The following is a 115,343-nucleotide window of genomic DNA, read 5'->3' on the forward strand; positions in this document are numbered from 1 at the left end:
AAAATGATGTGACGAATTTTCATGACTTATTAGTTATAGTTAGATTGAAAAAATTGCCTGTTCTTATTACTTTTGGTTAAAGATGGAAACAGATCAAATTGACTTTTAATAATTACATTTATACAATAATTTATCCAATTTATTGATGTAGTACAAGTGCAATGTGTTATTAGATTTTTGCCTATTTTTCGTCTTATTTTTTAATATTATTTAACTGAATTAATGGATTCACTCACACAAATTGTACTTGGAGCCGCTGTCGGAGAAGCTGTATTAGGTAAAAAAATTGGTAATAAAGCACCTATTTATGGAGCAATTGCAGGAACAATTCCTGATTTAGATGTACTTGCTAATCCTTTTTTAGATGCAGTACAACAGCTTCACTTTCATAGAAGTATCTCTCATTCATTAATCATACAACTACTTATATCTCCACTTTTTGGTTATCTTTTTTACAAGATGAATGGTAAAAATAAAGATACATTTAAGGATTGGACATTACTTGTTTTCTTGGGTTTCACTACCCATTCATTATTGGACACCTGTACTACATGGGGAACTCAATTATTCTGGCCTTTTAGTCATTATGGCTTTGCTACTTATTCCGTGTTTGTAGTCGACCCACACTATACACTTCCGTTCATGGTTTGTCTAATTTGGGCAATGTTTTTACCAAAAGATAATTATAAACGTACGCTCTTAAACTATATAGGAATTATTGTAAGTACTTCTTATTTGTTATTAGGTTTTGTATTCCAACAACATGCCCGTACAGTTTTTACCGAAGCCCTAACGGAGCAAGGTATTCCTTTTAGTGAGGACCGAATGATCGTAAAAACCACTCCTTTGAATATTTTCCTTTGGTCAGCAAGTATTGACTCCCAAGATAAATACTACACTGGTTTCTATTCTATTTTTGATAGTGATAAAAACGTCAATTTTCAATCCTTGGAGAAACATCACGAACTCCTGCAAGAAGTGGAACAAACCGAAAAATTAAAAGATCTATTGTATATCACTAAAGGATATTACACTATTGAAAAAGTGGATGACCACACGTATAACATCAACGATCTACGATTTGGTAGCTTTGATGGATGGAAAGGCAAAGGAGAAGGAAAAATAGTTTTCGTTTATGAAATGAAGCTAGAAAATGATCCCAATAATCCATCAAAAAAACTTCAGGTTTTCACTCAAAAGAGTTATAAAAAAGTACAAGGATTGGATTATTTCAAACAGTATTTCAAGAGGGTGTATGGTAATAAAACACATATTACTACGCCATCAAATGCTAAGGAATCTTAAACAATTTCTACTTTCACGACAATCTGTCAGCAAAAACCTTTTCGCACAATAGTTGTTTCAACAACGACACGTGTCAATTAAAAAAATATACGATGAACAGTAGATTGCTGATTTTTATGGGAGTTTTCATCTCCCTTGTGATTGCCATCGACCTTTATGCATTTAAAGGAATTCGATTAATCACCGAAAATATTAGACCATTATACAGACAAATTTCCATTGGTAGTTTTTGGGTATTTAATGTAGCAGTATATGCCGCATTGGTTTGGCTCATTTTCAATATCGATAAATTTAGATTACCGGAGTACACAAATATCATTTTCTCCATTAATGCTTTAATATTAATGTCGTTCGTTACTAAGTTGGTATTTAATATCTTCCATGGTGCTGATGATATTACTTATTTGATTTCAAAAGTATTTGGATCAAAAACTACTTTTCCTGGTGAAGGAATCAGTAGAGCGAAGTTCCTGACTTTGGTTGGAGCAGGTTTAGCCACTATTCCTTTAGGAGCATTTGCTTACGGATTTACTAGAGGACGTTTCAACTTTAGAGTCATCAGAAAAGAATTGGCTTTTGATAACCTTCCATCGGCATTCGATGGTTTAAAGGTGATTCATATTTCTGATATCCATATCGGAAGTTTTCCAAAAGGTCATGGATCGGTTGAAAAAGCTGTTGAGCTCATCAACAGCAAGAAACCTGACGTGATTTTCTTTACAGGTGATTTAGTCAATAACTATGCAGCAGAAACAGATGGATGGATTGAGGTCTTTAAAAATTTGAAAGCGAAACATGGTATGTATTCTATTTTAGGTAATCATGATTATGGTGATTACGTACAATGGAACAGTCAGACCGAAAAAGTAGCCAATCTAGACAATGTAAAAAATGCCAATAGAGCGATCGGTTTTGATCTTTTATTGAATGAAAATAGAGTTATTGAAAAAGACGGTCAGAAGTTAGGTATTGTAGGTGTTGAAAACTGGGGCTTACCTCCATTCCCTCAGCACGGGAATATCAATGCTGCCAAAGCCAACTTAAGTGATGTACCTTTCAAGATTCTTCTTTCCCACGATCCATCGCATTGGGATGCTGAGGTGAGAAATCATAAAGATATTGACCTTACACTTGCGGGCCACACTCATGGTATGCAATTCGGTATTGAGATACCAGGTATTAAATGGAGTCCTGTACAGTATAAATATCCAAGATGGGCAGGTTTATACGAAGAAGGTAAACAAAAGCTATATGTCAACAGAGGTTTTGGTTACCATGCTTATGCCGGTCGTATTGGTATGGATCCAGAGATTACAGAAATCGTTCTGAGATCTAAGGAGCAAAATGCTTAAAATTAGAAATAGGCCCAATAGTTATTATTATAATTATTGGGCCTATTTTTTATCTTTATAAAATGAACTTAAAACAAACTAACACACCTATGTCTCGTCGTCGACTGACTTATTTCTTCTATATCCTTTTGGTGATATGTCTCGGTTTAGCATCAAGGACTCGATTTATCCCTGAGTTCATCTACCCTTATTTAGGTGATTTTTTCTATGCCGTTATGTTCTATTTTATCATCGCTTTTCTATTGAACGATCAATCACCAAAACTCATTATAATAATTAGCGTCTCCATTTGCTATTTGATAGAATTTCAGCAATTGCTCTCCTATGATTGGTTAGTTGCTTTTAGAAATACTACGATCGGTAGTTTAACTCTTGGACATGGATTTTTATGGAGTGATATGGTGAGTTATACAGTTGGGGGTGTTACAGCATATGTAATAGAAAAAAGAATCTTATTACTTAAAAATGTTTTGTAACGTTTCCCCACACTTTAAAATCACTGTATCCATACTCTCCAAATATTCAGATTTATCTAAACAAGTACTTTCAAATAATAAAGCACAGCAAATCTTAAAATAATTCTAAAACACTGACTTTCGACAGTTTAATACAACAACCTGAATATTAATTTTGCCAAAATTCAATATTCATTATCTTCATGGAAACAATTACTGGTAAAACAAAATACCTACTAGGAATGCAACACGTCTTGGCCATGTTTGGTGCGACTGTGCTAGTTCCATTTCTTACCGGGCTTCACCCTCTTATTGCATTATTCGCTGCAGGAGCCGGCACATTAATTTTTCATTCTGTTACAAAGAAAATCGTCCCTGTATTTTTAGGATCCTCATTTGCCTTTATAGGAGCCATCTCGTTTGTATTAAAAAACGAGGGTTTATCTGAGGTGAAAGCAGGGATTATTGGAGCTGGTTTGGTGTATGTTATCATGGCCGGCGTGATAAAAAAGTTTGGGGTAAAGAGTGTACAATCTTTCTTTCCTCCTATAGTTATTGGCCCAACGATTATGGTCATTGGTCTTCGACTAAGCCCTATTGCTTTAGAAATGGCAGGATATTCTGACGGGGCATTCGATTCTAAAAGCTTAATTATAGCATTAATCGTTATTTCTACCATGGTGATCTCCTCTATCGTTCAGCATTCATTCTTTAAAATGATGCCTATTTTGATTGCGGTGACTGTGGGATATATTTCTGCTTATTTTATGGGAATGGTCAATTTCGATCCGGTAGTCAATGCTCATTGGTTTGGTTTTTCAGGAGAGGTCATCGGTCAGGTACTAACTGTTCCTAAGTTTACAGCTTCAGGATTTTTTGCCATTGCCCCTGTGGCCTTGGTTGTATTTATTGAGCATATTGGTGATATCACTACTAATGGAGCCGTTGTTGGTAAGAACTTTTTAAAAAATCCGGGAATCCACAGAACGATGTTAGGCGATGGATTAGCTACAATGTTTGCAGGTCTATTTGGTGGCCCTGCCAATACAACTTACGGTGAAAACACAGGTGTACTTGCCGTAACTAAAGTATATGACCCATCCGTTATTAGAATCGCTGCCGTATTTGCCATTCTACTAAGCATGATAGGAAAAGTAGGTGCTATTTTACAAACTATCCCAGTGCCTGTGATGGGAGGTATATCAATTATTCTTTTTGGTATGATTGCCGCAGTTGGTGTGAGAACTTTGATTTCAGCAAAATTAGATTTCGCTCATTCTAGAAATCTAATCATTACTGCGTTAATTTTTGTATTGGGTATTGGAATAAAAGAAGTAGCAGTTTGGAATACAATAAGTATCTCAGGTTTAAGTATTGCCGCTTTTGTTGGTGTTTTGTTGAACAAGGTACTTCCTAAAGATATCTAAAACGGCTATCAAGTAGCTTAACATTAAACACAACTTTTAAAAATAATTCCAGAAAACATCCTAATGATTTCATTATCAATAGGATGTTTTCTTTTTTTTTCACATTTCTCTATTAAATATCTCAATTATTTACGATATTGTTAAAAGTCATTAACAATTTACAATTAACTATCTCATGCGATTACTATCATCTCTATTGTTACTGATGGCTACTGTTACTACTATCTACGCTCAAGAAAAATATGATTTAGTAGAAATAGACGTAAAAGAATTTGGGAGTTATGAAGCTTTTTCGAAAAGTGCATCTCCTCATATTACTGGCAGAGGTCCATTAAGCGACTCTTTATCACACAGTAATATGGTATTCGATTACTATGAAGCCAAAGGTAAGTATTACCCCATCGAGAGTTGGGCGGATTATTTTTACTGGATGTCAAAGAAATATGCATTTCTTTTCAATCAGCCAGATGTGTTTGAACATTTCTATGAACAAAAAGACAACGTTCAGATGATCAAATATCTATCTATCAATTTTTCTGTGTGGCATTTTCCTTCTACTATTAGGATTAAACCTCATAGTGAATTACCCAGTCACATGAACCGTTTTTCAAACCTCTTTCACTTAGTGGCCAACGAAAAAGACAAAGATTACATGATCAATCAAATTGATTACAAAAAGAAGTTGATGGCCAATAAAGATTAGTTTATCCAATAACGATGTATTAAAAAAACTCTCTATGATCAATTAAAATATTGATGATAGAGAGTTTTTCTATTGGATACCATTATAGCCTTAACCCAATACATCCATCATAATCAATCCGCAAAAGAAGAGGATTCCAAAGAATCTAATTCCTGAAGAGAATAAAAATGAATAGATATATTCCTTAGGGTAAGCAAATTCTTGAAGCTTTTTATGTCCATTTATCACCTTAAAAATCATAAATGAAAATAAAGCTAACATATAAATAATATAGGTAATCAAAGGATCTAAAACTTGAAAACGGAGTGACAGAAAAAATCCTGCAATGATGACCACCGTGGTTATCATTGTCAATTTATTACCCGATGAAAAGATATCGAATAACTCTGCCCTTTTTTCTGGATCCAGTTTTTTATTGGCTTTATCAATGATGATTCTAGCAAAATAGTAGGCCATGATCATCACTATAAAAGCGATCATGAAATAGTCCATCTTAATTAAAAAATTGTAGGTGAAAAAATTGTGAGGAGATCTAAATCTCCTTCACATCTATATCTTTATTATCTAATCTTACTCGAATCCATTTCTCAAAATCGTTCAAGTAAGTTGATCTCTTTTTCGGTAATCGTCTTGGTAATTTCACAAAACAGATAGGCTTTTCCTTCATCATCAGAGAATCTGCTTTCCACTCTTGTACCTGAACTTTGGAGATACCATATGATGAAATCTCAGGATATAAAGTCTTTACCTCTTTGGAAATTTGATGTATTGGTAAGGTGTCGCCTTTTGATTGAGTCAGATGAAAAATCTCTTTTTCTAAAATTTTGATTTTGGCATCCTTGTCCTCAATCACCTTTTCATTTTTAGTGTAGATGTCCTTCAATAATTTAATATGAAGATCTTTGGTGTAGGCCTCCATCATTTTAGTAGCGTCCCCTTCATCAAAATCAGATCCTATATTTTGTTGATGAATTTTTACTACTGTCTTTTTGGTCATAGGGAAGTAATCATCAATTTTAGCAGTTAAACCATAACTTTTGATTTTATCATTAAGGAAAATCTCCATATCCTCTGAGATAGGATTACCCATATAGTAAAGATCAATTGTTGAAAGGGAATCAGTATAAACTATCTTTTGAGTAATCAATTCACTCCCTTTAAATTCAGTGTTCTCACGTATAAATCTCTCAGATGATATCTTAAAGCGGGTCTCTTGAATCATTTGATAAAAAATAACTGCAGATGGCATGATGACTACTGCAATAAATACAGCAAAGAAAAACTGATATCGTCTGTACTTTCTTCTATCGATGAAACTCTTGACAGGAAAACGTAAGAACTTTACTACGATATAGGTCGATAAAGTGATAAATACCGAGTTGATAAAGAACAAGTAAAATGCGCCAAAGAAATAGTGATACATTCCGTTAGCCAAACCAAAGCCCGCAGTACACAAAGGAGGCATTAAAGCAGTGGCAATTGCTACCCCTGGAATTACATTCGTTTTCTCTCTTCGTGAACCCGCTATAATACCCGAGAAACCACCTAAAATAGCGACAAAGACATCCAAAATTGTGGGCTTAGTTCTAGCCAATAATTCGGATTGTTCTACATTAAGGGGGGTAAGGTAAAAGTAGATTGTTGAAGTAATTAAACTAATAACAACGGCTATCATTAAGTTTTTGAGGGCACGACGCATCATCTCCAAATCGTTAATTCCAATGGCAGTTCCTATAGCTAGAATAGGTCCCATCAATGGAGAAATTAACATGGCTCCAATAATTACTGCAGTAGAGTTGGCGTTTAATCCGATAGAAGCGATTAGAATGGAAAAAATTAAAATCCATGCTCCAGGACCTTTAAACGTCATATCTTTCTTGATACCTTCAATAGTGGCAGCAGGGTCGGATCCTTCTCTGATACTTAGAGTGTCAACAGCTAGTTTTCTAAAAGCATTGACGAACCCATTGAGATTGTTTTCGCTCATTAATTTTTAGTCAAAATTTTGTGTTTGATACGTTTGTCTAGAGGAATAGTTTCAAAAAACTCTAGTCATTAAATAGCTTGAATAAGAAATTATTATCAGTTAAATTATGTAGATGAATCATTTCGACATCAAATAAACATAAATTATTTTAAAACAACACAAAAACTACTATGAGCGAATCATCAAAAAGTAAAATTTATAGTACCGACGAAGTAAAAGTACGTTGGAAACCTGATGCATGTATTCATGCAAAAAAATGTCAGGCGCTACCCGAAGTTTTCAATCCCAACAACCGACCTTGGATAGATTTGTCTTTAGCAGCAACGAATGAAATCATCAAAACTGTCAAAACTTGTCCTTCGGGAGCTTTAACTTTAGTTGGAGAGGAAAAAGAATCTACAGGTGGTGATGTAAAAATTACAGTACTAAAAGATGGACCTGTATTGGTAAAAGGAAACTTAGAGGTATCAATTGCAGGAAAAACAGAAAACATGTCGAATAAGCAAATTGCACTTTGCAGATGTGGAGCATCAGAAAACAAACCTTATTGCGACGGAAGCCACACAAAGATTGGATTTACAGCAGATTAAAAGAGAGAACACTGCAGGTATAATTTATTGAATTAATTAAAGATTTACATTTGTTTAACATATGTTATTCAGTTATCTTTGAAGTCAGAAGAAACCTAATGCAATAGAATATAGCTGCAGATCTTTTTTCACGTTGTATGCCTTACAAACCCAAATAGGCATATCTTTTAAACTGATTTAATAAACCAACCTATGGCCAATATAAAAAGTCTTACTTTAGAGAACTTCAGGGTTTTTAAGGAAAGTACTACGTTTAATTTTTCCCCTATCAATGTACTTACTGGTACAAATAGTAGCGGTAAAAGTTCTTTGTTTAAAGCATTGCTATTGCTTCAGGACAATGGGAAAAAGAACCGTTTAGAGGAACTAGACTTTAGAGGACCTTATCATAACTTAGGTAATATCGATAAAGCTAGAAATCACGATACTGATCCATCTAAACCAATAAGTTTTACTTTGGAGTTTGCTCCTCAACCTGGAGTAGCCCCATTTAAAAAGTTTGAACTCGGCCAAAGGGAAATTTCTATAGCATATACTGATCTAGAAGGTGTAGAATCCTTTTCGGATTTAATGCAAAAACCCAATTGGAAAAATTGGATGTACTTCCTAAGAGGAGTACTTATTAACCGTTCCCAAGATATGATTCGCCACATTCAGCATTTAACAAGAAATGGTGAAATTGAGTATTCGGGAACTATAAAAGCGATTCTTCATAAGCTTTTAAATATTGCCTTCGAGCATAGAATTACTGTCGATAATATCGAAAAGCTATTTGGAGAGGCAGCCAAGGTGGTGAATCACTTACAGAACTTGGATATTCCAATTGATGTAGCACAACATATTCCTCCCACCATAGACAGAGCTTTTTTCTCGGATATCATCAAAAAAGCATGGTACAAAAAGCATAGAGCACACGAACTTATCGGTATTAGAAAGTTGGTGCACTTAACAGATGCTAAACCAACGCCTAAAAGAAACGAAGAAGAAACAAGGATCAATAACGAACGTTGGAGAAACCTTATCGATAAGAATAATGTCACTGATGTAGAAGAGTTAAAATCTGCTTTAGTTTCTTGGTTGGAAATGGATATTCCAATGTCTTCTCTTGTTCGTGATATTTTGAATATCAAAGACAAAGACATTGTTTATTCTGTAAAACCTGTTGGAGTAAACACTACTGAACGCCTATTCTTAGAAATTAAATACGATAGTGTAGAAGGAAAGCTTTGTAACATTAGTTTATCCTATTCAGAACGATTTACCGGAAAAAGAAAATTACTATATACTCCTTTAAGTAACGGTGCTTTACATTATGTAGGTAGCGAAAACGGCAACTCCTATCTATTAGCTGCCGGTCAAAGAGGAGAATACTATAAAACTGATGGAGAGATTCCTGTATTCACAAGTTTCTTCGACATTCAGAATTTATATGAATATGGGGCGATGCTTCATTTAGACAGTCCTATCAAAAAGTTCTTTAGTATTGATAGAAAAAAACTAAAGGAGAAAACAGGTTGGGAAGATGAAGCTAAAGTTTCGGCTATAGAAGAAGTGATTCATAAGAGAGTATTATTGCTTTTGGGTACTCGCTTGAATGCCTATATGACGGAACATCAATCCAAAATCAAAAAAATAAATCTCTTCTCAGCAGACCAATTGATAAAGTTTTTTGGTGAAAGAAAAGAAGATGGTTCAGGCTTTAAATTAGCCTCACTTGGCTTTTTATTAAGAGATGTTCCATTACTCAATACAGAAGATCGAAAACTTTTGGCGATCTCACCTTCAGAAAATAACATGGAGGCATTGGATCAATTGCCAGAACTTCCTTTGAGTTCACAAGAGTTTCATCAACTGTTTGAAATTAATATTGATGAGGTCCTCGAAGAAGGTTTCCTCCACTTTATTGAAGAGGGAATGAAGGGTGTGAAACATATCTTTAAAAGTTGCGGAAAGCTATTCAACTTTGGATTGTTAGAAGCCCAAAGAGGTAGCACAAAACGAATAATGTTACATACAGAATCGAGTGTTCTCAGTCAGTTACTATTTGATTTTGCCAAAGATGCGGATCAAAAAGCCAAAGACTTTGTGAATTTCTGGATTCGTGAGTTCGAGATTGGTAATGAAATTGAAATCAACTCTGTAAAAGGTATTGCTTCTGATGTGGTCATCAAAAATAAAAAAGGGCATGCCTTGGATTTGGCCGATTTAGGGTACGGTATTTCTCAGTTATTACCTATTCTTTTAAAGATTGCTTTAAACAATCACCGATCACTTCTGATAGAAGAACCGGAAACCAATCTTCATCCGAAGATGCAATCGAAATTGGCCGATTTAATCATCGACGCTTCTTACAGATATCAAACGAGCTTCCTATTGGAAACTCATTCAGAATATTTAATTAGAAAATTACAATACTGGACGGCTAAACGTAAGATTACCCCTTACGAGTCGAAGGTGTACTACTTATATAACCCGGAGAAAGTACCGGAAGGGAAATCTCAAGTGCAATTGCTCAACATACAGCAAGACGGAGAGTTGGATAACGAGTTCGGAGAAGGATTCTTCGATGAGGCGGACAACATTGCTATCGAGCTTTTCCACTTAAAACAAATGTAGAAAGGAGAAGAGTTTTCTAAACTTTTTATCCAAAACAAGATTAACATGGAAAGAATAACAACCTACGCAAATATAAATTCACTGACTGCTTTTTTTGCAAAGAGACCATCTATTGAAGATGAATTGGACGATATGGAGTGGAGCCGATCGTGGATGGATTTCTATTCGTTTATCAACAAACAAGCTGATTTAAGATTAGATGTAGATCCTACTCAACTTTCAATGATGAGTAAGACCAACCCCTATATTAAAAAGATGTTGAAAAATGCTTCTTCCGGAGGATCGTCTTTACGATGTGAAAAAGAGGCATTCGATCACTTAGATAAAGTGAGTGAACAAAGCATGCCTCAAACTTTATTCTTCTTAGATAAGAGTAATAAGGAATGTGAGGAGATTGAAAATCAATATGGATTAATCACTTTAAACCCAACAAGAGTACGTTACAAAGCGGGATTCATGTTCAATTGGTCATTGTACAATGTCACAAAAGACCGTGGCGCCGTAAAACGATTCGAAAAATGGTCACAATTGGAACGTTTCCGACACCCTCACAATTCAATGATCGTGATCGATAACTATCTTTTAAAAGATTTGGGAGAGATGGAAGAGAACTTAATTCCAATGTTAGATGCATTACTTCCAGAAAAACTAGACGCAAGAACGTATCAGTTAACACTGGTTGGAGTGGATTTAAGAGATAAACCTGCATCAATGAAAAAGTACATTGAGTGGGAATTGAAAAATAAGCTGAAACGATCGTATGAGATTGAAGTTTGTGTGGTAAAAACGGAGAGTAATAAAAACCATGATAGAAATATTATCACTAACTATCTATGGCTACATTCTGGACACTCCTTCACTTACGTGAGAAGAAATCAGATTAGTAAAAATACCAATTTGATGTTGTTCCCTATCTTTTATCAACAAAAAGATTTCCAATCGTATTATGAGGAAGATCCTCCAACAGAAACAAAAAGTTCTGTTTGGGAAGCTGTAAACCAAAGACTTAGAGAAGCTAGATATATTTTCAAAACTGCAAGTCAATACCCAGATGCAGTAGGTGGTGAGTTAAAAAATAGCATTCTGATAGGTAAAAAATCAGGGCAAATAGTATATTCGTCTTAATTTACACTTAAGATGAATTATACTTTTCGCGATGAGAATACTGAATGATTATTCACTGTAACAAACTTATGGTTAGAGAGTTACTGATTTTGAATAATTATTTAAGTAAATCGTGAATCAAACTCAGCACTATGAAAAAAATACATTACCACAACAAACGATTTCGAGCAGTAGTCAACTCTGACAATGGAGAAGTAGACGATCAAACTTTTTTTCACTACCGACAAGGTGGAGACGTGATTTGGGCCACTTATCACGGACCTAATATCCGAATGGGAACACTAACAGGTGTGATAAAAGAAGACGGAACGTTGGAGTTTAATTATCAACACGTCAACTTAAACAAAGAAATCATGACTGGTTTCTGTAAATCTACACCTAGTATCGACCCCGATGGTGCAATACGATTAAAAGAAGAATGGCAATGGACCAATGGCGATTTATCGTCTGGTACTTCTGAGATTGTAGAATTAGTAGAGAAAGAAAATTACAAACCGATCATTTAAATTGACATTTAGCATATGTATGTACATTCTTTAGCAATGTGCGTACAGATGTAAAGTCTTTACATATTTATTTATGTATAACTAAAAATTATACATCAATAGATTTTTTCATGGGGTAAAAGATTCGCTTTTTGATTTGAATTGTGTTAATTGCGATATCAAAAAAGTGATCTAGCTCATCATTTAGCTTTTATCGCTTTATACGGCTTTTAAACATAATCTTTAAACAATAAAAATACTTTTTAAAATGGCATTCGAATTACCATCATTACCGTATGCGTACGACGCATTAGAGCCACATTTCGACGCTCGCACAATGGAAATCCACCACTCTAAGCACCACGCTGCTTATACTTCAAAATTAAACGCAGCAATCGAAGGAACTGCAGATGCTGATAAGTCTATCGAAGACTTATTATCTGCTGACAACCTTGCAGGTGGCGTAAGAAATAACGGTGGAGGATTCTACAACCACAACTTATTCTGGACTATTTTATCTCCAAATGGAGGTGGAGCTCCAACAGGTGATCTTGCTGCAGCTATCGACTCTGCATTTGGTTCTTTCGATAAATTTAAAGAAGAATTTGCTAACGCTGCAGCGACTCGTTTCGGTTCAGGTTGGGCATGGCTTTGCGTAAAAGACGGTGCTGTTTCAGTATGTTCTACAGCAAACCAAGATAACCCACTTATGAAAGGTGAGTGTGGCGGAACTCCAATCCTAGGTCTTGACGTTTGGGAGCACGCATACTACTTAAACTACCAAAACCGTCGTCCGGATTACATCTCAGCATTCTGGAACGTAGTAAACTGGGAAGAAGTATCTAAGCGTTTTGCAGCTGCGAAATAATTAGAAAGGAAACTTTCAATATAATAAAGAGAGGCTATCTCATTCTAAATGAGATAGCCTCCTTTTCGTTTTATAACCCCATGACTAACTCTCTCAAGTTATCGTCTGCTGTTAAATCCATTTTCTTTTTAATTCTGTAAAGTGTTTTCTTCACTGCTTCTGGCGTCATATTAGAAACTGTGGCTATTTCCTTTCTTTCCATACCTACTCTTAAATAAGCACATATCTTATGATCTCTTTGTGTAAGTAATGGGTATTTTGTTTTCAATTTCTCAAAGAATCTCGGATGCACTTTTTCGAATTGATAGGTAAAATCCGACCAACTATCATCACTTAAATTGAGTTTGATGGTCTTTTTTATGTCTTTAATATCTGGAATCACTTCATCGTCTACTTTTCCAGAAAGCTTACTAATTTGATTGTTTAGTTGATCCAATAAAGTGTTACGTTCGTGCGATAACATTGTGATAGTTGCTAATTCTCTTTCTTTTAAAGCTAGTGTTTCTTCCGCTAACTCTTTTTCAGATAAACGTAGTTCACTTATTTCATTATTCTTTTTCAACAACTCAACGTTTGTTCTTTTTCTTTGCTGATAAGAACGATAAAGAGCAAGCAATATCACTAAAACTAATGCCGTGATCAAAATAGCCACATACTTTATCAATCGCTCGTTTTCTAACTGATTCTGAAATAATGCTCTTTCTTGCTCTTGTTTCAGTAGAAAACGTTCTTGTTCGTACATCAATTTAGAATTGTATTCTATTCGTGCGACCTCATTTGCTCTTTCTTGTATAAAACTTTCTGATTTCTTTTTATCAAGTTGTTCTAAATAATACAAGGCCTTTTTGTAGTTACCAAATTGTGCATTTAGTTCATACATCAATTTAAAATAGGACATTTCCGTACCCTCATTCAGACTACCATTAGATATTTTATAAGCCTCCTCCGTTAACTGATAAGCTTTTTGATAATCCTTTTGATGATAATTTATTCTCGCTAAAGCTAACTTTGAATTGGAGGTCATTCCTTTATATTTCCCCTTAGAAAGTGATAATGATCGTTGATATAAATCGATAGCTTTATCATATTCTCCTTTCTCCGCGAAATACTCTCCAGACAAATGAAACGCTTTGACTAAACCTTTTACATAACGTGAAGTTTCAAAACAAATAATACCTTCTTTAATAAAAGAATACCCACTATCTAATTGATCAAGTTCGAAATACATTTCACCAATAGTTAAATTGGTTTGACCTAATCGCTTTAAATCTTTTGTCTGTTCGTAATAATCTTTTGAGGTAGCTAATAGTTCTTTTGCTTTGGTATAATCTTTTATCGATTTATATCCACCGGCCATTATTCTATTGGTATAATGAATCATATGATCATTATTCAAATTTTGAAAAAGATATTTTGATTTACTCAACTCCTTCAAACCCTTTATCGGTTCGTGGTTATCGATCAATAAAATTCCATGACTTAAAGAATGATAAGCTATTCCCAAAGTATCTTTTGCTAGAATCGCCATTTTTGTCGCCTCGCTGAGGTAATACATGGCAGAATCTATTTGTTTTTGTTCCTTATAAATAATAGAAAGGTTACCGTAATTAAATGAACCTCCTTGAGGATCATCATAGGCTTGATAAATTTCCAGACTTTTGAAATGTGCTTTTTTAGCTTTTTCTAATTCACCATTGTGCATATATTCTATTCCTAAATCATTTATGCCTTTCGCTTGGATAAGTGCAACTTTTCGATCTAGACTATTAGATGGAATATCCAATAATTTCTCAAAAGAGCGAATGGCCCCCTTCATATTCGATTGATTCGAAAAGCGTTCACCTTCTAGAGCATAAAATAATACCTGCTCAGTGTTAGGAGTCTGATCATTTATAGTTGACCGAAGTTCATTCAATCCTTTATCTACCCTTTCGTTTTCATTATTTTTTTGTAATGAATCTAGCAACCATAGTTTTTCTATGTTAGTAGTATCTGATGTATTAGAAGCAGAAACACTTTTAGGAACACTTGAAATAAATAAAAAAGCAAAAGTAAAAAACAGCTTAGAAATAAAGTTCATAAAATAGATGTGGTAATGTCATAGTAAAAAGTGTTATGAATCTAAATATTTTAAATGATCTTTAAAAAAAAAGCCACTTTTTTCTGCTTGTCCCCCCATTGTCCCCCCTGTTTTTGAGGTTTTCAGTCAACAATCCCTCACATTTGTATTAGTCGATAACAAAGGTCGACCCCAAAAAAACAGAGATTATTACGCTACTTTATTATGACAAAAAATTCATCCAAAATGATTTATACAGTACCATTGCACAACATTGTTATAGAATAACATAATGGTATAGTTAGCCAGTTCAATTATTTAAATTTCCATTTATAAAATATATTTTCTAAGCAGAAATAAACTTTCAACTTCGTATTTATGATGGGGTACTTGAACTACTATATACAAACTTTTATAAGTTCTTGTAGGCTTTAATAATTACATGATAACTAACTACTATTTTTTTATGAGTACTATTTTTTTTCAGTACTAGTTAAGGTAAACAAATGCTGGGGGTAGGGTTCCCTCAGCATTTACTAAGACAATTAAAAAAAGAAATTAAACTCCCAACTCGTTTATAAGAAAAGTACAAATAGGTTAAAAATATGTTTACTAAAAAAACTGCGAAGAATTCATGATTAAAAATTACACAGACAGGATTTCATAGCTATTTCTCATTGCTATTTATCTATTACAAATTCCTACTAAAAAAGGGAAGCAATATGTTTTTCACATTGCTTCCCTCATTTTTTATATCGGATTAAGAGTTCTTTTTTTAATGATCTCTATTCAAAAGATACACTCCAAATTCTCTCAATAATTGTTTCTTTTCTTCAGGAACATCTAAGCGATCTAAAGCTGCAAATCCTTTATCAAAATATTCGTTGGATTTTGCTGTAGCTAATTCTTTAATGCCTAATCTATTGTAGATATCAGTCACTGCTTTCACCTTTTCAGATTTATCGAAATCAGTTGCTTCAATCCAAGCATTTAGTTCTTTTGCATCATCGCCTTGTGCTTGCTGTAAAGCATTAATCAACATCAAAGTCTTTTTGTTGGAAATGATATCTCCTCCTACTTGTTTACCGAACTTTTCTGGATCAGCATAAACATCTAGGATATCATCTTTCAGTTGGAAACCTAAACCAACATTTACACCGAACTCTTCCACCACTAAAGATTGTTCATCAGAAGCACCTCCGATTAAAGCACCAAGACGTAAAGCAAAGCCAATGAGTACTGCCGTTTTTAGGCGAATCATTTCTACATATTCTTCCTCTCCAACTGTATCTCTTTCCTCAAAGTCCATATCAAATTGCTGGCCTTCGCAGACTTCTGCAGCACATTTATTGAAAAGGTTGATAGCTTGACGTAGGATCTTATCATCTACTTGCATGATATACTCGTAGGCTTTCACCAACATCACATCACCAGAAAGAATTGCAACATTTGGGTTCCACTTTTCGTGAACAGTTACCTGTCCTCTTCGAAGTGGTGCCTCATCCATGATATCGTCGTGCATAAGGGTAAAATTATGGAAAATCTCCACGCCCATTGCAGGTGATAAAGCTTTCTTGAAATCATCATCGAAAAGATATGATCCCAATAGGGTTAAAGCAGGACGCAAACGTTTACCTCCTATTTTTAGAATATAGCGAAGGGGTTCATAAAGTGTTTCGGGTGCTTCACCAAAACGTTGTTCTTCTAGTTTGTTTGCAAGTAAAAGACCTGCCTCTTTTAAGTCGAATGATGCCATTGTATATGTTTTATAAGAAGGTCATGACCAACTTTTCTACAACTATCAAAAAATTATTTTGTTTTCAGAAGGGGCAAATTACCATTTTCTGCTACTAATTGATAACCTTGCCATGCTTAATGCTACAATTATCAGACTGCAAAAATACAGAATATCTCTAGAGTCTATTAATCCTCTACTTAATGATCTGTAATGAAAGTCTACTCCCCACAATCCTATACTGTAAGCATAATCGGATAAAGCTGGAATAGAAGCCACAGAAGATATACCATCGTAGCAGGCAAAGCAGATCATTACTGCTACAATAAAGGAGATAATTTGACTCGAAGTGATCGAGGAAGCAAATGTACCTATAGCTGCAAAACCGCCAGCTAGAAAGGCTAATCCAACGTAAGATCCTAATACCCCTGCCGTATCTATATTTCCTTTTGGTGCTCCTAATTCATACACCGAATAGTAATAAACCACTGTTGGGATCAAAGCAATTAATGCTGTAGCCCAAGCTGCTAAAAATTTACCAACTACAATCTGAGTATCCGTTAAGGGTCTGGTAAATAACAATTCTAATGTACCTGTTTTCTTTTCCTCTGCCAATCCCCTCATCGTGATGGCTGGCAATAGGAACATAAATACATAAGGTGCGATATTAAAAAGTGTATCTAAAGAAGCATAACTTCCTTCTAAAACACTTGTTTGAGGGAAAACCCACACAAACAATCCCATCATCACTAGGAAGACAGAAACTACTAAATACCCTAAAACGGCACTGAAAAAACTATTTAATTCTTTTGAAAAAATTTGCCACATATTCGACGTTACTGACTAGTATGGAGTTGCCCCTTGGAAAACACTAGACAAGTTTGTTGGAACTATATTTCCTCTAAACTTAATCTCAATATTTTCTGTTTGAGAACGTACCGAAGCATCTGCCCAGTTATCTCCACCATTTAAATTAATTCTTACTCTTGCTTGCATTATTGATCCTTGAACATTAAAAACCATGCTCAAACCACCATATTCATTTTCTTTAATTTCCAACTCAGAAATTTTACCATCTAAAGTAATACCGCCTACTCCGTTGTAGCCAACAATCCCTTCAAAACCCAACTGTACAACACAGTTTTCTTTCTCCATTTTAATAAAGTTGATGTTGTTGGTTACTTGAGCAACATTACCATAACGGTCGTATACCTGATTGGCCTGCAAAACAAATTGCTGATCTTGCATTGCTTGTTTTGCCATTGCTAAACGTGCTTGCTCTTCGGCTTTTGCTTGTTGTTTAGCTAATTCTTTCGCTTTTTTTCTTTCTTCCTTGGCTTTCTTTCTTGCCAATTTACGTTGTTCTTTTTCTGTTAATGGCTTTTCCTGTGCTTCTTGAGCAAATGCAGAAAAAGAACCCATAAATGTAAATAAAAGTAGAAAAGTAAGCGTTCTTAATAAAAAGTTTTTCATGGTTAAATCAATTAGATTATCATAATCGTACAAATATAACTCTTTCCTTTTCAATCTTTACTTCTATTCACATTTAAAGCCTTTTTTGACAAAAAATAATAGTCTATTTCTAAGTTACCATTATAAAAAGTGATGGATAAAAAAGCGAATCAAAAATTTCCTAAATCATAAAATCTACTTTTAATTTTTATCAAATATGATGGGTATTAAAAGAAAATATTTGATTTAGAACAACGGATTTCGACGATCTTGTGTATATTTAAATTGCATTATTCATTCGATCAAATAATAATCCATGAAAAATAACAGAGAACACGTTTTAAAAGTCGCTACCAAATTAATATCACAAAGAGGTTTTGATGGTGCATCTACTAGAGAAATTGCACAGACAGCCAAGGTAAGTCAAGGAATGATTAATTATTACTTTGGTTCTAAAGAGGCTTTATTGAAGGAAATTATCAACGATTATCAAGAACAAATCAATAATACAATTAAGAGCATTGTGCATTCCAATTTAGAGGGATTAGAATTTTTATCTCTTGCTAGTCGTAAATTTTTTGATCTTGGAATGAGAAATAGAGATTTAGCACGTGTTTTAATGGTAGAAGAAATGATGGAGATGAGACAAGAGGTCATCACTCAATCTGATGAGGTCGGATCATCAATTACCAATATTTTTGTCGATAAAATAGAGGAAGGAAAGAAAAATGGCACATTTAATAAAAATGCTGATTCAGAATTAATTGTTTCCTTTTTGATCAATACTTTAAACGATTACATCATCAGAGAGGAAAGGGTATATTTTAACACCCTAAAAGATCCTTATAGCGAAGCTGCACAACAACGCTTGTTGGACTTTTCTGATCATTATTTAAAAACGATGTTATCGAATTAAGTAGAATAAAATGAATAGTAAAAAGAACAATGTGATTATATCAAAAAGTTGGTTAGGGAGAATATGCCGATTAGCCGATATTATATTTGCCACTTCGATGACGATGCTTTTATTAGCTATCGACTTACCTAGAGTGGAAGATATTCATTCAAATAAAGAGTTAATCAAAGGCTTTTCTGATCAATTGCCAATACTTGGTATTTTTCTATCCACATTCGTTCTTTTAGCTGTTTATTGGTTAAAGCATACTGCCACAACGCGATTAATGAAAGGTGCGGATGCTACTTATATGTGGACCGACCTTTTTATGCTTGCTTTTGTGGCTTTATTACCTTTTTCCAATAGTTTAGCAACCGCTTTTCCTGAGTATTATATTGCTCAAGCGGCCTATTGTATCAATGTATTTCTTATTGGTTCTACAGCATTCTTTGCTTGGCGACATGCAAGTAAAAACGACCACTTATTAAAAGAACATATTGATAAAGACATTGCAGATAAAATTAGTAGCGATAGTTGGATGGAACCCTGTATCGCTTTATTCTCATTGTGCTTAGGTTATTTCTTTGTCGAATACACACAACTTCCCTTTATTTTAGTACCAATCTTATATGGTTTAAGCATAAAGTGGATGGAAAAAAGGAAGAAAGCACGCTAATTGCTAAATAAAATACAGATAAAAACGTTCTTACTAAAAGCATTAATTTTTTTAATTATACTAACAATGGCACAAGTCATATCTATCAGTAATCATAAAGGAGGAGTAGGCAAAACCACATCTGTGGTCAATTTAGGTGCGGCACTACATCAAATGGGCAAACGTGTTTTGATGGTCGATATGGACCCTCAAGCAAATTTGAGTCAGTCTTTAGGTGTTTTCGAACCCGAAAAATCTGTATACTCTCTTTTAAGAGGTTTCTGTACTATAGATGAGGCAATGAATGAACTCGAAATGGATTTATGCTTAATCCCTTCAGAATTAGATTTATCTGGAGCTGAACTGGAATTAAGTATGGAAGCCGGAAGAGAGTTTATTTTAAAAGATCATTTAGAAAAAGTTGGCGATCAGTTTGATTATATTCTAATTGATTGTCCTCCAAGTCTTGGTCTGTTAACGATTAATGCTTTTACTGCCTCCACTCAAGTTTTCTTCCCTCTTCAAGCACAGTTCTTAGCCACTCAAGGGCTTAAAAAGCTATTGGAAGTAATTGAGAAAGTGCAACAACGATTAAATAGAGATCTGCAAATTGGTGGTGTTTTTATCACACAATTCGATAAAAGAAAAGTATTGAATAGAAACGTTAGAGAGGCGATTCAAAAACATTTTGGTGATGCGCTCTTCAATACAGTAATACGTGATAATGTGGCACTTGCAGAAGCTCCATCTAAGCAAACAAACATCTTTAGATACAATTCTAAGAGTAATGGAGCGTTAGATTATTGGGAGCTTGCCCAAGAAGTATCTCAAAGACTACCTTAAATTTACACCGAAATCTCTTTATCATGGCTAAAAAAAGTTTTTCTGGAGGACTTGACTCTCTTTTAGGGGGAGCACCTTCATCAAATAATCAAAACGAAGAAAAAAAGGAAGTTCCAAAAAAAGAAGCAATACCTGCAGTAAAGGTCATACCTCAAAATTCTTCTCAGCTAAATGCACTTACAGATAAGCAAAAAAGTAAAATTAAGGCGTTGGCAGAGAAAGAAGGACGTACTGAAAATGAGATTATTCGCGAGGCTATTGCTTTTTACTTGGATTTTCAAGTAGATTTATAGTAGAATAAACCTTATGTGAATGAAAGACTATATACTAACACTGCTTATTTTATTTAATACCTTATCAATCTCAGCCCAAAACATTGGAATTGTTCCTTCTACTGAAGGAATAAAGGTATCAAAAGATGGAAAGGAGTTCATCAATCCCTTCTTTGGTGGATTGAATGCTCCTCAATTTTCTAATCTAGACCTCGATTTAGATGGCAACAACGATTTAGTAATATTCGATCGTACCTCAAGAAAAGTCTACACTTTTTTATGGAAATCGGACGATTGGATACATGCTCCAGAATATGAATTGATCTTTCCTCAAAACGTTCGCTTTTGGATGCAATTGATTGATTTTAATCAAGATGGAACAAAAGATTTAATTATTGGAGAAGAGGATGGCATCTATTTATACAAAAACACTTCTACTGGGAGTAAAGTAGCTTTTGATAAAACTCCTCAGCAATTATTCTCCACGACTTTCTCGGGGAATCCTACTCCTCTATCCTCATCCTTATCAGATACTCCGGCTATCGTAGATGTCAATAACGACGGCCTTGTAGACTTTGTCACCTTTGTACAAGGATTGGGTGGAACAGTGGAATCACACATCAATCAAGGAATTGAAAATGGCACCCCTACCTTTAAGAAGACCACCGACTTTTGGGGAAACTTCCAAGAATGTGGTGACTGTGCTACCTATATTTTTGGCAACGAACAGTGTCCTTCTAATCAGAAAATAATGCACTTGGGTGCTTCTATAACATTGCATGATGTAAATGGCAATGGTTTATATGACTTAATAATTGGAGAAAAAGAGTGTAACAACTTGGTTTTTCTTCCCAACAAAGGTACTGCCTCAGAAGCAGTATTTGATGAAGTAACAGTTAATTTCCCTGATAATCATCCTATACTATTTCCAGATTTCCCTGCCGCTTATTTCATAGATACAAACAACGATCAAGTTCAGGACATGATCATCGCTCCGAATGTGGATGAAAACGATTTAAACCTGACTGATTTCTCAAAATACATTTGGCGATACACCAATACAGGTACACCTTCTAGCCCCGTATGGACGCTTCAAGAAGAGGATTTTTTACAAAATACTGGTATTGATGTTGGGCAACGTTCCCGTCCTGCTCTATATGATGTAGATCAAAATGGGACACTCGATTTACTCATAGGTTACAGAAATGCTTATGATGCTGATGAAAACCCAATTGGTGGAGGAATTACTTACTACAAAAACATTGGAAGTAATGAAAACCCATCTTTCGAATGGGTGACCGATAATTATTTAAATATTATCGAGTGGGGAATGATTGATATTTATCCTCAAATAGTCGATTGGAATGGAGATGGAAAGTTGAACCTCATTATCAGTGGTGCAGTACCTAACAGCAATCAAGCCGGAGCCTATCTATTTGATTTTGCTACTGATTATTCTTCCGATAAGACACCACAACTTATTTATGCTCATCGTCCAGACGATGTAGTCTATTTTTATGACATCAACCAAGACGGTAAAGCAGATCTATTGCATGGTAAATTTTCGGGTAGTCTAGAGTATCATCAACAACAAGAAAATGAGTCATTTCAGTTAGAAGATGAGGCCTATTTAGGGTTATCGGGTGATATTCTTAGAAAGTATCCATCGGCATTCATTTATGACCTTAACAATGATGGAAATTTAGACCTCTTGGTTTGGGATGATTCCGGTACTCCTAGAATTTGGAGAGACTTTAAAAGTGACTCTCCCGAGTACCAAGGTCGTGCTTTTTTCTCTCCGATTGATAACGAATTTAATGCCTACACATATGGAAATAGATTAAATAGTGTAATACTAAATAACTATTTGATAACAGGTTCAGAAAGTGGTGGTATCACAATAGCAACCCTTGATGAATACGATCAGCCCTTATCCATTCCAGACAACAGTTTTAATGAAAGTGTGCTATCTGTTTATCCCAATCCTGCTTCACAAGAGGTGAAACTAAGAAACACAACCAATAATGATTTACAGATTACTATATATAATCATCTAGGGCAATACGTGGATAGGTTTATTTTAAAAGGTGAAAGTATAAAAGTAGAAAATACCCAACAATGGAGCAGAGGGGTATATTTTATTAGGGCCGTAGATAGCAACAATAGTATTCAAACATCACGTCTGATACTACAGTAATTAGTGTAATGGATTAAACTTTAATTTAATTTACGAACAGCATCTGTTCGAACGTAATAAGTAAGCAACGTCAAATTTAAGTATGCCTCTAAAGGTCTTTATAAAAACATCTGATGTATTGATTGGACCATCATAATTAGAAGCAATTTCAGTAATTACATTACTTAAGTACTCCTCAGAAAGTTGATCGACATCTTCTTCAGAAGTCACTCCCTGATGATTAATTAAATGATCAGCAATCGTTAGACTCAGATGTTTTTCTCTCTTAGAAAATTCTAGCATAAGCATTTATTTATGTTGATGTTGGTCTTGAACAAGATGTTTTCTCAACAAATAAAGTACTGTTGGTAGTAAATCGTATACTGTTTCTTGTACTTCAATTGTATCAATTACTTCTTGATCAATATATTTATCGGTGTAGAATGACTTTGGAGGATTGTAGAGCGAATCTACAATTGTATTAAACTCCTCTTCATCTACTTCTCCTCTACCACTTAAATAGGTTGCATTCACTATCAATTCGGATAATGTTTGCGCTTGTTGGGTGTTATAACCATAATAGCTGGAATATAGAAGAAACTCCAATATTTCAGGTAATGGCTCTTTATCTACAGGTAGTTTATTGTAGAACTTCCTTAAAGTAGATATAAGATCTAATGTGTCAATAAGTACACAACCATCTTCAATCTGAACAGGAAACATCATCGACATGGCGTACCTTGTTTCTTGAATAAGGATGCTTTTCTCTTCTTCGACAAAAAACAACGTTATAAAGATCTGATCAGGATCTCCTTTTACTTGAAACTCTTCTGGGCCTTCAATAGCCTCCCACATACATCCAAGCACTCTCGCCCCTTCCTTAAAAAATCTTGGTAAGCGCATAAATTTGCACTCGTGATTTTCTAGGTACTCTTCAAGTGTCACCTTAGAATTCGTCATCTTTATATTATATACGTTGGTTTAATTGTCTATTAGTTTGCGTTATTGTATCAAAAAGTTTTTGACTTTAGATACTAACATCAAACTCTAAGTTCCAAAAATACAATTGAAAGTTCGTCCATACGGTATTTTCGGCTTAAAATCATGAAATAATATAAACATAACTTCATTAAAAACACAAAAAAAGAGTAATTGTTCCTCATTTATGTTAAAAAAAAGAACAATTACTCCTAAAAGCTGACGCAAACATAAGTTTACCACTTATTCTTTGGTCTTCATTTTTAATTTAGTTCGTACGTTATCCCATTCAAATACTAAGAACATACTCTTACTTTCTTCTCCTTTGGAAACATCAATTAAGAAGCTTTCAACAGCTTTAGAGAGATGTTCTACAGGTACCTTCACTTTTAATACATCCTGCTCTATAACTCTGCTTGCTTTTCCACCAAAACTCACTCCCCAATCGTTTAACTCTTTATTAAAAATGATGGTCCAATTGTCCGATTCAGGAATTGTCCACAATGTGTATTTCCCTTTAGGTAAAGTCTTTCCATCAATTTCTAAATCTGTACTTGTATTAAACACAGTCGGTTCATTCGCACCTGTTCTCCAAACATGACCGTAGGGAACAAGATTACCAAAAATCACCCTTCCTTTTTTATAAGGAGAAGAATAATTGATTGTTATATAATTACCATCCTCTTTATACACTTCCTCGACTTGAGGACTATGTTTTTTAGTTTGTGTAATCATTACCTCTTTAAAAATAAATCCACCTATAGCTAGGCAAACCAAAATTAAACAGATATATAAAAATGCTTTTCTCATGTGTTCGTTAATTAATAGAATGAATGCATACTAATGCTTATCGCTTAGTGTTCAAAAATTATACTATTCTTTAATTTTAAACATTATTTATCATTAAAATAAAGTCTAGCTAATTCTTCTGCTGTTTCCATTGCCCCGTGTACTGTAGAAGCATGTCCATTATCATTTAATGCTTCACCAATAAAAAACACCTTATCTTGTATAGGCTGCTTTAATTGTTTTCTATACTTTAAGCTATCTTTTTTAGAATAGGAATAAGTACCACAAAAATAGGGATCAGAGGTCCAATCTTTACCGTAATGATCTTTATAATGCATCATTACATTAACATCAGGAAACATTTCATCCAATTCATGTAAAAGAATTTCTGCCACTTCTTCATCTAACATTTGATTAAAATCTTTAGCGGCATCTGCCATTACATAAGCACAAATAGTTTTAGGTTGTGCAGGACGAATTAAGTACAATGGACATTTCTTTCCACCAATAATTTCACTTGTTTCAGGCTCCCAGAAGATTTTATCAAATCGAATAAATAATTTTCTACCTTTCCCAAAACCTAATTTTTGAATGGCCTCTAAATGTGTATCAGGTAATGAGGGTGTAAAATTGATTTTTTCTTTTTTCAATACACCTAATGATGTCGTTAGAATTACCTTATCAAATTGATTTGTTTTTCCATCACGAGAAAGTAAAATCACCCCATCATCACTGTAATTAACATCCATAATCGGAGCATTTAAAGTGATGCTATCTTTAAGTTTTTCTTCAAAAAAATCGATAGCATCCGCATATTTTCCATAAGAGAAAAAATTACGATGACCCGAAGTCCACCTCCACTCTTCCTCTCCTAAAGATGATGCATGTATTTTATCTGGAGAGGCTGAATATTCACTTGTAATACCATCTAAAATAGGGCGAATTGAAAGGTCGTACATCCCCAGATTCTTTAGAGATCTAGTAATATTACCATCAAATTCTTCCCTTTGTATATTGGCAAAATAAGTAAATAAAGAATGTATATTCTCTGGTAGTTCTTCTTTTTTATCTAAGTCTTTAAGCTTTTGATCCAACCACAAATATTCATTCCCATTAATTGGTTCTAAAAGATGACCTAAATGGGATAACATTTCATAGTTGAGCGCGTTACGCCCATGTATTTCTGCTGCTCCAAGTTCAACAAACTTTTTCTTTCCTTTTATTGTATGGGTATGTATCCTCCCTCCTAAACGATCTGATGCTTCGAAGATCATCACCTCGTGTCCTAGTTCTTTTAAAATACTACCTGCATACAAACCGGAGATTCCTCCTCCAACAATTCCAATTCTCATTTTCTGATTTACGTTTATTGACTGCTGAAATTACAAAAACAAGAAGCAAAAAACACCTTTTTTCAAATCCTTAATACTTAAAATCTCGTATATTGTTAAATAACAATTACAAAAAATAAAATCATTCACTGAGTAAACCGAAAATAAAAATCTACCTAAACTGATAGTTCTTTATTCTTTGAACTCAGAAGTATAGCTAATTAAAAACAACTTATGATTAACATTAATAACACACTAGGAAGTCAAATTATAGGATTTACATTATCCCAAAAAATCGATCTTGCAGAAATCGATCAATTAACAGCAGCTATTGAAGCAAAAGCTCAAAATGGCCCTGTACGTTTACTTGGAGAAATTGAAAACATTCAAGGCTTTGAGCACTACAAAAAATTCTATCAATTGATGAAAGAAAAGTATATCATCTCTAAAAAAATTGAGCGATATGCTATTGTGGACGATTACTCTTGGCTGAAACATTTAAGTGGGTTTGCCGATTTTATGGTTTCTTCTATTCCTATTAAAAGTTTTACGCTTCAGGATAGAGACAAAGCACTTGAATGGCTATTAAAACAAAATGAAATTTTAGACCCTGGTGTCTTTAAAATTGAGACCGATCACAATGATAAATTCCTGGCATACAGACTAAAAGGAAAAATTGCATCACAGGAATTTTCTATGATAAACAATGATTTCTTCCGTTTATCAGCTGACAAAATGCAGATCAATTTATACCTTGAGTTTGAGGACTTTAAGGGTTACAGTAACATCGCTGCTGTGAAAGATGATTTAAAGACAGGATTAAAGTATTACGGAAAAATTAAGAAGGTGGCTATTGTTGGCAAAGACAATGTTTGGGCAGATGTACTTACTCGTATAAGCGACATTTTTACACCTGGCGTCAACATGGAATACTTTAACTATAATGATAGTAGTAGAGCCAAAACTTGGTTGAATGTTTAATTAAACCCCTTTTATGAGATAAAAAAATGACATCCTCTTCAGAAAAGGGGATGTCATTGTTATTTGGTAATACTTATGTTGGAACAATGTTCAATGTGTCTCAAATATTGAATTGGTTGTAGGAATCGAGATTCCCAGTATGTAAAATAATTAGGTTAGAATAATTATTTATTGATGAAGTAGTTTAAATAAATGTCTATTATGACTTGACTTTAGTAAGTATGAAATGAAAATTGTTTATTTTTTATTATCTACATTACAAATGTAGTACGTTTTAAATAGTTGTTTTATGGTATATACCACACAAACCTATTTTTTTACACCATAAAACAACCTGCTATTTCGCAGGTTTTCCCAACCTTAATTTATTGACCTATTTTTTGATTTTATTGACTAATTTTTAGCTGCTAAAAAAGTATGGACAAAAAAAGAACGGCCTCCAAACGGAAGCCGCACTTACCACATACTAACCATAAATGGTTTTAAACCATATATAAACACATATAAACATAAATTCAATGTAACAATTGTGAACGAGTTATGCAACTTTCACAAACTGAAGTAGTTCTTTTAGGTGCGGATCTTCTACAGTTTGTAGTTTATCTGCCATTTTTAAGAACTCTTGGTAGGCTACTTCTAAAGCATCATGATCTAGAGTAACGCCTAATTTTTGCAATCTGTAGAACAATGCTGCTCTACCACTTCTTGCAGTTAAGACAATCGAAGATTCTGAAACTCCTACTTCAGCAGGATCAATAATTTCGTAATTGTCTCTGTTTTTAATCACACCATCTTGGTGAATTCCTGATGAATGAGAGAATGCATTGTCACCTACAATAGCTTTGTTAGGTTGAACAGGCATGTTCATTGTTTCAGAAACCAAACGGCTGATTTCATAAATTTTTTGAGTATGTATAGCTGTTTCGAAGTCAAGCATTCCATGCTTTTTCATTGCCATAACTACTTCTTCCATGGAAGTGTTTCCGGCTCTTTCGCCAATGCCATTTACTGTACACTCAATTTGTCTTGCTCCATTTGCTACACCAGAAAGTGAGTTGGCTGTAGCCATACCCAAATCGTTATGACAGTGTGTAGAAATGATTGCTTTATCAATATTTTTAACGTTTTCTTTTAAATATTGAATCTTCGCACCGTACTCTTGAGGAATACAATAGCCTGTGGTGTCGGGAATATTTACTACTGTGGCTCCAGCAGCAATCACCGACTCAACGACTCGTGCCAAGTATTCGTTATCTGTTCTACCTGCATCTTCAGCGTAGAATTCAACGTCTTCAACAAATTTCTTTGCAAACTTCACAGCTTCAGTACCTCTTTCAAGTACTTGGTCTCTATCCAATCGAAGCTTTGTGAAAATATGTTGATCAGAAGTACCAATACCCGTGTGGATTCTTGGTTTAGCAGCTGGCTTCAAAGCATCTGCAGCAACTTCAATATCTTTTTTTACGGCTCTAGTCAGTCCACAAACTGTAGTATTTCTAATTTCCTTAGCGATACGGTTTACTGCTTCGAAATCACCTGGACTCGAAATAGGGAAACCTGCTTCAATAATATCTACGCCTAGACTTTCGAGAGCACGAGCTATTGTTAGCTTTTGTTCTGTATTCAAGCGGCAACCTGGCACTTGTTCTCCATCTCGTAAAGTCGTGTCGAAAATATATACTTTATCACTCATAAGCTTAAACACTCTAGGTGTTTGAATAACTAATAATTAGAATAATACCTCATTACATTTGTAATGTATCTTCAAATGTAAATGGTGACTTAGAGCATCAAAAACTAAAAAATATACATTTTACGATGTTTAATTTAGATTTATTCGGATTAGAACGTAAATTTATAGGATAATTACACATTCAAACGCAAGGATAATTACGATGCCTAAAGAAAGATCGAATCACTTATATCAGTTAATCAAATCAATGTCAAGGAGTGAGAAGAGGTATTTTAAGTTGGTATCTACCGAATCAACGAATGCTTCTTCCAAAAAATTTATGTTGCTTTTTGACTTAATCGATAAGCAGGAAGAATTTGATGAAGATATCTTATTAAGCTCGACTCCTGAGTTAAAGCCTTCTCAGTTTTCAAACATGAAGGCTCACTTGTATAAGCGTATTTTACAGTCGCTTAGACAGTTTCATTTAACAAAAATGGAAGATGCTGAAATTCGAGAAATGATTGATCATTCTGAGCTACTCTACAATAGAGGGTTGTATGATCAGTGTGCAGATATTCTTAGAAAGTGTAAAAAGAAAGCGCAAAAAAATGATCACCTAGAACTTCTATTGGAAATCTTAAGATGGGAGAAAAGCTTACTTTCTCACACCTTGGATAAACACAATCAGAAAAGAGTAAATAAACTCATTCAAGAAGTTCAAGATGTTAATGATAGAATCAACTTAATCAACAGACTAACCAACATTAGTGTTAAGCTGAATGCTTTCTATTTAAAAACAGGATATGTAAAAAGTCCAAAAGACCTCTCTAAAGCAGAAGCTTTAGTGAAGGATGATGTTTTTGATATAGACGAAACTAAATTATCTGTTCAAGAGAAATTAAGTTTATACAATTTATATGTTGGCTATTTCTACTTTACTCACGAAGTAGAAAAGGGATTAAGTTATGCACTCAAATGCTTAAGCGTATTTGAGGAACAACCTGATATTATTCCTCCGAAACTGGATTTATATATTAGTGTAATCAATAATGTTCTTCACGGACAATACAAACTTCATTTATATAAAGACTTTGTGAAAACTAAATCATTGTTTAGGAAAATAAGAACAATGAAGAAAGTAGAACTAAGTGAGAATATCAAAATGAAATTGTTGAAATACTCCTACATACATGAGTTTAATCGTCTGTTTATGTTAGGTAATTTCACCGGAGGCATTCAACGACTCAACGCTCTTTTGAGTAATATCGAATTCTTCATCACTAAACTAAATAAGCACTCTAGACTTATTTTATATTACAAAATTGCTTGTCTCTATTTTGGTGCAGGTGATTTTAGACTTTCATCCCGTTGGCTCAATAGAATTATCAATTCTGATGCTTTGGAGATGGATGTAAGAGAAGATGTTCACGTCTATGCTAGAATCGTCAATCTGATTTGTCATTATGAAATGGGAAATACCGATTTGGTCGATTACTATGTAAAATCAACCTATCGTTTCATGTTGAGAAAAGATAACCTATTCAAGTTCCAGAAATACATTATGGCATTCTTGAAGAAGCTTTCTAGAAATATGAATGATAGTGAGCTTATGGAAGCCTTTATTCAATTGAAAGAAGTATTGAAGCCTCTGGAAAAAGATAAGTTTGAATCTCATCCTTTCATGTACTTTGATATTATCTCTTGGTTAGAAGGTAAAATTGAGAAACGAACGGTTCAAGAAGTGATTCAGGAGAAATCGATGTTGACAATTGGAGATGATTATCCGGTGTAGGTTGTTGTTTCATCATACTTGATGAACACTATTGAAACATCAATGAAAGGCTTCACTATAGAATGCCACTTGAACGTCATTCGAACTTCCCACGATTAAAATCGTGGGATTTCCCCAACCTAGAAATTTCAATTAAACCAGATTTATTTTTAATTCACTAATTAGAAAGTCAATTTCAGTAGATAACTCTTCAAACTCAAGTGGTAGTTTTTCAACTTGGTTTTCTTCTTTCGCCATTTTTTCCATCGAAAGAACTTTATCTTTAATTTTTTGTATCGCAATAAAATTGACAGATGATTTAAAACTATGCAAACTTTTATAGGCCGCTTTCCATTCTGCTCTATCAATTCCTTCTTTTATCTCTTTAAGTTGAATAGGAGCATCAATTAAAAAACGTTCCATCATTTCGGCAATAAAGGTTTTATCACCGCCTGAGAAAGTTTCTAGATAGGTTAAGTCAATTCTAGTTTTTTCCATTTGAACAAGATCTATTTCTACAGAATGTTAGTTTACTTTATTGGACAATTCTATTTCTTTCAGATATCGGTAAATTGTCACTTTTCCAATGTCTAACTTTTTTGCCACTTTTGCCACATTATCATCATATCGTTTTAAAAATCGCTGAATAATTTCAAAATTATATTCTTTAAGTGTCATTTCTTTTGACATCACCGATTCTAAATCTGACGAAGTAGAAAACTGAAGATCATCTGCTTGGATTTTATTTCCTTCGCACATTACTGCAGCTAATTCTATAATGGCCTTTAACTCACGGATATTTCCTGGATATTGATAGTCAAGCAATTTTTGCTTTGCTTCTGATGTTATCGTTACTTTTTCTAACTGATTTTGTGCTATAAATTGTTCTAATAGGTGTTTAGCTAAGAGAATTACATCATTCCCCCTTTCTCTTAGAGGAGGAAGGTAAATTGGCACTCCCATTAATCTGTAGAATAAATCTTCTCTGAATTTATTCGCCATCATTTCTTTTGATAAATCCCTATGCGTAGCTGTAATTATTCTTACATCTAATTTTACAATCTGATTCCCTCCAATTCGTACTACTTCCCTTTCTTGGATTACTCTTAGAAGCTTGGCTTGTAAGCTCATTTCCATTTCTCCAATTTCATCAAGAAAAATCGTCCCTCCATTGGCTTCCTCAAACTTTCCAATTCTTTTAGAGATTGCTCCGGTAAATGCTCCTTTTTCGTGACCAAATAACTCACTTTCTAGAAGCGATGTAGGAATAGCAGCAATATTGACGGCAACAAAAGGTTTCTTTGCTCTATTAGAATTATAATGAATTGCTTTTGCTACTACTTCTTTACCTGTTCCTGTCTCTCCTGTGATCGAAACATTAATGGCATTATCAGATGTTTTATGAAGAAGTTGAAACACTTTTTTCATTGGCAAACTGTTCCCTATAATAGAATTATCAAATTCATATTTATGAGAAAGCTCTTCCCTTAAATGTTCTACTTCTTCAATTAAAGATTCGTTTACTTTTATCTTATTGATAGCATTTAATAAACGCTCTCGAATGTCCTCATCTTTCGTGATGTAATCGTAAACTCCATATTTAAATAGTTTTACGGCTATTTTCACATCCGTCTGTCCTGAGATAACAATCACAGGAACATTAGGCATTCGCATAGAAATTTTTTGGATCACCTCTTCTCCTGTCATATCAGGCAAAGAGTAATCGACGGTAATTAAAGTAGGTTTTTGGTCCAAAGAGTTTAATAAATCCCTTCCTTTCTCAAACATTACCACTTCATGTTCATCATCCATGCTTAATATATAATTCAGCATTTTTGAGAACACTGCATTGTCCTCCAAAGCAAATATTTTAAACCTTTTGGATGTACTCATAGACCCTTTTTATTCACAATGTTTTTGTATTTCAGTAGCAGCATATGGATAACCAAAAACTTCCGCAGAAGCTAATAAGTCACACACTTCATCGTTGGCTTTACCAATCTTACCACTTAAAGCCAATGCTTTAAAATAATAAGCTTCGCCATATTTTTTGTCTAAGTTAATAGCATTTTCAATGGTTTTCAAGGCTGCATCGAACTGTTTCACTGCAATAAGTACCTTAGCCTTATGTAAGAATGCCCTTTTGTCTTTTCCATTGGATAATTCTATGGCTTTATCAAAATCTGCAAGTGCCTGATCTACTCCATTGATTTCAGCATTTTCAAGGGCTCTGTTCAAATAGATATCAGCTATTGTATCATCCAATTGAATCGCTTTTGTATAATCTAGAATAGCCTCTTCATGATCTCTTTGAAAACGGTTGGCATTCCCTCTGTTATAAAAATATTGATATGCTTTAGGAAAATCCTTTTCAGAATTCTCATATACATTAATGGCTAAAGTAAATGATTTTTTGGCCTGGCTATATTCTTCTAACGACATAAAAGCGACACCTCTCGCATTGTAGGCATCTGCATTTTGGTTGTCTTCTTTTAAAGCGGCATCAAATAATGAAATCGCTTCTTTAAATTTACTATCAGAAAGTTTCTGTTTTCCCTGATTGGTTAATTCTTGCGATGATGGTGAGCAAGAAAAGAAAGATAATCCTGAGATAATAAGGGCGAATAAAGTAATGTTTTGTTTGTGTTTCATGCTGCAAAAATAGAAATACTTTTTTGAAATTTCCCCTTCTCGAAAATAAGATAAAGATATTTTTTCCTTAACTGATTTTTCGTTGCTGTAACCACCAAATATAAAACCTCGACCAGTCTATATTGAACCGAATGGAACATAATAATAGTTTATCAAAAAAAGCTAGTTTGTTTAGTTTTTTATATAACTGATAATAGGCTTTGGCTAAAAAATTATTTCCCGTTAAAGCCGCTATCCTTCCATGATAAAGCACCGAATTACTCAAAGAAATATCTTCCGATTTTTTGGTATTCATTTGATGGGCCTTCAGACATATCTTTAATGTTGATTTGAGTAATTGATTCCCTCTCTGATAATAAAATTGTTTTCCCAAAGATCTGGGTAAATCTCGTTTTAGAGTATTGATTTTATCGTAAAACGCGAACTTATTGTTTCTTGATAGACGTATCCATACATCAAAATCTTCGTAAGCTAGCGTTTCGTCATACCCTCCTATTCGACGTAATGCCGATGTTCTAAAAGTAATTGTTGGTGCTGAAAATAAAGGTGGATTACTCAGTACTCTTTCATATACATCTCCGGTGGTTACTGTTTCTAATAATTTACCATCAAGATCTCTTTTGAAATAGGATTTTTTAATACTCTCTCCTTGTTCATCTATCATTTCAACATCAGAAAAAACACAGGCGTATTCCTTCCCATACTTTATAAAACACGCTACATCGTCTTCAACTCTATGAGGTAGCAATACATCATCAGCAGCAAAATCAATCACAAATTCGCCCTTTGCAATTGCTAATGCTTTATTGAATGCCTTACAGTTTCCTATGTTGTTTTTTAATGCTAAAAAAGTAGCCTCAATTCTATATTTTTGTAATGATTCTTTAATACGATCAACAGATCGGTCATTACTAGCATCATCTACAATAATTATTTCTATATTAGTATAAGTTTGTTGTTTTATCGATTTCAATGCTTCTTCTACGAACCCTTCATGATTAAAACACAAACATATTACTGTCAACAAAGGAGTATTAGACATTCTTTATGAACTTTAAAAGTCGTTTTTCACATACAAATATAACTTCGATACTTTTAGGTATTGTAATTTTCCTTACTTATTCACAAGTAAGTGCACAATATTCGAATATAAAGTTTAGCACAAAAACACCTTATAAGACAATGGTTTCTCATATAGGTTTTTTGAGCCCTGCTTCTGGTTCTTATAATCCTGAACTTGCAGCGAGAACTTTAGGAGGTGATGACTATTCGATAGAACAAAAAATTGCTTTGGCTATCAAACTAAAACAAATATTTGATAAACATGGAGGATTGGATGTTGACGATATTTCGAATAGAAGAAATTATAGAAATGAGGATGGCGATTATATTTTTACTGTCTTTGAAGATATTCCAGAAATATACATGATTCGTGAAAACTCAAATTGGATCTATTCACCCAAATCTGTTCGCGAAATTAATGTAGTTTTTAGACGTTATTACCCAGCTGCTTTACCTCCAAAACGACCTAAAAAAGAAGAAGAAGTTAATGTGAATCCTGATTCCATAGATGTTGTTGAGAAGGATTCATCGGGTAAAGAAGTGGTTGTCAAAAAGCCTGCTCCTAAAAAACCGACTCCCTCAGAAAAACCTATCGTTGTTAAAGAACAAGCAAAAGTAGATTTAAGTAACCCTAAGGCAGCGGTGACTACTTTTTTTGTTTTTCAACAAGATGATAATTACCATCCTGAGTTAGCAGCAAAAACATTAGAATCTTTAAATCAATTGAGCCTTGAAGATCGAATTACTTTGGCCATGAAGCTAAAGCAAATTTACGATGGACTTGGACTTTGGATTGAATTAGAAGATATTCCAGAAGAGGAAAACTTTATTGATACCACTCGACACAATAAAGAAATTTATGTCCTCGACCGTCAGCTACCTGATTTTTACTTAGAGAAATTCGGAAAAAAATGGATGTTCTCTGAGGCTAGTATTCAACTAATTGAAAACAAACACCGACAAGTTTTCCCTATTGGTACGGAAGGCTTAGAAACTGTAGGTAGTATCTTGAGAAAACCTTTGGGTAAATATGCTCGAAAAGAATTTTTAGGCCTTGAACTGTGGCAGGTAACCAGTTTAACAGTGATGTTCTTAGGGGCATGGTTCTCCATTATACTTCTTTCCAGAACGATCATGTTCATTATGGGGTTTGTTTCTCGATCAAAAGAAGAAAGACGCTATATAAGAGGAATGTTTAGTTCTGCATTAACCATTGCCATATGCTATTGGTACAGAATGATTTCTCCGAGTTTGGAACTCTCCATTCAGGAACTACAATTTGTGATCATTGTACTAAAAGTGTACAGTATCTTCCAAGTGGTCCGCTTCTTCTATAGTTTGACTGACCTTTGGGTAGCGATTTGGTTGAGAAAGGCCAATGAAAGAGAAGATCAAATACAAAGAGGTTTTGCACCTTTCTTTGGTATGACTGCCAAGCTGATTGTTATTTTAGTAGGCATTGTTTTTACGGTAAGTGCTTTAGGTTATGAAATTAGTGGCTTATTAACCGGTCTATCTATTGGTGGTGTAGCCGTAGCCTTAGCTGCCCAAGATACTATCAAAAACTTATTTGGATCGATCATGATTTTCATGGACCGACCTTTTGTTATTGGCGATTGGGTGAAGGCAGATGGAGTTAGTGGTTCAGTCGAACAAATCGGACTTCGATCAACGAGAATCAGAACATTCGAAAACTCATTGGTTTCTATTCCAAATTCCAGAATGGCTGATTTCACTATCGACAATATGGGAATGCGTGTATTCAGAAGGTATAAAACCTATATCAGAATAAAGTACGAAACCAATCCAGAAAAAATCGATGAGTTTGTGGATCGATTAAAAGAATTAGTTAGAAAGCATCCTCATACCAGAAAGGATTTCTATGTGGTTAATCTAAATAACATAGGACTCTATTCATTCGATATTCTATTCTATATTTTCTTCGAGGCGCCTACATGGGGTGATGAACTTCATTTTAGACATGAGATTATCCGTAGTGTAATCAAAACAGCCAATGAATTGGAAATTGAATTTGCTATTCCTCCAAATGGATTGGATATGATGATGATGGATGGAAAAGGAAGTTCATTGTCAAAAGCTTCTCAGAAAACATCGGGTGATAAACCGTTTGGGTTTATGTAATCTCAATAAATGATATTTGATATAATGTATCAAAAAAAGAAATATAGCTTACTCTTGATTCTAATGATGTTCATTTTCGTGCACACCTCTTTTGCACAGAATGAAACAAGTGGGGATATAAAGTCGGACTTCTTACTTATCAATAAAAAAGGGGAGAAAATAAGAAAGGTTGATTTTAGAGGAAAGGTACTCGTTTTAGTCATCAGCAGTTCGTGGAGTTTAAAGTTTCTAGAAGATTTTGATCAACTGAAATCTTTACAAAAAGAAACATGGGGAAAAGAAGTCACTTTTATCTATGCTGTTGCAGATGTACAGAATAATTGGGAGAACTTTCTAAGAGAATATGGAGCTCCAAAACTAGATAACAGCTTGAATAACACCTACATCCTACCGATCTCCTCCCCTTATTGCAAAGACTGTTTTATGACCTCTCATTTTCATCAAGAAAAGATACCTTCTTACTATGTGTTTTCTAAAAAAGGAGAATTATTGGGAGGAGATATTCCTAGTACAAGTATTCTAACAGGAATGAGGAGCTTGATTTTAGGAGCAAAAAATATATCATATAAATAAAAAATTATGGATTTCGCTATTTTAATACCTTTAATGGCATTGAGTATACCAATTGTTGCCATCTTAGCTAACAGTAAAGGAAAACTCAAGAAAAAAGATTATCAAAGATTACTTGAAGAGTTAGAAAATCTTAAAATCGAGAATAAACAACTCAAAGATCGTGTAGAGAACATTGAAACCATTGTTACAGAACCCGATTGGGACATCAAACGCACTTTAGGGGAAGGAGATTCTACCTCTACACCAAGATTAGAAGAGTAATTTTTCTTTTATCGGACACAAAACCCCTTATTTGTTCATTTTCGCACAATATCAAAAAACCAACAATATATATAACTCACTACAAAACAGTTAGTTACAATATTTGGGGTATTTTTGGCATAACTAAAGACAAAAGTGATCAATATCGTGAGGTTTTCACCTCAACGTAAAGATAAAGTTTAAATAATTGAATTGGTTGGAAAAGGCAAATATCATTTGATGTTTGCTTTTTTGTTTTTATAGACTTTTCTTTTCTATTATTATTTCATCACTTTTTCCCACAATTATTTATTATTAAGTATTTTAGAGTAGTCCCTAACAGATTATTCACTACTTTCACATTTTAGGATCCTATGTGATTTATTTACAGGGGGACAACATCAAATTCAGATCAATTTTAATGAGAATTATATATGTCTAATACATTTATCCTAAATCAAGAAGCAAATGTTGCTTCAACCTATATTAACGAGCTACGAGATGTAAATATTCAAACAGATCGTGCCCGATTTAGAAGAAACCTTGAACGTATTGGTGAGTTACTTAGTTATGAATTAAGTAAAACATTAGACTATGAGTCTGTAGATATTACTACTCCATTAGGCACTTCTCCATCTAGAAGAGTAAAAGATGAATTAGTGGTAACTACTATTCTTAGAGCAGGATTACCAATGTACCAAGGGGTATTAAATGTATTTGATCACGCTGATAGTGGATTTGTTGCTTCTTACCGTTCTAGTTCTGGAACCGATGAAGTAGAGATCAATATGGAATATGTAGCGTCTGGGAACTTGGATGGTAAAGTAGTTATTTTGGCAGATCCAATGTTAGCTACAGGGAAGTCTTTACTTTTAGCTTTAGAAGGATTACTTAAAAATGGCACACCAAAACATGTTCATATTTTAGCTGCAATCAGCAGTCAGCAAGGTGTAGATTATGTTTTAGAAAACATTAATGTTCCTAGTACTTTATGGATTGGTGCTGTAGATCCTGAAATGAATGATAAATCGTACATCATTCCTGGTTTAGGAGATGCAGGCGATTTATGTTTCGGAGAGAAATTATAATTCGATACTGACTTACAGTATTTATAAATATAAAAAATGAGGTAAGCTCAATTTAATTTGAGTTTACCTCGTTTTTCTTTTTTAAAAGTTCAATATAAAATCAATACCCCATATTAATAAGGCTACAATTACTATATACACAATTTTCTCTTTGATATGCTCTACTATTTTATAGCCAATTAGTTTTTTACTGTATTGATCAATTTCTTTTTGTGAACGTTTCTTGGCTATTTTTTCCAAAGAATAATGCCTAATGTGTTTAGTATCTGATTTAAACTTTGGTGAGGTAGCATGCTTTAATTCTCGTCTATTATTTTGCAACACCTTGGTTGCACTGTCCATAAATCCCATAGTCGCTTTAGATTGATATATTTATTTAAACGTAAATGACCTTTAAAAAACTATTTATTTGGAAAAATTTAACATCATATTTAGTGTATTTTTTAGGATCGGTATAATAAGTGATCAACTTCTTTATATTTGTAGATAAGTATCGCTTTTCTATAATAGAAAATGTACTTACGGGCTTGATGTAAGCAAGAAAGTTTGATGTCAACATCAAGTATTTAGATTAGAACTATATTTTTTTGATATAAAATTATTTAATGAGACGTTTAGGCGAATACCTCATCTTTTTATGGAAAATGTTTTCCAACAGAGAATCATTTTCCACATATTTCAAACTGTTTTTTCAAGAGTGTGTCACCATAGGAATCAATTCTTTATTCTTAATTGGTTTTGTCTCACTTTTCGTAGGAGCAGTAATTGCCCTTCAGATGGCATACAATATTGTTAGTCCTCTTTTACCAAAATACATCATTGGCTTGGCAACAAGGGAAATGATGATTTTAGAAATGGCTCCAACATTATCAGCGATTGTATTTGCGGGTAAAGTAGGTTCACAAATCGCAGGCGGAATTGGAACAATGCGTATTACAGAACAAATTGATGCACTCGAAGTAATGGGTATAAACTCTGCTTCTTATCTAGTTTTGCCAAAAATATTTGCTGGTATGACGATGCTTCCCGCATTAGCAATTCTATCTGGAGCCCTAGGTATTTGGGGTGGTTGGCTAGCTACAATCTTTGGAAATTTGTCTCCTTTGGAAGATTACATCTATGGTATACAGACTGAGTTCGTTCCTTTTGAAGTCAATTTTGCCATTATCAAAGCCTTTGTTTTTGGCTTTATTGTTACTTCGATTTCTGCCTTTAAAGGATATAATGTTAAAGGAGGAGCTTTAGAAGTAGGTAAAGCAAGTACAGATGCGGTAACTACTTCTTGTATTGCTATTCTTGCAGCCGACTTTATTCTTGCACAAACCCTATTGAGTTAATTGAAATGATTGAAATAAAAAATATACAAAAGACTTTTCAGGGTAAAACAGTACTATCTGATATTAGTGCGACATTCGAGCCGGGAAGAACGAATATGATTATTGGGGCAAGTGGTACAGGTAAAAGTGTACTTCTTAAAACTATTGTAGGTCTATTTGAACCTGATGCTGGTGCTGTTTTATATGACGGTAGAAACTTTCACACCTCCAATAGAAGAGAACAAAAAATAATTAGAAGCGAAATTGGAATGCTTTTTCAAGGCAGTGCCCTTTTCGATTCACTTACAGTAGCAGATAATGTACGTTTTCCATTGAATGTACATTCTGATATGTCTGAAAGTGAAAAAGATGACCGTGTAAACTTTTGTCTTAAAAGAGTAGGATTAGAACAAGCTGCTCATAAAATGCCTTCTGAGATTAGTGGTGGTATGCAAAAGCGTGTGGGTATTGCAAGAGCGATAGTTATGAACTCACAATATTTATTCTGTGATGAACCCAACTCTGGATTAGATCCTCAAACCGCTTGGATGATTGATCAGTTGATTCATGAAATCACACAAGAGTACAATTTAACTACTGTAATTGTTTCTCATGATATGAACTCAGTAATGGAAATTGGAGAGTATATCATGTTTATGTATAAAGGTCTAAAAATTTGGGAAGGAAATAAAGATACTATCCTTGATGCCGAACCTAAAGAGTTAAGAGATTTCTTATTCTCTAACAAATTAGTAAGAACATTTAAGGGTATGCAATAAGTTATATCATACATCAAGTAGACTCTCTGAATTTAATATTTAAGGATTCAGAGAGTTTTTTTATGCCTAAAATTGACATCAAATAGTGGTTTTTATTATCCTAGATCAATTCTTTTTAAACTTCTTCCTAAATCAAACTACCTATGAAAAGTCATTAACATATCACTTCACTGATTCAATAACCAAATTATAAAGTTGTCGTTTGAGTTAAATGTTCAATATTAAACAATTAATTTAAATCAAAATGAAAAATTTCATTCAAACACTACTATTATTAATTACTATATCATTCTCCACAATGGTTCTTGCCCAAGACAACACGAATACTTCTAATGGTAATAGTGGACATTATAAAGGAGTTGGTCAACTAAATGTTGGCTTAGGAGTTGGTTTTAACTATGGAAGTGCTGGATTTATGGCTGACTACGAATTCTTACAACTTGGTCAGGATTTCACAATGGCAGCAGCAGTATCATACTATGGTTGGGATACCTATTATGCTAAATACAATACTTTTGGCGTAGGTGTTCGTTTTAGATGGTATGCTGATAGAGTTTTAGGTATTACAAGTAATAAATGGGATGTATTTGCTTCAGGTGATGTTGGTTTTGGAATTACAAATTCAAATTATCATAATGGGTACGATCACCATCCTTCCGGGAGTTCTGTTTCTCCAATTTATTGGGGGTTAGGTATTGGTACAAAATACCACTTTAATGATAAAATTGGTTTACATGCAATTATAGGTACAGGGGCACAAATCGGGATTACTTTTGGTCTATAAGAAATTTCATAAGTATGGATATTAATCTGTTTTATCAGATATACTAAGTACAATAAGGGGCAATTAAAAGTTGTCCCTTTTTTATATTCAATCATGAAATATTTATATATTTGCCTCAATTTTCAATCATTCGATTGGTATTGTACTTGAACTTAACAAACTCATATTATGAAGAAATTGAACAAATTTCTATTTTTAGTTTCACTATTCACTCTTTCTGTATTTAGCCTTTCTGCTCAAACTAAAAAGGCTAATTCAGTAAGTAGTAATTTTTCAAACGGTTCTGATTTTTATTTAAACGGAGGTGTAGGATTTAATGGTAGAGGTGTTCCTTTCTACTTAGGACTTGATTATAATGCAGTTCACCCAGATGTTTCTTTAGGAGGATCATTCGGTATTAACAATTGGGAAGAAACACATCACAATCACTACCATAAGTATAGTTCTTGGAACGTGACATTTAATGTGAATTATCACTTTAACAAAATCATGAATATTCCTAATAATTTCGACTTCTATGCCGGAGCTAATATTGGATACTACAACTATACCGAGAAAAAAGGCGATATATATTATGATGATATTAGAAAATATCATAATGGTATAGGTATTGGAATCCAAGTAGGTGGACGTTGGTTCTTTACTGAAAAAGTTGGACTTAATCTTCAGTTTGGTGGGGGAACTCAGTATACTGCAGGTAACTTTGGTTTGACTATCAGACTTTAATTAACATTATTTAACATAATTAAATAGCTTATTACAATTTAAAATTCGTTAAATTCATCAAAATAAATTTAACACAACTCATTCTTAATTAATGAAAAAGCTATTTAGTCTATTCCTAACGATCGCCGCTTTAACTTTTGGTACTTCAGCATTTGCACAATCTGGAGGTGGAGGTAATTATCAAGGTCCAGGTGTATTAAACATTGGTCTTACTTCTGGTTTTGGCGACTACCTTGGTGTACAAGCCGATTATGAAATCGCTCAACTTGGCCAAGATTTTACTGTTGGTGCATCAGTTGCATTCCAATCTTGGAATGATGGTAAAAACGACAATGGTGATACTTCTTTTGCTGTTGGTGCCCGTTTTAGATGGTATGCTGATAGAGTTTTAAACATCTCTCACCCTAAGTGGGATGTTTTTGCAAACGGTGATATCGGCTTCAATATTAATGGTCCTAACGGTTTATGGTGGGGTATTGGTATTGGTGGTAAATTCCACATCAGTGAAGCTTTTGGTTTACAAGCAATCATTGGATCTGGTGCACAACTTGGTGTAACGTTCCAATTATAGAATAATAACGATATATTCATTAAAAAAGTCTGTGGAGAAATCCTCAGACTTTTTTGTATTATAAAAAGAATGTCTTCTATTTTATAGATAATAAAGAAGATTTTTTTTTTTTAATTTTAACAATACTATAGATTTACTACACATTTATTATCCTTTACAACAATCTATTTAATACTCAAAAATGAAATCCAAAATCAATTATTTCGCAAGTCTTTTTACTTGTCTATTATTAGTATTCTCTCTTTCTGCCTACAGTCAAAGTGACAAAAAAGGCGGAGGTGGTGGTGGTAACTACCTTGGCCCAGGTAACTTAAATGTTGGTTTAAGTACTTATTGGTCGTACAATAGTTCTTTAGGTTTTCAAGCTGATTATGAATTTAATCTCGGTCGAGATTTTACCGTGGGTCCATCCTTAAGCTATGCAGGTTACAGTGATAGTTGGTACAATTATTCAGTTTTTGGAGTTGGTGCCCGTTTTAGATGGTATGCTGATAGAGTTTTAAACATCTCTCACCCTAAGTGGGATGTTTTTGCCAATGGTGATATTGGTTTTTCAATCTGGAGCCATAGATACACAGGTCCTGGTAGTGACCCAAATAGTCATTCATCTACCTCTCCACTTTGGATTGGTTTAGGTATTGGCGGTAAATTCCACTTTAACCAAAAAATCGGTTTACAATTAATCATTGGATCTGGAGCTCAATTAGGTCTTCATTTCCAATTGTAATACAATACTTTTTCGATTTATTTCTCATTTATTTATATATGTAAAACAGTGGTGATATTTTTTCATCACTGTTTTTTATTTTCTTATGACTCAATTAACATAAACTTGTCTTCTTTAGCCTTTTCTTTGTATCCAATTTCAACAATTAAACCTATTATGAAAACTCAACTAACAAATATCAGATATGTACTGCTATTATTATCTGGTTTATTTATTTCATCACTTTGTTTTTCTCAAGAGAAAAATACACAAAACACTAAATCTAAAAGTGGTGGAAGTCATTCAGGAAACCATGCATGGTTTTTAAATACAGGATTTGGCTTTAGTAACCATGGTGTTCCTTTTTATATTGGAGGTGAATACAATGGATTTCATCCTGATATTTCAGTGGGTGGTGTATTTTCTTACCATAACCGTTGGGACAATACAAAACACCGTACCGCTTGGACTGTGTCTGCCATAGGTAATTATCATTTCAATAGGCTACTTAACTTAACCTCAGAATGGGATGTCTATGCAGGTGCTAATGTAGGATTCTACGGATACAGTCACGCTTCTACCGGCTTCGGTGGAGGAATACAGATTGGAGGTCGATGGTTTATTACAGATGTGATAGGTCTTAATCTTCAATTTGGTGGAGGTACCGTTTCTGGTGGTCAATTTGGATTGACGTTTAGATTGTAATAGATCTTTTTGATCATAGAAAAACGATCTAAAAATTATATTAATACACATCATAAAAAGAAAAGCGGTATCATAACATGATCCGCTTTTTCTATATAGGTATATATTCTTATCCCCTAAGAACATACTACTTTTCTTTGATTAAATTTTAAGCAGATACTTTAAAGTATCCGGTAAGATTTGTGACATAAAAACTATTTCCCTTTTGAACACTTTCCGCATTCCATCCTTTTACCCTTACTGTATAAGAGCGTTCTTCATAGCCTTTTAAAATATTTAAACCTACTGGTTTTAAATATAATAGAGTGGCTAATCCATCATCAGATTTTAAAATTGCTTGAGCATATTCCCCTTCATTCCTTACATCATATAGCTTTCCATGTAGAATAGTTTTCATGTGCATCTTTGTTTTTATGATGTATCAAAAGTAAACAAATAAATGTTCAAATAAAAATCATTGATAATAAAATTATCATTTTGATTTAATTTTATACAAATGACTACTTAAAGTTGAATGAAAAAAATGTTGTATAAATGGATGGTTTTATAGCATTGATGATAGAGTGAAAAGGTTTATATGAAATAATAAAAATTAGTTAGTGTGTATAAAAAAAATACAATATACTTAACTCTTTATTTCGTTAAATATATTGTATTAAAATATTGTTAGAATATGTATCTCTACTTTGTATGAAAAACAGGACAATCCTCAACATTAAAGATTCTCACCGCTCCATTAATTAGTTCTTCAGTATTATAATGCTCTCCTCCGTTCATCATGTTTTCTTCGATAACATTTAAAACAGATAATACATATTGCTCAGCAATCTCTTGAATTTTACCTTTTGATTCTTCTGGTATCTGTTTTTTAAATCGATCCATCTCACCAGTAACAAAAGTCATCAAAATCTCTTTCACTTCAGATAAGGCATCTTGTGAAGACTTTGAAATTCTTTGTCTATGATAAGGACATAAACCCGATAAAGGTTTTGTCTGTGATTGATTTAATAAGTTCTTTATAGAAGATTCTAAACGCTGCATAATAAGGTTTGAACATTTTCTCTCATTACAAATGTAGTTAATTATTAACGAATTGTCCTATTGATAATATCTAAGACTAAATAATATTTAGTTATATACTCTAAAAATCAAACTTTAACTCACTAATAATCAACAAATAACACTAACACTAATTCTTATATTGAATTATTCTAAATTAGATGAAATAAGTCTTCTACTTTGATAGGTGCAGATTTCACAAATCCTTCTGCAAACTGTGCTCCTACTCTTTGACCATACTCTCTTGCTCGGGCCTCTAAAAACTGCATAAACTGAGGGGTAGAAATAAAAGTTTGAGGTTCTCCTGGAGCAGCATCATTCTCACCTACAAAGAATTGAGAAGCAAAAGCTTTGATCGATTCTACTTTTGTTGGCCATTGTTCAGTTACATCCACTACAAAGTCAGGAGTCATAAAATTTGACTGAATCATATGGAATACATTCTGAGGTCGCCAAGCTTGTTGATCAATACCGTCTTCTTTAGTAATCACCTTTCTTAAACCGCTCATAAAACAAGCATCTACTACCAACTGTGCAGCTTTTCCATGGTCTGGATGACGGTCTTCTATGGCATTGGTAATGATAATTTCAGGCTGATATTTTCTTATCACTCTCGAAACTTCTTCTTGGTGCTTAGAATCGTTTGTGAAATAAAAGTCAGCAAACCCTAAATTTTCTCTTACCGATAAACCCATAATTTCAGAGGCTTTTGCCGCTTCTTCCATTCTTAGTTCGGGTGTTCCTCTTGTTCCCATTTCGCCACGAGTCATATCGACTATCCCTACTTTTTTTCCTTGTTGAATCGCTTTAATAAGGGTACCAGAACAGCTTAATTCTACATCATCTGGGTGTGCCACAATGGCTAAAATATCTAGTTTCATTAGCTCTTAAAGTCTTATCTATTTTTGTTATGAGGAGTGGTCAGCAATAATCACCCACTTACCATTAATTTTCTTCCAAGTCAGCGAAAAATGTCCTTGCAAATCGCCTTTTGTTCTACTAAGATGCCACTTTCCTATGACCAAAGCTACATTTTTAGAGAGTTTTTCCACTTTAATTAAAGTGAATGTCAACTTCCCCATGGCATCGGTATTTGGATAAGATTTTTTATAATTATCCAAAGTCGCTTGCCAGCCATTGGTCACTCCACTCTTACCTATAAAAAGTAAATTATCCGACTCCCAATAGCCGTTCATAAAGTCATCCAAGTTTCCGGTATTCCACGCCCTTTCCTGACGAGATAAAGTCTCTTTGATGGCTTCTAAATCCTTATCTACTTTTTGAGCAAATGTAAATTGAGTAATGAATAAAGCGATAATTATGAAAAGATTTTTCATGAGTTTGAATTGGTTGATATAAAAGAGTTCAATATCAAAAAGTGGGGTAGAATTCTGCATTCCAAAAGACCATTTGATGAAACTCCATAAAAAATGAAGGTGATGCAAATCTATAAAAATTTACATCACCTAAATTATATTTTAAAAGGATTTGACGATACTATTCATCATCACCTGTTTCTTCAGACATTGGCCATTCTCCTCCATGTTCTAACCATAATTGGTTATAAGCAAAAGAATGGTGGTTTGGATAAATCTTATAGAATCGATCGGATACCAATTCGAAGATCTTTCTTTTTAACTCATCCACTCCTTCTTTCTTAATTGCAGAAAGGAAAATGTGATTGTACTCTTTCGCTAAATAACTTTCTTTCCACTCTTCTAAAGTGGCCGGTGGATGATCCTCGAACGGAGGATACTCTTTATCCACATAGTTATCCACTTTATTGAACACCAACAATGTTGGTTTATCAGTTGCTTTGATCTCTAGCAACGTTTTATTCACAACTTCGATGTGTTCTTCGAAAGATTCGTGTGAGATATCAACAACATGGATCAAAATATCTGCTTCGACGATCTCATCCAAGGTAGATTTAAACGATTCGATCAAAGTTGTTGGTAACTTTCTGATAAAACCTACTGTATCGGTCATCAAGAAAGGCACATTGTTCATGGTAATCTTTCTCACCGTAGAATCTACTGTGGCGAAAAGCTTATTTTCTGCAAATACATCCGCTTTAGAAAGTAATCGCATAATCGTTGACTTACCAACATTGGTATACCCTACCAAGGCGGCACGTACTTCTCTATCACGATTCTTTCTTCTTAGATCCGACTGTGTTTCAATCTTCTTCAACTTCTTACGTAATAAGGAAATCTTATCACGAATAATACGCTTATCCGTTTCCAATTCTGTTTCACCAGGACCTTTCATACCTACACCACCTCTTTGTCTAGAGTGGTGGGTCCAAAGGTTGGTCAGACGAGGAAGCATGTATTGATACTGTGCCAATTCTACCTGAGTTTTCGCTTGAGCAGACTTGGCTCTCATAGCGAAAATTTGAAGAATCAATAACGATCTATCGATAATCATTACATCTTCAATTTCTCTATCCAAGTTTCTTGCGTGGGCAGACGATAAATCATCATCAAAAATGATAGTATCGATACCTTCCGCTTTCACATAGGTGAGAATTTCCTCCAACTTACCTTTACCGACAAATGTTCTTTTATCGGGATGATCTAAACGTTGAATGAAAGTTTTTTCTGTTTTGATCCCTAAAGTAGATGCCAAGAATGCCAATTCGTCTAGGTATTCCTCCGCTTTTTCTACTTTTTGATCTTTAAGTGATACCCCTACCAAAACGGCTCTTGGTGCTTTATCACTTTCTGCTTTAATATGATGAAATTCTTTTTTCAAGAAATTATATTTTAAATGTCTATTCTGATCGGTCGCTACAAAATTAAGAATTAATCGCATTCATCTCTAAAAGATGCTCTAGATGATGTGTTTTAATGCCATGTATTTTCTTAATCTCATTGATCTGATCCACTACTTCTTGCTTAGGCGTATCTCTCACTTCGTCTTGAACTCCTACTACCAGTACATTCTTCGGTGTATGTTCTGTTGTGATAAATTCGAAGACTTTTGTTTTATACCCGTAAGCTTCCATGATTAATGCTCGGATACCATCGGTGAGCAACTCTGCCTGACGTTCTTTAAGAATGCCAAACTGTGTGATTTTTCCCAAAGCATCATCAGGAGATAATTGTTTTCTGATTTGTTTGTGACAACAAGGTGCACAAATAATCACTTTAGATTTGGACTGAATACCTCTATAAATTGCATCATCTGTGGCTGTATCACAAGCATGAAGTGCAATCAAAAGGTCGATATGTGGAAGCTCTGCTTCTTTGATTGTTCCTTCTACAAACTCCAAATCATTAAAGCTAGAACGCTCTGCAATACCATTACATTTCTTCACCAACTCTTTACGCATTTCCACACCGATAACATGCGGTTTTTGTTGAGCAACATTGGTTAGGTAATCATACAAACCAAAAGTAAGGTAGCCTTTTCCTGCGCCCATGTCTACGACATTGTATGAGCTATCAAAATTCACATTCTTCAAAATACCATCAATAATCTCAACATATTTGTTCAGTTGACGGTATTTGTCCTGCATGTTGTTCTTTACTTTGAACTCCTTTGTCGTTACACCCAATTCCTGCAGATATACCTTGTCTTTCGTGTCTATCAAACGATTCTTTTGCTTATCGTGAGATAGCTTTGGCTTATCTTTAGTTGTTGCTGCTTTCACTCTTAATTTTGCAGAACCTTTGGGGGTAATCAATAAGTGATAATCCGCCTCTAATGTATATAAATCAGCATTGTAGAAATCATTCTCCAAATACTTACTTATTCTTGTTACCACTTCATCTACAGGATAATTCTTGGTGATATCGTTTGTTGGGTAACGATATAAACAAGATAAGTGCATACCTTTCTTCAACTCTACCAATTTACCATTGATTGTTTTAAGGTCCTTTTGCTTATCTCTTTTATTCGATAAAGTGATTTTGACGAAAGTATTGTTTTTCAAGCTATCCTGAAGATGTTGCTCGAATTTATCTACATTGATGAGACTCATATAACTTTTTGATTTTGAGGAAACACTCCAAACGCAAAATTACGAAAAAGGGTTGTTCCAATGAAGAAACAACCCTTTATATATCTTAAGTAACTGATATTACTTAATAATTACCTTTTCTATTTGCTGTTGCGATCCTTGAATCACTTTTAAGAAGTACATTCCACTTGGCAAGTTTTGTGTTTCATACTTGAAGAATTGTGCATCTTCAATCGATGATTTCAATACTTTACCGAATTGGTCGTACAATACAGCTTGTATTCTTCCTTCTGATCCAATGACTTGAATATTCAAATCAGAATCTAAAGCAGGGTTAGGATAAACAACTACATCAAACTCTTGACCTTGACTATTGACAGTCACTGATACAGGTTCGAAAATTTCAAATTGTCCATCAAAATCGATTTGTGTTAATCTGTAGTAAGATGTTCCGTTGAAAGGTCTAGAATCTGTATGATTATATTTTAATAATACGTTTGAATTCCCTGCCCCTTCAACTTCTGCTACTTGTGACCAGACTTTACCGTCGATTGATTTTTCAATTAAGAAGAAGTCATTGTTTTCTTCTGAAGCAGTGATCCACTCTAGTTCCACTTCGTTAGTTGATGTCACTTCTGCTGTGAAAGAGATTAGCTCAACAGGTAATTCTGGAGGTGTAATCGCTTCATCATCTACATATGCCCAACGGAAACCACCGTTTGCAAAATTAGTTGGTGTAGCAATTCTACCTGAAGTCATATTCATTCTACCGCTACTAAAACGATCTGAATCTATCACAATTTCTGCATCAAAAGCTCCTTTACCTTGATAAGTTATTGCCTCAGATGACTCATACATGTAGAACTGCACAATATCTTTAGAATCTCTTACTTCTCTTTGTTCTGTACTACCACCAATGATACCAAAAGAATGTTGTTCGTCTGAACTAATAGTTGAAGATTCTAACATAGTTCTAAATAAAGAGGCATTATCAAAATCTGTATTTTCTAACTGTGCTTTATTGACAAACTGTAAAATTTTCACATTAATTTCTTCGGCATCATTTAATATTGGTTCTAATAACCAACGACCATTCTTTTGCATACCAATGATTTTCTTTTTCTCGGCATCTTGGATAAACTCACCACCAACTTCTGGTAATGTTGTCGTTGGATCTGTGTTATCTTCATGGTCTACATAATCGGCCATCCAAACTACATCGTGTTCCAAATTGGTTGTACTTAAACCGATTGGATAGATGTGATCTTCGTTACCAATTGGGAAGACAACTTCAGTAGCTGCACCTTGTTTCATCACAAATTTAGTATGACCATAAATGTAGCGATCGTATGAGTAGTTGTAGATATTTCTTGGTCTTTCGATTGTAAGGTTACCTGTTACTTTAGCTCCTTTTTTACTTCTTGAACCTGATCTGACTTTACCGTAGGCATCATAATTAAATTCTAGAGACTCTGTAATATAAGATGCATCTCTGAAATCAACTACATCATCCACATTAGGTTTATCTATATATACATTAGCTAACTTACTTCCATTCAAAAATACATTTTGAGTTGGATAAGTAGCACCAGTAAATGTTACCTTAGATGAATTTGTTGCGACAATTTTATTGGCTTCTCCATTATCCACTTCAATGTTTTCATAGATAATTAAGTTACCTCCTAAATCTACAGTACTACCGCCATCGACAACAAAAGATTTCGATGTAGTTAATGTACTATTCGCATCCGTTGATAAGTAAGCATTATTGATTAAAATATCTCTATCAACTGTAATGATATTGTTTTCGAAATAAACTTCAGCACCATTTTCTGCAATGAAAGAACCAAAAGAATAATTTAAGTTCTTCAAGATATACTTGATTGGATCTCCACTACCTTTATCATCTACGGTTAGAGTTAATGCCTTAAGTTCTGTTCCTCCTTCTAATATTGAAGCTAATAAGGCAGCTGCTTCACTTGATCCAGTAAAGTTGGTATCGTCATTTGGTAACTTAACCATTACTTCGCCACCTGTTGTCTTATTAAAGAAAGAAGACCAATTTCCAGAAGGTTTTTGAGCAGTTGCTCTCATCTCTAAAATACCAACACCTGAAACTATACCAAAGTCACCTTGAGAATAATCATTTCCTGTTCTAGTATCTAAAATTACAGTACCGTTAATTTGAACTTCTGATAATTCACGATCTCTAGCATCTCCTGCTAATACTTTTTTGTTTGATTCAATAATAGCAATTGCCCCATTTTCTGGGAATTCACCTTTGGCATCATCTCTTGCTCCTTCAGTATATTTATTAAATATTACAGGGTTACCATCAATAATAATTGTTTCTGTTCCCGCGGATACTAAAGTTACTACTTCCCAAATATCATCTTCCCACTCATGTTCAGTTGATGTTGAAATAGCAGAGGCAGTATAGAACTTCTTAATACCTGTAGCCATATCATCTGGGTTGCCAATAGTATAAATACCACTTAATTGACCACCATTCAATTTACTTAATACATTTGCTTTAGAAATATCAAATGACACCTCGTTATCCGCTAAAGTGATAATACCTGTTTTTTGTTGCCAAGCTAATGTTCCTTCGTAGAATACAACACTTGTGTAATCTACTTCATCTGCAGTGGTTTGAAGGATATCTTCATCATGATAATTCAGAATCAATGTTGCATCAAAACCATCAGGAACTTCAACATCATTACCGTTTGCATCCAATGAACTTAGGAACCAAGTATAATCTAATACTCTTGGTGTACCTACAACATCTGACTTAATCAAACTTGGGTAATAATAATCCAATGGAAGAACTTTGATAAAGTATTCTGTACCTCCTGCTACTGCATTTCCTGTGAAATCTAATTCAACCGGTGAGTATTTTGGATTTCCTTCGATATTAGTACCGATTGGGAAAATGTAAGAAGCGACATCCGTTCCTACAAATTGTTTGATGATACCACCATCTCTTTGTTGGCCATTGGCTACAATCATTCTTGTAGTTCCAAATCCATCACCCATTGATCCATCCGTAATAGTTGAAGCAGAAGATAAATAAAGTGTCTTTTCTTGAATATGGAATAAACCGTCTGTTAGTTTTAAATCATTATTGATTCTTACAGAATAGAAAACACTTGAGTTGGTTTTATCGTCTAAGTAAAGTCCATTTGGTGAACTCACTTCCATATAATCGAATTCAACAACATCTGTTGTTAAGTATTGAGTGATTCCTGCAGGAGCATCAAAAACAACATAATTACCCGCTTGAGACGTTACTTTACCAGAAATATCTTGATTGGCTCCAATTAGATTGATACTTATACCACCCGTTGCTCCATCCAAGTCTAATGTACTGTTAGCATCAATAGAAAGCGTTTCTTCAATATTTACATTTGAACTTACAAAGTTGTCATCAAATTGCATGTTACCACTTAGGATAGAAAAATTTCTAAATTCGTGGTTAACATCATTACCTGAATAAATCAAAGTAGATTCAGAACCTTCTGTGTAATCTACAGCAAAAGTTGCTCCTGCACTCGCTTTCCACTCTCCGTTATTGATCAATTCTTCCGCATCAAACATTGTGATCTGAGTTGCTCCTTGATCTAAAATAGTTCCTGAAGCTAAACTTGCACCACCTTTAATCTCTGTATCAACTACGAATTCAATAGACCCATCACGTAGATCAAAATAAGGTAAATGAGTGATGTATGCTTGGAAGTCTGTTGTCTCCTGAGTATCAATAATTATTCTTGCATTCTCATTGTAAACAAAACGGTTGACATTGAATTTATCTGCATTTATAAAATAAGCATCTGAAGCTAAGCCTTTACCACCTTTTAAAGTGAAACTATTTACCCCATCAATATATTCGAAGTTTAAATTAAACTCAGAGTCTGCTGATCCAAACAAGTAAAGTACCCCTTGATCATTAAAATCAGAAATGATGGTCTGACCACCAATATCTACAATACCTGAATTATGGTTAAATTCTAAAATACCTACGTTAGAGAAGTTATCGGTTCTTAAGTGAGAACCAATATCTAAAGTAGCTTGATTGACAACTGTAGAACCATCTCCGCTGTATACATTCTCAATAGAAACTACTGCATCACCGGAAGTTCCATATTCTAAGAAGTTATAATCAGATGTATTACCAGTATTTAAAATTACATTACCACCGATAATCTCCAATTCACCTTTTAATTGAATACCTGCTCTTGTACCCGTTACTCTTACAGTAGCTCCATTTGCTACTTGTAATTTACCAGTTGTTGGAATGACGAATTCATATCCTTTTACATCACTAGCATTATTTACATTTAGATCAATGTTAGCGTGTAATAATCTAACAGTACCTTTATTCAATAAGAAGTTCTTTTCTGTGCTTGTTAAGTCTGTAGCTGTTGGATTTAAGAAACCAATGTTAGACTCGAAATCAACTAAGTCAGTCAAATTGTCTTTTTCAACAACTACCTTCCCTAATTTGATAGATTGATTAGCATCTCCTAAATCATGAGAAATTACTGAATTCTCATTACCAACAAAAGAAGTGTTTACTCTAACATTTTCAGAACTCCAATCGATATAAGTATTCGATGCATTTCCCGTATTTTTATTTACAGTAATATCATTTGATATTGTCATAGTATGATCAACATCTGCTAGAGCATTATCATAAACAAAAGTACTATAACCCCCATCATCATATGGCGTGTTTGAATTATTAATCACAAAGTTCTCACAAGAAATATCTACACTAACACCACCTTTGTTTTTGAAAATAAGAGTACCATATCTGTAAGCTCCTAATTGAAAAGTCTTTTCAACCTCAATTGAAGTGTTTTCATTTGTTTCTCCAACAATAAAGTTAGTAGTATTAGCCACTGTAAATGAATAGGCTTTAAAATCATCAAAACCTAAATAAGTATAGCTTTCATCTCCCTGAGAGTTGATATAAACATTAGGGTAGAAGTTAACACCGTCTAACTCTGTGAACTTAATAAGTTTACTAGTGTTCTCTGCTAAACGAACATTTAATTGAGAGCCAGTATTTTTTGCCCAATCACCAAAATCTCCTAATAAGTTGGCATTTTTAGTATCATTTTCGTAGAAATACACCATAAAGATACCTTCTCCAATAACCGCATCTGCAGTTAAAGTTGCATTCTCTTTTACATGAATTCTATGACGAGCAGTATTCGTTTCTGCAAATACAATTCTACTACACTCCATATCTTCATTGGCGTCGATATGAATACCAGAAACTTTAGATAAGTCTCCTGTCATTTCGCTATCATCAAAATATACTACATCACCTGCTTTTGGATAATCTGGAGCCGGGTCCGTTCTATTTGTTCCTTCAACCAAAAGCCAATTGTTTGGATTGTTCCATTTATCTCCATCTTCATTTGTACCTGCAAGTTTCCAATAGAATACTCTAGTTTCTCCACTAAACGCAGCTGCGTTACCAACGGTTAAACTGGCATTTTCAGGGTGGATAAACGTGTTATTTAAATCCCAATCTTCAACATATTTTACTTCATAGAAAGCCCCACTAGAATATCCACTTGAATTACTTGGATTGGTTTCGGTAATACCAAAAGTCAAAGCCTTTCTTTCATAAATTGAAATATCAGGATCCAATGTAGGGTTCAAACGATCAACAGTTAATTGATCACCATTCAATACTTTACCAGGGAATAATGTTCCGGTATCTACAGTGTAATCAGATTTAGGTAAATATCCTCTAAACTTCATTAACGGGTAATTTGGAATACTTAAATCATCCAAATCGATTCGACGTACATTCCAATATAAATTTATTAAAGTGCCTGATACTGTATTTGCAGTGGATAAAATAGAATTTACAGGAGTAACAGAAATATATCCTCCATCATCTACTGATGGCATACTATTACCTCCATCTAAACCGACTACCGTTTTAAAAGGTGTGTATTTTTTCTCTCCTAAATCATTCAGAAAACCAATAGGGTAATCTATTTCTACATTTACATTACTGCTATTGTTATTTACCGTATATTGGTCAATTTTTATAGCTACACCCCCGTCAGAATCGTTACCATCTGTCATGAAGAAGTTATTGTAATCAATTCCTCCATCATTGTAAGATCCAAAACTACCGTCCAACTCTAATTTATCGAACTTCATTTCATAACGACCAATATAGATGGTACCATGTCTATAGTAGCCTCTTTCAATATGAGTGTTCCCTATGAAAGTCAGTTGATTCTCGTCTGCGTTTAGTTTTAGGTTACCAAATCGTCCACCATCTTCAACATAAATTGTTTGGGCATCTGATTTTAATTTGATTAATGCACTTCTTGGTGTTCCCCCTTCAGCGTAGTAACCAAATTGTCCAGTAGCTCCAATATTTACGGTAGGTCCAAAAGCTCTAATCGAATAATCGCCTTGATAAAATAAACCATTATTGATATGAAGTTCATTGGCAATTCTAAGGATATTACTATCGTTTTGATCTACAGCATCTGATCCACTGTAAGCTGTATCAGAAGCTTTAACGTGAGTATCATTACCTGAAGTAACTCTTACAATAGCTTTACTTGTCGATGGAGAGAAATCATAAATTTCATCTTTGTCAATGATCATATTATAAAAAATCAATTCATCATCTTCTGCATCATCAACACCTGCTAAAGAATAATCAACATGAATTGTACTCGTTTTTTCTCCGTTGAAAGTTAGTGTACAATCATTTCTTTTATAACCTGAAACTGATTCGTCATAGAAAAATGCATCTTCTTGATTTATGAATAAATCATGACCGATGTCTACTTTATGTGTACCAGCATAAAATGGAGCATCAATTGTTAGCGTTCCGTTTACTTTTAAATCATGTTCGATAGTGATATTAGAACCACTGTTCACACTAAAAGTTAGTGGTCTTAAACTTACTGCTCCTGCCCCTTTTATTTCCACATTTGGTAGGGGTGCGTTAGAAGCAATGTACATTTCCTGATTAGCATCAGTAATAAATACTACTTTTCCGTTATCACTAACATTATAATTACCATCACCTGTTTCTATCATCATACCTTTTCCTGAGTTAGGAGAAGATGATCCAGTACCATCGATAGTGATTGTACCGCCAGTCATAGTAAATGATGTAGTAGTATATGGTAAACAGAAAGGTTGTTGATTGTTAGGATAGTTTTTGATGTACAATTCACCACCTGTCATAGAAAAGGCACCTTGATGCCCCACTCCTAAGAAAGATGTTCTCAGTTGTCTCATTTCTGCACGACCTTTTTCGATACTGAATTTACCAGTTTCTCTAAGTGTTACACCATATTGAGGCCCAGAACCTGTCCCATTCAAACCTTGGTTAATAAAGAAATTTCCTTCTCTAACGATAATTTCACCATAAAGAGTAAGTGCATTTCCTTGTTGCATATATACATTACAAGTAGGACTGTCTAAGATTAAAATAGCATCACCTACTAAATCCCTATTATTAGTCTCGTTCGTATTTAAATCAAATTGAATATAATCTCCAACAATAAAAGTTCCTTTATCAAAATGTTCAACAAAATCAGTTCCTGACTGATTCAGTATGAAATTTGTTAATCCACCTTCTCCACCATTAATTCTTACTTCATGTTGCTTTAAGTCTTTTTCAGTATCAAAATAATCTGCTTCAAAATAACCATAGGAAACACCTCCTTCATATACGTTGACCTGAATTAATTGAGACTTACTTCCTCGGAATTGTACAATTGAGCTTCCTAAATCAAAAGTACCTCTGTTTTCTAAACTACCATATAAGGTAATACTTTTCGAATTTCCATTATCCAAAAGTGAGGCTCCATTTGTAATATATACATCTCCATTCACCTCGAAAGTGGTGGTTGCATCTAAATTTATTTGTCCCTCCTCGATTTTTAAATGATCTAAAAGCGTAAGGTTCAAAACCGTTAGTGCGCCTGCTCCTCTTTTAGTAAATGAAGAAAAAGTATAACTACTTGCAAAAGTGATATCAGAAGCGTTATTCATAATCAAAGTGCCTTGACCTTGATTAGAAAATCCTCTATCCACATTGGTATAGCTACCTGTTGGGATACTTTCTTCAATCTCTACTATAAGATCTCCTTCTCCTTTAATTTCGTCAAAATTAATTCCAGTTTGAGCTGCAGGAATAGATAAAGAAGATCCCAAAGATAAATCTAGTAATAGATAATCTTTGTCAACAACATCGGTGTTGAAGATAATGGTATTATCAAATTTGATAAACACCTCATCTCCATCTTCTGGAATTTTGTTGCTTGGATTATTCACGGATCCATCAAACTCTAAAGTCCAAGAGGTGGGATCGTTCCAGTTTTTTACTGCTACACCATTATTTACGGTGTACCACTTTGTTTGCCCTATTAATGTTTGGGATAGAAATAGTAAAGAAGTAAGCAAACAAAGTTTGTAAATTGAAGTAATATGTCGGTACATACAAACAGGTTTATAGTTCATTATTTAGTAGTACATGTTTATTTAAGTAATCTAAAGATTGGAGGAGAGTATTTTCGAGTGAAGTTTAGTTCAATAAATATTAGTAGTAACAAGTTAGGTACTTATTAACCAGGTAAAAAAAACACAGAGAAAATGTAACAACCAATCAGTTAAATACTTAATAAGTAAACAGCATAATAAAATCAAATTTATAAAATATTTATAAATAACTGTATTTATGAAAGAAAATTAACAAAATATTCATCCTAATAGTTCATTATTACCTCTAATATTTCATTTTTTGTCAAAAAACTTATTCGAGTAATAAAAAACCTCTTCTTAAATCTTTTAAATAGTTTTTTAAAAATTTCGGATTCAAATCATTAGCTATTACATTTATGCCTTATGTAAATCAAGTGTGATTTTACAAAAAGAAATTAGCCTAGATGAAGTTTTTAAAATTAGGATGTGCATTAGCGCTATTTTCTGTTTTTGCGTCTTGCGATCAACAGAAAAACAAAGACGCTAACACAGAAGAAGTTGGTGAGGAAATAAGCTACGAAGTTGATACAACAAATTACCTATATAACATTAATATTGATACCCTTGAGGTAGAACAGAATAAGGTAAAACGAAATCAGAATTTATCCGATATCTTAAAAGATGAAGGAGTATCCAACGTTCAAATTTTTGAGTTAGCCAATCAATCCAAAGGAATATTTGATGTTCGCAAGATTAAAGTGGGGAACAATTACACTCTTCTGTTTAAACAGGATAGTACAAAGACCCTAGATTACTTTATATATGATATCGACGATATCAATTATGTGGTCTTTAATTTAGCTGACAGTAATAATGTATTTACTGGCGAAAAGCCCGTAACATTAAACAAGCGAGAGGTAGAAGGTGTGATTACAGCTTCTCTGTATCAAACATTAGTCGACCAAGAAGAATCTCCTTTATTGGTCAACTTACTATCTGATGTTTACGCTTGGCAAATCGACTTTTTCCATATTCAAAAAGGAGATGCTTTTAAAGTGATCTTTTTTGAAAAAATTGTTGATGAAAAAGTAATAGGTATTGATCATATCGAAGCAGGGTTATTTACCCATCAAGGAAAAGATTACTATGCTTTTGATTACTTGTATAATGATAAAAATGAGTATTTCGATGAGTTTGGAAATAGCTTAAGAAAAGAATTTTTAAAGGCACCACTTCATTTTTCAAGAATATCTTCTTCTTTCTCGTACAAAAGATTTCATCCTGTACAAAAAAGATATAAAGCCCACTTAGGTACCGATTACGCAGCTCCTATTAGAACTCCTATACATACTGTTGGCGATGGAGAAATTGTTGCAGCAGGCTATTCTAAGTACAATGGCAATTATGTTAAAGTAAGACATAACTCTGTGTACACCACTCAATACCTGCATATGAATAAAATTAAAAAGGGTATTCGTCGTGGTGTTATGGTGAATCAAGGGGATGTAATTGGTTTTGTAGGAAAAACAGGGTTAGCCACAGGTCCTCACTTATGTTTCCGATTCTGGAAAAATGGCAAACAAGTCGACCCTAGAAGACAAGAAATTCCTTCTTCAGATCCTCTACCAGATTCTCTGTTAGGTGATTATCACAAATACATTATGCCTATCAAATTGGAGTTGGATAAAGACCACTTAATCGTATCAGAAAATGATTCAACTACTGTCGATCCAACATCTTAATCAGTTAGTTGCCTTATTTGATGAGGTAAAAATCGGTTTAACTGCATTGGGTTTAGATCAATGGGATGAAAAATACCCACATCGAAACGATCTTCAGAAAGATATCGAGGACCATAGTGCTTATGGTTATTTCGAAAAAGAAGAACTTGTAGGTTATGCGGTTTTCAATCAACTATTTGATGTTGAATACAATGCTATTGAATGGTTAAATACCTCTGATAGTTTTATGGTGATGCACCGATTATGTGTTTCTCCAAAGCATCAAGGAAAAGGTATTGCTAAACAATTTGTTGCTTTTGGTGAAGAGTTGTGCATTACACAAAATATGAAATCCTTACGGTTTGATGCATTTAAAAAGAATCCTATTTCAGGAAAATTGTATCAAAAGTTGGGGTACAAAGTTCTTGGAGAAGTGACTTTCCGAAAAGGACAATTTGATTGCTTTGAGAAAGTGTTTTAAGCTTAAAATTTTAATTCTATATAGCAAAACAGGCAGTTTCAATTAAATGAAACTGCCTGTTTTTATTTATGAAATGACCCACTCTCGTAGATCATCAAATTAGCTTTTTAATGAAGGAACCTCAACGATTTCGTTCACGTCTGCAGCGTAATCTACGCCTTCCACTTTGAAACCAAATAAGTTGAAGAAATCATCAGAATAACCTTTTAAATCACCGATTTCAGAAAGGTTTTCTGTAGTAGCGATAGCCCAAAGCTCATCCACTTTAGCTTGAACATCCTCTCTCATTTCCCAATCGTCAATTCTGATTCTACCTTTCTCATCCAATTGCATGTCATCAGCATAAATTCTGTCAGCATACAAACGTTGGATTTGCTCGATACAACCTTCGTGGATACCTTCTGCTTTCATAATCTTGTACAATAAAGAGATATACAATGGAATAACAGGAATTGCAGAAGAAGCTTGAGTAACCAATGCTTTGTTTACAGAAACAACCGCTTTACCGTTGATATCCGCTAACTTATCTTGGATTTTGAAAGCAGTTGCTTCCAAGTGATCTTTAGCTGCACCGATAGTACCTTTTCTGTATACAGGCTCCGTTAATTTTGGTCCGATATAAGAGTAAGCGAATGTCTGAGCACCGTCGGCTAAAACGCCAGCAGCTTTCATCTCATCGATCCACATTTCCCAATCGTCGCCACCCATTACTTCAACAGTGTTAGCAATATCGTCCTCGTTTGCTGGGTCGATAGAAACCTCAGTTACGTTACCAGTATGGAAATCAACTGTTTTGTTTGAGAAAACACCACCGATTGGCTTTAATACTGATTTATGTCTTTTTCCTGTGTTAGGATTTGTTCTCACTGGAGATGCCAAAGAATAGATAACTAAGTCTACCTGACCTAAATCTTCTTTGATCATATCAATAGTTTGTTGCTTGATCTCTTTTGAGAAAGCATCGCCATTGATACTTTTTGCGTAAAGACCCGCTTCTGCTGCATGCTTTTCGAATGCTGCTGAGTTGTAATAACCTGGAGAAGCTGGACGACCTGCTGATGGTCCTTTTTCTAAAAATACACCGATAGTTGATGCTCCACATCCAAAAGCAGATGTAATTCTTGAAGCTAAACCAAAGCCAGTTGATGCACCAATAACTAATACTTTTTTAGCACCATCGATAGCACCTTTCGACTTTACATATTCAATCTGATTGATTACATTTTGCTCACAACCAGTTGGGTGAGCCGTCAAACAGATAAAACCTCTTGTTCTAGGTTCGATAATCATCTCTATTCCTATTTATGTCCTTTAAGTTGTTTCAAAAAGACGTTTTAAATATTGATTTGTCAAATTCAGATGGCAAAGTTATAAAAAATTGAGAAACAAGAATTAAGAATTAAGGATTTTAAAAGGTGATCGTTGTTTTCATTTAATTGATATATATTAAATTATCTTAAATACTAAAGTTTAGGCAAAAATATACCTCAAGAAAATTACTTCTTGAGGTACATTTTTTAGAGATTAATTAAATGAGATACACCCATTTTTAATAGTGATTCTAGCACCATCTCTTACAGTAACTTTCCCACAACTTGTGTGAATTACAGCTGAGCTTCCGCCACCTTGAATTGTGTAATTGGCTGTTCTACTTTTACCAAAAGTTACCTTTTTAGTACTTCCACCGATTTCTACAGTGTAAGTATGGTCTTGTGAATCCTTGTTCTCATAACGAACAGATACTGCTGCGTATGCATTATACGCAAGTGTCACTAATGCTAAGAATAGTGAGAAAGAGATTAGTCTTAAGCTTTTCATTTTATAGTAAAGATTAAAAAATTAGTCATACGAAAATAAACAAATAATCCCCACATTTAAAAATACTTAATGATGTTTATATGTATTGTGCTTCTAAAGCTGCTAAAACATATCTAATATCTGTATCTGTAACTCCTTTTACTTGTTTTTTAATAGTTGTAATCGATTTAGTCTGAAGACTTTCAATTACTTTTTTAATTTTATTTTGATTTTTAGAATCAACTAACTCTTTCACATCAATTCTACCTTGAGCAATGTATTTTGCCAAAAATGTTTCAACTTTAACTCTGGATACCCCCATTTCTCTTGCAATAGCAATAGGTTCTTTACCTTGTCTAAATAAAACATATGCTGTAGTCTGAGGTGAATATTTCTTCTTCTCTTCTGATTTTGGTTTTGCCGTTAAACTGATTTTTTCTTCCTTAATATGATCTGTTTTAAAGCTAGGCTTTCCAATTTCGTCCTTCTTCAAATCAGACTTTTTGATGTAGCTTTCTACTAACTTCTCCCCTCTTATCATTTTCTGAGCGGTAGCATAAACACGAGCAGCAATATCTTTTACTTCTGCTGTATAGCCTAAAACAAAACGTTCGCCTTTCAGATCTTCCAAATGATCTGTCGCGTTTTTATGCACCTTCTTTAGTTCTGCATCAAAATATTGTTGTGCCTTCTGAGTACGCTCATATAAAAAGTCAATATATCCTTCTTCTTGTTTTGATAAAATAGATGCCACCTGATTTCTAAAACCATCACCTACTTTCTTTAATGTTCTCACCTGCTCTAAAATCTCTTTACCCCAAGGCTTAAATCGTTGCTTTGAAGATAGATTCTCTGTTTTATCGTAAGTCATCAAATGCTCTTCTAAATGCTGAACAAGAAAACTTAGATTGAAGGCAGATAATAAAGTGTTATATATAAAGGTATGTGCTTCCTGTTGTAAGTGAGGCGTCAGTTGCTCAATACTCATGGATGATTTTGTAAAGTGACTCAATGTCGCATCAATAGGTACACCTCTTTCGTTAATTGGAGTTGACAAAACCAACCCATCCAAAGAAGTTAATCTTGATAATGCCACATACACCTGTCCGGGGGCAAATGCTTTTCCTACATCCAAAATGGCTTTTTCGAAGGTTAAACCCTGACTCTTATGTACCGTAATCGCCCAAGCCAACTTGATAGGATATTGGATAAAACGACCTATCAATTGCTCTTCTACTTCTCCTGTAGCCTTATTGAGGACGTATTTTTTATTTTCCCACTCGTAATCTTCTACTTTAAATTCTGGAGTGCCATCATCAAATTTTACCCAAACATCTTTAGAATCACATTGTGTGACCTTCCCTATTTTACCATTAAAATATTTCGATTCACCAGAGTAATCATTTTTAATGAACATCACCTGTGCGCCTTCTTTAATTTTTAGATGTTCTGCATTGGGATATTGATGTTCTGGAAAATCGCCTTCTATATCTGCTGAATAGGTAAATTCCTTTGTTTTTAACTCTTTCAACCACTTTTGATTCTTCTCATCGGCGGTTTTATTATGTGTTGTGAGGTGGATGTACCCATCGTCTGATGATTGCTCAAAATCTGCATCATAATGCGTATTCAAAACTTTCACATCGTTTGTAGTCACCTTGTTTTCCCTAAAATGATTTAAAATATCGACAAAAACAGGGTCTGACTGACGATAGACTTTCTGTAATTCCACATGCACTGGTGGGAATTGTCGTAGCACTTGTGCATTAAAGAAATAACCATTCTGATAGTAATTTCTTAAATACATCCACTCATCTTGCTTAATTACTGGAGGCAACTGAAGCATATCTCCAATAAACAATACCTGTGCACCTCCAAAAGGTAAATCCTTTCGAATTCTAACATGCCTCAAAACTCTATCGATGGCATCAAGCATATCTGCTCTTAGCATACTGACTTCATCAATCACCAACAGCTCCATACTACGAAGAATATCTCTCTTCTTGGAGTTCATTTTAAAGCCTTTAAATAAAGACTTCGACGTATTTATATGTGCTACAGTAGTCACATTTTCGGGTAATTCCAATTGCTCATCAGGAATAAAAGCCCCAAAAGGCAATTGAAATAAAGAATGCACAGTCACCCCACCAGCATTGATCGCAGCAATGCCTGTAGGTGCACAAACCAACACATTCTTATGTGTATTTTCTCTTAATGATCTTAGTAAAGTTGTTTTGCCCGTTCCGGCTTTTCCTGTGAGAAATAAGTTACAATTTGTGGTATTTACATACCGAGAAACCAACTCAGGTAATGAATAGTCTTCCATGAATCGTTTGTATGTTTGATGAAGAAAACGATGATTTCTTAAAGTTGGGAAAAATATTTTTTGATAACAAGAAGAGGGGGGAAGTTGACGCTCGTTTTAACTAAGGAACTAAGGAACTAAGAAAGTAAGGGGAAAGATTGATTTTTGGACTGGTGTATAAAAAACCCAGGAATTTATTCCTGTGGATTGTTTTTTTATGAGGTAAGAAGTAAGAGGTAAGGGGAATTTGTTCGTAGCAGACAGTGAAGTTGACGGGTGTTTTAGGTAATAACTAATAAGGAATAACTTATAGGTTTTTAGTTTGGAGTGAGGAATTAGGAACTAGGAGTTTTTTTAATCGCTCTTCCCTTTTCCCTTTTCACTCTTCACTAGAAATTTTTAATTTCCCCTACGAGCGTTAGCATCACTAATCACGTTTTTCATTTTTAACTTTTCATTTTTAATTTATAAATCGCTCTTCACTATTCCCTCTTCACTTTTCACTGGAAATTTTTAATTTCCCCACGAGCGTTAGCATCAGTAATCACGTTTTTCATTTTTAACTTTTCATTTTTAATTTAATAATCGCTCTTCACTTTTCCCTCTTCACTCTTCACTGTTTTTTGCTAAAAAAACCTCGTGATTTGAAACTGATATGCAAAATCCGACACCCTATACTCATCATTCGGACCCGATCTTGAATATTGCCAATTGGCTTTGAATGATCCATCAAGTTGATCAGAAAATCGTTTTCCGACTCCAATACCTATTTTGGATACGTTATGAAATACTTCTGGTATTTCGTCTTTTATGGGGTAATAATATTCTGCTACAAACGGAAGGTAAACATTTCTATGGTTACGAAAGGGTGTGAATGATCCAAATAACTTTGATCTTAACCGAAGATCTGTGTTATAGGCATCCACTCCTGTTAGCCACGATAAACGCTGTTCAGTCTTTAATTGAAAATTTAAAGAATATAGATCTGTTTTTATGAATTTGACCACGACTGCTTGCCAAGGTCTAAGCTCAAATCGGTTATCAATTTCTTTGTTGAAATGATAATAAAAAGCTACTCCCCCTTTTAAATCAAACGTTTTGCTTAGATGGTAATTTACTGATGTTTCATGATAGATTTTATTCCAATAATTATCAGAGAAAATGGTTTCATATCCAAAATCGAATAACCAATTGAAACGGTCGGAAGTTTGAAGGTGAAAATAAAGATCCATCCACAGTTGCTGATTGACCACATCTTTTTTTACTGGATGTTTTTCTTGAGCATCAACAGAAAAGGAAATAAAATTTAGCAGTAGAATTAGGTTTAAAATGTATTTTTTGAAAGTAGGCATTTATTTGAGTCATAATGAATTTGAGTGCGAATTTATAAATTTTAAATGGATTGACAATTGTTTAAATCAAAATAACTTTGGCGTTTTTGATACCGGAAAAAAGTCTAAAAATATTTATAATCTACTCTTTTACTATATATTTACAATTCAAAGTAAACTTCAACAATCAATTTCATGCGCAAACTTCTAATTGGCTTATTTTTTTTACTTAGTTATTCGTTACACGGTCAAAATAAACACTTTAAAAAAACACCTATTCCGAATTGGGTGGATAAGATAGAATTTAGTGATGATGCTTTTAAAGATAAAAAAGGTATCAGTACTCAGTATTTATTAATATCTGATCAGACCAACAGACTTACACAAGAATCATATTATGAACAAGCTTATAAAGTAGTTGATATTGAAGCTGTTCAATCCTCATCAAATTTCAATATTTCTTTCGATCCATCCTATGAATCTATTCATATCCACAAGTTGGATATCATTCGAAATGGTAAAAAGATCAATAAACTTGATGTTCGTAAGTTTGAAGTGATCCGACAAGAAACGGATTTACAAAATTACCTATACAATGGAAGGATGTCGGCGATACATCAATTAAAAGATGTGAGAAAAGGTGATATCATTTCATATGCTTATACTCGAAAAGGATTTCATCCATTCTACAAGCAGAAATTTGGATATACTTTTTATCAAAACCACTCCACGCCAGTAGCTACAGTTTACACAAAACTTATCATTTCAAAAGATGAGAAGGTTATTGAAAAAGTATATAATCAAGCTACTCCATTTAAAAAGGAAGTGAAAGGGAACCTGCAAATATTCACTCAGAGAGGCAGTGGTATGGAAGATTACACCTATGAGAATAATGAAACTGCATGGTTCAATGGCTTTAAATATGTACAGTTATCTACTTATCAAAACTGGAATGAAGTAGTAGAATGGGCTTTACCAAAATATAAATACAATAGAAATGAAATCAGAAAAATCTGGGAGAAGGAAAAAAACAATCTAAAAGGTACGACAAAACAGTATAAAATTCTTTCTTGGATACATTTCATTCAAGATGAAATTCGATATATGGGGATAGAAAATGGCATAAATGCTTTTCAACCTCACAGCCCCACACAAGTGTACAATCAGCGTTATGGTGATTGTAAGGATAAGTCACTTTTACTAACTGCTTTACTTCGTGAGGAAGGTGTGGAAGCTTACCCTATGTTGGTCAATACTAGAGGAAAGTTGACTGATCAAAAAATTCCTGGTCCTAATCGATTTAACCATTGCATTGTTCAGTTAATTTATAAGGGGAAAGAGTATTATATCGACCCGACTATGAGTAATCAAGGTGGTGATCTTCGTAATTTTGCAACACCAGATTATTATTGGGGTTTAGTAATAAAAGAAGGAAATAACGCACTAACAAAACTTCCAAAGAGCATCATATCGAAAGTGAATATTCAAGAATTAATTGATCTTGATTCTATTGGAGGGGGTGCAGACATTTCTATTCGAACTGAATATTATGGACCAAAAGCAGATGATATGAGAGCGTATTTCTCAAGAAATGATCGTGACTTTATCTCTGATCAATATGAAAAGTATTATGCCAATTTATATGATGGGGTTACCACAATTAAGCCAGTAAAATTCTTAGATAACGATAAAAATACTACTGGAAAGATCATCATTGAGGAATTTTATCATACAGATAGTGTTTGGGAAGGAACTACAGACAGTATGACAATTCTTTTCAGAGTATCACCTTTTCTTTTATATGGTGAAGTCGCTTTTGATAAAGTACATCAACGAAAAACACCTTATTATATAAGCGAACCTATAGATTATCATCAAGAAACAAAGGTTACATTACCAATTGAATGGGATTTAGGAGAAGAAGAGAATCAAGTTAAAAACGAATTCTTTAAGTATAATTATGCGGTAAAATCAGGAAATAAAAGCAACCAATATACAGTCATTTACGACTATCAGCAGGACTCTAATTATGTGAATGCAGGAATTGCTAAGAAAGTAATTAAAGATGGTGAAAATACATTGGACAAAGCAGATTACTCTATTACTTATGATTTAAATTTTGATCCAGCTAATGTAGATTCAGATAGTGAAGGTACAGTAAGCTACGCAAGTATTTTTCTATTCCTATTGTTTTCTACCATCTTCACTTATTTCGCAAGAAAGATCTATTTCAATTTTAATCCACCTTCTTTAGGAACATCAGAAAGTTGGGAGTTTGGAGGATGGTTAATACTACCATTATTAGGAATCATGTTCTCTCCATTAAGAGTATTATATGATGTATTTACCACTGGTTACTTTTCTCCTTATTTTTGGAGTAACATAGAAACATCAGACCAAAGTATTCAATTATTTTTATTGGTTATAATGGAGTTTGCAATCAATTCTTTTACTCTTGTTCTAAGCGTATTCACCTTGATTTTAGCTTTCAATAAAAGAACAAGCACAAAGTATTTTTACAGCACTTTATTAGTAACTGGCTTAATTTTCCCACTTATTGATAATGGATTTTATTATTTAATTTATGAAGAATTCACTGATGCCGATTTTAAAGAACTTTCATCACAAGTTATTAAATCTCTAACCGCATGTGCAATTTGGGTTCCATATATATTTTATTCTGAAAGGTCTAAGAATACTTTTACTAAAACATATATACCCAAAAAAGGTACACCTGTTGATGTCAAGATCACATTGTAAATAAAAAAGGTGAAGAAAGTTAACCCTCTCTTCACCTTTTTTATTTTTATAAAGTACTTTTTATAAGAATATATGCGTCTGCAACACCAAACCATGCACACGATCCGGACGTTCACCAGACCAGTTAGGTTGTGTATTCGCATATTCTAAAGTCACTTTTGCATTATGTCCGTTGATAAACCAATTGACACCCAATTGTACACCGTCGCCGGCATTATCAAACGCTTTGAAATTTCTTGTACTGTAAGCAACGTAAGGCATCATTCTACCTTGTTTCGTTGTGAAAGGTAACAAGTAACCAAATTGTCCATAGAATGAGTTACCTGTACCGTATGTTGTTCCGTAGTGGTACTCATCAAAACCATAATTAAAATTATAGTAAGCTACATAAGCATTAATGGCTCCATTACCAACAGGTGCATCGTAATACGAATCTACAGCGAAGTGATTCACATCCCCACCTACAGGAAGGTCATTTTGCATCTTCACTACACCATTATTGTGATTGAAGAAACCTGCTCCAATATTAAATACTTTCTTTTTTCCTAAATAAGAACCTGTTCTAAATGGAAGTTTGTTCGATTCTTTATCCAAGAAGTTATATTCAAAATATCCTTGTAAAACTAGTTTTGCATCGTTTCCTAAAACTCTTCTACCTGAGTAAGTCACAGATCCGTTCTCCAAATCATCTTGTTCTGCAGAACCTAATGCATTACTTATCGGTTCGTTAATAGATACTTGGTATCTTAAACGACCCAAAAAACCTTTCGCATACACACCTACATGACGACCGAATTGATCCGATAAACCTAGTGATGCCCATGACTGACGATAATTGTCCATCGTCATAAAGTTTAGTGTTCCTGAATTGGACATTCTACTTAGACCGTTCCAGTAGTGAAGACCTGCACCAATAAACAAAGTTTCGTTATTGGATACTTTAAATTCACCCCAAGCATCGTGTAAGAAAATCTGGGTTGTATTTACCGTACCATCAGTTGTATTTCTATTTCCCAATGGATCCATATTGTAGGCATTTACATTATTGACACCAAAGTGAGTCAATACCATAAATCGCTCAGAAATTTGGGCGTAAGCCAACATACGTGTACGTCGGATATTTAGACCAAACCCAGAATCGTCGGCCATATTATTGTCCGCAATTTGGAATTGGTTCCATAATATAAAGCGGATGTATTTTTGACCATCATCCGAAAGGTCTAATTTTAAAGGCTTGTACTCCGTCTGTACAACTTCGTCCTTTTCTTTTTTTGGTTTATCATCAGATGCTTTTGAGGAAATTGATGAAAATGAAAATAGTATTAGTACTATTGAGAAGACGGTATAAGTGTGTTTCATTTGTAATTGATTAGTAGTATTGTATATCAATTTTTGATGATTACTACGTTCAGTTGTCTGTTTATAGCGCAAAATTAGTTAGTTGTGTCAAGTACTTTTGATGATGATCGTCAGTGGTTTAGCATTATTTACAACACCAAAAAGGCCACCTAAATTGGTGACCTTGATTGATAATGGAACTACTGTTCTATTTAACCCCTCTCTTTATCTACTTTGTCTCGTATTGTTTCTTGATTTCTTTGAAATTTTCTCCGTTAACTTCCTCACCTGTCATCACATAGTGATCAACGGCTAACATATAATCGGATAACTGCTTTCTGAATTTTCCTTTAGCTAAACTTCCCATAAAAGCAGGTTTGGTTCTATAATCGAAAGTGAAAACCAATTTTGAGGTTTTATCATCCACTTTTACTACATGATACACTCCGTATGAATATTCTGGAATTAGAGGTAAACCTTGAATATGGGTTATCTGTACTTTAAACTTCATGTTTTCAGGATCGTAATTCACTTGCTTTTCTTTTACATATTTCTTTCCATCCAACGTAATCGAACAAATTCTTTCTGCTCCTTCACACCCTTCTGATACTCCTTCTTGAGAATATTTGGAATCGACAACAAATGGATGTGATTTGTGAACATCACCGAACTCTTCCCCTACCACTTTCCAAACAGCCGCCGCTGGAGCTTTAATTTCTCTTGAAACTTCTATGTGCTGTGTTTTTTTATCTTGGCCTAAAGTGATGAATGTGTATAAAATAGCCAATGCGAAAAATATTGATTTCATAGTATTAGATTTTAATGGCCTAAGCCAGAGTATATATTTTGTTTTTGTCTAATACAAAGGTGATGCATTCGCCTTACTATCAATTGGTCGATTGGTTCAAAGAATTGGAAAATTGGTTCAACAATCGAAAAGTAGCTCACCCTACCAACGTTAACATTTGTTCTCAGAAAAACTTAATCTTTCTTAAAAAGGTCTCCGTATAAGTAATTAATCTCACTCGAAAAAATTCATTGTTATGCTATTAATATTCATCATCTCAACCGCAATCAGTTTAATTCAAAAAATGGGTCAAAAAGAGTATAGTTTATAATAAACCTACTTTAACTGATCGTCGTGTTATACTCATAACATCATACAATCCCTTTACAAAGAAATATCTTACTGTTTAATTAAAACAGTAATAAAAATATAGAGCTTCTATAAAGTCTACTAGACTGTCAAGTCAGAGTAGAAAATTAAGAAGATTACCATTATTAATCATTTTAATTAAAAATGAAAAGTCAGGATAACTGACTAAAACCCTGTAAAACACAAAATTACAAGGTATAAGATATAGTATATTTGTTAAGATTAAGCTATTAAGGGGCCGAACTTTGTTGGGCTCTTTTTTTATTTCAAGATTTTGAGGGATTTATTGATGAATCTAAGGAAGAAACCTCCAAACGTCATCAAATAGCCTGAAAAGATTGATTAATTTATATAAGAAACCCATTACTTAACTATGAAATATATAAGCATTCTATTGATGTTGATGATTACTTTTAGTTGTTCATCCCCATCAAATGAAAAAAAAGAGGCTGATGTAAAGCCTAATGTATTATTACTTATTGGTGATGATATTGCCTTTGGTGATTTAGGTGTTTATGGCTCTGAAATTAATACTCCTAATTTTAATCGTTTGGCAGAATCGGGTGTTCGATTTACCAATTTCCACGCCTCTCCTGTTTGTTCTGTGACACGATCGATGCTCATGACAGGTTGTAATAATATTGAAATTGGTTTGGGATCTTTTGATTACTCTTTCTACCCTGCCTCAAAAGGAAAACCTGGATATGAAGGCTATCTTACCGAAAATGCGGTGACCATGTCTCAACTATTTAACGATGAGGGTTACGAAGTTATTAAAGTAGGAAAATGGCATTTAGGAGGTGAAGAAGCGGGTGGTTATGGACCTTTTCATTGGGGCTTTACCAAGGAGTTTGGTATCCTTTCGGGTGGATCAAACCACTGGAATAATTTGAGAATGACCCCTATTTTCTCTGATCCTGATTTCATGCACAAAAAATTCGAAGAACATTGGACACTGAATGGTAAGAAATATGACCGTCCCGAAGGTGTATATTCAGGAGAGTTATATACCAATCAGATGCTTGATTTTATAAAAGAGGCACATCAAAATGGGAAACCATGGTTCTCTTGGATGGCGTTTACCACAGCCCATTTCCCTATTCAAGCGCCTCCAGAATTAGTGGAAAAACATTTCGATTTTTACTTAAAACATGGATACGAAGGTTTAAAGCAATTCAGATATAAAAGATTAAAAGAAAAAGGATTGATCTCTCATGATGCTTCTCCTGCACCTGAAAATGATTTGGTAAAAAAATGGAATCAACTATCTGATGATGAAAAGAAATACCAAGCAAAAGTGTTTGCCACTTATGCTGCTGAAATTGAAGATCAAGACAATAGAATTGGTCAGATTTTAGATTACCTTCAATCTTCTGGTCAGTTAGAAAATACTATGATCGTCTATCTTTCTGATAATGGTCCTGAGGGAATGGAAGCGGAAAACCCGAATACCGGAAACCAAGTTTTTGGAGAGTGGATAGCTAATAATTACGATACATCTTTTGAAGCGATTGGTACGGCCAACTCTAGTAACTACATCGGTACGGCTTGGGCCAATGCGGCAACAGGTGGACTTTCTTGGTGGAAATGGTTTATCGGTGAAGGTGGTGTTCGTGTGCCAATGATTATCGTTCCTCCGGGTGCCACAAAAGAAAGTTATAAACGTGCGGGAGAAATGTCGAATGCTGTGATGTCTGTGAAAGATCTTCCTATGACTATTTTAGATTATGCCGGTATCAAACACCCTGGGGATACTTATAAAGGCAAAAAAGTACAGGCTCCTAGTGGAATAAGTGCACGTGCTTTCTTAGATGGAGCATCAGATATTATTAGAAATGATACCCAATGGTATGCTTTCGAATTGTTCGGCAATGCCTATATCATGAAAGGAAATTATAAACTGATTAAAGTTCGTAAAGGTATGTTTGGGGATGGAGAATGGCATTTGTACGATGTGGTAAAAGATCCATCAGAAAGTAAACCTTTGGAAAAAGAAATGCCGGATCGCTATAAAGAGATGTTGGGTATTTATAAACAATACGAAAAAGACCATCAGTTGGTGCAGGTGGATGAGTCTTGGAATGCGTTTAAGGCGGCTAGTGATTAATACTAAAAAATGAAGGCACTACTCGATTCTACAAGTAGTGCCTTCATTTTTTAATTTGTCCTGACACTAGCTGGCACATCAAAATCTTTCCCAACAGCATCAATTACCAATACCCAATCGTTCCCTTTCCCACTTGTTGGAGCAGCTATATTTACTTTATCCGATTTAATAATATCTTCCCCTCTAAAGCTATTTCCCGTTCTCGGATCGAACCACCAAACCTGCAGTTCATCTGTTGAAATGAAAGTCAAATCCAATTGTATAGCACCTCCCGAAGGAAAATAAACCATTCCATAATCGCCTTCTGAATCCCTAGTGGCTATTTTGTACTCTTTATTTTCTGTATTGTCACTTTTTATTATTTCTTGATCTGGAATTCGAGACAAATAAGGACGGGACAACATCAAATTCTTGAGATGTTTTGCTTGGTTGGCCATAGGTAGATCCATTGCTTCAGGCCAAGGTCTAAGAGGTTGATTAATCGGTTCTTTATCATTCTTAAACATCTGCCAAACATCATGACAACCATAGGACTGACCGAAAGCACCTGCAAAAACATTCCAATACATTATTCTTCTGATGTCCTCATGATTACTATACCCTAATTCTTTGGCATTAAAACAATTGGGATGGTCTTCGTACAAAGGTTCTCCATCGATTACTGGTTTGATGGGGGTTAATTGATAATCGTGAATAATATGAACATATGCATTTTGATCGATACAGTGGCCCGTTTGATGCATATTAAAATCTAACCATTTTTCTTGATGAAACCATGTAGATGAACCTCCGCCCTCTTTTGGCTGAGGGTGAAAACTCATTAAAGTTTTATCATAACCTCCGGCAGCTTTTACTATTCCCTCTGCCATTTGATTCCACACCTCGACATCATCAGAGTTTTCCCTTGGGTTCCGGTCTCCACCTATAATCCATATGATATTATCATAATCTTTGTACCGATTCCCTATCCACTTCCCAAATTGAAAGGCATTACTTTTATTGAATACTTCGGGACCATCACCCCAACTCAATGTATTCAATTTATCACCCCAAGTAGGTAATAAAGCAATGTATAATCCCAATTCATCTGCTTTTTTGATGATATAGTCCACATGCTCAAAATAAGCGTCATTGGGTTCATTTGGATTGTTTTTGATTAATGGCAAATGTCCGTAAGGATTGGGAGTTGTTAAACCATGCAACTCTGCTAAAGCCACTGCTTGAATCACATTAAATCCTTGTTCCGCTCTTTTTTTTAGGTAAAAATCTGCTTCTTCTCTATCACATCGATGAAATAATTCCCAAGCAGTATCTGCCAACCAGAAAAAAGGCTTTCCTTCTTCTGTGACTAAATATCGGCCATTATCACTTACTTCAAGGCGTTGTGCAAGCAATTGGAAGGAGTTGAATAGAAAAAATAGGACGCAAAAAACACGACACTTCATTTCAATAAAGGTTTAATAGTTTAGTTTAATGCTTGCTGATCAAATGTAGGTTATCGTATTGAAAATATCAAAAGGTTGTTACTTTTTTACTTGAATGTATTTTGTAATCGATCAACAATTCGCCATATGTCATATCTATTGGCTCAAAACTTACATAACAAGTATCTCCATACCAATCTCCATGATATTTTATCTCAAACTCATTTTGGATGGTGTCCATTTTGAGATAAGTTTCAGGAACGCCAATGTACAATTCCCCTTTACCATCAATATATCCTTTCATGATTAATTCCCTAGCATATGGGTGAATTGCCTTATCATCAATATGAAATTTGGTAACTAATTTTTCTGAATGAAGTTCTTTTTTTATTGTACCCTTGCTTGTCCAAAAACTAGGGATTTGGTGATAAAGCTTTATAAGGTAAGCTGTTAAAAGGAAGCAAGCGAGAATAAAAAATAGAGAAAAAGTGATTATTTTTTTCATTGTTGATATGTTTCTGATTTATAACATATATACTCCAAAACTCAGTCCCCCAATCTCCTCCCCATACTGAAGTATGAGGCTGGAAATAATTAGATTGGTAAAGACTAAAGTCTTTACCAATTTTGACGCGTACTGCTATTCACAAAGTAACAATTTAGTGTTGAAAAATTACTCGTCCAAGCCTTCAGGACTTCAGTCCTGAATAGGTATAATTATCACCACCCTCAGGTTTTAACCTGAGGATATAAAATTAATTCTCAACACCTGCCTCCTTCAATCTCTGATCTAGTGGCTTAAGTATTTCAATCCACTTCTCCCTTTCTTCATTAGCCAACGACTCCTTATATTTTGAAGTGAATAATTTAATTCTTGCCTCTCTATCATCATACCACCTTAAATAATATTCGATATAGTTTGTATTGTCTTCACAATAAGTCATTAAACAATTTTGTACTCCTGTCACATAGTAATATTGCATTGGTTCAATAATATCAGCTAAAATGATAGCTATTTCTCCTTTCAACAAAAGTCGTTCTTGACACTCAGAATAGATATTCGTGGAATCTGTTTCTTCAAAAAAATATATCAACTTTGGAAGTACATATGTTCCATATGCAAATACTTTTCTTGATGAAGAATGCCTAATAATTTCTTTAGAATTCTTTACTTCTTTTGAAATCGATGTGATTAGAGAATCTAATTCTTGTAAACCTTGTGCAAACGTGTGGTTTGCAAATAATAGAATAATAAGTGTTTTAATAATTAGTCTGATGTTCATAGTTTGTCTTTATAATGTATTCCCAATACTAAAGTCTTTCCCTATTTTGATGTGCACTTTTATTTATAATAGCAACAATTTGGTGTTGAAAAATTACTCGTCAAAGCCTTCAGGACTTCAGTCATGAATAGGCATAATTATTACCACCCTCAGGTTTTAACCTGAGGAAAAACAATTGATATTTAAATAATTATTTTCTTCATCAACATTTTAGGATTAATAAAAATAATTAAACCTACAATCAAATAGGTAATCTGGAAGGGAATACCAATATATGTAAAATTCAATGGGGGAAATAGCCATACAGTACCAGTTAATAATATAGCCGTAAATACCCAGCTTTTTAATTTCAAGGATGATAAATAGCTAATAAGAGCAACTACATTGATAATACCAATAATGAATAAAATTATATACTTATTATCTTTCATTAATGGAAACTTATCTATAGCACTAGGAAACATCATAATAACGATAAATAATAAGTAGGCCAATGAGAAAGTGATTATACTAATAAATTTTATAAAAGATTTCATAGTTAGATTTGTTGTTGAATTAGTTGAAAGATAAATATCGTTATACATTTTTTTAAATCCTTATTTCTAATCTCTAAATCAACCCATACTGAAGTATGGGGCTGGAAATAATTAGATTGGTAAAGACTAAAATCTTTACCAATTTTTATGTGTACTGTTTCAACACTTTAGTGTTGAGTGAATACTCGTCCAAGCCTTCAGGACTTCAGTCCTGAATAGGCATAATTATCACCACCCTCAGGTTTTAATCTGAGGAAAAATCACCTAGAAAACAACACCCAATCCAACTCCATTTCATCCACCTCTTTAAACACACACACCAAATTCATTATCCCCTTTGGGCGATAATTCAATTTAGTATCAACATTAATCCAATCCTCATTGGTATTACCTACTTCAACAGTTGCTATGAGTTTACCATTTGGAACATTTTCTCTAAGTTCAATTCTACCACCTTTTGCTTTGCTTTTTACCTTAAGTTGAACATTCTTTGGTTTGTCATCAAAGGATACGGTATTGTATTGCACCCAACTTTCCTTTTTAGTATTCGTGATTTTCCATTCTGGAATACCTACTCTTTTCACAAAATCGACTTCTGCATTATGTATTTCAGAATATCTATCGATCTGAATTGTATCTTTTGCAGAAGTGATCCCAACCCCTCTTAAAGTAGGAATCACCTTCCTAATCGATCCATCCTCCTCAAAGAATAAACTATCTACAGACACCGATCGAAGGTTACCTGCTTTTGATATATCATTGTGATGATAAAACATATACCACTGATCCTTATACTCAACAATAGATTGATGATTGGTCCAACAATCTTCAAAACGATCCATGATTGTGCCTTTATACTCGAAAGGACCTAAAGGGTGCTTACTTATAGCATATCCAATCTCTTCAGTACTATTTTGTGTATCCAAATTATGAGGGAAAGTCAGGTAATACATTCCTTTTCTTTTGAACACAAAAGGTCCTTCTTTATATTCTTGGGGTAAGTTTTCAATCACCACCGTTTCCCCAACTATTGATTTCATATCATCACTTAGCTTTACCACTTTTAGAGAGTTTCCTTTTCCTCCACCCCAATACATATAAGCTTGTCCATCATCATCAATAAAAGCATTGGGATCGATCCCCTTTAGACCTTCAATATAATTAGGCTCTATAGTGAAAGGACCTTCAGGTTTTTCTGCTGTAGCTAATCCAATCTGACGAAATCCACTCTTGTCTGCTGGTTTATTGGGGAAGTAATAGTAGTATTTTCCTCCTTTGGATGCGATACAAGGTGCCCACATTCCATAGCCCAATTTATTTCCCCAAGGTACATTTTCTTGAGCTACTATTACTCCAAGATCCGTAAAGTTCACTAAGTCTTCTGTGGAGAAGGCGTGGTAATCTGTCATCACATGACCGTTACTTTCTTTCTCTGCACCCAATTTCTCCCATTCAGGGTTCCAAGGAACATCGTGTGAAGGATAAATATATAATTTACCATCATAAACTCTTGCTGTAGGATCGGCAGTGTAGATGTGTTTTATTATCGGATTTTGAGCTATTGTGTTTAAAGAAATGCTCAAAGTTATCAAAATCAGTAATCCTATTCTTTTCATACTATGTGTAGTTGTTTGTTAATTGATAATACTTTTTTAAAAGTCTCTCCTTATGGTAGATGAAAGATATATAAAGGATAATGGGTAAATGGTAAATTAATGAATGAAATGAAGGGTAATTTTTTGATGATTAATTTTTTACTAATCAAATGAATGAGGTATTACGCTTTGCTTTTCACTTCATTTTCACTAACTAGGAATAAATTAAATACATCTAACGTGCTCTCCTTTAGATCACACCAACTTAAATTAAACAACTATGGAACAAGCTATCTTCAAAAACCTAAGAACCAATCATCATATTTTAGCTAAATTTATCGATGGTTATTCTCTGGAACAGTTGAATAAAATTCCTGATGGATTTAGAAATAATTTAATATGGAATATAGGTCATGTACTTGTTGCTCAAGAAGGGTTGATCTATAAATCTTCAAATCTGCCTGTTCACGTAAGTAAGGAGTTAATTGATAAATACACGGTGGGATCAGTACCCGATGGCAAAGCAACTCAAGAAGAAGTTGATGAAATCAAAAAGTTATTATTCAGCACTTTGGATCAATTGGAACAGGATCTAAATAATGATGTTTTTAAAGAATATCACGAGAGAAAAACAAAAACTGGTTTTACTATCTCGAATCTGAATGATGCTTTAGTTTTCACTAATTTCCATGAAGGAATACACTTGGGTGTGATGCTTTCGATAAAGAAGTTTTTATAAAATAGTCCTGCTTTAAGTTAATACAACTTTCAATATCAAGACTATTTTATCATTAATTTGTAAAAGTACCTACTTCTTCTAATGAGTACGGCGAAATTATAATCTGATATATACAAAAATAGGTTATCTCACTTTACCTTCTGAGATAACCTATTTTTATCATTAATTGAGATTGTTTTTAAATAACATAGGAGCTATTTTATAAAGATTTTGTCTCCAAACTTTATAAGTATGCCCTCCTGATATAGACTCAAACTGATATTTTATTCCTGCATTATCAAAAAGTAATTGAGTCTCCATACCATTCTCATATGCATGATCTTCTTTACCTCCTTGAGTAAAGAATAATAATTTATTTGTTTGTTTAAATTTATCAGACATTCCTATCACCTGTGATTTTCTTTTGGATTTATCATCAACAATTCCTCTTGCCTGTTTCCAAGTATCACTTAACCACCAACCAGAACTTAAGATTCCGACATAAGCAAATTGATCAGGATAGTCCATTATTATCTCTAAAGTTTCCAGTCCACCCATAGACAATCCTATAATTGCTCTTTCTTCTGGAGAAGATTTCACTCTATATGTCTCTTCGATGAAAGGAAGAATATCATTCATAAACTCCTTTTTGAAAATAAGAGGTCTATCCAATAGTTGAGGTGTTTCTATTGTACCATTAGGCATTACAACCACCATTGGTTTGATCTTTCCATCAGCATATAAATTATCAAGAATATTATTTGCACACCCAATACTTGACCATGAGATATCGGAACCCCCTCCTCCATGAACTAAATATAAGACAGGTAATTCTTCTGTAGATTTTTCATAACCTGGAGGTGTCCAAACATGTAATCTTCTAGTTTTATTTAACGTACTAGAGTAATAATACCTTTTTGCTATTGCTCCATGTTTAATATTATCTCTTTGAGTATAAAATTGTTCTTTTGTTTTTACCAACACTGTCGGGGTACTCTCTCTTGATAAGGGAGATTGTGGGTCAACTACTTTCATTCCATCAACTTCAAAATAATAAGAATAAACACCATCCTCAACATTAAACCAATATCCTTCCCATACACCAGAATCGTCTTTTTTAAATTCTATTTTATCCCATTTATCATATGATTTTAGTTCTACATTTTTTGCTTTTGGTGCATATATCCTAAATGCTACTTTTTTATCAGGATATACTTGAGTTGACTGAATATCTTGCCCTAATAATCTTGAAAAAGTTATGATAAATATTAGAGAAAATTTTATTGTTTTCATTTCAGTTTTAGTTTATAAAAATTAAGGCACTACTCGATACAACGAATAGTGCCCTAATTCATAATTGTATTTTGTCTATTTATCTGTCATTCTGTAATACACCTCACCTACTTCGTCAATATTGAATTTAATTTGGAAATCAAAGTCACCTTTACTGTTCCATAAATTCGTTTTAAAGTAAGTAATTGTACTTCCATCTGTTGCATTGATAACTAAATTACCAACAGGTGCACCATATTCATCACCAGTAATTGTATAGGTAAATGTCCCTGATTTCATAGTATATTCTCCTAGATCAAATGTTCCATCATCTCCATAGTCTACACGAATATTACCTGTATAAACATCTCCATTTTGTTCTACTGAAGTGAAAGTAATTACATCGTTATCGGCTGCTTGAGAATCGCCATAACGTTGGTGACCATTATCAGAATCGCTATACCAATAATAGTTATTAATCATAATTCCGTCTCTAGCTCTCCAAGTTCCTTCTGGGAAAATACCGTTTGGATCTGGCTCTTCAGGATCGACAGGTGTTTCTCCGTCACATGGCTTCGTTCCTACAAAGTTTCTAACGAATTTATACCAATGGGCTTCTTGATCTACACCGCCAGCATTTCCACCGTTGAATTTTAAAGTGATCTGATCTGCTCCACCCCCTTCTACAGCATTTGGCACTTCTAGTTCTGTTCCATCTGTAGCGATAAATTTTATTGTCCAAAATTCTCTGCTCTCAGTATCATTAGGATTTTGAAGTAATTTCAATTCAAATCGTCCGCTTTCTGGGAAAACTACCCAATCTGTACCGTTACCATTTGTAAGATTACCATCTGCACCAGCTAAGTATTCGAAATCGCCTGAAAGGATACCTGTTTCTGTATCGAAAACTTCGTTACTGAATCGCATGATATTATCGAAATCATCACAAACTCCTGCATTTCCTCCTGGCCAGAAACCGATGTCTTCGATTCCCCAATCACCATTTAAAGAAATAGGAGCATATTCTGGAATTACTGGATCCGTTTCTTCTTCTCCCCCTTCATCAGGAATTGAAGCTCCATCTCTAATGATTGTATACCAAACTCTTTTACCAAAGTTTAGTTCTAACTCATTGTAGTTACAATCTTGCCATCCTAAATCGTTTGCTTCGGGAGAGAATGCTAATTCAAAAACAGAATAGTCTTCTGTATTGATCCATTCGATGGGTAAAGTAGTTTCTGTTTTTTCTTCTTGAGTTAGGATGATAGTGTTATTGGTAAGATCCAATACCCATTCAAAATCACCTTGAGGCATTCTGCCATAATAAGGAGCATAATCAATATCTGAACCTTGACATGCATTTTCCAAAACAAACGTTTCGAAAGTACCATCTGCACCCGAAGTATAACTACCTGTACCATAAAGATTACCTACTTCATCCACACCAACTGTCATAAATTCTAATTCGTTGTCAGTTGCCGCACCAGCACCTGGAAGCGTCCATTCTAGATCTTTAACACCTTCCCAGCCCCAGCTTTCGCCTTCACCGATAAAGTAGTGGAACTCCATTGGTTTACCCACTTTCCATTTTCCTTGGATTTTGTTATCGAATGATTGTACGGTTAGTACCCAATCTCTTACTTCTCCAGTGGCTGAAGTAACCTTATAAGTATATTCTCCAGATGATAAATCAACTGCTTCTCCAGAAGCAGGAAAGATTGTTGCTCCTAAAGAAATCTCGATTTGTGGGGTAACACTTGTTAAGTCCATACCATCAATTACATAAATGGTGAAATCACTTTCGCTAGGCGTTCTATTAATTTCTGCCGGACCGATTTGGATACCATCAATGAAATAAGAAATAATTGCTCTTTCGCTTGTTAGTAATTCGTTTGGGTCTTTAGGTTGACAAGAAATCACCCCTATTAAACCCAAGAATAGAACGAAGTTTATAATTTTTTTCATATGCTTGTTACTTTATGCCCCCCTTTATAGGGGAGCGTTGATAACCATAATTTTTTATTACTTGTATTAGTTTACTTCTGGGTTTGTGTCTACTTCGATCAATGGTATATCGAAGTAATATACACCCGATGACATTGGCTTACCGTATTGACCTCCAAGCACTGATTCCATGCTTTTTGTTCTTCTCAAATCAAATAATCTTTGACCCTCAAATGCCAACTCTTTACCTCTTTCATCAAGAATATACTCTCTAAACTCTTGTAGTCCCATTCCTCCTGCTAGAGGAGATAAACCCGCTCTATTTCTAATCTGATCCATTAAAGCATAAGTTTCGGCATTAGGACCGATAGCTTCTGCGTACACCATCATGATGTCTGTATATCGTAAGATAGGTGTATCGCAAGTGGCTTGCTGACCGATCATATTAGGATCTAAGAATTTGGTTGGGAAAGTGGCTTGTAAACCTCCTCCAGGATAGAAAAGTTCTTTATCTGCTCCTTCATCTCCTGCACCTGGAACGGTAACTTTATCGATAATCATTTCTAAGCTACCTCTACGATCTGCTGCATCATAATTAGCCACAAAATCATCTTCAATCCAAAGGTGTTCCCATCCACCACCTGGAATAGTAGTTCCGTTTGGTAAAATGACTTGTTCTGCACCATCTGCCCAAGGCATAAATAACATTGGTAGTTTTGTATATTCTCCTTCTAATAAACCATTACGGTCTGTGGCAGCCACAAAAATATGTTCCTTTGCTGCAATTCTAGTATCTACATTCCATGTCTCCGTTAAATCTTCTTCGAAAGAATAAGTAGATTGATCTTGTAATACTTTCTTAGCATAATTGGCTGCTTGAGTGTAGTTGGATTCAGCATCTGACACCCATTCATAACCTTCTACACCTGTATTTTTTGCAGATGCCAATTGCAAATACACTTTTGACAATAAAGCCCAAACAGCTACCTTATTTGCTCTACCATATACTCTTTCAGTGGATAAACGTGTCTCAGCATCATTTAGATCTTCTAATAAGAAGGCGTAGACATCTTCCATTGGAGAAACTCCTTTATTTACCTGATCTATTGTAGATACTTGTTGATCTCTGATTATCACATCACCAAAAAATCTTACCAAGTTAAAGTAATGTAACGCTCTTAAGAATTTAGCTTCACCTACAATTTCAGACTTTCTAGTTTCGTCCATATCTGGAGTATTTGGCACATTAAGAATTACTGCGTTTGCACGGTTAATCGCCAAGTAAGGATAACGCCACATATCTTCAACAATAGTATTGTTATTCAGTATTTCTAAACGGTCCAATGCATGTTGGTCCGCACCTGCATCGGGCTTAATTGTTAGCGTTTCTGTTGGTACCTCTGTTGCAATAATCAAGTGTCTAGAATAGTATTCAATATCTGAATTTACCGAATAGGTATAAGCTAAAGCTGACTCTGCATCAGAAGGTGTTTTATAAAAGTTATCACCGGATAAGAAACCGTAAGGGTCCTCATCAAGGCTGCAAGCAGATAAAGCGAATACTGCTGCAGCTGTTAAGAATATATTTTTAATCGTTGATTTCATTTCACTCTACTAGTTAAAAGTTACATTAAGACCTAACGAGTATGTAGTTGGCATTGGGTAATTGCCCCAATGTATACCATCTCCGCCTACTTCTGGATCATAACCATACTGAAAATCAGAGAAAACCACTGGGTTATCAATAGAAGTATACACTCTCAATCTATCTAACCATTTGATATTATTGCTACTGAAGTTATATCCAAGGTTGATGTTCGAAATTCTTAAATAAGAGCCGTCCTGAATCCAATAATCTGAAGCCTCATAGGCTCTTGCTTCATTTAAACTTGGATAATCATTGGTTGGGTTATCTGGTGTCCATCGACTCAACATTGCTGCTCCATCAAACCTTGTATTATTGTATACTTGGTTGCCTTGTACTCCGGTAAATAGAATAGAGAAGTCTAATTTCTTATATCTTAGTTTCGTACTGAAGCTATAAATAAACGTTGGGTTCGGATCGCCAATAATTGTTCTATCGTTGGCATCTACCACACCATCACCATTTAAATCAACATATTTAATTTCGCCTGGTCTTGCTCTTGATCCTGTTAAACCAGCTTCCAAACCTTCTTCGTAAGTTTGAATGATACCGTCTGTTTTATAGCCATAGAAAGCTCCTAATGGTTGTCCTGGCATTAATACTGTAATAGGAGTTCTAAATTTTTCTACTGTACCTCCGTACCAATCAAATCCATCAGTGTTTCCGATATCAACTACTTCATTTCTATTTTTCGAAATCATACCTCTCACACTCCAATCCCAATCTTTCGATTCGATTACTGCATAATCCAAACTTAATTCTACACCTGTGTTTTTGATTTCACCATCATTCACCCACATCATATCGTACCCAGAACTTGGAGCGATTTGCTCTCTTCTTAATAGATCTGTTGTGTACTTATGGTAAACCTCAGCTGTCAACATTACTTTAGATTTAAACAATCCAATATCTATACCTAAGTTAGCTGTTGTAGTTGTTTCCCATTTCAAATCTTGGTTGGCCATTCCTTCCCAAATTTTATAAATACCATCAGGAGAGTAAGAATATACACCTGGACCAAAACCTGTTGTAAATGTACCATCTGCTGTTGGGTTAGGATAACGACCTGTACCATATCTTTCATCAATTCTATAAGCAGGAAGACCTTGGTTACCAGCCTGACCCCATGAAGCTCTCACTTTCAATTGAGAAACCACATCTGAGTTCTTCAAGAATTCTTCATTTTGTACATTCCAACCTACGGCCACCGATGGGAAGTAACCCCATTTCTCATTTTTACCAAACTTAGAAGAACCATCCGCTCTAATTGTACCAGTAATTAAGTATTTGTCATCATAAACATAGTTTAAACGACCAATACCTGATAATAATAAACTAGAAGAGAGTGAATTGACAATGTCTTTATTTTCAGCTGAATTTAAGTCTTGATTCACAAGGTTATCGTTTACGAAACCTTTACCTGTTAGCTGACTTGTCCTTACAGTATATTTCTGAGCACTCCATCCAGCCATTGCACTAATTCTGTGTTTTTGGTTGATGGTTTTACTATAATTAAGGTATGTCTCACTTAATAAGTCCAAGTCGTTATAATTCGAGATATAACCGTAACCAACTGATTCTGCCCCTTGCCATGTTTTTCCAATTGGCTCATAATGATCTGTAATACCATTACCTGACTTGATGTTCATGGTTGTTTTCAATTCCAAATCGTTCATGATCTTTAAACTCAAGTACATATTTGAAATGAAATCGTGTCCTTTATTATTGTTAACCACCTCATTTGCCCATACCATTGGGTGGTAGAAATCTTGTCCACCAATAAAGAAGTATGATCCATTTTCGTCGTAAACTGGAAATACTGGCGAACGATTAACACCACCTGCATTGACAGAATTTTGATCGGTATGATTGTAAATTACATTTACTCCTGCCATTAAGTTTCTAAAAATCTTCTGATCCAAAGAAACACGCATGTTATATCTTTTGTAATCGTCACCTATATTAATCCCCTCTTGACCTAAGTATCCTAAAGAGAAATAATACTTTGTATTTTCGCTACCACCACTTGCTGATAAGTTATGGTCTTGTGCCAATGCATTTCTATAAACTACACCCGGCCAATCTGTAGATGTTCCCCAAGCTCCACTAGTTATTTCTTTAACAGACGGATAATAAGTCCCTTGGAAAGTTTCCCCTACATAAAATGGCTGTAAACCTGCATTGACCCTACCTTCGTTATGAATAGTTGCATATTGAGCTGGATCTTTGATAACATTAAATTCGTTAGGTGGTGTCGCCAAAGAAACTCTTGAGTTAAAATCGATCTTCATTTGTCCACCACTACCTTTTTTAGTAGTAATCATTATTACCCCGTTTGCTCCTCTCGATCCGTAAATAGCGGACGCAGAAGCATCTTTTAATACTTCAATCGATTTGATATCGTTCGGGTTAATTTGTTTTAGATTACCTGCATTACCAATAGGAAATCCATCAACTACTAATAATGGACTACTATCTCCTAAAAGAGAGCTTACCCCTCTCAATTTTACAGAAACATCGCTACCAGGTTGTCCAGAAGAATTGGTTATTTGTAAACCGGCTGCTTGTCCTTGTAATAATTGTTCTACCGATGTAGCGGGTCTTTGAGGTATATCATCCATCTTAACAGTGTTAACAGCCCCTGTCAAATCACTTTTTTTCATGGTTCCATAACCAACTACCACTACCTCATCTAACTGTTCTGCATCTTCAGATAGGTTAACATCAATAGTAGTTTGTGTTCCTATCTCAATTTCCTGAGATAAAAATCCGATGTAAGAGAAAACTAATGTGATCGCATCTTCAGGAACAGTCAAATTAAACTTTCCTTGAAAATCGGTTAAAGTACCGATAGCTGTACCTTTAATTAAAACGTTCGCCCCAATTAATGGCTCATTCCCTGTACTCACCGTTCCTTTTATTACTCTATCTTGTGCAAATGAAGTAAGAGAATAAAAAGTCAGAATGATAGACAGAACCACTTTTAGTTTTTGTCTTGAATAGAGTATGCCTTTCATTTCATTAATTAGTAAATAAAGTGTTCTAATAAAAAAATTCTGTTGTTGTCGTCAATACAAAAGCAATAATAGTTGAGAATACACTTTTCGAAAAGCCACATTCATAAAAGTACAATCATTGAATAATAATGTATCATGATTTATAGAAGTCAAAAAAATAGAATTATTGCATTTGAAGTCACTACCCAGTCATCACAGGCAACTTAAAAACCTTATTTAAAGCCACTTAAAGCCTGCTTTATTTATTAACTAATGTAAATAGTCAGAAGTTTAATCATTTTCATTTAGCTGACTGAAATTATATATAATACATTTCTGCCTATGTATTATACTTTTTTGAAGTAAATTATAACTTTAATTATTTGATAAAGATATTGCATCAACTTAAAGAATTACAACTATATGACAATAACATTGTAGGTCTTTATTTTTGAGATGAATTTTTTATCAAAAGATAACTTTATAGAACTAAATGAAACTATTAACTAAGGTATTTCTTTCTGGAATTATAACAACCACTTTTTTATCTTGTCAGGAAGAAAAACAACATCAATACTTCGCTAAAATTGAAGCCGACAAATACATTAGTAAAAATTTTATTGGTAATGGTATTCAGTGGGCGGCTTATCCGCATGCAGATGGACCGAACTCCGAATGGGGTGACTTAATTACACCTGCAAAATGGGATACAATTTATGAAAGATTAGATTATATGCAGCCTCAAACCATGAGGGTGTTAGACCAAGCCAATTGGAGATATTATAAAGGAAGAGATCAAAAAGGACAACCTATTTTTGATATTGATAACCCAGAAATGAAAACTTTGTACAAGGTCTTGGATTACTGTCAGACTCGAAACGTAGATGTTGTTTTTGGTGAATGGGGAACACCTTTTCATGTGCATGACTTACATATTAAGAATGCCAAAGAAAATCGTTTCGAAAACGCATACGATCCACAATGGATCAGTTTGATTGGGCAATATGTAGAACATCTTATTGTTGAGAAAGGATATACTTGTATCAAATTCTATAACCATATTAACGAACCTAACGGCGATTGGGCATCCACTAATGGTGATTATGAAGAATGGAAAAAAGGGGTGATTGATCTTCAAAAAGAATTTGAGAAGAGAGGGTTGGATAAATACCTAAGTATTACTGGCCCTGGAACGGTACCTCAGTATACAAAAAAAGGGTTTGATTATACCGGAGAAGAATGGGTAACAAAAACCATTGCTGATATTGATACCATCGTAGGTGCATACGAAATTCATACTTACTTGGGAACTGATAATACAAGAAACGGTAAAGCAGCTGAATCGATGCACATGCTCATGGATATGCCTGAAGTAAACAAAACAGGAAAACGCTTCTTTGTCGGAGAGATTGGAATTAAAGATGAATGGGACTCTAAGTACCAAGAATTAAATGTGGAAGCTGCAAAAAAAGATGGTTATGCTTCTATTTACGATTCTCAGATGGCCGTTTATACCTATCAGTATGGAGTGGATATGGCTGATGCTGTGATACAGTTAATGAATGCCGGTGCACAAGGAATGATCGCTTGGGATCTTGATGATGCTATGCATACAAAAGATGATTTAGGTAAAGTAGACCAACTAAAAAGATGGGGATGTTGGAACATCTTAGGAACAGAATTAATTGATCGTCCTGAAGATGAAAATATTCGCCCATGGTTCTACCCTTGGTCGTGGTTATGTAAATATTTCCCTAAAGGAACCGACATTCATACAATGGATACTCAACTTCCTGAAGGTATCAGAATGACTGCTGGAAAAATTAATGATGATTATAGCATTTTGATGGTAAACAATTCAGATACACTTCAAAATATAGCAGTGTCAGCTCCTATTCAAAAATCAGTTAAGCTTAAGCAGTTACAATATACCGCTGATGATTATAAACTAAATACAGAAATGGGAAGACCTGCGCTAAATAACACAGATCTTGATCTTAGAAAAGGTGGTGTAGTTCCTCTACCAGCTCGATCGGTAACTATTCTAAGCAGTTTATAATCTAAAAGTGAAAAAAGACATGAAGAAATTACTCACGGTTTGCATCACTTTATTATTAACGATGCAGAGCATTGCTCAAGATCAGTTTGTAAAGGTGGCCGATGGTAAATTGGTCATCAATAATCAACCTTATCATTATATCGGCACCAACTTTTGGTATGGAATGAACTTGGGTGCATTCGATCAGCCTCGATTGATTAGAGAATTGGATCGATTGAAAAAAATTGGGGTAAAAAACCTACGCATAATGGCTTTATCTGAAGGGGATAAAGATACGCCTTGGTGTATGCAACCTGCCTTACAAACTGCTCCAGGAGAATTTAACGAAGACTTGTTGAATGGTTTGGATTTTCTTTTGGTGGAGATGCAGAAAAGAGACATGAAAGCAGTAGTATGTTTGAACAACTTCTGGCCATGGTCAGGAGGTTTCTCACAATATATTAAATGGACAAAAGGTGGGACTATTCCTTTTCCCCCACCCGCTGAGAATGGCGATTGGCATACTTACGGAAAATATGCAAGTCAGTTTTATGAGAACAAAGAAGCACAGGCACTTTACAAAAAAGCCATAGAAAAAATAATTACTCGAAGAAACTCCATTACTAAAGCAAGTTATACCGATGACCCAACAATAATGGCTTGGCAACTGGCCAATGAACCAGAAAATATCTTAAGGGGAAATCAGTTAGTCGAGTGGATTAATACCACTGCGGCATACATCAAATCGTTGGATGATAAACACTTGGTCACGACCGGATCTGAGGGCTATACTCCTAGTGAAAATTCAGGAACTGATTTCGAGAAAGATCACCTTTCGGAAAACATCGATTATATGACTTTCCATATTTGGGTACAAAACTGGGGATGGTACGATCCTAACAATGTGGAGGGAACATTTGATAATGCTGTGGTAAAAGCAAAGAAGTATATTCAACAACATATAGAAATAGGGAATAAAATGAATAAGCCCATTGTGTTGGAAGAGTTTGGTATTTCTAGAGATAAAAATGATCATAGCGACCAGAGTAGTGTGAGTGTTAGAGATAAATACTACAGTATTCTTTTCGAAGAACTCGCTCAAGCTATTGAGAAAGGTGATAACACATTTGTGGGTTGTAACTTCTGGGCTTGGGGTGGTGAGGGCCGACCAAGTACACCTCATTCTATCTGGAAAACTGGTGATGACTTAATCGGGGATCCTCCTCACGAATATCAGGGTTGGTATTCTGTTTATGAAACAGATAAATCTACTTTGAAAATAATTAAGAAATATAATAAGAAGGTGCAGAAATAATTTGTATTACCTATGATTGAAATCATGGTTAATTAGATATTGTAATAGACTTTAGTATTTTAGTTTTTAATTAAACTTAAACAACCAATACGAGATGAACTTCTTCAAAACGACACTTCTCCTGATCTTATTTAGTAGCATGATTCCTGAGAAAAAACCAGTAAAAACTACAACTTCAGTTGATCCCAATTTTCATATTTATCTGTGCATTGGGCAATCGAATATGGAAGGGTTTGCCCCTATTGAAGAAGTCGATAGAAATGTAGATCCTCGTGCTATGGTTTTTCAAACTGTAGATTGCAATAACTTAAAGAGAAAAAAAGGAGAATGGTATACTGCTATTCCTCCATTAGCCAATTGCTATTTTACTGATCAGGTGGGACTTTCGCCATCAAATAGTTTCGTCAATACTATGGTAAATTCCCTCCCTGACAGTATTAAAGTGGGGATCATCAATGTGTCTGTGGCAGGTTGCGATATTCGACTTTTTGATAAAGATGATTATCAAAAATACTTTGATACTTATGATCCCGATACTTGGTTTAGAAATAAGATTTCTGACTATCAAAATCACCCTTATCACCACCTTGTACAATACGCGCGATTGGCACAACAGCAAGGGGTGATAAAAGGTATTCTTTTACATCAGGGAGAGACTAATAATGGTACTCCTGATAGAGAAAAATGGCCGGAATATGTTCAGAAAATATATCAAGATTTAATCACCGACCTTGCTTTAAATAAGGAGACCCCTCCCCCTCTTTTGGTGGGAGAATTAGTAGACAAAAAGCAAGGCGGGATTGAAGCCGAAATGAACGATATTATCGCTACTTTGCCTTCTAAGATAGATCATTGTTATGTGATCTCATCAGAGGATTGTTTGGCACAAAAAGACAGTGTCCACTTTAGTAGCGAAGGGGTACGACTTTTAGGACAACGATACGCAAAACAAATGCTAGAACTTCTTCCTTTACAATAAACGATCAAACAAATTTGAGATGAAAAATTATATACTATTACTACTATCCTTTTTCTGTTTTCAAGGAGTTTATGCCTTAGAACTTCCATCCTTTTTCTCTGATGGCATGCTCTTACAGCAATCCGATTCTGTCAGCATCTTTGGATGGGAAAAAGCGAAAACTTCGGTTCGGATATCAAGTAGTTGGGGAGAAGAAGTGGAATGTAGATCGAATAAATCTGGGTTTTGGTCAGTGAAATTAAAGACGCCTAAAGGTAGTTTTGATACCCATCAATTATCCATCAAAGGAAAAGAAAGTATTACGATTAAAGACATTTTGATTGGTGAAGTCTGGTTAGCATCAGGTCAGTCGAATATGGAATGGTCAGCTTCTGCTGGGTTAATGAATGATAGTACAGAGATAAAAAATGCACATCAACCGATGGTGCGTATTTTTAAAGCTGAAAGAAACAAAGATGGAAAAGAAGGGGCCAAAGTAGAAGGAGAATGGTTGATAATGACCCCGAAGACCATGCCTTACGTGAGTGTAGTGTCTTATTTCTTTGCGACCAAACTTAAAAATCAATTAATGGTTCCTGTAGGAGTTATCACTACCTCTTGGGGTGGTACGCCTATAGAAACATGGATTCCTAAAAAAGCTTTACAGAATGATAAGGATCTTTGGGCTTCCTCTCAAAAACTAAAACCTAATCCTTGGGGGCCTGTTGAACAAGGTTTACTTTACAATGGTATGGTGGCTCCATTTAAAGATTACACCATCAGTGGACTGCTATGGTATCAAGGAGAAGCTAATGTGGAGTTTCCAGAATTATATGCGGAAAAACTAAAGCTATTGGGTGAAATTTGGAGACAACAATTCAAAAAAAATCTGCCTTTGTATTATGTGCAGATTGCTCCATATCATTATGGTGATAATATTAATGCAGCAAAACTTAGAGATCAGCAAAGACGAACTATGAACATTTTGTCCAACTCTAAAATGTTGGTTATTTCTGATGTAGCCGACTTAAATGATATTCACCCCATCAATAAAAAACCTGTTGGACACCGTTTGGCAAATATTGCTTTAAAAGATCATTATGGTATCCTCACAAAAGAAGTTTATTCCCCAGTAATCGAACGTATTTTCACGGATTATTACGGTCGTTTACACCTTGCTTTTAAAAATGCTAAGGGCTTACATTTCGCCTCCTCGGACATCAATTATTTTGAGGTGGGTAATGAGCAATCCACTGCAAAAGCTACAGATATCAGTATTGAAAATGATCAGATTATTCTTAAATCACCTATCGAAAATCCTGAGTGGGTAAGATTCGCTTTTACGAATTCGGCAACACCGGGGATTGTAAATGAAGGAGGGATTCCTGTAAGTTGTTTTGATAAAATAGTTTTTATTAAAGAGAAGAAAGTACAGTAAAACTTTAGATTTATATACTATTCATCGAGGGGTTATTTTCCCCTCGATGAATAGATCATTTAAGATTCAACAGACTGTAAATTAGCTAATGATTTTCTAAAGATAGAAGGGGTTACTCCTTTAAACTTTTTAAATTGTCTATTAAAATTTGACAAGTTATTAAAGCCACATTCATAACATATCTCTGCTATATTTTTATTAGTATTGATCAAGAAAAAAGTAGATTTTCCTAGTCGAATATCATTTACAAATTTGATGAAACTTTTACCTGTTCTTTTCTTAAAGAAATGACTAAAAGCTGAGTCGCTCATATTAATTAAATGGGCGGCTTCTTGTACATCAATTGGTCGGTGATAATTCTCGAAAATAAACTCCAAGACCTTATTTATTCTTCTACTGGTTTCCTGAGGATGAACTCCAATAAAACCTTCGGAAGCTAGTGATCTTGTTTCGGTACTTATACCCAATTGATGTAATAAATTGAAGAACAATAAGACACGTTCAAAACCTGTACTTTTAACTAAATCCTTTAAGATTAACTTGATTCTGTAACGATCTGTACCCTCAAAAACTACTCCTTTACCAGAATTAGAAAATAGTCCTTTGATGCTTTCAAACTCATTCTTATTCAAGAGTGAATCTGAAAAAATACTCCGTTTAAACTGTATGGTCGTTACACAAGGCTTATCTGTTGAGCCTTCTTCTTTCATCCATTTATGTTGAATATTCGGACCTAGAAAAACAAGATCTTCTTGCTCGAAATTAGCTACAGAATTACCTACAATCCTTCTACCATTACAACCCTCCACCAAAGTCAACTCAAAATCGTCGTGCAAGTGTATTGGATAATCAAAGTCTGCATTATGGTGATGTTGTAATACGAATAGATTTTCATCACTTACTGGTGTTATTTCTGGAAATACCTTCATTGTATGTAATGTTTAGTCTACAGGAATATGATAAAAGAAAGAATAGCTAATATAGCTAATATTAACGCTTGAATTCTAAAATTATGGAACCATTTTACATTCTCCAACTCTTTCGTTTCCTGATGCCAAATATCAATACTCCATAAGTTTCCTTCTAGCTGTGCTGATGATGGTTTTGCTGTCGCTAATGAGGCAGCTACACAAACCATAACACTAATTGATACTAAAATTGGTACCATCAATAAGAAGTGAACATCAGCTAAGAACGTCTGATTTTTGAATAATAGTAATAAAACGGCCATCAATGCTCCGACTAGTAATGTGGCAAAAGCACCATTGGCATTTGCTCTTTTCCAAAATAAACCTAAGAAGAAAATGGTTACAATTGGAGGAGCCAAATAAGAAGCCATTTCTTGATAGTAATCGACTAATGATCCAAACTTTTGAATATTCGGAGCCCAAATCGCTGCGATAATCAAAATGATAACAGATATGATTTGACCCACTCTAACCAATCTTTCTTTCGATGTATTCGGGAAAGCATTAGAATAAAAGTCCATCGTTAATAATGTAGAGGCCGAGTTAATAGATGCTGATAAAGTAGAAGTAAGGGCAGAAATCATCGCTGCCATAATAATTCCCATCAAGCCTATTGGCATCAAACTCATAATTAAACGTGGATAAATTTCATTGACATCCACAATTTCTGTTACTTCATTTCCGAACATAGAAAGTGGCACTTGCACATCGAATAAATCCATTAAACGAGCACATAAACCTGGGAAAATAAAGATGAATAAAGTGAAGATATATAAGAACCCTACAAACAACACTCCTTTTCTACCGTCTTCGATAGATTTAGCTGAAAGTACTCTTTGTACCATCACTTGGTTATTACCCCAAAAATAGAAACCTAATACTGGAATACCCAAAATAATTCCGAGCCAAGGGGTGGTGGCATCATCCATAGGTCTCACCAAATGTAGCCACATTCCTTCGTTGAAACGTTCCATTAAAACTTCCCAACCTCCTATCTCTGCAAAGCACAAATACGAAAGTATAATCGAACCAATAATTAGAATAACTGCTTGTACAAGTTCTGCATTAATTGCCGATGACAAACCTCCAAAAATAGTATATGAACCAGCGATAATGGCCATTAAATAAATAATGGTTGATAACTCTGCTTCGGGAAATATCAAACGGATAATTAAGGCTCCTGAATATAAAGCAGCTGCGGCGTCTAAGAATACATTACCAATAATTGTAATGATCGAAAAGAAGGTTTTTGGTCGTTTATCATACCTTTTTTCTAAGAACTCAGGCATGGTATATACCCCTGATTTAATATAAAATGGTAAAAAGAAAGCAGCGAAAAAGATCATCACCAGAATGGATACCCATTGGTAATTATACACCGCTAACCCCGTTTTAAAACCTTCTGCCGATTGTCCTATTAATGTCGTAGAGGATACTGAGGCTGCAAATAACGATAAGCCTACTGCTTTCCAAGACATGTTCCTTCCTGCTAAAAAATAGGATTCAGAATCGGAATTATTGGCATTTTTAAATGCCCAAAATAAAATGGCAAGTATATAGATCACAACAAAGACTAAATCGATGTTGCTCATTTGGAAGTCCATAATTGTTCTTTATTTAATTCACCTTTTCTAAGACTATATCAAAAAATTCATCAAAAGCTCCCATATAAAGCGGATAACTATTGTGATAGTTCTCAGAAATTCATTTCAAAAATATAAACTTAACAAGTCAATTGAATAGTATTGTTCAGATACTATCAAATAAATGATAAGGCCCCAAAGTATAGGGGCCTTATTACATTATTAACTTAATACTAAAGGAGAAACCTTTGTATTGTCTTTGATAAACTCAACAAGTTCATCGATATTACAAGTCGCCACACCACAATATTGATCGCTACCACCATAATAGATATACAGGATATCGTCAACTAATACATTTCCTGTAGGAAAGACTACTCCCCATTTGTATAGACCACTTTTCTCCCACTCTTCTTCTGGCTCCATAATGAAGTCTTTTGTTCTATACAAAATCTTTGTTGGATCTTCTAAGTCTAATAAACAAGCTCCTACACGATAACAATTGTCTTTATCTACACCGTGGTAAAGCATTACCCAACCTTCTTTGGTTTTAATTGGAGGAGTGTTTCCACCCACTTTTACTTCCCACCATTCTTCGCCTTTAAGTAATAAATCCGATTCATGTTTCCAGTTCACCATATCGTCAGACGATTGGATCCAAATTGCTGGGTATTCTGTACCATACTCTGCCCCTATCCATTCTTTAGGACGGTGTAACATGTAGTACTTTCCGTTAATTTGTTCTGGGAAAATAATCACATCGCGGTCGTCTAACTCTGGTTTGGTAATACGACCTACTCTGCGGAATGTTTTTAAGTCTTTTGAAATAGCTAAGCCTGTGTTTGCTATATTTTTCCTAAGTAACTCTGGGTGAAATTCGTCCATTTCTGGAGCAACTACTGCATCATAACTGTATTTCCAATATTGACCTGGAGGAAAAGCTCTGTAGGCGTAAGTGATATAGTAAGTGTCTCCAAATTTTACAATTCTTGGATCTTCCACACAACCCGAATCTGGTCCATCCTCTGATGGAGAAAATACAGGTTGATCTTGTACTCTATTAAAGTTAAAACCGTCTTTACTTTCTGCCAATCCAAAATGGATCTTGTGATCAAAATCATCTCCGGCCGCACGATACATCATATAGAATGTCCCATCTTCATACCAAGCACCTGGATTACAAACAACTAGGTTTTCCCATTCGTTGGTTTCATGTGGAGATAAAATTGGATTTCCCTCAAATTTTTTAAGCTTCATAATTTCATACAAGTTTAGAGCTTTTACATTAAATAAAAATGATTGACAACAACATGATACAAATGTAGAGGGGTTATCTGATGCATTCTTATAGGATAAAACTCAATTATGATACTTTTTTGAATTTATTTTAATATCAAAGAGTCTATGTACTCTAAATAGTATCTAAATTTGATATAAATTTCGACGATATTCAAAATAGTATCATGTTGTGACATAAATGTAGTAGTAGATTTTTTTTGATAACTCTACATTTACACATCTTTAATTTTAATAATAGTATGATATATGAAGTTTACTAAACTATTTACTTTATTATTTTTTGTAATTCATTTTACACTAACAGCGTCCACTATTCAGCCTGAGATTATTGAGATTACTAACAACACTACATCTTTAAGTACTTTCGAAAAATTCGAATCTATTATTAAGGTGAAGGCGGAGTATACTAATCCTTACGACCCTCAAGACATCGATGTAAGTGCGAACATCAAACTGCCTGATGGAACTACTGTAGATTACCCTCTTTTTTATAAAGGAGTTGAAGGAGGTGTTTCTGAGTGGGGTCTTAGAATAGCACCAAAATCAGAAGGTAGTTATTCATTCACTATTAAAGTGATTACTGGTGATCAGAATACGACATCAGAAGAACAAACTTTCTCGGCATCCGACAGTGAAGGTCTTGGTTTTTTACATACTGTAAATAACAACTTCAATAATCTAGTATTTGATAACGGATCTGGATTTAGAGGTTTTGGTCTAAACATGGCCTGGGAAGCAAGGAATAACGAAAACCCCAAATACACTTACGAATTCTGGTTCGATCTTTTTGCAGATCATGATATCAACTTTGTAAGAACATGGGTGAATGCTCCTTGGAACTTACCCATTGAATGGAGTAACCCAACTTCGGATCGTTATGGAGATTATGACGGAATTGGTTACCATCCAGAAGGTCTTGAACGCATCGAGTATATGATTAACGAAGCGGAAAAGAATGAGATGTATTTAATGTTAGCTATGGATTTCCATGGTGCACTTTGGGTAAACAACAACGATGGTTGGGGAAATAACTTCTGGAACGTTCACCCTTATAAGGAGTTGGCAGGATGTGTGAATCCGAACGATTTCTTCACTTTCGAAGAAGCACGAAGACTTTATAAAAATAGGCTAAGATATTTTGTTGCTCGTTGGGGGTACAGTACTTCTGTTGCAGCTATTGAGTTTTTTAATGAGGTGGATAACACTATCATTTATTCTGGACAAAATGTAAACCCTGCTGATGTGGTTGAATGGCACGGCATTATGGGTGACTACCTAAAATCGATAGATTATCATAACCACATCCTTACAACTAGTATCAGTCACAATCAGATAAACGGACTATTTGATGTCGATGAGTTGGATATGATTCAATCTCATCTTTATGACTATGTAGATAACATGGCTCAAGTTATCACTGACATGACTAACACACATAAAAAGCCTTATGTAGTTGGTGAAATGGGATTGGATTTTATGCCTCCTAACAATAACGACGAAGCAAAATGGATCAAAGATCTACAAAAAACGATGTGGTTAGGTATGTTCGAAAAGACATCAATTATTCCTATGACATGGTGGTGGGAAAACTACGAAGTTTGGAATGCTTACAATAAATTCGAATTCCTTTCTGAGTATACTGAAAAGATGACTACTAACTCTGACAGTGAACGTACAGATCTTAGCTTTATTAATAGTGAAGACTTAAATGCAAAAGGTATTCTTATTAGAAATCGACATGGTTATGTATTTGTAGAAGGTAACGGCACTAACCTTAGGAACATCACTTTACAAATTGATGGACTACCCGAAAACGATTACACATTCTATGTTTACAATGCTTATACTTATGAGTTAAAAGACGAAATAGATGTATCTGCAAGTGCTTCAGGTAAGTTTTATATTGAATTAAAAGATATATCAGCCAACGAAGATATTTTCATCTATCTTGAAAATAAAAGAGGAGATATAACAGGAGTTGAAGATGATCTAAAAAAAGTAGGTTGGAACCTCTACCCTAATCCGGTAAAGTCTACTCTGAACTATAAAATTGATGATGTTTTTAATCCAATCAATGCACAGTTTTTTATTTATGATTTAAATGGAAAAGTGATGGCACAGGCTGGGTTAGAACAAAATAGCAACATTAATCTTGATGCATTTCCCAGCGGAATGTATATTTTCAAAATAGTTTCTGATTCTTTCGAGGATCAGAAATTATTCATTAAACAATAAAATAATTATCCTTTAAGGGAATCAATACTTCTTCCCTTAAAGGATATTTTAGTGCTGATAAAGATTTGTAGATTGCTATATTTTTAAGTCAGAAATTTTCTTTACCCTACGAAGTGCAATTCGTTGATTATAAATATCATTATACATTTTTAATATCCTAATTTCAATATATATCTCAAACCCCAGACTAAAGTCTGAGGCTGGAAGTAATTAGATTTGTAAAGACTGAAGTCTTTACAAATTTTAATGTGTAATGTTTTAACACTTTAGTGTTGAGTGAATACTCGTCCAAGCCTTCGGGACTTTAGTCCTGAAAAGGCATAATTACCACAAGCCCCTGACTTTAGTCTGGGGTCGAGGATCTCGGAATAAATAAATTTTATTAATCCTTTAAATAAACAGCTTTCACAAAACCAACAAACCATAATGATCCAACGATAATAGCAAAAATTGTGTTTTTCCACCAAAAAGACCAAAAGCTAAAAATTGTAACCCTTCCTGAAGAACTATTAACTAATACATCAAGTTGTGTTCCTTCATAATAAGGCACGTACTCCATCAATGTCTCTTTTCGAGAATTATAATTTTCGTTTAGTTTAACTGTTATATAGTAAACAGTACCTTTGCGATATCTACTAGTTCCTCCTCCACCACTATAAAATTCATAATTAACAACTTCTGCTGTTGTTTCATCAGAAGTAAGATAAGTATATATATTGGGAGAATGTGATAAGATTAAAATTAAAAATAGTCCACCTAAGAGTATGGTAATGTTTTTCATGAATCAATCGAAGTTTTTTGTTTGCTTGTTTAGAATTATCTCTAATGTATAGAATAGCTAAAGCTTTATCAACGAAATACAGAAAATATTAATTGTATTATTTAAATTGTCGGTAATCAATAATATACATCATATGAAACTTCTAATCCACATCTCCCTAATTCTATTACCATTCTATTCTTTTAGTCAAGGAATTTATAATAAAAAGCTCCTCAATTTTGAGAAAGAAGGTGCTCCATGCAATCTTGATTCTTTAGATGGAGAACCTGTATATGATAGTGTAGAAGTACCTGCTTCATATGAAGGAGGAATGGGGAAATTTTATAAAGCAGTTGGAAAAACACTACATTTTGATCCAAATCAAAAAAACAATTTCAGTAGTAAAATCTATATCACATTCATTGTAGATAAGGAGGGTAACATTAGAAATGTTTGTACCAATCAAGGGATAACTATAGATTGTATAAATGATTTAATTGAATTAACCTCAGGCAAATGGACTCCTGCTCAAATAAATGGTCTTAAAGTCCATCAAAAAATCGTATTAGTTATGAATATACATCTTGGATAACTTTTTGATACATAACAACCAACAAAACATTTTTTACTTTATTCTTCTGGCCCTGCCAAACCTATATGATACATAAAACAACACTACAAAATCAAACAGCTTCTTATTTTGATATCTCTTCTGAAGGAACTCCTGCTCATTTTTATGGAGCGAACGGTTTCCCCTCTCATGTTTATGAAGAATTGCTGAATGAATTAAGCGGAACTTTTGCTTTAAAAAGTCTTCTGTTCAGAGCTTGTTGGGATGATATTCCTACACCCAAAGGTCAGGTTAAATGGCAAGTGTATGCAGACGATTTAATTGAGTTTATCGAACAAAATTATGATGAACCCATTGTTGGCATTGGTCATTCTCAAGGGGCAACGGCTACTTTATTGGCCTACATCAAAAAGCCTGAATTGTTTAAGGAGTTAATTTTAATTGAGCCTGCTTCAGTTTCAAAATTAATTCAACTTATTTTTCATCCTCTTCCATTATGGATCAAAAAGAAGATGAAACCCATGATTGCTACTTTAGCTAAAAAAGAAAAATGGGAAGATACGCTCACATTTTTTGAGTACTTGAGAGAAAATCAAGGATACAAAAGATTCGACGATCAACAGTTGTTTTTATTGGCACAACGTAGCTTAAATAGCAATTCTGAATTGGTGTTTCCTGCTTCTTGGGAGATGTTAAATTATGGACTTCCTGTCAACCTAGATCAGATTATTAAAAACGTAAAAGTGCCATTGAAGATTATTGCAGGCAAACCTTCTCTCTTCTTATCAGAGAAAGTGAGAAAACATTGGAAGTCGTTAAATCCTAATCTAAATCTTGTGGAAATTACCGATTATGGGCATTTACTTCCTTTAGAAAATCCATCGACTACGGCTAAGGAAATTCTAAACCGTTAGTGACTTTCTGAAATCGGAAGGAGAGATATTGTATTCCGATTTAAATAATTTAGAGAAGTACCCGATATCGTTAAAACCGCAATCGTAAGCAATATCTGAGATACGTTGATCGGTAACACGTAACAGGTTTTCTGCCTTCATCAAACGCTTTGTTTTGATGTATTGATTTGGACTTGTTTTGAAAACAGTCTTGAACTTTCTTTTAAAAGTGGATAAACTCAATCCCGTAAAGAAGGCCAAATCTTGTATGCTCAAATCTTCGTAAAGATGGGCGTGAATCACTTCTTTAAAGTCATATTCCTTGGTTTGGAATAAACTTTTCAACATCAATTTGATACTTCCATCTTGATCTGAATTTAAAAGAATCATGATCAATTCCCTCATCTTGAGTTTGAGTAATTCCTCCGTCATCATTTCTTTATTTTCGAAATAAAATAACATGGAAGAGATAAACAACTCTATGGCATTATTGGGATCAATTCTCAAAATAGCCTTATGATCTTTACTTTCTTTTTGATGAAAGACAGATGGAATATCATCATCGTAAATCTCCTTTAGAAATTCTGGTGATAAGTTCGCAACAAAAACCTGTGACTTAGAAGCGTCCTCATTCTCGTCCCAAATATTCACGAAGTTATCGCACTTCATTATAAACATATCACCTGATGATAACGAGAGGTGATGATCGGGAACATATAAATTCGTCGAACCATGAATAATTTTGACAAAACGGGCCTCATCCTGTAAAGTCGCATTGGCTTTAAAAGGCGGTTGGAATAGAGAGGTTCCAATCATGGGTTTGCCGATCATTTCAAAATTATAGAATTCGAAGCTCATGGGAGTTTGGGGAGTTGCTTTGGGTATAGTTAGAATGTTTTTGTCATGTTCTCGTTACAGACAATCGTAAACTCATTCTTTCCTTTGTTTGCGTCATCCAACTTCGATAGATCCGCTTGCTGAACAAAAGAAATGACTGCACAATTGGCTTTTTTATAGTATTGATTCACATACCAAACTGTCCCTTCGTGATCTTTGGAGTGGAAGTTACCGTTGAAATGAATCATCATTTTATTCTTATTTTTCTTTACTGCTTTAGCAATACTATATCCCATTGTTGCATCCTTGATGGCTTGTGCACAAACAAAGTTTTTGGCTTTGCCCTTCATTCCATGACCGGCCATCATTTGTTCCATCTCTTTGTAAGAAGGTAGATCGAACGGCACTTCGATAGGTAGTGGAGCCATTAATTTTTGTGCTTTCTTATCCAATGTCTTTAAGGTATCCAAGCCTTGTTTTGCTACTAAACTCGCATATCTTCTTGGTACATTGGTCGCAAAAAATGGAGCGTTAATTTCTTTGGCATAATCTACTAAAGGAGCATAATCTGTTTTATAGTTGTCCCATGCTTTCCCGTCTTTAATTAAAACGGCTTCCTTTACTAACCCTTTTAAATACTCATCCAATACCAACTGATTGTCTTTTTCGAACATCTCTGCCCCAAAAATTACTTGGTTGTCTTTTGCTTTGGCTAGAGACTTAGATAACTCGAATTGTAACCAATGAGCAATCGGGTTATTGTGTAATTCTCCGAAGAAAACCACGTTATAACTTTCCAATTGAGCCGACATCTCTTCGAATGTTACCTCTTTTCCCTCTTTATCAAAAATTTGATAGGCTTTTAATTGTGCATTCACCGTAAAAGAACTTATGATGAGAATTACTGATAAAAGAAGTTGTTTCATTGAATTTAGTAGAATTAAAAGTGTTTTATGGTGAAGTGATGTTCTTCACTTTTATGAATGTCGTGAAATAATTTATAATTCAAAAAAAATTGAATTGGTATGATTCTATTCTTATTTACTTGGGATGCACTCCTCATAACTTACTTGGGGTGCGTAGGGACGTTGCAGTGCAACGTCCGTACATAAAAAATTAGTAGACTATTCGGCGATGATTCTTTGGAATTTGAACATAGGGAATCCTTTTGTTCCTGAGTCCAAATCATAGAAGTCTGTGAATACTAATTTGTATAATTTTTTATCAGATGATTCGATGATATAATACTGATCTTCTACAATCTTGTAAGTAAATGTTGCGAAATCTAACACCTTCCAATCCGAACCAATTGATGCTGCATCCGATGATAAAGTAATCGCTGAAGCTTCTTCAAATGTAATATCATCATAAGAAACGAAAGTCTGACCTTCACCTTCAATTTCTTCTTTATTTAATCGAATAGCCTTTACACTAGATGTATTGATTAAACCACCTGTCATATAATAAGGAGTGGCTGTTCCTTGGTCATCATAAGTGATACCGTGGTAATAGGTCATTACGATATCCCAACCTTCTGGACCTGCTCCTGTTGTGTTCTCTTCTGGAATATCAAATTTATAATACTCCGCGTCGTTCCAATGTACCCCTGTTGTATCGGCATTAGCATCTGCAGAAGCTGCATCTAAGTTTATATATACCTGACGGTTGTAATCTAACTCAGTTGTAACTATTGGTCCTCCTGGATATTGTTCTTTCTCAATTTCAACTATTGGCATTCCATAAAGTGATACTTGTAAATCGTGAGAAGAAGTGTCTTCAGGAACGATTGCTTCTGTAGTGTCATCGCTGTTACAAGAAGATAAGATAGCAATAGCTGATAGGAATGTAATGAACTTTTTCATTGTTATAAGTTTAATTTTAGTGAGGTGTTGGCCTCGTTTACTTTTTGTTTAAATTGATTTTTAGAGAGACGAAATACGTCCTCCCCCATGCGATCAAAGAAGATGATCCTCCTGAATGTGCACCTCCACTAGCAGTGTTATTTACATTGGTGACATCCAAAATATTTTTCACCCCGGCAGAAACCGAGTACCTTTTATTCTTAAAGTTTTTGGTAGTAGAGAAGTTCAGCATACTGTAGGCATCTGTATACCCTTCGTTCACCACTGAGTTGTTGTCTTCGTCTGTTCCCAATAACAACTGCGTACGTTTTCCTGTGTATTTGTAATCCAGCCTAGTCGATAAATCAATCGATGGCCAGAAGTAAGAAAGTGAGGAAACAAAATCGGTAGAATATCTAAAATCGAAGTTGCCGTTGTTTTCCAAATCATAACTGATTCCCGTTAACGTCACCCCTCCATCTACTTTTAATTGATTATTAAAATTATAGGATACTTTAAATGTACCTCCTTGTGTTTTCTTCTGTGAGATGTTCATGTACACAAAAGAATTGCCTTCTCCTTGCGCCATATCAATCACATCAAATAGATGGTTGTAAAACCCTGTTGCTTCAAATCTCAAAACAGACTTTGATGATAGATCAAGATCTTTATTCAGGTTGGCAGTTGCACTGTAAGATGTTTCTGGAATCAAATCAGGATTACCGTAGATTTCATGGTTGGCATCCACAAAATGCATGTACATTTCTTTTAATGATGGAGCTCTAAAACCTTTTGCGAAAGAAAGCCGGCCTGTCCATCGAGCTTCATTTTGATACTTCACGTGGGCAGAATAAATCAAAGGAGCATCAAATTGATTGTGATGAATAAATCTTGCTCCAGGTTGTAGTGACCAATTTTCATTCAACTCAATATTTAATTGCGTCCATAAAGAGTTTTCTGTCAAACGCTCATCCCCTTTCATTTTAGACCCTTGCCCCGTTTCGTCGGTGAGTTCGTAACCTGCATCAAACTTAAACCAATCGTTTAATCGCTTTTCGTAAGACATTCGGGCATTCCAAGTTTGGAAAGCATCGTACGTATCATCACCTTGTTGTTCTTTTGTACCTTCATCTAACTTTAGGAAATACGTTTGGCCCGTACGATCGTAAGTATTGTAAGAGATCATCCCTTGGAAAGCATCTCCGTTCGAAAAGTTCTTGTTAAACTGTCCATACACTGTTCCTCGATCTGTTGTATAATAGTTATCGAATGCTCGAATCGGATTGGCATTATTGGTATAATTTCCTACAATCTGAAGGTCTTCTCTACTGAAGCGGCCACCTACTTTTGTGTTCCATCCTTTCCATTTATATCCATAATAGACATCTGCATTGTACTGGTCTTTTGGATTGAAAGACATTGCTCTTGTCGACTCATCAGGATTAAAACCATTGAACAATCTAGTGCCTGCATTCACTCCCCATTTATGTTGATTTTTTGCTCCAGAAACATTGGCATCCACACTAAATAACCCTACCGATTCGTAGTAAGTTTTAGCCGATGCATTCAGCGTCTTGTACTTATTTTCTTTCGTGATGATGTTGATTGTTCCAGCCAAAGCATTGGATCCATAGATCACAGACATGGGCCCTTCGATCACTTCAATATGATCTACAGAAGATACATCTAACTGACCTAAATCGATGTCACCACCTTGTCGCCCTACCACGGGCATTCCATCAATCAGTATTTTTACATGCTGACCTTCCAACCCTTGCATAATGATTTTCGATCCTAACACACCGTCTTGAGCAAGGTTGATATTCGGTTGAAATCTTAATGCATCCTGCACTGTTTGGGCGCCAATTTTTTCTAACTGTTTGCCATCAATTACTTGAATTCTATAGATTGACTCGTCCACTGTTTGAGGTTGTACCGAAGCGGTTTTCACCACCTGATCCAACATCAGTAAATCCAACTTCATCTTAACAGTGGTATTCTGAGAGGATGGACTTAATTCTACTTCTGCAGTTTTAAATCCCATATAAGATACCGTACAGAACGTTTTTTCTGATAATGACACATTCGTCTGACCATCCACGTTGGTGACAAAATACGATTTAGCACCAGACTCTGTCAACAAACAAACATTGGCTCCAGGCAATGGTAATCGATCATCATCAACTACAGTAATTTCAATATTCTGTTGTGCCCATAGGCTATATGGGAAGATGAAAAATAGTATGTAAATTAATTTTCTCATTGATAGGTTTTAAGCACGAACTACTTTCGGCTTTTGATTTATTTTTTTCGTTTTTGTATTCTTTAGTTTGCCCTCTGATGCCATTTTTAAACTATCCAAAACACAACCTGTCGGACAGGCCATACGGCACCATAACATTGGAAATCGCATTGAGATGACGACAAAAGCAATCGAGATGTACAGCCAATAGGAAGAGAGCTCCATGCTGAATAAATCGGGAAACAATTCAAAATTTCCGAATTGCTTATAACCACATACGAATCCTCCAAACAATATAACAGTAATTGCATATCTGATGTACTCTGCTTGCTTGTTTGTGATAATCAATTTCTTTGATTTAAAGGGAGAATATTTTAAAGTAAGCATTTGGGCTGCTCCAAAAGGACACACATAAGAACAGTAAGCGTTCTTTCCCCAAATTGCCGAGAATAATGTTAGTAAGGCATATAATGCTAAGAACAAAGAAAGTTCGGTTCCCATAAACGGCATCAAGAAAGTGATGTAGGTGAAAGAACTATTCATCCCAAAACCGATATAGGCCATTGTAAATAGTGAGACAAACAATCTGTTCTTCTTTGTCTTTTTGATCTGTGGAATCATAGCGTAACCAAAGATGCAAGCAATCACCACTAGGTTAAAAATCCACCAATACGTCAGCTCAGCTTTAACGCTAAAAGCTTCAATATTTTTGTCATAATAAGTCGCTAAAATCTGAGGGGCAGTGGTATGAAATGCTTCTGTTACCCCCTCAGCCATTGCTCTAGTCGTAATAGTAGCACCAGAAATAGCGTCGATAGTTTGTTCTGTTTCCTCTAAAGAAAGTCCTTGATATTGGTCCAGATAGCCACTTCTTAATATCTTTCTCAAATAACTTTCTGTTTCTTTAGAAGTGATGTAAGAAACTTCTCTAAGACTTCCTCCAAGAGAAGTTTCCATTCCCATATAAATCGGTCCGGAGAAACCTTGTACGGTGTTATGCATCATGTTTTCGAAATACAAAGACGATAATCGACCGCTTTGATAAATCTCCGCATAACATAGTTCCTCCTGCATTTTGATCACGATTTCCGCATCTTCATACGATGCTTTTAATCGCTTCGACATGGCTTCAGCCCATTCTTTATTATGAAGAGATTCGCCCATGTTATCAGAAAAAGAGATCATTCCAGATGCTTTCACTACTTTTTTAGGTATAGCTCTCACTAAGCCATACTCCCCCAACACATAGCTTTTTCCCTCCGAAATTAAACCTGCTTCCTTAGTAGTTGACTTCACAAAATCAGTCACCAATTTAGGAGCAAAAAATTCATTTTCGATAGTAGAAATATTCTGATGTAGATCGTTTCTTTCCAACGGTCCTTCTATAGCAAAATATAGGAACGCTGATAGAATCACTAAAGTGATGGAAGTTTTACGGTAGTCTATTTTTAATTTCATTCTGAAATGATGTCGTGATCAATATACTTTAAACAAGGAGGGTAAAGACGCCGTAAAACAACGCCAATACTGTAAACCTTGTTTCGAAATTATTTTGTAGCGACTTCCTTATCTCCTCTAAGGTCAGCCATTGTTTCTTCTACAATTTTAACCACCCATTTATTGATATTGGCATCTGGAAGAATAGCATCTTGCTTGTACACCACTCTCTTTTGATCTTCTACCATATCGACACCATTTTGGATAATTTCTCCTTGGAAATGCTCGTCGTTGGCTACCAATACTGGGATCACAATTGCTCTTTCTTCTAACTCAAGAATCTGATCAATCGCCTTTTTCGTTGGTTCTGATGAGTATCTTACCAAGTGACCACACCATCCATATGAGATAGAACCAATACCTGTTTGTGCTTTAAGGTAACGACCAATATCTTCTACCATTTTTTCCCATTGTTGGTTGAATTCAGCATCTCCGTAAGCAATTAGTGCCACACCTTCGTCGCCCGATCCATTTGATAATGCTTTTGCTCTACGTGTAATATTTTTCTTTAATACTGTTGGATAATCCAATAATGGAGTCACTGTAACTCTAGCTTTAGAGGCGTAAGTTTCAATTCCTTCTTCTTTTAAAGATTCTTTTACTTTAGGATCATTTGTTAGTCCTACAATGTTTGGAATATCATTGCTTGTATGAGAAGAAATAGTTAAAAAGATAGGTACCACAATCACTCTATCGTAGTTTTCCTCATCAAATTTCTTCATCTGCGTCGCAATAGAAGGTTCTGTGTACTCCATAAAAGCCGTTCTTACATCTGTAATCTCACCGCTTTTCATGATATCACTTCTAACATCCATTTCGATGTCAGTTAACATCGTTCTCCATTGTTTTGAGTGAGAACCATGGTTCACTAGTAAAACTCCGATTTTTTCTCCAGCAACGTTTTCTGCTGTTTCAGTGTTTTTCTTTTTATTTTCTGAGCATGAAAAAAATGCTAGCGAAAGGATAAGTGAAAGTATTAGTGTGTTGAAAAGTTTCATCTTCTTATTTGTAATTAATCTAAATAACATCACAAATGTAGAGGACAAGAAGGTCTTATGTTTATCGAAAAGAGAAATGATTTTTACGAAAGCGGAAACTTTAATTTTCTGATTTCATAATTTAACCCCTCGTTTTTCATCAAATAGTGCAATTTTATCACTTTAATGGCCTATTTATTATATAAATAAGCATAGATATAAATTTTACTATTTTTATTCAATCTAAATAAACATAAATTTGTACTTTGAAAACATCATTTCAACTGCACATTTAAATAGATATGGTAGAAAGTGGAACTTCTATCCTCTTTGAAGATTTTCTAGAAAAGTACTCTCTAATTGATTGCGACAAAGAAGAGTTTGGATTAAAAATATTAAAAGCTACAAGCAAAAGTTCAAATAGAAATGGGAACTATTTAAGAATATCTTTTGCACATTTGGTGGTACATCATTTCACATGGGAATTACAAGAACCTATGGTGATCGATTTGTCATGTGCAGAAAATGGAATATTTTTCCATACGGGAAACGGACATATAATTCTAAATAAAGAAAAGTTGAGTAGTCAGATGGCACAACTATTTACTAAATCAGACCTTGAAATCACTTTACTACCCAATCAAAATCAGTTTACTTTTATAGAATTCCAGCAAGATTATTTCGATCAGCGTTTACTTCATCCTTCCCTAAAACAAATGGTGTTGGATTTGTTCGATCAGAAATCAACTCCATTTAAGATCAAAAAGAATATTTCTCTATTGTTGGATGATATTACTACCAATCAAAAAAGAGGATTATGTCAGTTGATGTATCTAAACGGTAAAATCTTTGAAATTCTATCTGAAATATCCGATCAGTTTACCCATTATGAAAGTGATGCTCAACAACAGTTTGAACCTCAAATGGCAAAAGTCAAACAGCTAATTGATGAGAACCTTCATATTCAATATTCGATAAACGATTTGGCGAAATCTGTGGGAATAAACACTTCTTATTTAAAGAAGTATTTCAAAGAAATTTACGAAGAAACCATTTTCGAGTACTCCACTCGTAAGCGTATGGAATATGCTAAAAACTTACTTTCAACGACCAATTTGAGTATTTCTATTATCTCTGAAAAAGTAGGGTATCAGCATTCAGCACATTTTTCTTATGCCTTTAAGAAGAATATGGATATGACGCCGAATCAGTTTAGGAAAAAAATGATTTAAAGGAGGAGATTAGGATGGAAAAAGAGTATCAAAAACCCAAGAAATTAATCCTGAGGATGCTTTTTTGAGGTAAGAGGTAAGAGGTAAATTATTAAAACGAGGGATAAAAATCCCTCGAGTTGAAACTTCAAGCCTTTTTATTAACTCTATTCTTGATAGCTTTTATTGTAAATTTTGATTCAAAGAAGAATACTCATCAGCCGAATTATCTGATGTGAAAACGAAGTCTTTAATTTTGAATACTATTTTATTGAAGAGATAGAGTAATAAAAATGTTGTCGGTATGTAAGCGATGATGAGCAGTAAAATTGTAAGCTGTGTGAGTTGTGCGAAACCGAAAAACATCATTCCCCAGTCGATTAAAATCCATTGTAGAACGTAGAACTTGGTTACATTTTTACTGGCGTAATTGATTAAGTCCAGGAACTTTCCTTTGGGGAGAAATTGAGCGATTATTTGTCCCATATACAAGACGATTAAATTAAATCCCACCAACATCAAAGTGCCACCAGCGCCTATGTGGTAATAATCTCCGAAGTGGTAATCATAATCGATAAAACAGAGTAACCCTCCCAACGATAATAGAGATAAAGCATACTTTAATAGTTGCTTCTGAAACTCTGCTACATTGTTTTTTTCTTTGAATATCATCCCGACAAATCGTCCCATTAAGATGAAGGCCATCCAAGGAAACATTGGGAAATAAACATTGTACTGATCACCCCACAGAATGTCTAGGAAATAATCAACTATTGGTAATCCTATTCGGTAACCGCTTACTTCTTTTGATAACACAATAATGATTAAAGAAGCGATGAGAACATTCCACTTGCTTTTAAAAGGCTTATAGAATAAAGCCATAAATAATAACGAAAAGCCTGCGAGTTGAAGAATATCTCCCAATAAGAAAAAGTGAATGAGGTTTTCGGTAAATAAGCTACTATCCAATTGATTTGCTTTGATCAAATTCTCTGGAAAAAAACCTAATAAGAGTGGAATATCAAATTTCATGAAGTTAAGAAAATAGCCAATACCCAACACTTTAAATGCTCTTATGGTTAAATCTTGAGGAGATTGTCGTTTCGAAAAGACAAAAGAAACTCCCATCACTACCAAGAAAACTGGCGTTCCTTTTTCCAATAGCTGTACAAATTGACCTAATTCGCTATGCCTCCAAGTTTCCCCAGTGGCATACATCATCATACAATGTAGAGGAATGAGCATAAGCACACTCATTCCCCTTACAAAATCTAAAGATTGTAATCTTGTTTTCATCTAATTTTAAGCAGTTAATTCTGGTATTTTATATGATCTAAACTGATGGATAGGATTCTTTATTTTCCCTATAAACTGTAAGCTATTTACGGGATCACTCAAATCGACCATCTGTTTGTTATTTTGAAGTTGAAGTCGGTTTAAACAGGAAAGGATAAACTCTTCCTCAAATAAATTGGAGGCTTTAAACTTTGCTTCCAACTCCGGAAATTCCGATTGATATTGATGGATATTTTGTGCTACCAACGCCCAAAAAGCATCTTCTGGAAATGCACAGTGTTCTTCTAAAATCTGTGCTAAGAAGCGGAAGAAACAATCGAATACATCAGTAAAAATGGTGAGGGATTTGACTTCATCAGTAGCCTTAACAACTAATCTTTTTACAGAATCAGGAAGGTTATCTTTTTCTTCGTAAAGCACCACTTCTTCTGTAATGTCTTTCATAAATACACTAACGGGAACACTATTTTCTAACACCATTATCAAATTCTCTCCATGAGGCATAAAGGCCAAATCGTGTTGATAAAAACAATGGAGTAATGGAGATAAATAAGCGCTCAAGTAGCTCATCACCCACTCGCAGGCCGATAATCCCGATGTATCCATCCAAGATTTTATGAGTGCGTTTCCCTCGGTATCAATATGTAGAATACCTGCCATGGTCGAGAGGGTTTGATGAGCCTTGATCATATTTACTGGAGATTCCCTCCAGAGTACAGCACACATTTTATTGTAAGCACTTTTACTTCCGAAGGCCTCAAAATATTGGTTGGTATATCCTAAAGTAGCTACCTCGCCCAGCATCTTGAAGCCCTTAGTCTTTAGATACTCGTCGCCTTTAAGGAAATTGGATATCCATGTCGTAATCTCTGGAGTGCTTTTCATATAGTAAGGTGATAAGCCTCTCAGGAATCCCATATTCTGAATCGAAAGTGCCGTTTTTACATAAAATTTATCGTTTGATGTCGTATTAAAAAGCGTTCGAATCGATTGTTGAGGTTGATAATCGTCCTTTCCCTCTCCCAATAAAATCAGCTTTTTATCTGCAATATCTGAGGCAAAGATGATAGATAATTTATTTTCCCATTGCCATGGATGCATAGGAAAGAAAAAGTAATCTTCTGGATTAAGTCCTTTAGATTTTAACTGATCTCTGAAAGCATCATATTGAACACTACCAATTTCTTGATGCATTACTTTTTCAAAGCTCAATTCTTTCACTGCTGTAAATGTGGTTAACGATTGATGTCCCGCCAACCATAACATCTTAAATCCACTTGATGCCTCTGGTGCATAATGACTGTAATCTTCTACATCAAAACCTATCCTTCCGCTATTAGCCAAGAAACAAGGGTGCCCCTCAATCATGTTTTTCTCTATCAACTGGAAATCACCTTCTGCCAATTGTTGTGCAGTCGCTTTATTCTGACTGTATTTAAAAGTGGCTCCGTATAGCGTACTTGCAATTTCCTCTAAATAGGTTTCGAGCATGGTTTCTGGAATTTGAAGTTGTGTCTTAAACTCCAAAATAAACTCCATCAATAATAACGGAAGTTCATCTTCTCCCCTCTTTTTTACAATGGAAGGCACACTGATATTCCAATGGTCCAAACGCATTTCTTTGGCTTTGAAGCTGTACGTAAATTCTGATGAATCTGAGAAAACCTGATAAATACCCAAATCTTCTTCGAAACCAATACGTAAAGGTTCTAGTAAACGCTCATGAGAAAACTCGCTTAAAGCCTTTTTGATATATAGTCTATTCACTTTTTCCCATACACTTTCTTCAACATTTTCGAAGAAGTTGAGATTAGATGCTGTTGCTGTCATAATTGTTACATTTAGTTTTCTAAAAATAGTTTCGGGTTATTAAAGGACGATTTAATTTGTGAGTTGGTACACCTCTGAAAGGTGAAAATCATTTCTTGTACAAAAAGCCAAATAGGCTTGCTTTTCGGGGAAGTTGATGATATTTTGATATCTAAAGCCTGCCTTTTTATTTAAAACATGAATCTTTTCGTTTTCAATATCTGGCTCAACAACTATACGTTGAACCTTTTTATTAGAAAACATAAACTCCATGATAAAAGAGAAAATATTTGCTGTAAAACCTTTGACGGGATTGTCTGATGGACCAACTAAAATATGAAAGCCATAATCGTTAATATCGGGCGAAAAATGCTCGCTTACTCTGTCCTCAGGAACATAGTATAACTCCATCAAGAAGACTGTTTTTCCATTAAACTCTCCCATTAAAACGGTAGTACTTCCTCCATCAATAATTTCTTGATAGGTACTTCGAACTACTTCTAAAGTCGAATTTTCCAATTGCCAGTATTTAGCATAGGGCAAGTTCACCCATTCATGTAATTGTTCTAAATCTGTCTCAAAACTAAAAGGACGAAGACGGAAGGTCCCATAGCTTTCTATCGTCTTACTATAATTAGAGGCTAATTCTTCCCATTCAACAATTGGAACTTTGGTTTCTATTACGATCATACAGCAGCAGGCATTGCAGCCTTGTTTTGATTATTCTTACTAATAATTTCTTTCTTAAAAGCCCACATATAAATTGCTGCAGCAATAACAAACCCTGCTATGGCAATCCCGAAAGGCATTTCTAATGAAAAATGATCTACTATAAATCCTGATACTAATGAAGAAAAGAGTACACCCAGGTTTTGGAGAAAATGTATTTTACTGTAATCAGATGCATATTCTTCGGGTTGACTACTTTTAAATGCAATCACATCAAATTGTACGTAGATTTGAAAGACCGCCCAGCCGTAAAGTATTCTTCCAAAAACAATGGATAATACATACCCACTCCCTTGTAGTGCTATACCACAAATCCCCAAAATAATCGATGGTAATATCAGTTTATATACTTGTTGATTCTTTCCTTTTGTGTGATTATAAATTAGAGCAATCACTCCCACAAATGCGGGTATAGAATACATTAACCCTCCTAAAATGTTACTATCGTATTTAGAAACACTCTCCCAATATTCTACAAAGAATGGTCGAATAAGGAAGGTACTGAAGTATAAAATCATGGTTAATCCGCCGACTTTCAACACGTGTGGCTTGATCCATTTTTGAACAGTACTCAATTTTTCAGAAGTATCTTCGGAAACCTCTTTTTCTTCCACTGTTGTAGGGTTTCGTTTCAGATAAAAGCAAACGAACAACTGAACAAAATCGCCCATAGCCATGATGAAAAATACATATTTCACCTCAAACCAATCGAGCATACTTCCACCGAAAAAAGCCCCTAGAATAGCTCCAAAATGTACGATCACCGAAAGGATACTAATCGAAGATGTATGATTCTCTTCTTTATCGATTTTCATAATAAAGGGATACATCAGTAAGTAACTACCTTTAAAGAAAATCATGGATAATGCTAACATCCAGAAGAACTCTATGCTTTGTACCCAATAGATGGAACAGCACAAAATACCGGCGAGCAATTGAGTGATCATTAGGATATCAAAAAGCTGATATTTCTTGTGTACCCATGCCCAAAATGGGAAAGCGATCATTATGGTTAAGCAACATCCTGCCAAGTAATAGCCTGTATGTTCGGGAGTATCAATCCCAAATTGTTGACTAAAAAACTGTGGATAGAAAGGATGAAGCATCGTATCACTCACTACCGCAACGAAAGTCATTAGTATCAATAATGTTTTTACTTTCATTTTTAGACTTCAGTTAAAGCATTTTCTAAAATAGCATTGGGTTGATCGATCTCTTCATCTGCAGAAACAGAGAATTTTTGGAAGGCAATCTTTTCCTCAATCGGATAGTATTCTTTACCTGTTATTTCTCTTATGATGTATGAATTTCGGTATGCTCCCATTCCCAAATCTGGCGTAACAAAACCATGTGTATTTAACTCTGCATTCTGAACAAAAATGCTATTCCCTACATGGTCTACTGTATAATTTCTATTAGCGTTAAAATTACCTTGATGATCTATTCTAAGTAAATGTTCTATGCCATGAATAAATGTTGGCATTTGTGCTTTGTATCCTGTAGCCGCCAACACAAGATCCGTTTCATGCTGATAATATTTTCCCTCTTCTTCTTGTCTAAAAGCCAATTTCACCTTATCACCTGATGCTGCTGAGTTGACTAAAGTCGAATTGGTTCTTAAGGAAATATTCAACTCTTTATTCATTAGTTTTTTGGCATAAATCAAATCAAAAATCTCATTGATTAAATCCTCATTAATGCCTTTGTAGAGATGTTTATGATCTTGCAGTAAAGCCGTTCTTTTCTTCTTGTCTAAGCCGAAAAAGTAATCGACATATTCAGGGGAAGTCATTTCCAAAGTGAGCTTACCGTATTCCATTGGGAAAAACCTCGAAGATCTCGTGATCCAATTTAAACTATAGTCGAAGTTATCGATCTCAGAAAGTAAGTCGTAGAAAACCTCAGCAGCACTCTGTCCACTTCCAAGAACAGTAACGGAAGAGCTTTGCTGAAGTCTTTCTTTACTCTGAATATAGTTAGCAGTATGGATGACCTTGTCTTTAATTGGTAAAGCAGAAGAAGGAATATATGGGGTAGTTCCTGTTCCGAAAACCAATTTCTTAGTCAACAAGGTGTCAATTTTTTGTGTAGACGTATTCTTTTTCGTGACTTGATATAACTCTGTTTTTTCATCAAAAACGATGTACGTTACTTCCGACGAAAACTGTAAAGTAGAGAGTTGTTCTACCACCCACTGACAATATTTATTATATTCATTCCTCAATACCAAGAAATTCTCTTTGATGTAAAACGAATACATTCTGCCTTGTTTCTTGACATAATTCAGAAATGAAAATGGACTAGTTGGATCCGCCAATGTGACCAAGTCTGCCATAAACGGAATTTGCAGTGTGGTCGATTCCAACAACATTCCTGGATGCCAATCGAAACCATCTGATTTATCTAAAAACAAAGCATCGATTTCTTCTATTGGATCGGTTAGACAAGCTAAACCTAAATTAAAAGGACCAATACCTACACCAATGATATCATATATTTTTTGAGTACTCATATCTACTTAATTTTATATTCTAATTTATTCATCAATTCGTATCCAAGTCCTTCCAAAAGACTAAGTATTTCTTCGAAATCTTTAGAAGTCATTGATGGATTTAGGATAGTGAATTTTAAATAGTTGTTACCTTTAAACTTGGTAGCGGCTACCATTGCTTCTCCGTTATAGAAAAGTGCTTTTCTGATATCTTTATTTAGATTATTCCAATGGATATCATCAATTTCATCTCTTTCGAAACGGAAGACCAAACAGTTTAGGTTAGGTGGATTCATCAATTTAAATGAAGCATGTTCATCTATTAATTTTGCCGCTATTTTGGTCAACTCAATCGTTTTATCATAATAGGCACCCAATTGCTCTTTGCCCATATTTCGAAGTGTCAGCCATAGTTTTAAGGCATCGAAACGTTTGGTGGTTTGCAAGGATTTATCAACTTGATTGGGGTACCCTTCCTTTTTCTGATCCTTAGGATTAAGGTAATCCGCATGATGACTGATTAAGGATAAAACATTAGGGTCGTTAACCACAAAAGCACTACAGCTTACT

General features: G+C 34.5%; 96 protein-coding genes (2 of these 96 only partly in view). 41 read left to right on the forward strand and 55 right to left on the reverse strand.

Annotated elements, in window-relative coordinates; translation table 11 throughout:
• Window positions 1–23 carry the start of a hypothetical protein gene (locus KMW28_RS16840; protein ID WP_169662814.1) on the reverse strand. The gene continues 214 nt to the left of window position 1, outside the view, so 23 of the gene's 237 nt are visible here — the first part of the coding sequence; the start codon lies at window positions 21–23; its stop codon lies off the left edge, out of view.
• Window positions 24–222: 199 nt separating this feature from the next.
• On the opposite strand from KMW28_RS16840, the gene KMW28_RS16845 reads away from it, so the two are divergent.
• From KMW28_RS16845 to KMW28_RS16865, 5 genes are all read left to right on the forward strand, one after another.
• Complete coding sequence (locus KMW28_RS16845) at window positions 223–1,305, forward strand: metal-dependent hydrolase (protein WP_169662815.1); 1,083 nt, start codon at window positions 223–225, stop codon at window positions 1,303–1,305.
• 92 nt (window positions 1,306–1,397) lie between these two features.
• On the forward strand, window positions 1,398–2,657 hold the full coding sequence (locus KMW28_RS16850) for a metallophosphoesterase (protein ID WP_169662816.1): 1,260 nt from the start codon (window positions 1,398–1,400) through the stop codon (window positions 2,655–2,657).
• A gap of 62 nt (window positions 2,658–2,719) precedes the next feature.
• Window positions 2,720–3,133, forward strand: coding sequence for a ribosomal maturation YjgA family protein (locus tag KMW28_RS16855; RefSeq protein ID WP_205958132.1), 414 nt, complete (start codon window positions 2,720–2,722; stop codon window positions 3,131–3,133).
• 182 nt (window positions 3,134–3,315) lie between these two features.
• Window positions 3,316–4,539 (forward strand): uracil-xanthine permease family protein, encoded by a 1,224-nt coding sequence (locus tag KMW28_RS16860; protein ID WP_169662817.1) that lies wholly within the window; start codon window positions 3,316–3,318, stop codon window positions 4,537–4,539.
• Window positions 4,540–4,714: 175 nt separating this feature from the next.
• Window positions 4,715–5,242, forward strand: coding sequence for a hypothetical protein (locus KMW28_RS16865; RefSeq protein WP_066212550.1), 528 nt, complete (start codon window positions 4,715–4,717; stop codon window positions 5,240–5,242).
• A gap of 90 nt (window positions 5,243–5,332) precedes the next feature.
• On the opposite strand, the gene KMW28_RS16870 is transcribed toward KMW28_RS16865, so the two are convergent.
• Both KMW28_RS16870 and KMW28_RS16875 read right to left on the reverse strand, forming a co-directional pair.
• Window positions 5,333–5,722: a hypothetical protein gene (locus tag KMW28_RS16870; protein ID WP_169662818.1), complete on the reverse strand. Its 390-nt coding sequence runs from the start codon at window positions 5,720–5,722 to the stop codon at window positions 5,333–5,335.
• 52 nt (window positions 5,723–5,774) lie between these two features.
• Window positions 5,775–7,229, reverse strand: a complete 1,455-nt coding sequence (locus KMW28_RS16875; RefSeq protein ID WP_169662819.1) for a TIGR00341 family protein — start codon at window positions 7,227–7,229, stop codon at window positions 5,775–5,777.
• A 170-nt stretch (window positions 7,230–7,399) separates the two neighbouring features.
• Here KMW28_RS16875 and KMW28_RS16880 point away from each other — a divergent pair, with 170 nt between their 5' ends.
• The 5 genes from KMW28_RS16880 (at window position 7,400) to KMW28_RS16900 (ending at window position 12,913) form a co-directional block, all read left to right on the forward strand.
• Window positions 7,400–7,819, forward strand: coding sequence for a (4Fe-4S)-binding protein (locus tag KMW28_RS16880; protein ID WP_169662820.1), 420 nt, complete (start codon window positions 7,400–7,402; stop codon window positions 7,817–7,819).
• A gap of 192 nt (window positions 7,820–8,011) precedes the next feature.
• The gene (locus KMW28_RS16885) at window positions 8,012–10,435 is read left to right on the forward strand and encodes an AAA family ATPase (protein WP_169662821.1); all 2,424 of its coding nucleotides are present in this window, start codon (window positions 8,012–8,014) and stop codon (window positions 10,433–10,435) included.
• Between the two features lie 45 nt (window positions 10,436–10,480).
• The gene (locus KMW28_RS16890; RefSeq protein ID WP_066212539.1) at window positions 10,481–11,560 is read left to right on the forward strand and encodes a hypothetical protein; all 1,080 of its coding nucleotides are present in this window, start codon (window positions 10,481–10,483) and stop codon (window positions 11,558–11,560) included.
• A gap of 131 nt (window positions 11,561–11,691) precedes the next feature.
• Window positions 11,692–12,066, forward strand: coding sequence for a n-acetylglutamate synthase (locus KMW28_RS16895; protein WP_169662822.1), 375 nt, complete (start codon window positions 11,692–11,694; stop codon window positions 12,064–12,066).
• A 247-nt stretch (window positions 12,067–12,313) separates the two neighbouring features.
• On the forward strand, window positions 12,314–12,913 hold the full coding sequence (locus tag KMW28_RS16900; protein ID WP_066212533.1) for a superoxide dismutase: 600 nt from the start codon (window positions 12,314–12,316) through the stop codon (window positions 12,911–12,913).
• Between the two features lie 70 nt (window positions 12,914–12,983).
• Here KMW28_RS16900 and KMW28_RS16905 read toward each other — a convergent pair whose 3' ends face one another.
• The 4 genes from KMW28_RS16905 to KMW28_RS16920 all read right to left on the reverse strand — a co-directional run bounded on the left by KMW28_RS16905 (window position 12,984) and on the right by KMW28_RS16920 (window position 18,180).
• On the reverse strand, window positions 12,984–14,993 hold the full coding sequence (locus tag KMW28_RS16905; protein ID WP_169662823.1) for a tetratricopeptide repeat protein: 2,010 nt from the start codon (window positions 14,991–14,993) through the stop codon (window positions 12,984–12,986).
• A gap of 754 nt (window positions 14,994–15,747) precedes the next feature.
• On the reverse strand, window positions 15,748–16,728 hold the full coding sequence (locus KMW28_RS16910) for a polyprenyl synthetase family protein (protein ID WP_169662824.1): 981 nt from the start codon (window positions 16,726–16,728) through the stop codon (window positions 15,748–15,750).
• Window positions 16,729–16,806: 78 nt separating this feature from the next.
• Complete coding sequence (gene gldF / locus KMW28_RS16915) at window positions 16,807–17,535, reverse strand: gliding motility-associated ABC transporter permease subunit GldF (RefSeq protein ID WP_169662825.1); 729 nt, start codon at window positions 17,533–17,535, stop codon at window positions 16,807–16,809.
• A 15-nt stretch (window positions 17,536–17,550) separates the two neighbouring features.
• Window positions 17,551–18,180, reverse strand: coding sequence for a DUF4251 domain-containing protein (locus tag KMW28_RS16920; RefSeq protein ID WP_169662826.1), 630 nt, complete (start codon window positions 18,178–18,180; stop codon window positions 17,551–17,553).
• A 295-nt stretch (window positions 18,181–18,475) separates the two neighbouring features.
• Here KMW28_RS16920 and KMW28_RS16925 point away from each other — a divergent pair, with 295 nt between their 5' ends.
• From KMW28_RS16925 to KMW28_RS16945, 5 genes are all read left to right on the forward strand, one after another.
• Window positions 18,476–19,075, forward strand: a complete 600-nt coding sequence (locus KMW28_RS16925; protein ID WP_169662827.1) for a TetR/AcrR family transcriptional regulator — start codon at window positions 18,476–18,478, stop codon at window positions 19,073–19,075.
• A 10-nt stretch (window positions 19,076–19,085) separates the two neighbouring features.
• Complete coding sequence (locus KMW28_RS16930) at window positions 19,086–19,730, forward strand: TMEM175 family protein (protein WP_169662828.1); 645 nt, start codon at window positions 19,086–19,088, stop codon at window positions 19,728–19,730.
• Window positions 19,731–19,796: 66 nt separating this feature from the next.
• On the forward strand, window positions 19,797–20,552 hold the full coding sequence (locus KMW28_RS16935) for a ParA family protein (protein ID WP_066212520.1): 756 nt from the start codon (window positions 19,797–19,799) through the stop codon (window positions 20,550–20,552).
• 23 nt (window positions 20,553–20,575) lie between these two features.
• Window positions 20,576–20,845 (forward strand): ribbon-helix-helix domain-containing protein, encoded by a 270-nt coding sequence (locus tag KMW28_RS16940; RefSeq protein ID WP_169662829.1) that lies wholly within the window; start codon window positions 20,576–20,578, stop codon window positions 20,843–20,845.
• A 19-nt stretch (window positions 20,846–20,864) separates the two neighbouring features.
• Window positions 20,865–23,021: an FG-GAP-like repeat-containing protein gene (locus KMW28_RS16945; protein ID WP_169662830.1), complete on the forward strand. Its 2,157-nt coding sequence runs from the start codon at window positions 20,865–20,867 to the stop codon at window positions 23,019–23,021.
• A 30-nt stretch (window positions 23,022–23,051) separates the two neighbouring features.
• On the opposite strand, the gene KMW28_RS16950 is transcribed toward KMW28_RS16945, so the two are convergent.
• The 4 genes from KMW28_RS16950 to KMW28_RS16965 all read right to left on the reverse strand — a co-directional run bounded on the left by KMW28_RS16950 (window position 23,052) and on the right by KMW28_RS16965 (window position 26,119).
• On the reverse strand, window positions 23,052–23,309 hold the full coding sequence (locus KMW28_RS16950) for a hypothetical protein (protein ID WP_066212515.1): 258 nt from the start codon (window positions 23,307–23,309) through the stop codon (window positions 23,052–23,054).
• Entirely contained in the window at window positions 23,310–23,960 is a 651-nt protein-coding gene (locus KMW28_RS16955) for a hypothetical protein (RefSeq protein ID WP_169662832.1), read from the reverse strand.
• A gap of 261 nt (window positions 23,961–24,221) precedes the next feature.
• On the reverse strand, window positions 24,222–24,788 hold the full coding sequence (locus KMW28_RS16960) for a DUF2911 domain-containing protein (RefSeq protein WP_066212513.1): 567 nt from the start codon (window positions 24,786–24,788) through the stop codon (window positions 24,222–24,224).
• Window positions 24,789–24,871: 83 nt separating this feature from the next.
• Window positions 24,872–26,119: a flavin monoamine oxidase family protein gene (locus KMW28_RS16965; RefSeq protein ID WP_169662833.1), complete on the reverse strand. Its 1,248-nt coding sequence runs from the start codon at window positions 26,117–26,119 to the stop codon at window positions 24,872–24,874.
• A gap of 213 nt (window positions 26,120–26,332) precedes the next feature.
• On the opposite strand from KMW28_RS16965, the gene KMW28_RS16970 reads away from it, so the two are divergent.
• Window positions 26,333–27,079 carry a SpoIIAA family protein gene (locus KMW28_RS16970; RefSeq protein ID WP_169662834.1) on the forward strand — a complete coding sequence of 249 codons (747 nt, stop codon included), beginning with the start codon at window positions 26,333–26,335 and terminating at the stop codon, window positions 27,077–27,079.
• A gap of 538 nt (window positions 27,080–27,617) precedes the next feature.
• Here the strand turns inward: KMW28_RS16970 and KMW28_RS16975 are convergent.
• The gene (locus KMW28_RS16975) at window positions 27,618–28,772 is read right to left on the reverse strand and encodes a 2-isopropylmalate synthase (protein WP_169662835.1); all 1,155 of its coding nucleotides are present in this window, start codon (window positions 28,770–28,772) and stop codon (window positions 27,618–27,620) included.
• A gap of 202 nt (window positions 28,773–28,974) precedes the next feature.
• On the opposite strand from KMW28_RS16975, the gene KMW28_RS16980 reads away from it, so the two are divergent.
• On the forward strand, window positions 28,975–30,546 hold the full coding sequence (locus KMW28_RS16980) for a hypothetical protein (RefSeq protein WP_169662836.1): 1,572 nt from the start codon (window positions 28,975–28,977) through the stop codon (window positions 30,544–30,546).
• Between the two features lie 132 nt (window positions 30,547–30,678).
• Here KMW28_RS16980 and KMW28_RS16985 read toward each other — a convergent pair whose 3' ends face one another.
• The 4 genes from KMW28_RS16985 to KMW28_RS17000 form a co-directional block, all read right to left on the reverse strand.
• A complete protein-coding gene (locus KMW28_RS16985; RefSeq protein WP_169662837.1) occupies window positions 30,679–31,023 on the reverse strand; it encodes an Hpt domain-containing protein in 345 nt (114 codons plus the stop codon).
• Between the two features lie 27 nt (window positions 31,024–31,050).
• Entirely contained in the window at window positions 31,051–32,418 is a 1,368-nt protein-coding gene (locus KMW28_RS16990) for a sigma-54-dependent transcriptional regulator (RefSeq protein ID WP_066212506.1), read from the reverse strand.
• Between the two features lie 9 nt (window positions 32,419–32,427).
• Window positions 32,428–33,177, reverse strand: coding sequence for a tetratricopeptide repeat protein (locus tag KMW28_RS16995; protein WP_169662838.1), 750 nt, complete (start codon window positions 33,175–33,177; stop codon window positions 32,428–32,430).
• 67 nt (window positions 33,178–33,244) lie between these two features.
• Complete coding sequence (locus tag KMW28_RS17000) at window positions 33,245–34,219, reverse strand: glycosyltransferase (RefSeq protein WP_169662839.1); 975 nt, start codon at window positions 34,217–34,219, stop codon at window positions 33,245–33,247.
• A 5-nt stretch (window positions 34,220–34,224) separates the two neighbouring features.
• Between KMW28_RS17000 and KMW28_RS17005 the strand changes: the two genes are divergently transcribed.
• The 4 genes from KMW28_RS17005 (at window position 34,225) to upp (ending at window position 38,282) form a co-directional block, all read left to right on the forward strand.
• Window positions 34,225–36,381, forward strand: a complete 2,157-nt coding sequence (locus KMW28_RS17005; protein ID WP_169662840.1) for a mechanosensitive ion channel family protein — start codon at window positions 34,225–34,227, stop codon at window positions 36,379–36,381.
• Window positions 36,382–36,444: 63 nt separating this feature from the next.
• Entirely contained in the window at window positions 36,445–36,954 is a 510-nt protein-coding gene (locus KMW28_RS17010; protein WP_169662841.1) for a TlpA family protein disulfide reductase, read from the forward strand.
• 6 nt (window positions 36,955–36,960) lie between these two features.
• The gene (locus KMW28_RS17015; protein WP_169662842.1) at window positions 36,961–37,215 is read left to right on the forward strand and encodes a heat shock 70 family protein; all 255 of its coding nucleotides are present in this window, start codon (window positions 36,961–36,963) and stop codon (window positions 37,213–37,215) included.
• A 413-nt stretch (window positions 37,216–37,628) separates the two neighbouring features.
• Window positions 37,629–38,282, forward strand: coding sequence for a uracil phosphoribosyltransferase (gene upp, locus KMW28_RS17020; protein ID WP_066212497.1), 654 nt, complete (start codon window positions 37,629–37,631; stop codon window positions 38,280–38,282).
• Between the two features lie 81 nt (window positions 38,283–38,363).
• Here the strand turns inward: upp and KMW28_RS17025 are convergent, their stop codons facing one another.
• Entirely contained in the window at window positions 38,364–38,633 is a 270-nt protein-coding gene (locus KMW28_RS17025; RefSeq protein ID WP_169662843.1) for a hypothetical protein, read from the reverse strand.
• Window positions 38,634–38,887: 254 nt separating this feature from the next.
• Between KMW28_RS17025 and KMW28_RS17030 the strand changes: the two genes are divergently transcribed.
• The 7 genes from KMW28_RS17030 to KMW28_RS17060 all read left to right on the forward strand — a co-directional run bounded on the left by KMW28_RS17030 (window position 38,888) and on the right by KMW28_RS17060 (window position 43,869).
• Window positions 38,888–39,619, forward strand: coding sequence for an MlaE family ABC transporter permease (locus KMW28_RS17030; protein ID WP_169662844.1), 732 nt, complete (start codon window positions 38,888–38,890; stop codon window positions 39,617–39,619).
• Between the two features lie 5 nt (window positions 39,620–39,624).
• Window positions 39,625–40,377, forward strand: coding sequence for an ABC transporter ATP-binding protein (locus KMW28_RS17035; RefSeq protein ID WP_066212491.1), 753 nt, complete (start codon window positions 39,625–39,627; stop codon window positions 40,375–40,377).
• 244 nt (window positions 40,378–40,621) lie between these two features.
• Window positions 40,622–41,161 carry a hypothetical protein gene (locus KMW28_RS17040; RefSeq protein WP_066212490.1) on the forward strand — a complete coding sequence of 180 codons (540 nt, stop codon included), beginning with the start codon at window positions 40,622–40,624 and terminating at the stop codon, window positions 41,159–41,161.
• 168 nt (window positions 41,162–41,329) lie between these two features.
• Window positions 41,330–41,887 carry a DUF3575 domain-containing protein gene (locus KMW28_RS17045; RefSeq protein WP_084005978.1) on the forward strand — a complete coding sequence of 186 codons (558 nt, stop codon included), beginning with the start codon at window positions 41,330–41,332 and terminating at the stop codon, window positions 41,885–41,887.
• 91 nt (window positions 41,888–41,978) lie between these two features.
• Complete coding sequence (locus KMW28_RS17050; RefSeq protein ID WP_066212486.1) at window positions 41,979–42,458, forward strand: hypothetical protein; 480 nt, start codon at window positions 41,979–41,981, stop codon at window positions 42,456–42,458.
• Window positions 42,459–42,639: 181 nt separating this feature from the next.
• On the forward strand, window positions 42,640–43,185 hold the full coding sequence (locus tag KMW28_RS17055) for an outer membrane beta-barrel protein (protein WP_066212484.1): 546 nt from the start codon (window positions 42,640–42,642) through the stop codon (window positions 43,183–43,185).
• Between the two features lie 156 nt (window positions 43,186–43,341).
• Entirely contained in the window at window positions 43,342–43,869 is a 528-nt protein-coding gene (locus tag KMW28_RS17060; RefSeq protein WP_066212482.1) for a hypothetical protein, read from the forward strand.
• A gap of 148 nt (window positions 43,870–44,017) precedes the next feature.
• Here KMW28_RS17060 and KMW28_RS17065 read toward each other — a convergent pair whose 3' ends face one another.
• From KMW28_RS17065 to KMW28_RS17095, 7 genes are all read right to left on the reverse strand, one after another.
• Window positions 44,018–44,266 carry a hypothetical protein gene (locus tag KMW28_RS17065; RefSeq protein WP_169662845.1) on the reverse strand — a complete coding sequence of 83 codons (249 nt, stop codon included), beginning with the start codon at window positions 44,264–44,266 and terminating at the stop codon, window positions 44,018–44,020.
• A gap of 284 nt (window positions 44,267–44,550) precedes the next feature.
• Window positions 44,551–44,910, reverse strand: coding sequence for a hypothetical protein (locus KMW28_RS17070; protein WP_066212478.1), 360 nt, complete (start codon window positions 44,908–44,910; stop codon window positions 44,551–44,553).
• A gap of 170 nt (window positions 44,911–45,080) precedes the next feature.
• A complete protein-coding gene (bshB1, locus tag KMW28_RS17075) occupies window positions 45,081–45,809 on the reverse strand; it encodes a bacillithiol biosynthesis deacetylase BshB1 (RefSeq protein ID WP_169662846.1) in 729 nt (242 codons plus the stop codon).
• A gap of 27 nt (window positions 45,810–45,836) precedes the next feature.
• Window positions 45,837–46,265 (reverse strand): YybH family protein, encoded by a 429-nt coding sequence (locus KMW28_RS17080; RefSeq protein WP_169662847.1) that lies wholly within the window; start codon window positions 46,263–46,265, stop codon window positions 45,837–45,839.
• Window positions 46,266–46,425: 160 nt separating this feature from the next.
• The gene (hflX, locus tag KMW28_RS17085; protein WP_240972544.1) at window positions 46,426–47,685 is read right to left on the reverse strand and encodes a GTPase HflX; all 1,260 of its coding nucleotides are present in this window, start codon (window positions 47,683–47,685) and stop codon (window positions 46,426–46,428) included.
• 43 nt (window positions 47,686–47,728) lie between these two features.
• Window positions 47,729–48,916, reverse strand: a complete 1,188-nt coding sequence (locus KMW28_RS17090) for a class I SAM-dependent methyltransferase (RefSeq protein WP_169662849.1) — start codon at window positions 48,914–48,916, stop codon at window positions 47,729–47,731.
• 99 nt (window positions 48,917–49,015) lie between these two features.
• A complete protein-coding gene (locus tag KMW28_RS17095; RefSeq protein WP_169662850.1) occupies window positions 49,016–57,415 on the reverse strand; it encodes a T9SS type A sorting domain-containing protein in 8,400 nt (2,799 codons plus the stop codon).
• 425 nt (window positions 57,416–57,840) lie between these two features.
• On the opposite strand from KMW28_RS17095, the gene KMW28_RS17100 reads away from it, so the two are divergent.
• Together KMW28_RS17100 and KMW28_RS17105 are read left to right on the forward strand one after the other, a co-directional pair.
• Window positions 57,841–59,118: a peptidoglycan DD-metalloendopeptidase family protein gene (locus KMW28_RS17100; RefSeq protein ID WP_169662851.1), complete on the forward strand. Its 1,278-nt coding sequence runs from the start codon at window positions 57,841–57,843 to the stop codon at window positions 59,116–59,118.
• A complete protein-coding gene (locus KMW28_RS17105) occupies window positions 59,087–59,578 on the forward strand; it encodes a GNAT family N-acetyltransferase (protein WP_169662852.1) in 492 nt (163 codons plus the stop codon). Before KMW28_RS17100 ends, KMW28_RS17105 begins: the two co-directional genes overlap by 32 nt.
• Before the next feature lie 99 nt (window positions 59,579–59,677).
• Here the strand turns inward: KMW28_RS17105 and fabV are convergent, their stop codons facing one another.
• The 4 genes from fabV to KMW28_RS17125 form a co-directional block, all read right to left on the reverse strand.
• A complete protein-coding gene (gene fabV, locus KMW28_RS17110; RefSeq protein ID WP_169662853.1) occupies window positions 59,678–60,868 on the reverse strand; it encodes an enoyl-ACP reductase FabV in 1,191 nt (396 codons plus the stop codon).
• Window positions 60,869–61,102: 234 nt separating this feature from the next.
• Window positions 61,103–61,396: a hypothetical protein gene (locus tag KMW28_RS17115; protein ID WP_169662854.1), complete on the reverse strand. Its 294-nt coding sequence runs from the start codon at window positions 61,394–61,396 to the stop codon at window positions 61,103–61,105.
• Between the two features lie 76 nt (window positions 61,397–61,472).
• Window positions 61,473–63,701: an AAA family ATPase gene (locus KMW28_RS17120; protein ID WP_169662855.1), complete on the reverse strand. Its 2,229-nt coding sequence runs from the start codon at window positions 63,699–63,701 to the stop codon at window positions 61,473–61,475.
• A 605-nt stretch (window positions 63,702–64,306) separates the two neighbouring features.
• Window positions 64,307–65,032, reverse strand: coding sequence for a DUF2490 domain-containing protein (locus KMW28_RS17125; RefSeq protein ID WP_169662856.1), 726 nt, complete (start codon window positions 65,030–65,032; stop codon window positions 64,307–64,309).
• A gap of 174 nt (window positions 65,033–65,206) precedes the next feature.
• On the opposite strand from KMW28_RS17125, the gene KMW28_RS17130 reads away from it, so the two are divergent.
• Window positions 65,207–67,771, forward strand: coding sequence for a DUF3857 domain-containing protein (locus KMW28_RS17130; RefSeq protein WP_169662857.1), 2,565 nt, complete (start codon window positions 65,207–65,209; stop codon window positions 67,769–67,771).
• A gap of 60 nt (window positions 67,772–67,831) precedes the next feature.
• Here KMW28_RS17130 and KMW28_RS17135 read toward each other — a convergent pair whose 3' ends face one another.
• Together KMW28_RS17135 and KMW28_RS17140 are read right to left on the reverse strand one after the other, a co-directional pair.
• The gene (locus KMW28_RS17135) at window positions 67,832–69,130 is read right to left on the reverse strand and encodes a hypothetical protein (protein WP_169662858.1); all 1,299 of its coding nucleotides are present in this window, start codon (window positions 69,128–69,130) and stop codon (window positions 67,832–67,834) included.
• A 208-nt stretch (window positions 69,131–69,338) separates the two neighbouring features.
• Complete coding sequence (locus KMW28_RS17140) at window positions 69,339–69,917, reverse strand: SRPBCC family protein (RefSeq protein ID WP_169662859.1); 579 nt, start codon at window positions 69,915–69,917, stop codon at window positions 69,339–69,341.
• 721 nt (window positions 69,918–70,638) lie between these two features.
• On the opposite strand from KMW28_RS17140, the gene KMW28_RS17145 reads away from it, so the two are divergent.
• Window positions 70,639–72,372, forward strand: coding sequence for an arylsulfatase (locus tag KMW28_RS17145; RefSeq protein ID WP_169662860.1), 1,734 nt, complete (start codon window positions 70,639–70,641; stop codon window positions 72,370–72,372).
• A gap of 50 nt (window positions 72,373–72,422) precedes the next feature.
• On the opposite strand, the gene KMW28_RS17150 is transcribed toward KMW28_RS17145, so the two are convergent.
• The 5 genes from KMW28_RS17150 to KMW28_RS17170 form a co-directional block, all read right to left on the reverse strand.
• Window positions 72,423–73,817, reverse strand: a complete 1,395-nt coding sequence (locus KMW28_RS17150; RefSeq protein WP_169662861.1) for a glycoside hydrolase family 140 protein — start codon at window positions 73,815–73,817, stop codon at window positions 72,423–72,425.
• A gap of 67 nt (window positions 73,818–73,884) precedes the next feature.
• Window positions 73,885–74,301 (reverse strand): hypothetical protein, encoded by a 417-nt coding sequence (locus tag KMW28_RS17155; RefSeq protein WP_169662862.1) that lies wholly within the window; start codon window positions 74,299–74,301, stop codon window positions 73,885–73,887.
• Between the two features lie 250 nt (window positions 74,302–74,551).
• Complete coding sequence (locus KMW28_RS17160; protein ID WP_169662863.1) at window positions 74,552–75,079, reverse strand: hypothetical protein; 528 nt, start codon at window positions 75,077–75,079, stop codon at window positions 74,552–74,554.
• 182 nt (window positions 75,080–75,261) lie between these two features.
• On the reverse strand, window positions 75,262–75,615 hold the full coding sequence (locus KMW28_RS17165) for a hypothetical protein (RefSeq protein WP_169662864.1): 354 nt from the start codon (window positions 75,613–75,615) through the stop codon (window positions 75,262–75,264).
• Window positions 75,616–75,875: 260 nt separating this feature from the next.
• Window positions 75,876–77,231: a family 43 glycosylhydrolase gene (locus KMW28_RS17170; RefSeq protein WP_169662865.1), complete on the reverse strand. Its 1,356-nt coding sequence runs from the start codon at window positions 77,229–77,231 to the stop codon at window positions 75,876–75,878.
• Window positions 77,232–77,490: 259 nt separating this feature from the next.
• On the opposite strand from KMW28_RS17170, the gene KMW28_RS17175 reads away from it, so the two are divergent.
• Window positions 77,491–77,949: a DinB family protein gene (locus tag KMW28_RS17175; protein ID WP_169662866.1), complete on the forward strand. Its 459-nt coding sequence runs from the start codon at window positions 77,491–77,493 to the stop codon at window positions 77,947–77,949.
• Between the two features lie 162 nt (window positions 77,950–78,111).
• On the opposite strand, the gene KMW28_RS17180 is transcribed toward KMW28_RS17175, so the two are convergent.
• From KMW28_RS17180 to KMW28_RS17195, 4 genes are all read right to left on the reverse strand, one after another.
• Window positions 78,112–79,221, reverse strand: coding sequence for an alpha/beta hydrolase-fold protein (locus tag KMW28_RS17180; RefSeq protein WP_169662867.1), 1,110 nt, complete (start codon window positions 79,219–79,221; stop codon window positions 78,112–78,114).
• A gap of 75 nt (window positions 79,222–79,296) precedes the next feature.
• Window positions 79,297–81,165 carry a hypothetical protein gene (locus tag KMW28_RS17185; RefSeq protein ID WP_169662868.1) on the reverse strand — a complete coding sequence of 623 codons (1,869 nt, stop codon included), beginning with the start codon at window positions 81,163–81,165 and terminating at the stop codon, window positions 79,297–79,299.
• Between the two features lie 66 nt (window positions 81,166–81,231).
• On the reverse strand, window positions 81,232–82,749 hold the full coding sequence (locus KMW28_RS17190; RefSeq protein ID WP_169662869.1) for a RagB/SusD family nutrient uptake outer membrane protein: 1,518 nt from the start codon (window positions 82,747–82,749) through the stop codon (window positions 81,232–81,234).
• A 9-nt stretch (window positions 82,750–82,758) separates the two neighbouring features.
• Window positions 82,759–85,806, reverse strand: coding sequence for a SusC/RagA family TonB-linked outer membrane protein (locus KMW28_RS17195; RefSeq protein WP_169662870.1), 3,048 nt, complete (start codon window positions 85,804–85,806; stop codon window positions 82,759–82,761).
• 472 nt (window positions 85,807–86,278) lie between these two features.
• Here KMW28_RS17195 and KMW28_RS17200 point away from each other — a divergent pair, with 472 nt between their 5' ends.
• From KMW28_RS17200 to KMW28_RS17215, 4 genes are all read left to right on the forward strand, one after another.
• On the forward strand, window positions 86,279–87,844 hold the full coding sequence (locus KMW28_RS17200; protein ID WP_169662871.1) for a hypothetical protein: 1,566 nt from the start codon (window positions 86,279–86,281) through the stop codon (window positions 87,842–87,844).
• 19 nt (window positions 87,845–87,863) lie between these two features.
• On the forward strand, window positions 87,864–89,138 hold the full coding sequence (locus KMW28_RS17205) for a glycoside hydrolase 5 family protein (RefSeq protein ID WP_169662872.1): 1,275 nt from the start codon (window positions 87,864–87,866) through the stop codon (window positions 89,136–89,138).
• Window positions 89,139–89,232: 94 nt separating this feature from the next.
• Complete coding sequence (locus KMW28_RS17210; protein ID WP_240972562.1) at window positions 89,233–90,117, forward strand: sialate O-acetylesterase; 885 nt, start codon at window positions 89,233–89,235, stop codon at window positions 90,115–90,117.
• A 19-nt stretch (window positions 90,118–90,136) separates the two neighbouring features.
• Window positions 90,137–91,534 carry a sialate O-acetylesterase gene (locus tag KMW28_RS17215; RefSeq protein ID WP_169662873.1) on the forward strand — a complete coding sequence of 466 codons (1,398 nt, stop codon included), beginning with the start codon at window positions 90,137–90,139 and terminating at the stop codon, window positions 91,532–91,534.
• A 59-nt stretch (window positions 91,535–91,593) separates the two neighbouring features.
• On the opposite strand, the gene KMW28_RS17220 is transcribed toward KMW28_RS17215, so the two are convergent.
• From KMW28_RS17220 to KMW28_RS17230, 3 genes are all read right to left on the reverse strand, one after another.
• Entirely contained in the window at window positions 91,594–92,463 is an 870-nt protein-coding gene (locus KMW28_RS17220; RefSeq protein ID WP_169662874.1) for an AraC family transcriptional regulator, read from the reverse strand.
• A 17-nt stretch (window positions 92,464–92,480) separates the two neighbouring features.
• The gene (locus tag KMW28_RS17225) at window positions 92,481–94,106 is read right to left on the reverse strand and encodes a sodium:solute symporter (protein WP_205958133.1); all 1,626 of its coding nucleotides are present in this window, start codon (window positions 94,104–94,106) and stop codon (window positions 92,481–92,483) included.
• Window positions 94,107–94,307: 201 nt separating this feature from the next.
• Window positions 94,308–95,342 carry a glycoside hydrolase family 130 protein gene (locus KMW28_RS17230; RefSeq protein WP_169662875.1) on the reverse strand — a complete coding sequence of 345 codons (1,035 nt, stop codon included), beginning with the start codon at window positions 95,340–95,342 and terminating at the stop codon, window positions 94,308–94,310.
• 288 nt (window positions 95,343–95,630) lie between these two features.
• Between KMW28_RS17230 and KMW28_RS17235 the strand changes: the two genes are divergently transcribed.
• On the forward strand, window positions 95,631–97,619 hold the full coding sequence (locus KMW28_RS17235; RefSeq protein WP_169662876.1) for a T9SS type A sorting domain-containing protein: 1,989 nt from the start codon (window positions 95,631–95,633) through the stop codon (window positions 97,617–97,619).
• Between the two features lie 382 nt (window positions 97,620–98,001).
• Here KMW28_RS17235 and KMW28_RS17240 read toward each other — a convergent pair whose 3' ends face one another.
• Entirely contained in the window at window positions 98,002–98,400 is a 399-nt protein-coding gene (locus tag KMW28_RS17240) for a hypothetical protein (RefSeq protein WP_169662877.1), read from the reverse strand.
• Between the two features lie 133 nt (window positions 98,401–98,533).
• Between KMW28_RS17240 and KMW28_RS17245 the strand changes: the two genes are divergently transcribed.
• Both KMW28_RS17245 and KMW28_RS17250 read left to right on the forward strand, forming a co-directional pair.
• Entirely contained in the window at window positions 98,534–98,971 is a 438-nt protein-coding gene (locus tag KMW28_RS17245) for a hypothetical protein (protein WP_169662878.1), read from the forward strand.
• Between the two features lie 65 nt (window positions 98,972–99,036).
• Window positions 99,037–99,864 carry an alpha/beta fold hydrolase gene (locus tag KMW28_RS17250; protein WP_169662879.1) on the forward strand — a complete coding sequence of 276 codons (828 nt, stop codon included), beginning with the start codon at window positions 99,037–99,039 and terminating at the stop codon, window positions 99,862–99,864.
• Here KMW28_RS17250 and KMW28_RS17255 read toward each other — a convergent pair.
• The 6 genes from KMW28_RS17255 to KMW28_RS17280 all read right to left on the reverse strand — a co-directional run bounded on the left by KMW28_RS17255 (window position 99,853) and on the right by KMW28_RS17280 (window position 107,258).
• Complete coding sequence (locus KMW28_RS17255) at window positions 99,853–100,674, reverse strand: helix-turn-helix domain-containing protein (protein WP_183363921.1); 822 nt, start codon at window positions 100,672–100,674, stop codon at window positions 99,853–99,855. The genes KMW28_RS17250 and KMW28_RS17255 overlap by 12 nt on opposite strands.
• A gap of 56 nt (window positions 100,675–100,730) precedes the next feature.
• Window positions 100,731–101,606 carry a ChaN family lipoprotein gene (locus tag KMW28_RS17260; RefSeq protein WP_169662881.1) on the reverse strand — a complete coding sequence of 292 codons (876 nt, stop codon included), beginning with the start codon at window positions 101,604–101,606 and terminating at the stop codon, window positions 100,731–100,733.
• Between the two features lie 198 nt (window positions 101,607–101,804).
• A complete protein-coding gene (locus tag KMW28_RS17265; protein WP_169663020.1) occupies window positions 101,805–102,542 on the reverse strand; it encodes an HmuY family protein in 738 nt (245 codons plus the stop codon).
• Between the two features lie 37 nt (window positions 102,543–102,579).
• A complete protein-coding gene (locus KMW28_RS17270; RefSeq protein ID WP_169662882.1) occupies window positions 102,580–104,784 on the reverse strand; it encodes a TonB-dependent receptor in 2,205 nt (734 codons plus the stop codon).
• 9 nt (window positions 104,785–104,793) lie between these two features.
• Complete coding sequence (locus KMW28_RS17275; protein WP_169662883.1) at window positions 104,794–106,221, reverse strand: FMN-binding protein; 1,428 nt, start codon at window positions 106,219–106,221, stop codon at window positions 104,794–104,796.
• An 89-nt stretch (window positions 106,222–106,310) separates the two neighbouring features.
• Window positions 106,311–107,258 (reverse strand): sirohydrochlorin chelatase, encoded by a 948-nt coding sequence (locus tag KMW28_RS17280; RefSeq protein ID WP_066213471.1) that lies wholly within the window; start codon window positions 107,256–107,258, stop codon window positions 106,311–106,313.
• Window positions 107,259–107,539: 281 nt separating this feature from the next.
• Between KMW28_RS17280 and KMW28_RS17285 the strand changes: the two genes are divergently transcribed.
• Entirely contained in the window at window positions 107,540–108,469 is a 930-nt protein-coding gene (locus KMW28_RS17285; RefSeq protein ID WP_169662884.1) for a helix-turn-helix domain-containing protein, read from the forward strand.
• A 162-nt stretch (window positions 108,470–108,631) separates the two neighbouring features.
• On the opposite strand, the gene KMW28_RS17290 is transcribed toward KMW28_RS17285, so the two are convergent.
• The 6 genes in view from KMW28_RS17290 to KMW28_RS17315 are tightly spaced (at most 51 nt apart) and all read right to left on the reverse strand, a layout consistent with a single transcriptional unit that may run on beyond the window.
• On the reverse strand, window positions 108,632–109,744 hold the full coding sequence (locus tag KMW28_RS17290; RefSeq protein ID WP_169662885.1) for a heparan-alpha-glucosaminide N-acetyltransferase domain-containing protein: 1,113 nt from the start codon (window positions 109,742–109,744) through the stop codon (window positions 108,632–108,634).
• Window positions 109,745–109,750: 6 nt separating this feature from the next.
• Window positions 109,751–111,574, reverse strand: a complete 1,824-nt coding sequence (locus KMW28_RS17295; protein WP_169662886.1) for an IucA/IucC family protein — start codon at window positions 111,572–111,574, stop codon at window positions 109,751–109,753.
• Between the two features lie 51 nt (window positions 111,575–111,625).
• Window positions 111,626–112,243 carry a GNAT family N-acetyltransferase gene (locus KMW28_RS17300; protein ID WP_169662887.1) on the reverse strand — a complete coding sequence of 206 codons (618 nt, stop codon included), beginning with the start codon at window positions 112,241–112,243 and terminating at the stop codon, window positions 111,626–111,628.
• A complete protein-coding gene (locus KMW28_RS17305; RefSeq protein ID WP_169662888.1) occupies window positions 112,240–113,445 on the reverse strand; it encodes an MFS transporter in 1,206 nt (401 codons plus the stop codon). The genes KMW28_RS17300 and KMW28_RS17305 overlap by 4 nt, the downstream gene beginning before the upstream one ends.
• A gap of 2 nt (window positions 113,446–113,447) precedes the next feature.
• Window positions 113,448–114,794, reverse strand: a complete 1,347-nt coding sequence (locus tag KMW28_RS17310) for a lysine N(6)-hydroxylase/L-ornithine N(5)-oxygenase family protein (RefSeq protein WP_169662889.1) — start codon at window positions 114,792–114,794, stop codon at window positions 113,448–113,450.
• A gap of 2 nt (window positions 114,795–114,796) precedes the next feature.
• Window positions 114,797–115,343, reverse strand: partial view of a pyridoxal phosphate-dependent decarboxylase family protein gene (locus tag KMW28_RS17315; protein ID WP_169662890.1) — the 3' portion only. Its footprint extends 971 nt past the window's final position; only the last 547 of its 1,518 coding nucleotides appear in the window; its start codon lies off the right edge, out of view; it ends in the stop codon at window positions 114,797–114,799.

Source organism: Flammeovirga yaeyamensis (assembly GCF_018736045.1).
GTDB classification, from domain to species: domain Bacteria; phylum Bacteroidota; class Bacteroidia; order Cytophagales; family Flammeovirgaceae; genus Flammeovirga; species Flammeovirga yaeyamensis.

Excerpts from the sequence above, each read along its gene's own strand:
- KMW28_RS16845 (WP_169662815.1), top strand. The coding sequence starts at position 223 with ATGGATTCACTCACACAAATTGTACTTGGAGCCGCTGTCGGAGAAGCT.
- KMW28_RS16850 (WP_169662816.1), top strand. The coding sequence starts at position 1,398 with ATGAACAGTAGATTGCTGATTTTTATGGGAGTTTTCATCTCCCTTGTG.
- KMW28_RS16855 (WP_205958132.1), top strand. The coding sequence starts at position 2,720 with ATGAACTTAAAACAAACTAACACACCTATGTCTCGTCGTCGACTGACT.
- KMW28_RS16860 (WP_169662817.1), top strand. The coding sequence starts at position 3,316 with ATGGAAACAATTACTGGTAAAACAAAATACCTACTAGGAATGCAACAC.
- KMW28_RS16865 (WP_066212550.1), top strand. The coding sequence starts at position 4,715 with ATGCGATTACTATCATCTCTATTGTTACTGATGGCTACTGTTACTACT.
- KMW28_RS16870 (WP_169662818.1), bottom strand. The coding sequence starts at position 5,722 with ATGATCGCTTTTATAGTGATGATCATGGCCTACTATTTTGCTAGAATC.
- KMW28_RS16875 (WP_169662819.1), bottom strand. The coding sequence starts at position 7,229 with ATGAGCGAAAACAATCTCAATGGGTTCGTCAATGCTTTTAGAAAACTA.
- KMW28_RS16880 (WP_169662820.1), top strand. The coding sequence starts at position 7,400 with ATGAGCGAATCATCAAAAAGTAAAATTTATAGTACCGACGAAGTAAAA.
- KMW28_RS16885 (WP_169662821.1), top strand. The coding sequence starts at position 8,012 with ATGGCCAATATAAAAAGTCTTACTTTAGAGAACTTCAGGGTTTTTAAG.
- KMW28_RS16890 (WP_066212539.1), top strand. The coding sequence starts at position 10,481 with ATGGAAAGAATAACAACCTACGCAAATATAAATTCACTGACTGCTTTT.
- KMW28_RS16895 (WP_169662822.1), top strand. The coding sequence starts at position 11,692 with ATGAAAAAAATACATTACCACAACAAACGATTTCGAGCAGTAGTCAAC.
- KMW28_RS16900 (WP_066212533.1), top strand. The coding sequence starts at position 12,314 with ATGGCATTCGAATTACCATCATTACCGTATGCGTACGACGCATTAGAG.
- KMW28_RS16905 (WP_169662823.1), bottom strand. The coding sequence starts at position 14,993 with ATGAACTTTATTTCTAAGCTGTTTTTTACTTTTGCTTTTTTATTTATT.
- KMW28_RS16910 (WP_169662824.1), bottom strand. The coding sequence starts at position 16,728 with ATGGCATCATTCGACTTAAAAGAGGCAGGTCTTTTACTTGCAAACAAA.
- gldF (WP_169662825.1), bottom strand. The coding sequence starts at position 17,535 with ATGTGGCAAATTTTTTCAAAAGAATTAAATAGTTTTTTCAGTGCCGTT.
- KMW28_RS16920 (WP_169662826.1), bottom strand. The coding sequence starts at position 18,180 with ATGAAAAACTTTTTATTAAGAACGCTTACTTTTCTACTTTTATTTACA.
- KMW28_RS16925 (WP_169662827.1), top strand. The coding sequence starts at position 18,476 with ATGAAAAATAACAGAGAACACGTTTTAAAAGTCGCTACCAAATTAATA.
- KMW28_RS16930 (WP_169662828.1), top strand. The coding sequence starts at position 19,086 with ATGAATAGTAAAAAGAACAATGTGATTATATCAAAAAGTTGGTTAGGG.
- KMW28_RS16935 (WP_066212520.1), top strand. The coding sequence starts at position 19,797 with ATGGCACAAGTCATATCTATCAGTAATCATAAAGGAGGAGTAGGCAAA.
- KMW28_RS16940 (WP_169662829.1), top strand. The coding sequence starts at position 20,576 with ATGGCTAAAAAAAGTTTTTCTGGAGGACTTGACTCTCTTTTAGGGGGA.
- KMW28_RS16945 (WP_169662830.1), top strand. The coding sequence starts at position 20,865 with ATGAAAGACTATATACTAACACTGCTTATTTTATTTAATACCTTATCA.
- KMW28_RS16950 (WP_066212515.1), bottom strand. The coding sequence starts at position 23,309 with ATGCTTATGCTAGAATTTTCTAAGAGAGAAAAACATCTGAGTCTAACG.
- KMW28_RS16955 (WP_169662832.1), bottom strand. The coding sequence starts at position 23,960 with ATGACGAATTCTAAGGTGACACTTGAAGAGTACCTAGAAAATCACGAG.
- KMW28_RS16960 (WP_066212513.1), bottom strand. The coding sequence starts at position 24,788 with ATGAGAAAAGCATTTTTATATATCTGTTTAATTTTGGTTTGCCTAGCT.
- KMW28_RS16965 (WP_169662833.1), bottom strand. The coding sequence starts at position 26,119 with ATGAGAATTGGAATTGTTGGAGGAGGAATCTCCGGTTTGTATGCAGGT.
- KMW28_RS16970 (WP_169662834.1), top strand. The coding sequence starts at position 26,333 with ATGATTAACATTAATAACACACTAGGAAGTCAAATTATAGGATTTACA.
- KMW28_RS16975 (WP_169662835.1), bottom strand. The coding sequence starts at position 28,772 with ATGAGTGATAAAGTATATATTTTCGACACGACTTTACGAGATGGAGAA.
- KMW28_RS16980 (WP_169662836.1), top strand. The coding sequence starts at position 28,975 with ATGCCTAAAGAAAGATCGAATCACTTATATCAGTTAATCAAATCAATG.
- KMW28_RS16985 (WP_169662837.1), bottom strand. The coding sequence starts at position 31,023 with ATGGAAAAAACTAGAATTGACTTAACCTATCTAGAAACTTTCTCAGGC.
- KMW28_RS16990 (WP_066212506.1), bottom strand. The coding sequence starts at position 32,418 with ATGAGTACATCCAAAAGGTTTAAAATATTTGCTTTGGAGGACAATGCA.
- KMW28_RS16995 (WP_169662838.1), bottom strand. The coding sequence starts at position 33,177 with ATGAAACACAAACAAAACATTACTTTATTCGCCCTTATTATCTCAGGA.
- KMW28_RS17000 (WP_169662839.1), bottom strand. The coding sequence starts at position 34,219 with ATGTCTAATACTCCTTTGTTGACAGTAATATGTTTGTGTTTTAATCAT.
- KMW28_RS17005 (WP_169662840.1), top strand. The coding sequence starts at position 34,225 with ATGAACTTTAAAAGTCGTTTTTCACATACAAATATAACTTCGATACTT.
- KMW28_RS17010 (WP_169662841.1), top strand. The coding sequence starts at position 36,445 with ATGATGTTCATTTTCGTGCACACCTCTTTTGCACAGAATGAAACAAGT.
- KMW28_RS17015 (WP_169662842.1), top strand. The coding sequence starts at position 36,961 with ATGGATTTCGCTATTTTAATACCTTTAATGGCATTGAGTATACCAATT.
- upp (WP_066212497.1), top strand. The coding sequence starts at position 37,629 with ATGTCTAATACATTTATCCTAAATCAAGAAGCAAATGTTGCTTCAACC.
- KMW28_RS17025 (WP_169662843.1), bottom strand. The coding sequence starts at position 38,633 with ATGGGATTTATGGACAGTGCAACCAAGGTGTTGCAAAATAATAGACGA.
- KMW28_RS17030 (WP_169662844.1), top strand. The coding sequence starts at position 38,888 with ATGAGACGTTTAGGCGAATACCTCATCTTTTTATGGAAAATGTTTTCC.
- KMW28_RS17035 (WP_066212491.1), top strand. The coding sequence starts at position 39,625 with ATGATTGAAATAAAAAATATACAAAAGACTTTTCAGGGTAAAACAGTA.
- KMW28_RS17040 (WP_066212490.1), top strand. The coding sequence starts at position 40,622 with ATGAAAAATTTCATTCAAACACTACTATTATTAATTACTATATCATTC.
- KMW28_RS17045 (WP_084005978.1), top strand. The coding sequence starts at position 41,330 with ATGAAGAAATTGAACAAATTTCTATTTTTAGTTTCACTATTCACTCTT.
- KMW28_RS17050 (WP_066212486.1), top strand. The coding sequence starts at position 41,979 with ATGAAAAAGCTATTTAGTCTATTCCTAACGATCGCCGCTTTAACTTTT.
- KMW28_RS17055 (WP_066212484.1), top strand. The coding sequence starts at position 42,640 with ATGAAATCCAAAATCAATTATTTCGCAAGTCTTTTTACTTGTCTATTA.
- KMW28_RS17060 (WP_066212482.1), top strand. The coding sequence starts at position 43,342 with ATGAAAACTCAACTAACAAATATCAGATATGTACTGCTATTATTATCT.
- KMW28_RS17065 (WP_169662845.1), bottom strand. The coding sequence starts at position 44,266 with ATGAAAACTATTCTACATGGAAAGCTATATGATGTAAGGAATGAAGGG.
- KMW28_RS17070 (WP_066212478.1), bottom strand. The coding sequence starts at position 44,910 with ATGCAGCGTTTAGAATCTTCTATAAAGAACTTATTAAATCAATCACAG.
- bshB1 (WP_169662846.1), bottom strand. The coding sequence starts at position 45,809 with ATGAAACTAGATATTTTAGCCATTGTGGCACACCCAGATGATGTAGAA.
- KMW28_RS17080 (WP_169662847.1), bottom strand. The coding sequence starts at position 46,265 with ATGAAAAATCTTTTCATAATTATCGCTTTATTCATTACTCAATTTACA.
- KMW28_RS17090 (WP_169662849.1), bottom strand. The coding sequence starts at position 48,916 with ATGAGTCTCATCAATGTAGATAAATTCGAGCAACATCTTCAGGATAGC.
- KMW28_RS17095 (WP_169662850.1), bottom strand. The coding sequence starts at position 57,415 with ATGAACTATAAACCTGTTTGTATGTACCGACATATTACTTCAATTTAC.
- KMW28_RS17100 (WP_169662851.1), top strand. The coding sequence starts at position 57,841 with ATGAAGTTTTTAAAATTAGGATGTGCATTAGCGCTATTTTCTGTTTTT.
- KMW28_RS17105 (WP_169662852.1), top strand. The coding sequence starts at position 59,087 with ATGATTCAACTACTGTCGATCCAACATCTTAATCAGTTAGTTGCCTTA.
- fabV (WP_169662853.1), bottom strand. The coding sequence starts at position 60,868 with ATGATTATCGAACCTAGAACAAGAGGTTTTATCTGTTTGACGGCTCAC.
- KMW28_RS17115 (WP_169662854.1), bottom strand. The coding sequence starts at position 61,396 with ATGAAAAGCTTAAGACTAATCTCTTTCTCACTATTCTTAGCATTAGTG.
- KMW28_RS17120 (WP_169662855.1), bottom strand. The coding sequence starts at position 63,701 with ATGGAAGACTATTCATTACCTGAGTTGGTTTCTCGGTATGTAAATACC.
- KMW28_RS17125 (WP_169662856.1), bottom strand. The coding sequence starts at position 65,032 with ATGCCTACTTTCAAAAAATACATTTTAAACCTAATTCTACTGCTAAAT.
- KMW28_RS17130 (WP_169662857.1), top strand. The coding sequence starts at position 65,207 with ATGCGCAAACTTCTAATTGGCTTATTTTTTTTACTTAGTTATTCGTTA.
- KMW28_RS17135 (WP_169662858.1), bottom strand. The coding sequence starts at position 69,130 with ATGAAACACACTTATACCGTCTTCTCAATAGTACTAATACTATTTTCA.
- KMW28_RS17140 (WP_169662859.1), bottom strand. The coding sequence starts at position 69,917 with ATGAAATCAATATTTTTCGCATTGGCTATTTTATACACATTCATCACT.
- KMW28_RS17145 (WP_169662860.1), top strand. The coding sequence starts at position 70,639 with ATGAAATATATAAGCATTCTATTGATGTTGATGATTACTTTTAGTTGT.
- KMW28_RS17150 (WP_169662861.1), bottom strand. The coding sequence starts at position 73,817 with ATGAAGTGTCGTGTTTTTTGCGTCCTATTTTTTCTATTCAACTCCTTC.
- KMW28_RS17155 (WP_169662862.1), bottom strand. The coding sequence starts at position 74,301 with ATGAAAAAAATAATCACTTTTTCTCTATTTTTTATTCTCGCTTGCTTC.
- KMW28_RS17160 (WP_169662863.1), bottom strand. The coding sequence starts at position 75,079 with ATGAACATCAGACTAATTATTAAAACACTTATTATTCTATTATTTGCA.
- KMW28_RS17165 (WP_169662864.1), bottom strand. The coding sequence starts at position 75,615 with ATGAAATCTTTTATAAAATTTATTAGTATAATCACTTTCTCATTGGCC.
- KMW28_RS17170 (WP_169662865.1), bottom strand. The coding sequence starts at position 77,231 with ATGAAAAGAATAGGATTACTGATTTTGATAACTTTGAGCATTTCTTTA.
- KMW28_RS17175 (WP_169662866.1), top strand. The coding sequence starts at position 77,491 with ATGGAACAAGCTATCTTCAAAAACCTAAGAACCAATCATCATATTTTA.
- KMW28_RS17180 (WP_169662867.1), bottom strand. The coding sequence starts at position 79,221 with ATGAAAACAATAAAATTTTCTCTAATATTTATCATAACTTTTTCAAGA.
- KMW28_RS17185 (WP_169662868.1), bottom strand. The coding sequence starts at position 81,165 with ATGAAAAAAATTATAAACTTCGTTCTATTCTTGGGTTTAATAGGGGTG.
- KMW28_RS17190 (WP_169662869.1), bottom strand. The coding sequence starts at position 82,749 with ATGAAATCAACGATTAAAAATATATTCTTAACAGCTGCAGCAGTATTC.
- KMW28_RS17195 (WP_169662870.1), bottom strand. The coding sequence starts at position 85,806 with ATGAAAGGCATACTCTATTCAAGACAAAAACTAAAAGTGGTTCTGTCT.
- KMW28_RS17200 (WP_169662871.1), top strand. The coding sequence starts at position 86,279 with ATGAAACTATTAACTAAGGTATTTCTTTCTGGAATTATAACAACCACT.
- KMW28_RS17205 (WP_169662872.1), top strand. The coding sequence starts at position 87,864 with ATGAAGAAATTACTCACGGTTTGCATCACTTTATTATTAACGATGCAG.
- KMW28_RS17210 (WP_240972562.1), top strand. The coding sequence starts at position 89,233 with ATGAACTTCTTCAAAACGACACTTCTCCTGATCTTATTTAGTAGCATG.
- KMW28_RS17215 (WP_169662873.1), top strand. The coding sequence starts at position 90,137 with ATGAAAAATTATATACTATTACTACTATCCTTTTTCTGTTTTCAAGGA.
- KMW28_RS17220 (WP_169662874.1), bottom strand. The coding sequence starts at position 92,463 with ATGAAGGTATTTCCAGAAATAACACCAGTAAGTGATGAAAATCTATTC.
- KMW28_RS17225 (WP_205958133.1), bottom strand. The coding sequence starts at position 94,106 with ATGGACTTCCAAATGAGCAACATCGATTTAGTCTTTGTTGTGATCTAT.
- KMW28_RS17230 (WP_169662875.1), bottom strand. The coding sequence starts at position 95,342 with ATGAAGCTTAAAAAATTTGAGGGAAATCCAATTTTATCTCCACATGAA.
- KMW28_RS17235 (WP_169662876.1), top strand. The coding sequence starts at position 95,631 with ATGAAGTTTACTAAACTATTTACTTTATTATTTTTTGTAATTCATTTT.
- KMW28_RS17240 (WP_169662877.1), bottom strand. The coding sequence starts at position 98,400 with ATGAAAAACATTACCATACTCTTAGGTGGACTATTTTTAATTTTAATC.
- KMW28_RS17245 (WP_169662878.1), top strand. The coding sequence starts at position 98,534 with ATGAAACTTCTAATCCACATCTCCCTAATTCTATTACCATTCTATTCT.
- KMW28_RS17250 (WP_169662879.1), top strand. The coding sequence starts at position 99,037 with ATGATACATAAAACAACACTACAAAATCAAACAGCTTCTTATTTTGAT.
- KMW28_RS17255 (WP_183363921.1), bottom strand. The coding sequence starts at position 100,674 with ATGATCGGCAAACCCATGATTGGAACCTCTCTATTCCAACCGCCTTTT.
- KMW28_RS17260 (WP_169662881.1), bottom strand. The coding sequence starts at position 101,606 with ATGAAACAACTTCTTTTATCAGTAATTCTCATCATAAGTTCTTTTACG.
- KMW28_RS17265 (WP_169663020.1), bottom strand. The coding sequence starts at position 102,542 with ATGAAAAAGTTCATTACATTCCTATCAGCTATTGCTATCTTATCTTCT.
- KMW28_RS17270 (WP_169662882.1), bottom strand. The coding sequence starts at position 104,784 with ATGAGAAAATTAATTTACATACTATTTTTCATCTTCCCATATAGCCTA.
- KMW28_RS17275 (WP_169662883.1), bottom strand. The coding sequence starts at position 106,221 with ATGAAATTAAAAATAGACTACCGTAAAACTTCCATCACTTTAGTGATT.
- KMW28_RS17280 (WP_066213471.1), bottom strand. The coding sequence starts at position 107,258 with ATGAAACTTTTCAACACACTAATACTTTCACTTATCCTTTCGCTAGCA.
- KMW28_RS17285 (WP_169662884.1), top strand. The coding sequence starts at position 107,540 with ATGGTAGAAAGTGGAACTTCTATCCTCTTTGAAGATTTTCTAGAAAAG.
- KMW28_RS17290 (WP_169662885.1), bottom strand. The coding sequence starts at position 109,744 with ATGAAAACAAGATTACAATCTTTAGATTTTGTAAGGGGAATGAGTGTG.
- KMW28_RS17295 (WP_169662886.1), bottom strand. The coding sequence starts at position 111,574 with ATGACAGCAACAGCATCTAATCTCAACTTCTTCGAAAATGTTGAAGAA.
- KMW28_RS17300 (WP_169662887.1), bottom strand. The coding sequence starts at position 112,243 with ATGATCGTAATAGAAACCAAAGTTCCAATTGTTGAATGGGAAGAATTA.
- KMW28_RS17305 (WP_169662888.1), bottom strand. The coding sequence starts at position 113,445 with ATGAAAGTAAAAACATTATTGATACTAATGACTTTCGTTGCGGTAGTG.
- KMW28_RS17310 (WP_169662889.1), bottom strand. The coding sequence starts at position 114,794 with ATGAGTACTCAAAAAATATATGATATCATTGGTGTAGGTATTGGTCCT.